The organism is Allobosea sp. P4_E12, assembly GCF_056401655.1.
On sequence record NZ_JBFUIY010000006.1, the window covers coordinates 222,536 to 330,358 of the forward strand.

At 66.3% G+C, this 107,823-nt stretch carries 94 protein-coding genes and 2 pseudogenes; 67 read left to right on the plus strand and 29 right to left on the minus strand.

Annotated elements, in window-relative coordinates; genetic code table 11:
* Positions 1-463 precede the first annotated feature (463 nt).
* From AC1DW9_RS09995 to AC1DW9_RS10010, 4 genes are all read left to right on the plus strand, one after another.
* A complete protein-coding gene (locus AC1DW9_RS09995) occupies positions 464-2,251 on the plus strand; it encodes a peptide ABC transporter substrate-binding protein (protein ID WP_476775849.1) in 1,788 nt (595 codons plus the stop codon).
* Positions 2,252-2,552: 301 nt separating this feature from the next.
* On the plus strand, positions 2,553-2,732 hold the full coding sequence (locus tag AC1DW9_RS10000) for a hypothetical protein (protein ID WP_476775850.1): 180 nt from the start codon (positions 2,553-2,555) through the stop codon (positions 2,730-2,732).
* A 38-nt stretch (positions 2,733-2,770) separates the two neighbouring features.
* The gene (locus tag AC1DW9_RS10005; protein WP_476775851.1) at positions 2,771-3,169 is read left to right on the plus strand and encodes a GyrI-like domain-containing protein; all 399 of its coding nucleotides are present in this window, start codon (positions 2,771-2,773) and stop codon (positions 3,167-3,169) included.
* 122 nt (positions 3,170-3,291) lie between these two features.
* Positions 3,292-3,966, plus strand: coding sequence for a phosphoribosylanthranilate isomerase (locus AC1DW9_RS10010; protein ID WP_441504539.1), 675 nt, complete (start codon positions 3,292-3,294; stop codon positions 3,964-3,966).
* A gap of 126 nt (positions 3,967-4,092) precedes the next feature.
* On the opposite strand, the gene AC1DW9_RS10015 is transcribed toward AC1DW9_RS10010, so the two are convergent.
* Entirely contained in the window at positions 4,093-8,577 is a 4,485-nt protein-coding gene (locus AC1DW9_RS10015) for an autotransporter domain-containing protein (RefSeq protein ID WP_476775852.1), read from the minus strand.
* Positions 8,578-8,766: 189 nt separating this feature from the next.
* On the opposite strand from AC1DW9_RS10015, the gene AC1DW9_RS10020 reads away from it, so the two are divergent.
* The gene (locus tag AC1DW9_RS10020) at positions 8,767-12,783 is read left to right on the plus strand and encodes an AAA family ATPase (protein WP_476775853.1); all 4,017 of its coding nucleotides are present in this window, start codon (positions 8,767-8,769) and stop codon (positions 12,781-12,783) included.
* Positions 12,784-12,891: 108 nt separating this feature from the next.
* On the opposite strand, the gene AC1DW9_RS10025 is transcribed toward AC1DW9_RS10020, so the two are convergent.
* From AC1DW9_RS10025 to AC1DW9_RS10040, 4 genes are all read right to left on the minus strand, one after another.
* On the minus strand, positions 12,892-14,175 hold the full coding sequence (locus tag AC1DW9_RS10025) for an NAD(P)/FAD-dependent oxidoreductase (protein ID WP_476775854.1): 1,284 nt from the start codon (positions 14,173-14,175) through the stop codon (positions 12,892-12,894).
* A gap of 82 nt (positions 14,176-14,257) precedes the next feature.
* Positions 14,258-15,073, minus strand: a complete 816-nt coding sequence (locus AC1DW9_RS10030; RefSeq protein WP_441488435.1) for an NAD-dependent epimerase/dehydratase family protein — start codon at positions 15,071-15,073, stop codon at positions 14,258-14,260.
* 91 nt (positions 15,074-15,164) lie between these two features.
* Positions 15,165-16,886: a hydantoinase B/oxoprolinase family protein gene (locus AC1DW9_RS10035; RefSeq protein WP_476775868.1), complete on the minus strand. Its 1,722-nt coding sequence runs from the start codon at positions 16,884-16,886 to the stop codon at positions 15,165-15,167.
* Positions 16,883-19,003 carry a hydantoinase/oxoprolinase family protein gene (locus tag AC1DW9_RS10040; RefSeq protein ID WP_476775855.1) on the minus strand — a complete coding sequence of 707 codons (2,121 nt, stop codon included), beginning with the start codon at positions 19,001-19,003 and terminating at the stop codon, positions 16,883-16,885. Before AC1DW9_RS10040 ends, AC1DW9_RS10035 begins: the two co-directional genes overlap by 4 nt.
* A gap of 165 nt (positions 19,004-19,168) precedes the next feature.
* Here AC1DW9_RS10040 and AC1DW9_RS10045 point away from each other — a divergent pair, with 165 nt between their 5' ends.
* On the plus strand, positions 19,169-20,068 hold the full coding sequence (locus tag AC1DW9_RS10045; RefSeq protein ID WP_441488433.1) for a LysR family transcriptional regulator: 900 nt from the start codon (positions 19,169-19,171) through the stop codon (positions 20,066-20,068).
* A 101-nt stretch (positions 20,069-20,169) separates the two neighbouring features.
* A complete protein-coding gene (locus AC1DW9_RS10050) occupies positions 20,170-20,493 on the plus strand; it encodes a hypothetical protein (protein WP_441488432.1) in 324 nt (107 codons plus the stop codon).
* A 437-nt stretch (positions 20,494-20,930) separates the two neighbouring features.
* Here AC1DW9_RS10050 and AC1DW9_RS10055 read toward each other — a convergent pair whose 3' ends face one another.
* Positions 20,931-21,113, minus strand: coding sequence for a DUF3606 domain-containing protein (locus AC1DW9_RS10055; RefSeq protein ID WP_441488431.1), 183 nt, complete (start codon positions 21,111-21,113; stop codon positions 20,931-20,933).
* A gap of 400 nt (positions 21,114-21,513) precedes the next feature.
* Between AC1DW9_RS10055 and AC1DW9_RS10060 the strand changes: the two genes are divergently transcribed.
* Together AC1DW9_RS10060 and AC1DW9_RS10065 are read left to right on the plus strand one after the other, a co-directional pair.
* Entirely contained in the window at positions 21,514-21,852 is a 339-nt protein-coding gene (locus AC1DW9_RS10060) for a hypothetical protein (protein ID WP_441488430.1), read from the plus strand.
* A 52-nt stretch (positions 21,853-21,904) separates the two neighbouring features.
* Complete coding sequence (locus AC1DW9_RS10065) at positions 21,905-22,561, plus strand: hypothetical protein (protein ID WP_441488429.1); 657 nt, start codon at positions 21,905-21,907, stop codon at positions 22,559-22,561.
* Positions 22,562-22,608: 47 nt separating this feature from the next.
* On the opposite strand, the gene AC1DW9_RS10070 is transcribed toward AC1DW9_RS10065, so the two are convergent.
* Positions 22,609-22,890: a hypothetical protein gene (locus AC1DW9_RS10070; protein ID WP_441488848.1), complete on the minus strand. Its 282-nt coding sequence runs from the start codon at positions 22,888-22,890 to the stop codon at positions 22,609-22,611.
* Here AC1DW9_RS10070 and AC1DW9_RS10075 point away from each other — a divergent pair.
* A complete protein-coding gene (locus AC1DW9_RS10075; RefSeq protein WP_476775869.1) occupies positions 22,889-23,809 on the plus strand; it encodes an extracellular catalytic domain type 1 short-chain-length polyhydroxyalkanoate depolymerase in 921 nt (306 codons plus the stop codon). The genes AC1DW9_RS10070 and AC1DW9_RS10075 overlap by 2 nt on opposite strands.
* Before the next feature lie 144 nt (positions 23,810-23,953).
* Here the strand turns inward: AC1DW9_RS10075 and AC1DW9_RS10080 are convergent, their stop codons facing one another.
* Together AC1DW9_RS10080 and AC1DW9_RS10085 are read right to left on the minus strand one after the other, a co-directional pair.
* On the minus strand, positions 23,954-24,415 hold the full coding sequence (locus AC1DW9_RS10080) for a DUF6894 family protein (protein ID WP_441504529.1): 462 nt from the start codon (positions 24,413-24,415) through the stop codon (positions 23,954-23,956).
* A 151-nt stretch (positions 24,416-24,566) separates the two neighbouring features.
* Positions 24,567-25,217, minus strand: coding sequence for a LysE/ArgO family amino acid transporter (locus AC1DW9_RS10085; protein ID WP_476775856.1), 651 nt, complete (start codon positions 25,215-25,217; stop codon positions 24,567-24,569).
* A gap of 69 nt (positions 25,218-25,286) precedes the next feature.
* Between AC1DW9_RS10085 and AC1DW9_RS10090 the strand changes: the two genes are divergently transcribed.
* The gene (locus AC1DW9_RS10090; protein WP_441488426.1) at positions 25,287-26,228 is read left to right on the plus strand and encodes a LysR family transcriptional regulator ArgP; all 942 of its coding nucleotides are present in this window, start codon (positions 25,287-25,289) and stop codon (positions 26,226-26,228) included.
* Between the two features lie 88 nt (positions 26,229-26,316).
* Here the strand turns inward: AC1DW9_RS10090 and AC1DW9_RS10095 are convergent, their stop codons facing one another.
* Both AC1DW9_RS10095 and AC1DW9_RS10100 read right to left on the minus strand, forming a co-directional pair.
* Entirely contained in the window at positions 26,317-26,955 is a 639-nt protein-coding gene (locus AC1DW9_RS10095; RefSeq protein WP_441504527.1) for a TetR/AcrR family transcriptional regulator, read from the minus strand.
* 55 nt (positions 26,956-27,010) lie between these two features.
* A complete protein-coding gene (locus AC1DW9_RS10100) occupies positions 27,011-28,501 on the minus strand; it encodes an AMP-binding protein (protein ID WP_476775858.1) in 1,491 nt (496 codons plus the stop codon).
* 202 nt (positions 28,502-28,703) lie between these two features.
* On the opposite strand from AC1DW9_RS10100, the gene AC1DW9_RS10105 reads away from it, so the two are divergent.
* The 14 genes from AC1DW9_RS10105 to AC1DW9_RS10170 all read left to right on the plus strand — a co-directional run bounded on the left by AC1DW9_RS10105 (position 28,704) and on the right by AC1DW9_RS10170 (position 44,477).
* Positions 28,704-29,963 (plus strand): ABC transporter substrate-binding protein, encoded by a 1,260-nt coding sequence (locus AC1DW9_RS10105; RefSeq protein ID WP_476775859.1) that lies wholly within the window; start codon positions 28,704-28,706, stop codon positions 29,961-29,963.
* A 102-nt stretch (positions 29,964-30,065) separates the two neighbouring features.
* Complete coding sequence (locus AC1DW9_RS10110) at positions 30,066-30,968, plus strand: branched-chain amino acid ABC transporter permease (protein ID WP_113517917.1); 903 nt, start codon at positions 30,066-30,068, stop codon at positions 30,966-30,968.
* A gap of 1 nt (position 30,969) precedes the next feature.
* Complete coding sequence (locus AC1DW9_RS10115) at positions 30,970-31,968, plus strand: branched-chain amino acid ABC transporter permease (protein ID WP_441504524.1); 999 nt, start codon at positions 30,970-30,972, stop codon at positions 31,966-31,968.
* Positions 31,965-32,753 (plus strand): SDR family NAD(P)-dependent oxidoreductase, encoded by a 789-nt coding sequence (locus AC1DW9_RS10120; RefSeq protein ID WP_441504523.1) that lies wholly within the window; start codon positions 31,965-31,967, stop codon positions 32,751-32,753. Before AC1DW9_RS10115 ends, AC1DW9_RS10120 begins: the two co-directional genes overlap by 4 nt.
* Positions 32,746-33,498 (plus strand): ABC transporter ATP-binding protein, encoded by a 753-nt coding sequence (locus AC1DW9_RS10125; RefSeq protein WP_441488420.1) that lies wholly within the window; start codon positions 32,746-32,748, stop codon positions 33,496-33,498. The genes AC1DW9_RS10120 and AC1DW9_RS10125 overlap by 8 nt, the downstream gene beginning before the upstream one ends.
* Positions 33,495-34,226, plus strand: coding sequence for an ABC transporter ATP-binding protein (locus AC1DW9_RS10130; protein ID WP_441504522.1), 732 nt, complete (start codon positions 33,495-33,497; stop codon positions 34,224-34,226). Before AC1DW9_RS10125 ends, AC1DW9_RS10130 begins: the two co-directional genes overlap by 4 nt.
* An 18-nt stretch (positions 34,227-34,244) precedes the next feature.
* Positions 34,245-35,603: an MmgE/PrpD family protein gene (locus AC1DW9_RS10135; RefSeq protein WP_441504521.1), complete on the plus strand. Its 1,359-nt coding sequence runs from the start codon at positions 34,245-34,247 to the stop codon at positions 35,601-35,603.
* Between the two features lie 133 nt (positions 35,604-35,736).
* A complete protein-coding gene (locus AC1DW9_RS10140) occupies positions 35,737-36,750 on the plus strand; it encodes a thiamine pyrophosphate-dependent dehydrogenase E1 component subunit alpha (RefSeq protein ID WP_441504520.1) in 1,014 nt (337 codons plus the stop codon).
* Positions 36,750-37,724, plus strand: a complete 975-nt coding sequence (locus tag AC1DW9_RS10145) for an alpha-ketoacid dehydrogenase subunit beta (RefSeq protein WP_441504519.1) — start codon at positions 36,750-36,752, stop codon at positions 37,722-37,724. The genes AC1DW9_RS10140 and AC1DW9_RS10145 overlap by 1 nt, the downstream gene beginning before the upstream one ends.
* Positions 37,725-37,741: 17 nt before the next feature.
* Complete coding sequence (locus AC1DW9_RS10150; protein ID WP_441478142.1) at positions 37,742-38,524, plus strand: enoyl-CoA hydratase/isomerase family protein; 783 nt, start codon at positions 37,742-37,744, stop codon at positions 38,522-38,524.
* A 2-nt stretch (positions 38,525-38,526) separates the two neighbouring features.
* On the plus strand, positions 38,527-39,759 hold the full coding sequence (locus AC1DW9_RS10155; protein ID WP_441504518.1) for a dihydrolipoamide acetyltransferase family protein: 1,233 nt from the start codon (positions 38,527-38,529) through the stop codon (positions 39,757-39,759).
* Positions 39,756-40,928: an acyl-CoA dehydrogenase family protein gene (locus tag AC1DW9_RS10160; protein ID WP_441488414.1), complete on the plus strand. Its 1,173-nt coding sequence runs from the start codon at positions 39,756-39,758 to the stop codon at positions 40,926-40,928. Before AC1DW9_RS10155 ends, AC1DW9_RS10160 begins: the two co-directional genes overlap by 4 nt.
* Before the next feature lie 188 nt (positions 40,929-41,116).
* Complete coding sequence (locus AC1DW9_RS10165; RefSeq protein WP_476855079.1) at positions 41,117-41,521, plus strand: leucine zipper domain-containing protein; 405 nt, start codon at positions 41,117-41,119, stop codon at positions 41,519-41,521.
* Between the two features lie 307 nt (positions 41,522-41,828).
* Positions 41,829-44,477 (plus strand): AMP-binding protein, encoded by a 2,649-nt coding sequence (locus tag AC1DW9_RS10170; protein WP_441507956.1) that lies wholly within the window; start codon positions 41,829-41,831, stop codon positions 44,475-44,477.
* A gap of 160 nt (positions 44,478-44,637) precedes the next feature.
* On the opposite strand, the pseudogene AC1DW9_RS10175 reads toward AC1DW9_RS10170, so the two are convergent.
* Positions 44,638-44,927: pseudogene (locus tag AC1DW9_RS10175) on the minus strand (type 2 periplasmic-binding domain-containing protein); the annotation flags it as partial.
* Between the two features lie 106 nt (positions 44,928-45,033).
* On the opposite strand from AC1DW9_RS10175, the gene AC1DW9_RS10180 reads away from it, so the two are divergent.
* Positions 45,034-46,044 carry an aldo/keto reductase gene (locus AC1DW9_RS10180; protein WP_476776683.1) on the plus strand — a complete coding sequence of 337 codons (1,011 nt, stop codon included), beginning with the start codon at positions 45,034-45,036 and terminating at the stop codon, positions 46,042-46,044.
* A gap of 101 nt (positions 46,045-46,145) precedes the next feature.
* On the opposite strand, the gene AC1DW9_RS10185 is transcribed toward AC1DW9_RS10180, so the two are convergent.
* The 3 genes from AC1DW9_RS10185 to AC1DW9_RS10195 form a co-directional block, all read right to left on the minus strand.
* Positions 46,146-47,132: a Bug family tripartite tricarboxylate transporter substrate binding protein gene (locus AC1DW9_RS10185; protein WP_476776682.1), complete on the minus strand. Its 987-nt coding sequence runs from the start codon at positions 47,130-47,132 to the stop codon at positions 46,146-46,148.
* 43 nt (positions 47,133-47,175) lie between these two features.
* Positions 47,176-47,946: a class II aldolase/adducin family protein gene (locus AC1DW9_RS10190; protein WP_476776681.1), complete on the minus strand. Its 771-nt coding sequence runs from the start codon at positions 47,944-47,946 to the stop codon at positions 47,176-47,178.
* A gap of 95 nt (positions 47,947-48,041) precedes the next feature.
* Entirely contained in the window at positions 48,042-48,977 is a 936-nt protein-coding gene (locus tag AC1DW9_RS10195; protein WP_476776680.1) for a LysR family transcriptional regulator, read from the minus strand.
* A 154-nt stretch (positions 48,978-49,131) separates the two neighbouring features.
* Here AC1DW9_RS10195 and AC1DW9_RS10200 point away from each other — a divergent pair, with 154 nt between their 5' ends.
* Positions 49,132-49,713, plus strand: coding sequence for a LysE family translocator (locus AC1DW9_RS10200; protein ID WP_476776679.1), 582 nt, complete (start codon positions 49,132-49,134; stop codon positions 49,711-49,713).
* A gap of 35 nt (positions 49,714-49,748) precedes the next feature.
* Here AC1DW9_RS10200 and AC1DW9_RS10205 read toward each other — a convergent pair whose 3' ends face one another.
* From AC1DW9_RS10205 to AC1DW9_RS10230, 6 genes are all read right to left on the minus strand, one after another.
* A complete protein-coding gene (locus tag AC1DW9_RS10205; RefSeq protein WP_441488408.1) occupies positions 49,749-50,456 on the minus strand; it encodes a class I SAM-dependent methyltransferase in 708 nt (235 codons plus the stop codon).
* Positions 50,446-50,910 carry an Rrf2 family transcriptional regulator gene (locus tag AC1DW9_RS10210; protein WP_476776678.1) on the minus strand — a complete coding sequence of 155 codons (465 nt, stop codon included), beginning with the start codon at positions 50,908-50,910 and terminating at the stop codon, positions 50,446-50,448. Before AC1DW9_RS10210 ends, AC1DW9_RS10205 begins: the two co-directional genes overlap by 11 nt.
* A gap of 339 nt (positions 50,911-51,249) precedes the next feature.
* Positions 51,250-51,639 (minus strand): type II toxin-antitoxin system VapC family toxin, encoded by a 390-nt coding sequence (locus AC1DW9_RS10215; protein ID WP_476776677.1) that lies wholly within the window; start codon positions 51,637-51,639, stop codon positions 51,250-51,252.
* Positions 51,626-51,901 (minus strand): AbrB/MazE/SpoVT family DNA-binding domain-containing protein, encoded by a 276-nt coding sequence (locus tag AC1DW9_RS10220; RefSeq protein ID WP_476776676.1) that lies wholly within the window; start codon positions 51,899-51,901, stop codon positions 51,626-51,628. The genes AC1DW9_RS10215 and AC1DW9_RS10220 overlap by 14 nt, the downstream gene beginning before the upstream one ends.
* Before the next feature lie 204 nt (positions 51,902-52,105).
* On the minus strand, positions 52,106-52,579 hold the full coding sequence (locus tag AC1DW9_RS10225) for a VOC family protein (protein WP_476776684.1): 474 nt from the start codon (positions 52,577-52,579) through the stop codon (positions 52,106-52,108).
* A gap of 174 nt (positions 52,580-52,753) precedes the next feature.
* On the minus strand, positions 52,754-54,151 hold the full coding sequence (locus AC1DW9_RS10230) for a metal-dependent hydrolase family protein (protein ID WP_476776675.1): 1,398 nt from the start codon (positions 54,149-54,151) through the stop codon (positions 52,754-52,756).
* A 351-nt stretch (positions 54,152-54,502) separates the two neighbouring features.
* Here AC1DW9_RS10230 and AC1DW9_RS10235 point away from each other — a divergent pair, with 351 nt between their 5' ends.
* Both AC1DW9_RS10235 and AC1DW9_RS10240 read left to right on the plus strand, forming a co-directional pair.
* Complete coding sequence (locus tag AC1DW9_RS10235; protein ID WP_441507942.1) at positions 54,503-56,047, plus strand: cation:proton antiporter; 1,545 nt, start codon at positions 54,503-54,505, stop codon at positions 56,045-56,047.
* Entirely contained in the window at positions 56,044-57,303 is a 1,260-nt protein-coding gene (locus AC1DW9_RS10240; RefSeq protein ID WP_441507941.1) for a flavin monoamine oxidase family protein, read from the plus strand. The genes AC1DW9_RS10235 and AC1DW9_RS10240 overlap by 4 nt, the downstream gene beginning before the upstream one ends.
* Positions 57,304-57,437: 134 nt before the next feature.
* Here AC1DW9_RS10240 and AC1DW9_RS10245 read toward each other — a convergent pair whose 3' ends face one another.
* A complete protein-coding gene (locus AC1DW9_RS10245) occupies positions 57,438-58,310 on the minus strand; it encodes a GntR family transcriptional regulator (protein ID WP_476776674.1) in 873 nt (290 codons plus the stop codon).
* A gap of 74 nt (positions 58,311-58,384) precedes the next feature.
* On the opposite strand from AC1DW9_RS10245, the gene AC1DW9_RS10250 reads away from it, so the two are divergent.
* The 15 genes from AC1DW9_RS10250 to AC1DW9_RS10320 all read left to right on the plus strand — a co-directional run bounded on the left by AC1DW9_RS10250 (position 58,385) and on the right by AC1DW9_RS10320 (position 75,149).
* Positions 58,385-59,743 (plus strand): M20 family metallopeptidase, encoded by a 1,359-nt coding sequence (locus AC1DW9_RS10250; RefSeq protein ID WP_476776673.1) that lies wholly within the window; start codon positions 58,385-58,387, stop codon positions 59,741-59,743.
* Between the two features lie 34 nt (positions 59,744-59,777).
* Entirely contained in the window at positions 59,778-61,334 is a 1,557-nt protein-coding gene (locus tag AC1DW9_RS10255) for an ABC transporter substrate-binding protein (protein ID WP_441488400.1), read from the plus strand.
* Positions 61,335-61,423: 89 nt separating this feature from the next.
* Complete coding sequence (locus AC1DW9_RS10260; protein WP_441488399.1) at positions 61,424-62,371, plus strand: ABC transporter permease; 948 nt, start codon at positions 61,424-61,426, stop codon at positions 62,369-62,371.
* On the plus strand, positions 62,364-63,188 hold the full coding sequence (locus AC1DW9_RS10265) for an ABC transporter permease (protein ID WP_441488398.1): 825 nt from the start codon (positions 62,364-62,366) through the stop codon (positions 63,186-63,188). Before AC1DW9_RS10260 ends, AC1DW9_RS10265 begins: the two co-directional genes overlap by 8 nt.
* A 4-nt stretch (positions 63,189-63,192) precedes the next feature.
* A complete protein-coding gene (locus AC1DW9_RS10270) occupies positions 63,193-64,815 on the plus strand; it encodes a dipeptide ABC transporter ATP-binding protein (RefSeq protein WP_476776672.1) in 1,623 nt (540 codons plus the stop codon).
* Positions 64,816-64,832: 17 nt separating this feature from the next.
* Entirely contained in the window at positions 64,833-66,053 is a 1,221-nt protein-coding gene (locus tag AC1DW9_RS10275; protein ID WP_476776671.1) for a M20 family metallopeptidase, read from the plus strand.
* Positions 66,050-67,186 (plus strand): M24 family metallopeptidase, encoded by a 1,137-nt coding sequence (locus AC1DW9_RS10280; protein ID WP_476776670.1) that lies wholly within the window; start codon positions 66,050-66,052, stop codon positions 67,184-67,186. The genes AC1DW9_RS10275 and AC1DW9_RS10280 overlap by 4 nt, the downstream gene beginning before the upstream one ends.
* Before the next feature lie 507 nt (positions 67,187-67,693).
* Complete coding sequence (locus tag AC1DW9_RS10285) at positions 67,694-68,515, plus strand: metallophosphoesterase family protein (protein WP_476776669.1); 822 nt, start codon at positions 67,694-67,696, stop codon at positions 68,513-68,515.
* 75 nt (positions 68,516-68,590) lie between these two features.
* Complete coding sequence (locus AC1DW9_RS10290) at positions 68,591-69,778, plus strand: ABC transporter ATP-binding protein (protein WP_476776668.1); 1,188 nt, start codon at positions 68,591-68,593, stop codon at positions 69,776-69,778.
* A 2-nt stretch (positions 69,779-69,780) separates the two neighbouring features.
* Positions 69,781-70,716, plus strand: a complete 936-nt coding sequence (locus AC1DW9_RS10295; RefSeq protein ID WP_476776667.1) for a carbohydrate ABC transporter permease — start codon at positions 69,781-69,783, stop codon at positions 70,714-70,716.
* 110 nt (positions 70,717-70,826) lie between these two features.
* On the plus strand, positions 70,827-71,591 hold the full coding sequence (locus AC1DW9_RS10300) for a carbohydrate ABC transporter permease (protein WP_441488829.1): 765 nt from the start codon (positions 70,827-70,829) through the stop codon (positions 71,589-71,591).
* 108 nt (positions 71,592-71,699) lie between these two features.
* Positions 71,700-72,971 (plus strand): extracellular solute-binding protein, encoded by a 1,272-nt coding sequence (locus AC1DW9_RS10305; protein WP_476776666.1) that lies wholly within the window; start codon positions 71,700-71,702, stop codon positions 72,969-72,971.
* An 85-nt stretch (positions 72,972-73,056) separates the two neighbouring features.
* Positions 73,057-73,902, plus strand: a complete 846-nt coding sequence (locus AC1DW9_RS10310) for a phosphodiesterase (protein ID WP_441488390.1) — start codon at positions 73,057-73,059, stop codon at positions 73,900-73,902.
* Positions 73,895-74,686: an inositol monophosphatase family protein gene (locus tag AC1DW9_RS10315; RefSeq protein ID WP_476776665.1), complete on the plus strand. Its 792-nt coding sequence runs from the start codon at positions 73,895-73,897 to the stop codon at positions 74,684-74,686. Before AC1DW9_RS10310 ends, AC1DW9_RS10315 begins: the two co-directional genes overlap by 8 nt.
* 73 nt (positions 74,687-74,759) lie before the next feature.
* Complete coding sequence (locus tag AC1DW9_RS10320) at positions 74,760-75,149, plus strand: GFA family protein (RefSeq protein ID WP_476776664.1); 390 nt, start codon at positions 74,760-74,762, stop codon at positions 75,147-75,149.
* A gap of 28 nt (positions 75,150-75,177) precedes the next feature.
* On the opposite strand, the gene AC1DW9_RS10325 is transcribed toward AC1DW9_RS10320, so the two are convergent.
* Positions 75,178-76,692, minus strand: a complete 1,515-nt coding sequence (locus AC1DW9_RS10325) for a winged helix-turn-helix domain-containing tetratricopeptide repeat protein (protein ID WP_476776663.1) — start codon at positions 76,690-76,692, stop codon at positions 75,178-75,180.
* Between the two features lie 127 nt (positions 76,693-76,819).
* Between AC1DW9_RS10325 and AC1DW9_RS10330 the strand changes: the two genes are divergently transcribed.
* Positions 76,820-77,056, plus strand: a complete 237-nt coding sequence (locus tag AC1DW9_RS10330; RefSeq protein ID WP_441488386.1) for a DUF1127 domain-containing protein — start codon at positions 76,820-76,822, stop codon at positions 77,054-77,056.
* A gap of 20 nt (positions 77,057-77,076) precedes the next feature.
* On the opposite strand, the gene AC1DW9_RS10335 is transcribed toward AC1DW9_RS10330, so the two are convergent.
* Positions 77,077-78,024, minus strand: a complete 948-nt coding sequence (locus AC1DW9_RS10335; protein WP_476776662.1) for a sugar-binding transcriptional regulator — start codon at positions 78,022-78,024, stop codon at positions 77,077-77,079.
* Positions 78,025-78,241: 217 nt separating this feature from the next.
* Between AC1DW9_RS10335 and AC1DW9_RS10340 the strand changes: the two genes are divergently transcribed.
* From AC1DW9_RS10340 to AC1DW9_RS10380, 9 genes are all read left to right on the plus strand, one after another.
* Positions 78,242-79,282, plus strand: a complete 1,041-nt coding sequence (locus AC1DW9_RS10340; protein ID WP_476776661.1) for a zinc-dependent alcohol dehydrogenase — start codon at positions 78,242-78,244, stop codon at positions 79,280-79,282.
* A 209-nt stretch (positions 79,283-79,491) separates the two neighbouring features.
* Positions 79,492-80,952 carry a xylulokinase gene (gene xylB, locus AC1DW9_RS10345; protein WP_476776660.1) on the plus strand — a complete coding sequence of 487 codons (1,461 nt, stop codon included), beginning with the start codon at positions 79,492-79,494 and terminating at the stop codon, positions 80,950-80,952.
* 76 nt (positions 80,953-81,028) lie between these two features.
* Entirely contained in the window at positions 81,029-81,703 is a 675-nt protein-coding gene (locus tag AC1DW9_RS10350) for an HAD family hydrolase (protein WP_476855080.1), read from the plus strand.
* A 6-nt stretch (positions 81,704-81,709) separates the two neighbouring features.
* Positions 81,710-82,657 (plus strand): sugar-binding transcriptional regulator, encoded by a 948-nt coding sequence (locus AC1DW9_RS10355; protein WP_476776658.1) that lies wholly within the window; start codon positions 81,710-81,712, stop codon positions 82,655-82,657.
* Between the two features lie 184 nt (positions 82,658-82,841).
* Positions 82,842-84,155, plus strand: coding sequence for an extracellular solute-binding protein (locus tag AC1DW9_RS10360; RefSeq protein ID WP_113517495.1), 1,314 nt, complete (start codon positions 82,842-82,844; stop codon positions 84,153-84,155).
* Positions 84,139-85,143, plus strand: a complete 1,005-nt coding sequence (locus AC1DW9_RS10365) for an ABC transporter permease subunit (protein WP_476776657.1) — start codon at positions 84,139-84,141, stop codon at positions 85,141-85,143. Before AC1DW9_RS10360 ends, AC1DW9_RS10365 begins: the two co-directional genes overlap by 17 nt.
* Positions 85,144-85,158: 15 nt before the next feature.
* Positions 85,159-86,049 carry a sn-glycerol-3-phosphate ABC transporter permease UgpE gene (ugpE, locus tag AC1DW9_RS10370; protein WP_441488379.1) on the plus strand — a complete coding sequence of 297 codons (891 nt, stop codon included), beginning with the start codon at positions 85,159-85,161 and terminating at the stop codon, positions 86,047-86,049.
* Positions 86,050-86,080: 31 nt separating this feature from the next.
* Positions 86,081-86,839 carry a glycerophosphodiester phosphodiesterase family protein gene (locus AC1DW9_RS10375; RefSeq protein ID WP_441507931.1) on the plus strand — a complete coding sequence of 253 codons (759 nt, stop codon included), beginning with the start codon at positions 86,081-86,083 and terminating at the stop codon, positions 86,837-86,839.
* A 4-nt stretch (positions 86,840-86,843) separates the two neighbouring features.
* Positions 86,844-88,331: a mannitol dehydrogenase family protein gene (locus AC1DW9_RS10380; RefSeq protein ID WP_476776656.1), complete on the plus strand. Its 1,488-nt coding sequence runs from the start codon at positions 86,844-86,846 to the stop codon at positions 88,329-88,331.
* An 89-nt stretch (positions 88,332-88,420) separates the two neighbouring features.
* Here AC1DW9_RS10380 and AC1DW9_RS10385 read toward each other — a convergent pair whose 3' ends face one another.
* Positions 88,421-89,038 carry a TetR/AcrR family transcriptional regulator gene (locus AC1DW9_RS10385; RefSeq protein ID WP_476776655.1) on the minus strand — a complete coding sequence of 206 codons (618 nt, stop codon included), beginning with the start codon at positions 89,036-89,038 and terminating at the stop codon, positions 88,421-88,423.
* 152 nt (positions 89,039-89,190) lie between these two features.
* On the opposite strand from AC1DW9_RS10385, the gene AC1DW9_RS10390 reads away from it, so the two are divergent.
* The 3 genes from AC1DW9_RS10390 (at position 89,191) to AC1DW9_RS10400 (ending at position 91,135) form a co-directional block, all read left to right on the plus strand.
* Positions 89,191-90,063, plus strand: a complete 873-nt coding sequence (locus AC1DW9_RS10390; RefSeq protein WP_476776654.1) for a DMT family transporter — start codon at positions 89,191-89,193, stop codon at positions 90,061-90,063.
* 312 nt (positions 90,064-90,375) lie between these two features.
* Entirely contained in the window at positions 90,376-90,636 is a 261-nt protein-coding gene (locus AC1DW9_RS10395; protein WP_441488374.1) for a hypothetical protein, read from the plus strand.
* Between the two features lie 97 nt (positions 90,637-90,733).
* Positions 90,734-91,135 carry a GFA family protein gene (locus AC1DW9_RS10400; RefSeq protein WP_441488373.1) on the plus strand — a complete coding sequence of 134 codons (402 nt, stop codon included), beginning with the start codon at positions 90,734-90,736 and terminating at the stop codon, positions 91,133-91,135.
* A 39-nt stretch (positions 91,136-91,174) separates the two neighbouring features.
* Here AC1DW9_RS10400 and pdxR read toward each other — a convergent pair whose 3' ends face one another.
* A complete protein-coding gene (gene pdxR / locus AC1DW9_RS10405) occupies positions 91,175-92,680 on the minus strand; it encodes a MocR-like pyridoxine biosynthesis transcription factor PdxR (RefSeq protein WP_476776653.1) in 1,506 nt (501 codons plus the stop codon).
* 247 nt (positions 92,681-92,927) lie between these two features.
* Here pdxR and AC1DW9_RS10410 point away from each other — a divergent pair, with 247 nt between their 5' ends.
* The 6 genes from AC1DW9_RS10410 (at position 92,928) to AC1DW9_RS10435 (ending at position 99,488) form a co-directional block, all read left to right on the plus strand.
* Positions 92,928-94,004, plus strand: a complete 1,077-nt coding sequence (locus AC1DW9_RS10410) for a D-alanine--D-alanine ligase family protein (protein WP_476776652.1) — start codon at positions 92,928-92,930, stop codon at positions 94,002-94,004.
* A 335-nt stretch (positions 94,005-94,339) separates the two neighbouring features.
* Entirely contained in the window at positions 94,340-96,430 is a 2,091-nt protein-coding gene (locus tag AC1DW9_RS10415; protein ID WP_476776651.1) for a catalase, read from the plus strand.
* 147 nt (positions 96,431-96,577) lie between these two features.
* Positions 96,578-97,015 carry a GNAT family N-acetyltransferase gene (locus tag AC1DW9_RS10420; protein ID WP_441507923.1) on the plus strand — a complete coding sequence of 146 codons (438 nt, stop codon included), beginning with the start codon at positions 96,578-96,580 and terminating at the stop codon, positions 97,013-97,015.
* Positions 97,016-97,471: 456 nt separating this feature from the next.
* On the plus strand, positions 97,472-97,603 hold the full coding sequence (locus tag AC1DW9_RS10425; protein ID WP_113517473.1) for an ABC transporter: 132 nt from the start codon (positions 97,472-97,474) through the stop codon (positions 97,601-97,603).
* A gap of 299 nt (positions 97,604-97,902) precedes the next feature.
* On the plus strand, positions 97,903-98,265 hold the full coding sequence (locus AC1DW9_RS10430; RefSeq protein WP_441507922.1) for a hypothetical protein: 363 nt from the start codon (positions 97,903-97,905) through the stop codon (positions 98,263-98,265).
* Between the two features lie 341 nt (positions 98,266-98,606).
* Positions 98,607-99,488, plus strand: coding sequence for a hypothetical protein (locus AC1DW9_RS10435; RefSeq protein WP_441507921.1), 882 nt, complete (start codon positions 98,607-98,609; stop codon positions 99,486-99,488).
* 163 nt (positions 99,489-99,651) lie between these two features.
* Here AC1DW9_RS10435 and AC1DW9_RS10440 read toward each other — a convergent pair whose 3' ends face one another.
* Together AC1DW9_RS10440 and AC1DW9_RS10445 are read right to left on the minus strand one after the other, a co-directional pair.
* Positions 99,652-101,469, minus strand: a complete 1,818-nt coding sequence (locus AC1DW9_RS10440; protein ID WP_441507954.1) for a chloride channel protein — start codon at positions 101,467-101,469, stop codon at positions 99,652-99,654.
* A gap of 155 nt (positions 101,470-101,624) precedes the next feature.
* Complete coding sequence (locus AC1DW9_RS10445) at positions 101,625-102,794, minus strand: mandelate racemase/muconate lactonizing enzyme family protein (protein WP_476855081.1); 1,170 nt, start codon at positions 102,792-102,794, stop codon at positions 101,625-101,627.
* A 467-nt stretch (positions 102,795-103,261) separates the two neighbouring features.
* Here AC1DW9_RS10445 and AC1DW9_RS10450 point away from each other — a divergent pair, with 467 nt between their 5' ends.
* Entirely contained in the window at positions 103,262-104,155 is an 894-nt protein-coding gene (locus AC1DW9_RS10450; RefSeq protein WP_476776650.1) for a LysR substrate-binding domain-containing protein, read from the plus strand.
* A gap of 3 nt (positions 104,156-104,158) precedes the next feature.
* Here AC1DW9_RS10450 and AC1DW9_RS10455 read toward each other — a convergent pair whose 3' ends face one another.
* Positions 104,159-104,725 (minus strand): manganese efflux pump MntP, encoded by a 567-nt coding sequence (locus tag AC1DW9_RS10455; protein WP_441507919.1) that lies wholly within the window; start codon positions 104,723-104,725, stop codon positions 104,159-104,161.
* 520 nt (positions 104,726-105,245) lie between these two features.
* Here AC1DW9_RS10455 and yghX point away from each other — a divergent pair.
* The 3 genes and pseudogenes from yghX to AC1DW9_RS10470 all read left to right on the plus strand — a co-directional run.
* Positions 105,246-106,133 carry a YghX family hydrolase gene (gene yghX, locus AC1DW9_RS10460; RefSeq protein ID WP_441507918.1) on the plus strand — a complete coding sequence of 296 codons (888 nt, stop codon included), beginning with the start codon at positions 105,246-105,248 and terminating at the stop codon, positions 106,131-106,133.
* Between the two features lie 269 nt (positions 106,134-106,402).
* Positions 106,403-107,578 carry a hypothetical protein gene (locus AC1DW9_RS10465; protein ID WP_476776649.1) on the plus strand — a complete coding sequence of 392 codons (1,176 nt, stop codon included), beginning with the start codon at positions 106,403-106,405 and terminating at the stop codon, positions 107,576-107,578.
* Between the two features lie 63 nt (positions 107,579-107,641).
* Positions 107,642-107,823: pseudogene (locus AC1DW9_RS10470) on the plus strand (IS481 family transposase); the annotation flags it as partial.

Genomic DNA, 107,823 nt, shown 5'->3' on the forward strand with positions numbered 1-107,823 from the left:
AGCGCGGCGATTCACGATCCTTGCCGCCAGGCTCGCAGACGCAGCCTGCGCCCTATTACTGCTACAGGATGGGGATACTGCGAAGTGGGGATTTTGCAGGGCTTCCTCATGGGTAGCCCGCCTGAACCCGGCCCATTGCGGCATTCCATCCGTCCTGAGTCCGGGCTGGCGGCCCGCTGAAGGCCTCAGTGGTCCGCGAGGGGGCAGTCGCTCCACTTCTGGCCGATCGGCGAGCATCCGGTGTCCGGCGTGGTCGCGCTGCGCGGCTCCCGCATATCTGGCTTGTGCCGGAAGCGGACCTTAAGCGCCACCTTCGCCGATTGCCTTAAGCCGGGCTTAATTCTGTAGCTCTTACCACCAGCGTTGAATCCAAAGCATCGTCACGCTTTAGATTTAATAAAAGAAGGCTGGATCCGGTCAATCTATTGACCGGTGTCTTGTCAGATGAATCTGAGGGTAAGTCATGAATAGTCAAGATATCCAGGGGATGGTGAACAATCTGAAGGAAGGTCGCCTCTCGCGGCGTTCCTTTATTCAGCGAATGGCGGCAGTGGGTATTACTGCGCCGATCGCGAGCCAGATCCTCGCCTGGAACGGCGTCGCAATGGCGAACGCAACGATCGAATACAAGCCGACGAAGGCTGGCGGCGGCGGGCCGCTGAAGATCCTGCTCTGGCAGGCACCGACCCTGCTGAATCCGCATTTCGCCTCCGGCACCAAGGACCAGGTCGCCTCGCGCGTCTTCTACGAGCCGCTCGCCGGCTGGGACAAGGAGGGCAATCTCTTCCCGCAGCTCGCGGCCGAAGCTCCCACCAAGGCCAATGGCGGCCTCTCCGAGGACGGCAAAAGCGTCACCTGGAAGCTGAAGCAGGGCGTGACCTGGCATGACGGCAAGCCGTTCACGGCCGATGACGTCGTCTTCACCTGGGAATATGCCGCCGATCCGGCGACTGCCGCCTACACCACCGGCGCCTACAAGGACATCAAGGTCGAGAAGATCGACTCCCACACCGTCAAGGTGATCTTCAAGGAAGCGACGCCGTTCTGGGCCGATGCTTTCGTCGGCGTCGCCGGCATGATCATCCCGAAGCACCATTTCGGCGAGTACAAGGGCGCCAAGTCGCGTGAGGCTCCGGCCAACCTGAAGCCGGTCGGCACCGGCCCCTACAAGTTCGTCGACTTCAAGCCGGGCGACGTGCTCACCGGCACGCGCAACGAGAATTACCACGTCCAGAACAAGCCGCATTTCGACACGCTCGAGGTCAAGGGCGGCGGTGACGCGATCTCGGCGGCGCGCGCCGTGCTGCAGACCGGCGAATACGACTATGCCTGGGATACGCTGGTCGAGGACGAAGTTCTCAAGCGCATGGAGACGGGTGGTCGCGGCAGGATCAGTGCAGCGCAGGCCGGCGACGTGGAATTCATCACCCTGAACACCACCGACCCGTGGACCGAGGTCGATGGCGAGCGTTCGAGCGTCAAGACCAAGCATCCGACGCTCAGCGATCCGGCCGTGCGCCAGGCGATCAACCTGCTGATCGACCGCGATTCGATCCAGAAGTTCATCTATGGCCGCGGCGGCATCGCGACGGCGAGCTTCGTGAACCAGCCGAAGCAGTTCAAGTCGGAGAAGCTGAAATACGAATTCAGCCTCGATAAGGCGAACAAGATCCTCGACGACGCCGGCTGGAAGAAGGGTGCCGACGGCATCCGCGAAAAGGATGGCAAGAAGCTCAAGTTCGTCTTCCAGACCTCGATCAACGCGCCGCGTCAGAAGGTCCAGGCCATCATCAAGCAGGCCTGCCAGCGCGCCGGCATCGATCTCGAGCTGAAGTCGGTGACTGCGTCCGTGTTCTTCTCCTCGGACGTCGCCAACCCCGACACCTACACCAAGCTCTATGTCGACATGGAGATGTACACCACGACGCAGCCGCAGCCGGATCCGGAGCGTTTCCTCAACCAGTTCGTGTCCTGGGAAATCGCCAACAAGGAGAATAAGTGGCTCGGCCGCAACGTCTCGCGCTACTCCGACCCGGCGGCTGACGAGGCCTACAAGGCCGCGCAGAAGGAACTCGACCCGGCCAAGCGCGCTGCGCTGCTGATCAAGGTCAACGAGATCTTCTGCGAGGCCAACGTGATCCTGCCGGTCCTGTCGCGGACCAAGGTCGTCGCTGCGGCGCTGACCCTCGCGCATGATCACAGCGGCTGGGACGTGGACACCTGGAACCTCGCTTCCTGGTATCGCAACTAAGCACGAAGCAGCCCCTCACCGGGACATCTCGGTGAGGGGCCGCAACCGATATCCGCGGCGCCGGCATCCGCACGGCGTCGCGACCCCGCTGCGGCAGGGCCCGGCGAATTCATCGACCAGGCTTTCGATGAAATCTGGCCGGCCTCCGACTTGCACGCGAATAGATCTGGCACGCGAACAGATTTGGCCTGTTCTGAACGCCCATGTCCGGCTGCGGGCACATTGGGCCCGTTCCGCGAGCGACTGCTGCCATTCCTTGTCATCGCACAGTCGTTTCGGTGACAGCGAACGGGGGACGCGGATGGCGAAGATCGATTTCAAGAAAGCCCTCAGACCACTTTATGACCCGCCCACCGGGGACTTCGCTTTGGTCGACGTGCCGCAGATGCCGTTCGTGAAGGTGAACGGTGAAGGCGATCCCAACACCGCACCGGCTTACCGTTCGGCGATCGAATGGCTCTACGGGTCAGCTATGCCGTGAAGTTCGCCGCAAAGGCTGCGCTCGGCAGGGACTATGTGGTGCCGCCGCTGGAAGGGTTGTGGTGGACCGACGATCCCCGGAGCTTCATCACCCGCCAAAAGAACCTGTGGCGCTGGACGATGATGATCATGGTTCCTGAATTCGTCACCCATGACATGTTCGAGAAGGCGGTGGCCAAAACGGAGGGAAAGCTTGGGCAGCGCCCGCAAAGCCTGCGCCACGAATTCTATGCTGAAGGGCTCTCGCTCCAGACCCTGCATGTCGGCAGCTATGATGAGGAGGGGCCGATCCTGGCCCGGCTCCATGATGAGGTGATGCCGCGCAAGGGGGTGACCTTCAACGGCGCCCACCACGAAATCTATCTGAGCGATCCGCGCAAGACTGAAGCGGCCAGGCTCAAAACGGTCCTTCGCCAGCCGGTGATATCCTTGGCATAGGGGGCAGGGCGGAAATCGGCTCCTGCCCATGCGCCAATGTCTGCTGTCCACGAGCACGAAGGCTATCCGCGGGGCGAAGAGCCGAGATTGCGTCATGAACCGATTTGGCGGATTGCTGGGATATGAGAACCCGGATCAAAGTTTGCGGGATCGCGTCAGCCGATGAAGCCCGCCTCGCGGTAGCGGCTGGCGTCGACGCTCTTGGCTTCAATTGTGTGGGGCCTTCCAGTCCTCGCCATGTCGCGGACCCGACAGTCGCCGCGATCACGACACTCACGCCGCCTCCCGTCGCGACATTCCTGCTGACCGTCGAGCGGACAGCCGAGGCGATCGCGGCCCATGTGCGCCGGACGCGTCCGAGCACGGTCCAGATTCTCTGGAACATCGATCCGGCGGAGTCCGCCCGCCTGGCCGAGATCGAGCCTGATCTGCGCCGCGTTCAGGTCGTCCATGTCGAGAGCCGCGCAGCGCTGGAGATGATCCAGGCCTACAGCCCGTATGTTCACGCCTTCCTGCTCGATTCAGGGAGTCCGAACGCAGCGACGCCGGAACTGGGCGGCACCGGGCGCCCGCATGACTGGGCGATCAGCGCCGAATTCGTCGATGCCAGCCCTCTGCCGGTGTTCCTCGCGGGCGGGCTTACCCCGGCAAATGTCGGCGCTGCCATCCGACAGGTCAGGCCGTTCGGCGTGGATCTGTCTTCGGGCGTCCGGACAGCAGGCCAGCTCGACCCGGTCAAGTTGGCGGATTTTGCCTTGGCCGTGCGGAAGGCGGATGACGCTCTGAACCCGGCCTAGAGGCGGGCGCGCGGGGCGCGCTTGGCCAACCCGGGCATCCTGCCCCCGCGCAAAAGGCCCATCTCGTTTCCCGGCGCCTGGCACGGCCGCGCGACCCACGGCGCCGGAACCGGCCTGCGCTCGCCTTCAGAACCTGATGTCGATGCGTCCCTTGAGGGCGTGATCGCGGGTTCGCTCGCCGATGGCAGCGGAGTAGGTGATCCCGACCGTGGTCGAGGCGGTGGCGCGCCAGTCGAGCCCGGCTTCGGCGACCAGCGCATTGCGATCGATGGCCGTCGCGTAGACCGAGGCCGGGGTCGTGCCGGCAAGGAAGGCCGTGGCTGCTCGCGGCGTCAACTCGCCAAAGCCATGGCGCCAGCCGAGCAGGCCGCGGGCGAAGAGCGGCATCGTGCCGATCTGCGCCTCGGCGCGCAGGCCCAAGGTCGTGAAGCCGAGATTCTGGTCGCCGGAGAAGACGCGCAGTGCGGCCGCGCCGCCCTGCTCGAGGCCGGAGCCGGATGAGACCCGGAGCAGGACGAGCTGGGCGAAGGGCTCGAGGGCAAACTGCTCGAAACGGAAGGCATAGCCCAGCTCAGCGAAGGCCTGGGCCACCTGGCTGTCGCGATCCGAGCGCAGCCTGTCACCAAAGCCGCGGAGCTGCACCTGGCGGGTCAGGCTGGTTTCGCCGAACGAATATCCCAGGCCGCCATCGAGCCGCCATGCGCCGAGGCGGGCGCCGGCATAGAGTGCGGCATGGCCGCTCTCCAACCGGCCGGAGGACAGCCTGGCGTCGACATCGAAATTCGAGCGGGTGTAGCCGCCGGCAACGCCGACCCGAAGCGAGCCCGCCGCCGTCTCGTAGAGCTTGAGGTCGGCGCCGAGGATGGCGCCGCCGGTGCGCTGGGAGAGGCTCGCCGCATTGCCGTCGCCATTGGTGTTCGCTTGTGCTCCGACCGCTTCGCCCCAGATGGTGAAGCGCTCCTCGAAGCGCGGCGCTGGCAGCATGATTGCGCCCTTCGCGTTCGGCAGATCGGCCGTGAACTCCGCCGCGACGCTCTGGCCTGGCGCCACCAGCAGCGGCCCGCGCAGGCGCCCGAGGATCGCCTCGCGGAGCAGCCGGCTTTCGGCGATCGCGACCGCGACGCCCTGGGCATGGGCCTCGCCCGAGAGCTGGTCGAAACCGGCGCGCGCCTCATCGGCTGTCGCCGAGATCAAGCTGTCATAGATCCGATTGCCGGCACCCAGCCGTTCCGCCGCGACCGCGATCCCGCTCTGGTTGCGCGTCAAGGCGATGAAGGCTCCGCCGCCGCCCGGCCCGAACGACGTGCCGTTGCCGCTCATCGTCAGCGTGACGTTCTGCGCGTCATAAGCCAGCGAGGGCGTCAGGAAGGCGAGGTTCGAGCTGATGCCGGTGAACCGCCCGCTGACGCCGCCGCCCGCCGTCAGGATGGTATAGTTCGTCGAGGCCGCGTAATTGCCGTTCTCTGCCAGGACCTGGACGGCGCCGCCCGACAGTGTCGCAATGCCCGACGCATTGATCCGGTCGCTCTGTCCGGCCGCATTGATTTCGACCTGATAGGTCGAGCCGACGGCGAAGGCGACATTGCCGGCAATGGTCAGCGTGCCGATCGAGTTGCCGGGCGCGACCGTGCCGCCGCTCATCACGGCAAGGCCGCCGATCGTGCCCGAGCCGCCGAGCGTGCCACCGCCATTCACGGTCGTCGCACTCGCGGTCGAGCCGTTGACGACGAGCGTGCCGGCATTGACCGTGGTTGCGCCGGTAAAGGTGTTGGCGCCCGTGAGCACGAGCGTGCCGGCGCCCGCCTTGGTCAGGGATCTGCCGTCCCAGCCGGTTGCGGCATTGGGCGCCCGGTCGCTCAGCGCTGCGCCCATATCGAACCTGTCGGCAGCATTGGTCAGCGTGAACGTGCCATGCGCGCGAGAATTGCCCGCAGTCCAGCTCAAGCCATAGCTGGCGAGATAGTGCTTGCTGTCGTCCGACTTCCGGGTCGCCAGCGTCAGATAGTCCACCGTCCCATGGAAGCCGCCGACCGTGACCGTGCCGAAGTCGCCGCTGAGGCCCGAGCGCGTATCGATCAGGAGCTTGTCCAGGCCGTTCGCGTCGCTGATGCCGCTGAGGTTGAAGGCGACATTGCTGCCGAGCGTGACGCGTTCGGCCTGCAGCAAGGGACCGCCGGTGGAAGCGATGATCGACAATGCCGTGTCATTGGCAAAGCGGACATCCTGCGCGACCTTCACCGCCGCCAGGTTTTGGATCGCCAGGCTGCCACCGGTCACGTCGATCGTGCCGGCGAGAGTGTAGGTTCCAGCCGCTGCGCCGTCACCGAATTGCAGCCTGCCGCCCGATATCGTCGCGTTGCCGCCGAAGCCGAGGCCTGACGTATTGGCGACCACCAGCGTCCCGGCCTTGACCTGGGTCATGCCGTTGCGCGTCAGGGCCTTGTCCAGTGTCCAGGTGCCGCTGCCCTGCTTGACGAGTGCGCCGGTGCTGAGGCTGGTCGTGCCGCCGACGGCCGCCGAGTAAAGGTGAGTGCCCGCGCCATCCAGCGTCAGCGTGGAGTCTGCGTTGGTGCCGATACCCAGGTTGCCCGTGATGCTGGATCCGGTGAACAGCGTGACCGTGTTGGTGCCCGCGGCGCGCAGCGCCACATTGCCTTTCAGTGCGCCGGAATTGCTGAGCGCGGTGTTGCCGCCGATAGCCTGCACCGATGCCGTGCCCTCGATGGTGGCGCCAGCGCCGTTGGTCACCGTGCCTCCATTGATCAGACGGACCCCCGCCGAGGGGCCCTTGATAAGGCTGCCCGACCCGGTATTGGTGACCGTGCCCGCCCCGCCGCTGATGCCCACGCCCGCGGCAAGGGCATCTGTCCCGTCGGCGATGATCGAGCTTGCCGTGTTGGTCACCGTCCCGCCATCGGCAAAGCTCACCCCGTAGAGCTTGCCCGTGATCCTGCCGCCGCCCTCGTTGGTGACGGTGCCCTGGCCGACGACGATCTCCACGCCGTGACCCTGGTTGTCCGCGGTCACGCTGATGGTGCCGCCGGTGTTGGTCACCGTGCCGGCACCCCAGATGCGGACGCCGCCCAACCCGCCGGCAATGCTCGCGCCGGTCCCGTTGGTCACAGTGCCGTCTGTATTGATGAACACGCCGAGGCCATCAGTGCCGCTGGCGCGGATAACACTCGTGGCGCCGAGATTGCTCACGTCGCCACCTTTGTCGAGCAGCACGCCGTGGCTCACGGCTGTGATGGTGCCGCCCTGGTTGGTCACCGTGCCGCCATCACCGAGCTGCACGCCGACATAATCCCCCTCGATCCGCCCGGTGACTGCGTTGACCACCGTGGCGACGCCCGCGGTGGACAGCACGCCGACCTGCCCTGCAGCCGTTCGCGAAATGGTGCCAGCGTTGTTCAGGGTGCCACCGTTGTTGACGATGACTTCGTTGCCGATGCTGATGCCCGCATTGATCGCCAGCGTGGCGCCGAGAGCGCCGCTGTTGTCCACCGTGACGGAGCCGCTGCCCAGGCCCGCATTATTGGCGACCGCCAGGGTTCCGGCTTTGACCTGCGTGGCGCCGCTGCGCGTCATCGCCTTGTCCAGCGTCCAGGTGCCGCTGCCCTGCTTGATAAGCGTGCCGGCGCTGAAGCTGGTCGTGCCGCCGACGGCCGCCGAATAGAGCTGCGTGCCGGTGCCATCCAGCGTCAGCGTGGAGGCGGCATTGGCGCCGAAGCTCAGATTGCCCGTGATGCTGGAGCCTGTGAACAGCGTGACATCGTGGATTTCATCGCCATTGGCGTTGGAGCGCAGGGCCACGTGCCCGATCAGCTTGCCCGCATTGCTGAGCGAGACGTTTCCGATGACCGAGCTCACCGCCAGGGCCCCCAGCGCGGCCTCGATCGTCGAGCCGGCACCATTGATGATCGTGCCGCCGGCAGTCACCGTCACGCCGCTGTCCCGGCCCGTGATGGTTCCGCCCAGCGTATTCGAGATCGTTCCAGTGTCGATTTGCACGCCGGAAACGTCGGTGCCAATGATCGTGCCTCCGGTGTTGGTCACTGTTCCGTTTCCGAAAACAAGCACGCCGGCTCGCTTGCCCCTGATCGTTCCGCCCTGCGTGTTCGTGACCGTCGCGTCTCCGCCGAACGACGCCCCATCGAGCGTCGCACCGGTGATCGTGCCGCCGGTATTGGTCAGCGTGCCGCCTCCGTGCACCAACACGCCTTGCGTTTGCCCGGATATCGTTGCGCCTTGCAGATTGTCCACCGTGGCGCGACCGGTCATGGACTGCACGCCAGCCTCCCCTGCAGCCATTCGCGAAAGGGTGCCCGCATTGCTCAGCGTGCCCCCGTTATTGAGGGTGACCTCGTTGCCGATGCTGACGCCCGCATTGATCTGCAGCGTGGCACTCTTGTTGGCCGAATTGTCGACGGTGACGGTATTGACGCCGAGTTGAGCGTCGGAGCTCACGACCAAAGTGCCATCCGTCACGAGGGTCTGGGCGTAGCTGCCCGCGCCCGGAAACGTCAGGACCAACCCCGCCAACGCGGTGGTGGACAAGAGCCGCCCGCGGCGCAAACCGCGCGTTGCGCTGGTCAACAAGGTCGATGTCATCAGTCCGTCTCATGCATGCAAAACACCGCTGTCCGGCGCAGCGATCTCTGGCTATTGTTTAAGTTCGTGCGCCGTCGTCAGGCCGTTATTGCGCCGTGACACGAGCGTTAATTCTGCCTGCCTCTGCGTTCGCGCCGGGCAGAATCTGTGCTTTTCGAGAAGGATCGACCTGTTCGTGTTGCCGGCAGAATGAAGGACGGTGTCGCTCTTCCCCATTTTCGTCTCTCGCTGCTCGGACGATTCGAGCTGGCAACGCGCGATGGCATCGTCCGGCTGCCGAGCCGGAAACTGTCGGGGTTGTTGGCCTATCTGGCCTGCACGGCGCCTCAACCCCAGCCGCGTGAAAGGCTGGCCCACCTGCTGTGGGGCTCGCATTTCGAGACACAGGCCCGACAGAACCTGCGGCAGGCGATTTTTCGGCTGCGTAGGATTTTAGGCCAGGAAACGCTCGTCAGTACCGACGACGAGGTCTGGCTCGCGCCCGGCGCGATCGATTGCGATGCTGTTCGCTTCGAGGCGTTGATCACCGAGGGCGGGGCTGCGTCGCTCGCCGCGGCCGCCGATCTCCACCGGGGTTCGTTTCTGGCCGACCTGAATATCGAAGAAGACGCGTGGCTGAGTTGGCGCGCCTCGCTGCGCGGGCGCCTCGAAGGCCTGGCGCTCGACGCCATGGTCAGCGAGAGCCAGGACGCGATGCGGGCGGGGAACGAGGAGGCTGCGCTCAAGGCGGCTCATCGGGCCATCCAGGTGAATGCCCTGCGTGAGGATGCGCATCGGGTCGCCCTCCAGGCGCTCGTCGCGATGGGACGCAAGGCCGAGGCGCTCAGGCATTATCAGGATCTCGCCGCGCTGCTGAGGCACGAACTCGGCGCGGCGCCCGATGCGGTCACGCAGGCGCTGGCAGCGGAGCTTCGCAGCGCAGCGCCGCCAAGTGTGCCAAGTGTTGCAAGCGCGCCGCGCGCGAGCGGCGAACGGCATCCCACAGCTTCCGGGACAGTAGAACCGCCTGTCGCAGCAGGGATCGTGGCGGCGCGAGACGGCGAGGCCCCGACGAAGGGGCTTCGCCCGGATGCTCTGGAGCAGCGCCAACTGACGATCCTGGTTTGCGATCTGGTCGGCGCGATCAGCCCCTCAGCGAGCCCCGATCCCGAAGATATCCACGATCTGATCGCCGCCTTCCACGCGACCGTCGCCGATGTCGCGGCGCGATTTGGCGGCTTCGTCGCCCATTACCAGGGCCATGGCGTTGTCGTGTATTTCGGCTATCCGGCTGCCCATGAGCATGATGCCGAACGCGCCGTGCGCGCCGGCCTTGCTCTCCTTGCCGCCATCGGCAGCCTGACCGCGCCGTTGGCCGGGGCGCTGCAGGCAAGCGTCGGCATCGCCACCGGGCTCGTCGTCGTCGGGGAGAAATCGACCGCGGACAAGAATCGCCAGCATGTCGCGACGGGCGAGGCCCCGGCCCTGGCGGCGCGTCTGCAGGGCCGTGCGGCAGGGGGCGAAGTCGTCATTGCCGCGAGCACGCAGCAGCTTGTGGGCCGGCAGTTCGCCTGCCGGGCGCTCTCGGTCCGCAGTGGCGCGCAACAGCCGGAAGCATTGCAGGTCCTTGAAGCATGGCAGGTTCTTGAAGCGTGGCAGGTCCTTGGCGAGATCGCCGGGGTGAGCCGCTTCGATGCACGGCGCGGCGCCGTTCTGAGCCCGCTCATCGGCCGCGAGGAAGAGATCGCGCTGCTGCTTCGCCGCTGGGATCAGGCCGGTGCGGGGGAAGGGCGTGTCGTTCTGATCTCGGGCGAGCCTGGCATCGGCAAGTCGCGCCTGGCCGAGAGCGTGCCGGCCCGGACCGGCTCCGGGCCCGATTCCCTCCTGCGCTATTCCTGTGCTCCGCATCTTGCACAGAGCCCGCTGCATCCGTTCATTGCCCGTGTCCAGCAGGATGCCGGCTTCAGCCCCGACGACAGCGCCGGCGCGAGGCTCGACAGGCTGGAGGCGTTGCTCGCGCCGACATCGCTCGATATGCCGCGCGACGTGGCGCTCCTTGCCGAGCTGACCGGAGTGCCGCTGGAGGACCGCTCCCCCCCGCTGGCGGCCAGTCCGCAGCAGAAGCGCGAGATGACGCTCGGTCTGCTCCTCGACCAGATCGAGCGCGCCGCAGCCCGGAAACCGGTCCTGATCCTGTTCGAGGATGCGCACTGGCTCGATCCGTCGTCGCTCGATCTGCTCGAGCGCCTGGTGAGCCGCGCCGCCCGGCTGCCTCTGCTGCTGCTGGTCACCTGCCGGCCCCAATTCCAGCCCGGCTGGCTCGACCAGCCACATGTCACTGCGCTGTCGCTCAGCCGCCTTGGCCCGGGCGACAGCACCGGCATCATGCGCGGCGTCGCCGGGGACAGGGCGCTCCCCAATGCTGTCATCGGCCAGATCCTGTCGCGGGCGGATGGCGTGCCGCTGTTCATCGAGGAACTGACACGCTCGCTCCTCGAAAGCGGGCTGTTGCGTCAGACCGGGGACGGCTGGGTCCTCGACGGGCCCCTGCCGTCAGTGGCTATCCCGACGACGCTGCAGGCCGCGCTGGTGGCCCGGCTCGACCTGCTCGGCCCGGCAAGGGACGCAGCCATGATCGGCGCCGCGATCGGACGGGAGTTCTCCCACGAGCTGATCGCTGCGGTGTCGGGTCTTGCCGCCGCGGAGCTCGAGACAGCGCTCGCGCGGCTGCTGGAATCCGGCCTCGTCTCGCGCCGCAGTGCATCGTCAGGGCAAGGCTACGTCTTCAAGCACGCGCTCGTGCAGGATGCTGCCTATGCCACGATGCTCAGGAGCCGGCGACGCGACCTGCATGCGACGATCGCCCGGACGCTGATCGATCAGTTCCAGGCCTGGGTCGAAGACCAGCCCGAGCTCGTCGCTCACCATTTCACGGAAGCCGGGCTCGGCGGCGAGGCGGTCGGCTACTGGGTCAAGGCAGCCCGGCTGGCGCAGGCACGCTGGGCCAACCGCGAGGCCGCCGGGTTCTTCGAACAGGCCTTGCGTGTTCTGGCCACACTCCCGGAGACCCGGGAGACGCACGAGCAGGCCATCGATCTCCGGTTCGAATTGAAGGCATCGCTTCTTCCGCTCGGACAGTTCGAGCGCATCATCGGCCATCTTCGCGAGGCCGAAAGCCTGGCCAGACGCCTGGACGATCAACACCGCCTGGCGCGGTTCGCCTTCCATATGTGCCAGACCCTGGCGCTGGGCGGCGATTCCGCGGAAGCCGCGGGTTTTGGCCAGCAGGCGCTGGCGCTGGCGGATTCGCTTGGCGACGTCCCACTCCAGATGGCGGCGACCCTGTTTCTCGGGACGGCCTGCTTCTCGACGCTTGAGTTCCCCCAGGTCGAGCCGCTCTTCGTGCGAGCGCTGGAGTTGCTCGATCGTCAGCCCCGCTTCGAGCGATTTGGTCTCGCTGGATATCCAGCCGTGACGGTCCGTGCTTTCCTGGCGCGGATCCATGCCGAGCAAGGCAGGTTCGAGCAGGGCATCCTGCATGGCGAGGAGGGCATTCGCATCGCGCTGGCGGTCGATGATCCGCTCGGCCTGACGATCGCCTATTGGTGTCTCGCCGACCTCCTGGTCATTCGCGGCGAGTTCGCCGAAGCCATAACGCGGTTGGAGCGCGCTTGCGTCGTGGCCCGCGAGTTCGACCTGCCCTTCATGGCCGCGGGCAGTACGGGCACGCTCGGCTATGCCTATGCCCTGCTGGGGCAGACCGAGCGAGGCCTGCCTCTGCTGGAGCAGGCGCTGAGCGCTCTGGAAGCCATGGGGCATCGCTTTGGCCAGGCCCTGTTCCTGGTGCCCCTCGGGGATGCGCATTTGCTCGCCGGCCAGCATGCGGACGCTCTCAGATATGCTGGACGGGCTCTGGCCACGGCGCGGGAGAATGGTCAACGTCGTGGCGAGGCAGGGGCCCTCCATCTGCTTGGCGACGTTCTGGTCCGCACCGAATCCATAGGACAGGCCGAAATTCACTACCGCGAGGCGCTCGCGCTCGCGACGGAACTTGGGCTGGGCTCGCTTGTCGCGCGCTGCCATCATGGCCTCGGAAATCTGCACCTGCGCGCAGGCCGGCCGGCCGCGGCTCGCAACCAGCTCGAGATCGCCACGACGATGTACCGCGAGATGGGCATGCGCTTCTGGCTGGATCAGGCCACTGAAGCGGCGGATCAGTTGCCATAGCGGGCGGCCTCGGGGCCGGCTCACGGCATGAAGGCCTGGCAGCGTGCCGGCCCTGGGGAGGCACTGCATCGCGACCGCGCGATCTCGCCGACCGCGCGACTGCGTGGTTCAGGCCGGTGCGATCGGGAGATGCGCCACTTGCGCGCCGACCTCGTAATAGGCCTCCCTGACGCCCCGGAAGGCCGGGATGGCCAGTTCGGATACCGGCAAGGGCATGCCGGCGAGATCGATCTCGCCAAGGATGAGCCGGGCAAGTTCGCGCCCGAAGACGGTGCCCGGCGCGATGCCGCGGCCGTTATAGCCGCTGAACCCGATCGCGTTCGGTCCGTAGCTGTGCAGTCGCGGCAGATGATCCGGCGTCATGCCGATCTTGCCGTACCATTCCGTTTCAAGCTCGAATTCGCCAAGTTGCGGAAACAGCTTCCGGATATGCCGCTTCACCCAGGCGCGATGAACGCTCAAGCCGGTCCCGCGCAAAGCGCCGACGCTGCCGACGATCAGGCGCCCCTCCGCATCGAGCCGGAACCCGCTCAGGATGGTCTTGGTGTCCCAGCCCGCGCCGCCATGCGGCAGGATGGTCTTGCGGATATTGTGGCCGAGCGGCGCCGTCGAGACGTGAAAATAGGGCAGATGCACCTGCTCCTCGCGGATGTTGGCGGTCGCGCCTGTCGAATAGGCGTCGGTCGCCAGGATGAGCCAGTCGGCGCTGACGCTGCCGCCGGCGGACTTGACCTTCCAGGCGTTGCCGCTGCGCTCGAAGCCGGTCACCGCGCTGCCGGTGTGGATGGTCGCGCCTTCGGTGATCGCGGCGCCCGCCAGGCCGCGGGCATAGGCCAGCGGCTGGATCGTGCCGGCGCGCGGGTCGAACAGCGAGCCGGTATAGCCCGCAGCCCCGGTCCTCGCCTGCGTATCGCCGGCACTCAACAGCTCGACCTTGGCGCCGAGCTTGCTCCACTGCGCCTGGCGGGCCTGGAGCTGCTTCAGGCCGCTTGCGCCGACGGCGCAATGATAGGTTCCGCGATGGTCGGCCTGGCATTCCATGCCATAGCGTTCCGTGAGCGCGAAAACCTCGCGCGGCGCTTCGCCGAGCAGTCCGATCAGGCGGTTGCCATGACCCGGGCCGAGCGTGGCGATGAGATCGTCGGGCATCACCCAGAGGCCGGCATTGACGAAGCCCGAGTTGCGGCCGGACGCGCCGAAGCCGATCTCGACCGCCTCCAGGACCATGACCTTCTTGCCGCCCCTGGCGAGATGGAGGGCGGCCGAGAGCCCGGTATAGCCTCCGCCGACAATGACGACGTCGGCGGATGCGGCTTCGCCCAGGACCGTGGTCTGCGGGGCAGGAGGGGCCGAGAGCTCCCAGAGCCCGTGCGAACGCTTGTCCCCCAGCATTGAATCGGCTCCGCTCTGTCAGGTCCGTGAATGGCTTGGTGCAGGCGCAACATTGTGCAGGCGCGGAGGGCGCCCGCAGATGTCAGGCCTTCGCTTCGTCGTCGGGGTGGCCCATCTCGCAGAACTTGCCGCCGAGATAGCGGCCCGTCGGAGACTTGGGGTCGAGAGCCGGCGCATTCGCCTCGACCTTGCCGCGAAACGGCTCCGAGCTGTCCTGCGGGTGATAGCCGAGATGGTTGGCGCCGCTATTGTCGACCGCCTTCACCGTGTTGTCCGAGGTGCCGAAGGAGATGGTGTGGCCGACGAAAGGCGCCGTCAGCGAGGCTTCGACGAGGCGCACGCAGTCGGCGAAGGAGAGATAGGACCACAGCATCCGCCGGTCGACGGGCTCGGGGAAGGACGAGAAGATGCGCAGGCACGCCGTCTCGATACCGAACTTGTCCCAATAGAGCCGGCTCAGGCTTTCCACGAAGGTCTTGCCGACGCCGTAGAGGCAGTCCGGCCGAACCGGCGCATCGACCGATATCTGCGCGCCGATCTCATGGAAGCCGATCGCATGGACGGATGAGGCATAGACGACGCGTTTGATCCCGTGTTTCCGGGCGCCCTCATAGATGTGGTAGGAGGCGCGAATACTGGAATCGAGGATGGTCTGCCAGTCCCGCTCGGTCGGCGCGCCGCCGAAATGGACGATGGCATCGCAGCCCTCGGTCGCAGCGATCGTCGCCTCCATATCCGCAAGATCGAAGATCGCCTGTTCCTCATGGGAGCCAAGCGGGCCGAGCGGCTCGCGATCGGCGACGCGGATCGTCCCGGCGAGATGCGCAAGCCCGGTGCGAAGATGAGAGCCGAGGCGGCCGGCCGCGCCGGTGATCAGGATGCGGTCGTAATGGGGCATGCGGTCCTCGCGTCGTCACAGGCTGACCGCCGCACCAGGCCGGCGCGGCGGCGATGGGGAGAATAGGCGTTCCGGATCTCGTGGCACCGGGTCATCCGGGGGAGGGTAGTTCGCCGCGCTTCAGTCCGGCTTCGACTGCCGCGATCTCGGCGTCGCTGACGTCATATGCGGCCTTGGCCATCTCGGCCGAGACATAGCCGAGCGCAAGGTCGCGCAGCACCGCGAAGCGACTGCGCTCGGCGGCCGGGCCGTAACCGGCGCCACCGGGAAGCGACAGCATGACCTTGCGACCCTCGGGAACGGCCTGGCGCCCCTTGCCGGCCATGGCGGTGCCGTCGTCAAGGCGGATTTCGGTCGCGCCGCCATCGGCCCCGCCAAGGCGCCCGCGCGGCGGATGCTTCACGCGGTCGAACATTGCGGACATGTCGAAGACATGGCCCTCGACCGCGCCGACCTCCATGAACTGGCCGAGCCCGCCGTGGAAGCGGCCGGCGCCGCCGGAATCGGGCCGCAATTCCTTGCGCCAGATGATGATCGGGCCGGCATGCTCGGTTGCCTCGATCGGCATGGTCATGACGCCTGAGGGGAAGGCGGTGGTGTTCATGCCGTCGAGCGTCGGGCGTGCGCCCGATCCGCCGCAATTGAACATCAAGACCTCGGCGCGCCTCGCTCCGAAAAGACGCGCGGCCTCCGAGGCCGGACGCAGCGAGACCTGGAAATTGCAGAGCGGTCCTGCGCCTTCGGCCGGAACGGTCCTGGGTAGGAGCTTGTCGAGCGCATCATAGACCGTGTCGGGGATGAGATGGCCGATGACATGGCGCAGCGCGACGGGCGCCGGATGCAGCGCGTTGACGATGGTGTTCTCCGGAGCCGTGATGCGGAAGGGCTCGAGAGAGGCCGCATTATTGGGGATCTCGGGCGCAATCGCGCATTTCAAGGCATAGCAGGCATAGGCCTTGGAATAGACCATCGGGCAGTTGATGCCCTTGGGGTCGACGCCCGACGAGCCCTTGAAATCGACGCAAACCTCGTCGGCGCCGATCGTGACCTTGACCTTGAGCAGGATCGGCGTGGCGAAGCCGTCGCTGAGCATGGCCCCCTCGGCTGCGCCGGGCTTGAGCGCCGCGATCCTCTCCAGGGTCGCCCGTCGCGAGTTCTCGAGGATGAAATCGCCGACCTGCTCCAGCCCGTCGAGGGCGAATTCGTCGAGCATGCCGGTCAGCCGGCGATGGCCGACATCGTTGCAGGTCGCCAGCGCGAAGATGTCGCCGACGACCTGGTCGGGCTCGCGGATATTGCCGCGCACCAGCCTGACGAAGGGTTGGTCGACCTTGCCGCGGTCGGCGAATTTCATGATCGGGATATAGAGGCCTTCCTCATAGACCGAATTGGCGTCCGCCCCGAAGCCGCGGCCGCCGATATCGACGACATGGGCCGTGCAGGCGAAGAAGCCGACATGCCTCCCCCGGTAGAAGGAGGGCGTCACCACGGTGATGTCGTGCAGGTGGCCGGTCCCCATCCAGGGGTCGTTGGTGATGTAGATATCGCCTTCGAGGATGTTGCCGGGGCCGATCTCGCGGATGAAATGCGCGACCGCGTCGGCCATGGCGTTGACATGGCCCGGCGTGCCGGTCACGGCCTGGGCCAGCATCAGCCCGGCCCGGTTGTAGACGCCGGCCGAGAGGTCGCCTGCCTCGCGCACCGAGGTCGAGAAGGCCGTGCGGATCAGGGCCTGGGCCTGCTCCTCGACGATCGAGATCAGGCGGTTCCACATCACCTGCAGCGAGACGGTGGAGAGCGTCATCATGGTCAGGCCTCGATCATGTCGGCGAGACGGGCTTCCACCGCGTCGGTGCTCTGCTTGAAGACTTCGATGCAGCCATCCGAGCGGCAGGTCGCCGCGCAGCCGGCCGGCACGATGATCGTGGTTTCGTCCTCGACGATGACGCAGGGGCCCGTCACGATCCGGCCGATCGCGACCTCCGAGCGCGCGAACACGCCGGCCGTCACCCGAACGCCGAGCGCGGGATCGAAGACTTCGCGCTGTGCGGTCGCCGTCAGCGGTGCCAGGGCGCCCAGCCCCTCGGCCCGCACCGGCACCGTCTTCGCCGTGCTCGCATTCACCGCCCAGACGGTGATCTCTATGTCCAGACCTTGGACGGTCCTTGAGAACAGCTTGGCGTATTCGGCCTCGAACAGGTCGCGATAGGCATCGATCGTCGGTGCGGCCCGGCTCACATCGATCGGGATTTCCCAGCCTTGGCCGACATAGCGCATATAGACCTTGGTCTCGACGCTGAGCGGCGCCTGCGCGTCGCAGGAGCGGACGAAGCTCGTGGCCTCGCTTTCGAGTTCTGCGAGCAGGCCGCGGACCAGCGAAGCGTCGAAATCCGCCAGGCGCATATAGACGCTGCGCGTCGCCTCGAAGCTGAACGGCGCCCGCAGGAAGCCGATGGCCGAGCCGACACCGGCCCCGGGCGGCACCAGCAGGCGCGCGATGCCGAGCTTCTCGCAGAGCCGTCCGGCATGGAGCGGCGCCGCGCCGCCGAAGGCGATCATTGTATAGCCGGAGAGATCTTCGCCATTCTCGACGGCGTGGACGCGGGCGGCATTCGCCATGTTCTCGTCGACGACCTCGACGATGCCGAAGGCGGCGGTTTCGCCGCTCATCCCGAGCCGCTCGCCGATCGCAGCCGTCACGGCTGTGCGCGAGGCGGCTGTGTCCAGCACCATGCTGCCGCCGGCGAAATTGGCGGGGTCGATCTTGCCGAGCAGGAGGTCGGCATCGGTCACCGCGGGCCGTGTGCCGCCGCGACCATAGCAGGCGGGGCCGGGCTCCGAGCCGGCGCTCTCCGGCCCGACGCGGATCTGGCGCATCGAATCGACCTGGGCGAGCGAGCCGCCGCCAGCGCCGATCTCGACCATGTCGATCACCGGGATCGAGATGGGCATGCCCGAGCCCTTCTTGAAGCGGTAGCTCCGTGCCACCTCGAAGACCCGGCTCGTCTTCGGTGTCTGGTTCTTGATCAGGCAGATCTTGGCCGTCGTCCCACCCATGTCGAAGGAGAGCACCCGGTCGAGGCCGAAGCGCGCGGCGACATCGGCGGCATAGATCGCGCCGCCGGCCGGGCCGGATTCGACGAGGCGAACCGGGAACTCCGCCGCCCCTTCGAGCGACATGATGCCGCCGCCGGAATGCATCAGGAAGATCGGGCAGTCCGCACCTTCGCCAGCCAGTCTTGCGGCCAGGCTGGCGAGATAGCGCTTCATCATCGGCTTGACATAGGCATTGGCCACCACCGTGTTGAAGCGCTCGTATTCGCGCATCTGCGGCGAGACCTCCGACGAGATCGAGACCGCAAGACCCGGCATCCGCTCCAGCAGCACCTCGCGGACCAGCCGCTCATGGCTGGGGTCGAGATAGGAATGGATCAGCCCGACCGCGACGCTCTCATAGCCCGCTTCTGCGATCTGCTCGGCCAGCGCGACGATATCCGCGCGCCGGAGCGGGATCAGCGTCTTGCCGCTGGCCGCGACGCGCTCGCGCAGCGTGTAGCGCCGGTTGCGCGGCAGCAGGGGCTGGGGCAGCGTCAGGTTGAGGTCGTATTGCTCGAACCGGCTTTCGGTCCGCATCTCGATCACGTCGCGAAAACCTTCGGTCGTGATCAGCGCCGTCTTCGCGCCGCGGCGTTCGATCAGGGCGTTGGTCGCAAGCGTCGTGCCGTGGATGATCCGGCCGATGGAGGCGGGCGTCACGCCCGCCTTGGCGCAGACGCGGTGCATGCCCTCGATGATGGCGCGCTCGGGTGCGTCATAGGTGGTCAGCACCTTGGCGGAGTAGCTATCGCCCCCGATTTCCAGCACGACATCCGTGAAAGTGCCGCCGATATCGGCGCCCAGATTGCCTAGGGAGGATGCACCGCCGCTCATCGAAACCACCTTTCAGTGCAAGGAGATGCCCGGCGCTGCGGGAGAGCCGGACCTGCAAAAAGATGGCCGCGATCGATGATCACGTCTAATTATTTGATTGTCTCGTGATGATAGAAAATATTGATCCTGTGGCGCGCTCCGTGGCGGCGCAGACCGGGGTTCTCGATGCAGATCACGCTCAAGCAGATCGAAACCTTCGTCCGGCTGGCCTCGCTCAGGAATTTCCGCCGCGTCGCCGAACAGATGAACACGACGCAGCCGAATATTTCGGCGCGGATATCGGCGCTCGAAACGGTCCTGAACCTGCGCCTGTTCGAACGCGATGCCGGATCGGTCGTGCTGACGGATCAAGGCAAGAGCGTGCTGCCGCTCGCGGCGCGGGCGCTCGAGGCGACCGAGGCGCTGCTCCAGGCGGGCGATGCGGCGAGCCGGCAATCCATCCTGAAGCTCGGCGTCGCGGAAACCGTGGCCCAGACCTGGCTGCATCGCTTCCTGCGCGAGATGGCCGTGCGCTTCCCCGAGGTCGTGGTCGAGCTGAGTGTCGACCTGACCTTCAATCTCCAGCGCAACCTCATGGACGGCTCACTCGACATCGCCTTCCTCAACGGGCCGATCTCCGACCTCTCTGTCACCAATCTGCCGCTGGGGACGGTGGCGCTGCCCTGGGTCGCTGCCCCCCGGTTTGCCGCAGCCTTGCCCGATCCCGTCGGGGCCGATGACCTCGCCCGGTTTCCGATCCTGACCCATGCCAAGAACACGCGGCCCTATGCGGAGGTCGTCGACTACTTCAAGCGCAACAGCAGCCGGCTCAGCCGCCCGGTCTCGTCGAGCAATCTGGCGGCCTGCCTGAACATGACGCTGGACGGCCTCGGCATCGCGACCTTGCCGTCGCCGCTGGTCGAGCGCTTCGTCGAATCCGGGGAACTCGTCGCCCTCAACTGCGATTGGGTGCCGACCCCGATGAGTTTCACCGCATCCTATGTGACGATGCCGGCGCGGCCGATCGTCGAGGCCGCGGCGGAACTCGCCGTCGCGGTCGCCGACTGGAAGCCGAACGCGGCCTGACCGGTTGATCGTCAATGCTGAGACCAGGTCGGCTGCGCCCGTGCGATGAACGAACTCCGGCGTCGCGCGTTGTCCAACGGCGTGAGCGTTCGGGAGAAATGATGGATGAGGGGAAGCAGGAACTCCGGCGGGCATTCAAGCACATCGAGCGGGAGGTTCCAGAGCGGTTCTCAGCGACATTGCGTTGGCTGCGGCACCCGGCCTCGCGTTGGGTTCGACTGCCCGTGGGGCTTCTCCTGATCGTCGGCGGCATCTTCTCGATCTTACCCGCGCTCGGGCTTTGGATGCTGCCTCTTGGCCTGTTGCTGATCGCCGCAGACTTCCCGCCATTGAGAAAGCCGATGGCGCGCTTTGCTCTTGCCACAGTGAATCTATGGATCAGGCTGCGGGCGTGGTGGCAACGACGACGCAATCACGCTCCCTGATGCGGGCCGGGACGTTGCGCCCGATTTCGACAGGCGGTCGAGGCTGACTTCATACGGTCGTTGCTGGGGCGACGCGCCGCGAGTCTGCACTGGCGTCTCGGACGCGAGCCAGGAACCAGCCGACATCCATAATGGTCCCCGTGACGTTTCCGCAGTCAGCGGAAACGTCGAGTGATCGCACAAATCCAGCGATGCGCGGCCAGCGTCCGGCCGTCATGTGGCGATCGAACGACGATTCAGGTCGCTACCGAAAGAACGCGAGGAGGATGATGAGCGGAAGAGGAATGGCGAGCATCCAAAGCAAAATACCGCGACCCATGATGATCTCTCCCGGTGGAGGCCTTTGAACCGCACCCACAGAGAGTGTTCCGGAAGGGTCGCTGACCGGCGGACGTTTGGCGACTGCCGACGTGGAAAAGCCTACTCCCTGCGATGCGCTAGAGGGGCCGGCCCAACAGCTTCGCGACCGCGGCCGAGCGTGAACCCGCCTTTGCAACGGCCATCTTCAATTGCTCAAGGCTCACGCCCCATTTTTGGGTCCAGTATTTGACCTCGTGAGGTTCATTCAGATTGATGCGGGCGCGGTCTTGCGCGTCGCGGTTGGTAAGATCGTCCGGCATGGTAACCTCCTTGGAGCCCCATGGAACCGCAATGTCGCAACGATGTTCCTCAGCGACGAACGCTTCCTGTGGCGTTCTGGCTCGGCCTGGCGGCTGAAGCGCACTCGTACGCAAGGGCGCCTCGCTCTGGTGCGGTAACGAGCGACTGGGCGTGATTCTGCGCGGGCTCAAATGGACTCGCGGATTCTTGATGGATCAGCCGGTGGGAACAAAGGACTTGAACAGCGGTTCCCCTTTTCGTGGAGACGACTGCGCCGGCCATCGGATCGTCGATCGAATTGTTGGCCAGACAATCCGAAGAAGGGAGGCACTCTCTTCTGACACATCTTTCGAGCATCGAATGAAAGCTCGATCAAGCGTTCAATATTAGGATATGCGCACGAGGTAGGTAGACGTTTTCATGGATACACCGTCTGAAACCTATCGGCTTGCGCTTCCCTGGTACAAGCAGTCGGATTTCGATGAACTCTGGGCGCTTGCGGAAGACCGAGCAGTTTTGCCGCGGTCCTACTCCGAGTGGCACCAGCGTGCTTCGGGCGTCTATTCCCGGTTCTTGAACGCGGGAATGGCAATCCAGATCGTGACGGTTCGGCGCCCCCCGCTCCTGAAATGGCTCTCGGATCATGGGCTGCGCAACACGTCGGCAGCGCGGCGGCTCTATGTCGAGGATTGCGCCGTCGCACGGGCGAGACTGGCCCAGGGATCAGCCATGGCGTGGGTTACGCTCTCGGACCAGTGACCGTCTCGAGATCGACTGAGACCGCGTTCCGACCGGCCCTTTGGTGTGCTAGATGGAGGACGACGTCATGGTGAAAGACGGACACGGAAACCCTCTTCCCCCCGAGCAGGATTTTACATCCCGAACCGATACCCGCCCGTCCGAGGAGGGACTGGCGGACGAGACATCTGACCTGATCACACGGACGGCGCAGAATCATGGGGTCGCCGTCGACGTTGTGGAGGCGGCGTTGGCAGCGCTTCGTCGAGGTCGGGGGACGATGGCCCAGTTTTCTCACCCTGCCTTCGGCGGCATGGCCCAATGGTCGACCGGCGGAATGAGCATGATCGGTGACATGTTCAATGCTGCGACCAAGGCAAAATTCGACGGTGTTCTTGGGGATCTGGCGGACGCGCTTCGGCGCGGCGAAGCCGCGATGGAAGCGCCACATGCCGCAAACGAAGCCGAGGCGCGGAAAGACCGGGAATCCAGGAAGTGGCCAGCAGAATTTGGGGACGCGGCAACGGCTGGTAGCCAAAACGACATGCGGTATGCGTTCTTCCCGACAGCGCGGCGCCTGGTCATCGATGATGGAACTAGGCGAACGGTCTACGACACCGGCGAACACGTCATTTCCGGGGTTTCGCAACAACAGAGTTTCGACCGGACGCTGACCTTTCACAGCCAGCTCGGGGCGGTGAATCCAGGGGATCTCCCGGTCGTTCCTTAGCGCGGCAGCGACCGATCGCCGACGAGGGGACGGGAGTGGTGCGCCGTTCAAAAACAATGCTGCAGTGCGGGATCATTTCGAGCCGTGAACGGTTGGGCTCTCATGCGCAGTTGAAAGCGCCCGGCAGGGGATCTGCGCGTGAGAAATCCTTTTCGATCGCTGTTGAGAGCAACGCGCGCCGCAAACAGGAGCGCGGCCCGCTCAGCTGCCCTCATCCGAAAGCTGACAAAGCTGACAAAGCTGCCGAAGCCGGCACGCGCCAAGAAGACCACCAAAACGGCCAAACGGAGCGCGGTTCCGCCGCGCAGACCCGCGGCGGGCAGTTTCATCAGCGATCGATTCAGTGGAGCCAATGGCACACTGCGCTACAAGCTCTACACGCCCATTGGCTCAACCCGCAGGCGCTTGCCCCTGTTGGTCATGCTCCATGGTTGCACTCAATCGGCTTCGGACTTCGCGTCCGGAACAGGCATGAACGATGTCGCGGACGAACTCGGCTTCCTCGTGCTGTATCCCGAGCAGGCGGCGTCTGCCAATATGGCACGCTGCTGGAACTGGCATCGGCCTGCCAATCAAAAGCGGGGCTCCGGCGAACCCGCGATGATCGCGGCGCTGACGCGAAACGTGCTCACCCTCTGCAGGGGTAACCCCACGCGCGTGTATATTGCGGGCATCTCCGCGGGAGGCGCGGCAGCGGCGATCGCTGGCGCGGCGTATCCCGATCTCTATGCCGCCGTAGGCGTCCATTCCGGCCTCTCGGGCGAGGCCGTCAGCGGCCTGACGCAAGCCCGCCTGGCCATGCGGCAGGGGCCAGGATCAAATCCTCCGGCTCCGACCGGACAGATCGCCCAGCCGCCTCCGACGATCCTCTTTCACGGCGATCGCGACACGACGGTACATCCGGCGAATGCGGACGGCTTTGTCCATCGATTGCGACAGTCCTGCGGATCGACGCTTGCGGTCGAGACCCGCACCGGACGATCTGATCGAGGGCGTGATTTCACCCGAACAAGCTACCGTCCCCTTGGCGGCGATGTCCTGCTGGAGACATGGCTTGTCCATGGTACTGGACACGCCTGGTCCGGCGGCAAAGTCTTTGGGGCGCTTACGGACAGTGCCGGACCCGACGCCTCCAAGGAGATGGCGCGCTTCTTCCTCGTTCGAAGGCTAAAGATCAAGACGGCGCTACGTGCACCCGAGGCCCGACGACCAGCCGCTTCCAAAGGGAAGAGCTTCAGTCCGGCTTGAGGCCTGATACGCGTCCTGACGCAGGTCCGTCGGCGCAGCCGGGAAGCGGACCTCTGTCATGGTCGGGCTGGCATGCCACCAAACCCGTCCACTCGCAGAATCCCGAGTGTTCCACCGCCATCGCAAGGTCCATCGCCACCGCAATCAGTTCTTCTTCACGGGACGCCCAGGGTCGAGGGCGCTCGGTGAACTGGAGGGCTTTGGATCGCCCTTTGCTGGCGCAACGACATTCGCGTCCGCCGCCGGCTTCGCCCGATCGTCCGTGGGTATGCCTGTCCCCGGCCGTGGGCGGCTATCGCTTGTCCTGCCGGGCTGTCCGGTCGGCTTGTCTTGATCTGCCTTCGCCATGTCGACCTCCGTTGCGGTCCAGCGTTCGGTCCGCTCACCCAAGAGTTCCATGCTCGCCCGATATATGACGCCGCCATCGTCCCGGCGGACGCTGACCACGAACAACCGACAGTCGCCGTTTGGCATCACCGCGCGGGCCATGTCGGGCAAGGCGTCCAAAGCCGACAGCCGCGCTTCTCCGTCGCTGGCAAGTTCGATTCCGTCCTCGTCGATATCGACGAAGTCGCCATCCGTGCTGTCGAAGAAATAACGGCTCATGCTCCGCTCCTGGCGAAGGAGAGATGGGCGGGCTCCTGTTTGAGAACGTGCCAGAACACTGCCCGTTCCCGGTCGGGGGGAAGGGAATGCGAATTTTGTTAGGGCGCTCCCGCCTTTTCCGCGGAGTGGGCCGCTCGGCGAGGGCGTTGGGTCAGGGGATCAGCGCGTCGCGGAGCAGGCTTGCCGCGAGCGCCAGCATCATCGCGCCGATGCCGAGGTCGAGAACGCGCCAGGAGGCGGGCCGGGACAGGAGCGGGGCGAGGAAGCGCGCGCCGAAGCCAAGCGAAGCGAACCAGGCAAAGCTGGCAATCGCCGCGCCGGCCATGAACGGAGGCCGCTCGATCGGCGGAAGGCTCGTCCCGACGGCCCCCATGAGCATGACCGTGTCGATATAGACGTGAGGGTTGAGGAAGGTGAAGGCGGCGGTGCCGGCCAGCGCTGCGCCGAGCGTCATGCCGCCTTGTTGCTCGACAAGGAGGACGGAAGGGTTGGCGGCCCGCCTGAGCGCCGAAACGCCGTACCAGCTGAGAAAGGCCGCGCCACCCAGGCTGAGGACGAGCGACAGGCCGGGAATGAGGGCGAGTGCGCTGCCGAGGCCGCTGACGCCTGCCACGATCAGCGCAGCGTCGGCCGCCGCGCAGAACAGGACGATAGGCCAGACATGCTCCCGTTTGAGCCCCTGGCGCAGCACGAACATGTTCTGGGCGCCGATGGCCATGATCAGGCCGGCGGAAAGGGCAAAACCCTTGGCGAAGGCGGGCAAAAGAGAGGGCAAGAGAGAGGGCATGAGAGAGCTGGTCATGCCGGCCTTGATGCGCGCGACTGCCGATGTAGTCTAGCTAAAGAAGCTAATCATGAATTAGGCAAGTTAATGCTGGACTATGCGTCCCTGGCGGCCGTCGCTGCCGTCGCCCGCGAGGGCAGTTTCGAGAAGGCCGCAGTGGCGCTCGGCGTCACGCCATCGGCTGTGTCTCAGCGTGTGAAGGGGTTGGAGGAACGGCTCGGCGCGATCCTGCTGACAAGGGGCGTTCCCTGTCGCCCGACCGAGATCGGCGCCAAGCTCTGCGCCCATGTCGAGCAGGTTCGGCTGCTCGAAGGCGAAGTCGTCCATGATCTGCCGGGACTGGCGGTTCAGGAGCCCGGCGCGACCACGGTCAGGGTCGCCGTCAATGCCGACAGCGTCAGCACCTGGTTTCCCCGGGCGGCGGCACAGTTCGCGGCGCAGACCGGTGCGATGCTCGACCTCGTCATGGATGATGAGGCCCATACGGCCGAGCGGCTGCGCACGGGAGAGGTTCTGGCGGCTGTGACGGCCGATCCCGCCCCCGTTCCCGGTTGCAAGATCTATCCGCTCGGCGCCATCGACTATGTGGCGACGGCCAGCCCCGGCTTCATCAGCCGGTTCTTTCCCGACGGCGTCGATGCCGCGAGCCTTCAGGAAGCGCCGATGCTGCGCTTCGACCGTCGCGACGAGTTGCAGGCGCGCTGGGTGCGGCAGTCCTGGGGGACGCCGGTTTCGCCCCCCGTCCATTGGATACCCTCGACCCAGGGCATGCTGGACATGACGCTGGCCGGGTTGGGCTGGTCGATGACGCCGCTGCCGCTGGCAACGCCGCATCTCGATGCCGGTCGCCTGGTGGAGCTGCCGCCGCATCGGCCTATCTCCGTCACGCTGTACTGGCAGCGCACGCGCCTGGCCGCGCGACTGCTCGACCGGCTGACGCATTGCGTCCGGTCGATCAGCGCGCTCGAACTGGCCAGGGCCGGAAACGAAGGACGCGGGCCGGGCAGCTGCCCCGCCGAACGGCCCTAAAGCATCGGCCCGAAAAGTGGATCGCGGTTTTCGGTAAAGCCGATGCAAACACGGCATGATGATCCGACCGGCCGGCGGCGTTCGCGGCCTATCCCTCGATCAGGCCTGAGCGCATCAGCTTCTCATAGGCGGTGATGACATGCTCGGGGACGGGGTTCACGCCGTCCTCGCCATAGGCATAGCGCCGGCTGAGATAGCCGCGTGCACCCATCAGGATATGGACGATGACCTCCAGCTCTTCGTCGCTGTAGTCGCCGATCTTGCCGGGGCCGCGTGCGCGCTTGAGCAGCCGCACATAGGCCGCGGAGATATTGTCGAGATGCTGCTGGTAGCCGAGCGGCGCGAAAACCTCGGCCTCGTTCAGGATGCGCAGGAATTCAGGTGTATCCTGCAGGAATTCGAAGAAGGCGCGAAAGCGGGCGACCTCCTTCTCGAGCTCGGAGGCTGACGCCTCGATCTTCTCGCGGATGAAGTCGACCATGTGCTGGCCGATGACCGGCAGCAATTGCTCGAGCAGTTCCTGCCGGTTCTCGAAATGATTGTAGAAGGTTCCCTGCGCCACGCCCGCCAGGTCCGTGATGCGGGCCACCGAGGCCTCGGCATAGCCGTATTTGCCGACGACCTTCGCCGCGGCGCCGAACAGGCGGCGTTTGACGTCGTCATTCTTCTCGCTGCGGGTCAGCTTCGGGCGTTTTGCGCTGCTGCTCGCACGGGCTTGTGTCGTCATGCGGTCTCGTATCCGGGGCTCTTGGGCTGACGTGTGATCAAACTCGCAGATCGGGCTAGGATCGCAACTCGTCGCGGAGGACCCGCTTCAGGATCTTGCCCGATGGATTGCGCGGCAGGCTTTCCCGCAGGATCAGCTGGCGCGGGGCCTTGAAGGCGGCGAGCCGGCTGCGGCAATGGGCGGCGAGCGCATCGAGGGTGAGGGCGCTGCCGGGCTCGAGAACGACGAAGGCAACCGGCCTTTCGCCCCAGCGTTCGTCGGGCGCGCCGATCACCGCGACCTCGCGCACCTGCGGCAGCTCGAAGATGGCGCGCTCGACCTCCGAGGAGGCGATATTCTCGCCGCCGGAGATGATCATGTCCTTCATGCGGTCGGTCAGATAGAGGAAGCCGTCCGGGTCGAGATAGCCCATGTCGCCGCTGCGGAACCAGTCGCCGTAGAACGCGGCTTCGGTCTTGGCCGCATCGTTCCAGTAGCCGCTGGTGATCTTGGCGCCGCGCAGGCAGATCTCTCCGGTCGCGCCCGGCGGCAGGACCCTGCCGGCCTCGTCCCTGATCTGGATTTCGACATGGGCAAGCGCCCGGCCGACAGAGCCGATCTTCTCGATCTCGCGACCTGCCTCCATCAGCGTATCGCCGCTGCAGGTCTCCGTCAGGCCGTAGGCGTCGATATAGCGGGCATTGGGGAAGGCGGCGCTGAAGCTGCGGATGCGCGCCTCGGGCGTGCGCTCGCCACCGCCGATGACCCAGCGCAGGCTGGACAGATCCTGGCCTGCCTCTTCCGTGGCTGCGAGCATCGCGCTCATCATCACGGGGGCGAGCCAGGCGCAGTTCAACCGTTCCCTGCCAATCGCCTGGAGCGCGGCAACCGGCGAGAACTCGCGCTGGATGCACAGCATGCCGCCGACCCAGAGCACGGCCAGGCCGGGCAGGTCGAAGGCTCCGACATGGTAGAGCGGCCCGACGACGAGAAGCCGGTCCTCCCGGGTGAGGCCAAGCGCCACGATATGGTCGCTGCATTTCCAGTAGAAATTCTCGTAGCTGTGCATCACGCCCTTGGGGCGGTCGGTGGTCCCCGACGTGTACATCAGCCGAAACAGGTCGGACGGCTTGCGCGGCACCGGATCGGCAGGCGCAGCCCCGGAGCCGAGCCGCGTGCTGTCGGCGCGCGCTGCCGCATCGACCAGGACGACCGGGCCGGCCTCGCGGGCCGAGGCTGCAAGCTCCTCATCGGCGATCAGCAGCCTGGCGCCGGAATCCTCGACGATGTAGCGCACCTCGTCGGCGGAGAGGCGGAAATTGATCGGCAGGAAGACGGCGCCGAGATGCCCGACCGCGATCGCCAGCTCGACGAAGGCGGCGCTGTTCTTCATCAGCACGGCAACGACATCGCCCGCCACGATGCCGCGCGCGGCAATCCAGCCGGCGCTCCGCGCGACCCGCCCGGCAAGCGCGCCATAGGAGATGCGGGCCTCGTCGAAGATGACGGCGGTACGGTCCGGCGTCCGGCTCGCGTGGTAGCGGACGAAGCTCGAGAGATTGATCATTCCACCCTCTTGGCAAAGCTCGCGAGGCCTCGCCATCTCCTTTTTCTGATTTATGACTCGTAATTCATTTTTCTCTTGACGTCACCCCGGCGGCTGCCGAATATCGCTGCAAGAAGCGCGTGCCGCACAGCGGCGCCGACAAGATGCCGCCTTCCGGATCAACCCGGAAAGGAAACGGCCAAAGGCCCCAGGGAGAAGCGTGATGACCAAGACACCGTCCTTGCCGATGAATCGGCGCGCCGTTCTGGCGCTGACGGCCGGAGCCGCCGGCGTGATGGCCGCGCCCTGGGTCGCCCGCGCCCAGGCCAAGGCTGTCAAGGTGGGCATGCCGACCATTTTGTCGGGGCGCGTCGCCCAGCTCGGCACATCCTCGCGCAATGCCGCGCAGATGGAGGTCGAGAAGGCCAATGCCGCCGGCGGGCTTGCCGGCCGGCCGATCGAGCTCGTGGTGCGCGACACCAAGGGGCAGCCGCAGGAGGCCGCCCGCGTCGCCCGCGAACTGGTCAATTCCGACGGCTGCGAGATCCTGATCGACGCGGAAGCCTCGACCGGCGCCTTCGCCGTCCATGAGGTGGCGCGCGATCTCGGCGTTCTCTGCATTCACAGCAATTCCGAAACCTCGTCCCTGACGGCCGATCCCAAGCTCAAACTGCCGAACGCCTTCCGTTGCGCGCGCCAGGGCATCCATGATTCCGTCGCGGGCGGAACCTATGCGGCCGAGATCGTCAATGCCAAGGGGCTGACGCGCTGGGCGACCTGCTCGCCGGACTACGCCTACGGCCGCGATACGACCGCCGAATTCGTGATGTATCTCAAGCGTTTCGCGCCCAAGGCCGAGGTCGTCGCGGAATCCTGGCCGAAGATCTTCCAGCCCGACTATACCGAGTCGATCACCAAGCTGCTGCAGGCCAAGCCGCAGGCGCTCTATTCCTGCCTCTGGGGCGGCGACCTGACCTCCTTCATCGACCAGGCCGGCATCTATGCGCTCTTCGCGCAGATGCAGTTCTTCGCGGTCAACATGGCCGATTACACCGCGCTGACCACGGTCAAGAACCTGCCGCCCGGCATCCATTCCGGCAATCGCTACATCAAGACCTTCCCGGCGACGCCCCAGAACGCCGCCTGGGGCGACGCTTATCGCGCGAAATATGGCGAGTACCCGACCAACTGGGCCTGGCAGAATGCCTTGGCGGTCAATTTCCTCGCCGCTGCCGCGAAGAAGGCGAATTCGGCCGACGGCAAGAAGCTGGCCGAGGTCCTGCGCGGCCTGACCATCGAGTCGCCCTTTGGCGCCGAGGGCAAGGTCACGATGCGGGCCGACGACCAGACGCTCGTCGATTACGCGGTCGGCTGGGGCACGACGATCGCCAAGGAGCCCTATGTTCCCGAGATGAAGAGCGTGCCCTGGCAGCGCATCCTCGAGCTCGAGGCCGAGTGGAAGAAGGACAAGGGCTTCGTCTGAAGCCCGTCCTGATCCGTCGGGGTCGTCCCGACGCCTGCGTCCCATCAGATCCGGCCGCGCCCTGGCGCGCGGCCCGGCCCATTTCCTCCCGGCGAGCGCGCGATGGACCTCAACGCCCTGACGGACTGCCTGTCCTCGTCATCCTGCCTCGTGACGCAGGCGACGAGCGGCTTCATTATCGGGATGCTGCTCTTCCTCGTCGCGGTCGGGCTGACGCTGATCTTCGGCGTGATGAAGATCGTGAACTTCAGCCATGGCGCCTTCTACATGATCGGCGCCTATCTCGCGATGACGGTGTTCCAGGCGACGCAGAGCTATGCGCTCGCACTGCTCGGTGCCGCGGTCGGGACCTGCCTGATCGGGATCGTCATCGAGCGCTTCTTCATGCAGCGCATCTATGGCGGCAACGTCCTGATGCAGCTGCTCGTCTGCTACGCGCTGGTGCTGATCCTCGACGATCTCGTGCGGATCGTCTGGGGGCCGGAATTCCGCGCCATGGGCATGCCGCCGGCCTTCCAGGTGCCGCCGCTCTTCATCATGGGCGGGGTCGTTCCGCCCTTCTATCTGTTCCTGATCGCCGCGGCGCTGCTGATGGCGGGGGTGCTCGGCCTGGCCATCGCGAAGACGAGGATCGGCAAGACGATCCGTGCGGCTGCTCACAACCCGGCGATGGTCTCCGTGCTGGGCATCAATACCGGCCTGCTCTTCACGGCCCTGTTTGCGCTCGGCTGCCTGCTCGCGGGTCTCGCCGGCGGGCTTGCTGCGCCGGTCCGTTCGCTGACGCCGGGCATGGGCTTCTCGATCCTGATCGAGTCCTTCATCGTCACCGTGATCGGCGGCATGGGCTCGATCATGGGCGCGCTGGTCGGCGCGATCCTGATCGGGCTGATCAGGGCCTTTGGCGCGCTCGGCTTTCCGCTCTTCACCGAGGCTCTGATGTATCTTTGCATGGCGCTCGTCCTCATCGTGAAGCCGACCGGCCTGTTCGGACGCGAGGCGGCCTGAGATGACCCGCCCAGCCCTTCGCGACGCCGCGCTCGCCCTTGCCGGTTTCCTCGTCCTGGCCATCCTGCCGCTCATCACCAGCAGCAGCGCGCTGATCGATTTCGTCATCCGCTGCGCCGCGCTCGGCCTGTTTGCGACCTCGCTCAACCTGCTCGTCGGCTATGGCGGCATGGTCTCCTTCGGCCATGGCTTGTTCTTCGGCATGGGCGCCTACAGCTTCGGCATCCTGATGCAGCGCACCGGCATGCCGATCCCGCTCGCCGTCCTGCTGACGCTCTGCATCTCGGCGCTGGTCGCGCTCGTCGTCGGCGCGATCTGCGTGCGGCTGAAGGAGATCTATTTCGCCTTCGTGACGCTGGCCTTCCAGATGCTGATCCACAGCATGATCATCGCCTGGGTGCCGGTCACCGGTGGCGACCAGGGCCTGCGCGGCGGCATCCCGCGCCCGGCCTTCCTCGGCATCAACCTCTCCGACCAGAAGCAGCTCTATCTGTTCAGCGCCGCGCTGCTGGTGCTCGGGCTCCTGGCGATGCGGCACATCGTGTCCTCGCCCTTCGGCTATGCGCTGCGCATGGTCCGCGACAACGCCACCCGCGCTGGCTTTCTCGGCATCAATGTCTATCGCACGAGGCTGACCGCCTTCGTTCTCGCCGGCGCCTTCGCCAGCCTCGGCGGCGTGATCATGAGTCTGTTCGTCTCGGGCGCCTATCCCGAGTTCGCCTTCTGGACGATGTCGGGCGAGGCCGTCTTCATCGTCATGCTCGGCGGCACGGCAAACTTCCTCGGGCCGCTGGTCGGAACCGGAATCCTGCTGCTGCTGAACGATTTCGTCACGCGCACGGCCGAGCATCACGGGCTCGTGCTCGGCTCGGTCATCCTGCTCTTCGCGCTCGGCCTGCGCAAAGGCCTGCTGGATTTCGTGATGGAATGGCTGGCGGCGCGGCGCACGCGCGGTGCCGCCACGCCTGCTCCCGTCGCAGTGAAGGGGACGTCGACATGACCGAGAAGACCATCGCCGTCGTCACCGGGGGCGCAAGTGGCATCGGCGCCGCCTGCTGCCGCGAACTGGCCAAGCGCGGCGCCCGGATCGTGATCCTAGACCGCGACCTGGCGCTGGCGGAAAGCGTCGCCGCCGAGCTCGGCGGCCACGCCGTCCAGGGCGATGTCGGCGACGAGGAGGGGCTGCGGCGCGTGGCGGCGCGGATCGAGGCCGAGATCGGCCCGGTCGGCATTCTTGTCAACAGCGCCGGCGTGCTGCAGCCGCCCCTGCGGCCGACCGAGCTGCCGATGGCGGTCTGGGACCATGTCATCCATATCGACCAGCGCGGGACCTATCTGGCCTGCGTCGTCTTCGGGGCGGCGATGCTGACGCGTCGCGCCGGCAGCATCGTCAACATCGCCTCGATCACCGGCTCGCGCTCGGTCCCGCTTCACGCCTATGCGCCGGCCAAGGCCGCCGTCATCGCGATCACGCGCGGGCTCGCCGCCGAATGGGGACCAGCCCAGGTCCGCGTCAACAGCGTCTCGCCGGGCTATACCCGCACGCCGGCATTGCAGGCCGCGATCGACAAGGGTGAGCGCGACATCACCAACCTCGTCGGCAGCGCAGCGCTCGGCCGCCTGGTCGAGCCTGACGAGGTCGCGCGCGTCGTCGCCTTCCTGGCCTCGCCCGACGCGTCCGCGATCACGGGCATCGACGTTCCCGTCGATTGCGGCTGGCTCGCGGGCACCTCCTGGCACAGCTATGGCGGCTTCCGCGATCCGGGGAACGGCAGCGATGCTTGAGATCCGCAATCTGGTGAAGGCCTTTGGCGGGGTGCGCGCGACCGACGACGTCACGCTGACCTTCGAGACCGCCTCGCTGACCGCGATCATCGGGCCGAACGGCGCGGGAAAGAGCACCTTCTTCAACCAGCTCTCGGGGGCGATCCGGCCCGATAGCGGCGAGATCCGGCTCGATGGCCAGAACCTCGTCGGATTGAGCATCGGTGAGATCGTCCGGCGCGGGGTCGGGCGGGCCTTCCAGGTCGCGAGCATCTTCCCGTCGCTGACGGTCGAGGAAACCCTGCTGGCCGCGGTCTCCGCGCATCACCGCCACGCGGGCCGCCTCGGCACGCGTTTCCCGCTCGCCTCGACGCGCGCCCATGCCGGCCATTGCGTCGCGATGGTCGGGCTTCACGACAAGCGCCACATCCTCTCGGCCAATCTCTCGCATGGCGACCAGAAGCTGCTCGATATCGCGCTTGCCCTGGTGCTCGAGCCGCGCGTGCTCCTGCTCGACGAGCCGACCGCCGGCATGGGCCCCGAGGAACGCTGGCGCGTCATCGACAAGGTCCATGAGCTCTGGGAACGGCAGAAGATGACCGTGGTCTTCATCGAGCACGACATGGACATCGTCTTCAAGATCGCCCCGTCGATCCGCGTCCTGAGCTATGGCCGGGTTCTGGCGGAAGGCACGCCGCAGCAGATCCGGACCAATCCGGCCGTGATCGAGGCCTATCTCGGCAGCGAGCATGAGGTGGCGGCATGAGCGGCGGTTCCGTCACCAGCCCTGCGGTCATCGCGCTGTCCGGCGTCGACGTCTTCTATGGGGCGAGCCAGATCCTGTTCGGTGTCGGCTTTTCCGTCGAGCAGGGCCAGACCATGGCGCTGCTCGGCCGCAACGGCGCCGGCAAGAGCACGACGATGAAGGCGATCGCCGGTCTTGCCCCGCCGCGGCGCGGCAGCGTGCGCCTGAACGGCGCCGAGACGACGCGCCAGAAACCGCATCGCATCGCCTGCGCCGGGCTCGGCTTCGTGCCCGAGGACAGGCAGGTCTTTCCGCAGCACAGCGTCGAGGACAACCTGCTGATCGCCGCGAAGAAGGGCCCCGATGGGCGGGACGAGTGGAACCTCGAACGCATCTACGAGGTGTTCCCGCTGCTCGTGCCCCTGCGCCAGCGCATGGCCGGGCGCCTCTCAGGCGGCGAGCAGCAGATGCTCGCGATCGCCCGCATGCTGATGGGCAACCCCTCGGTGCTGCTTCTGGACGAGCCCAGCGAAGGCCTCGCGCCCATCATCGTGCAGCGCATCGGCGAGCTGATCCGCACGCTGCGCCAGACCGGCGTCACGATCCTGATCGCCGAGCAGAACATGCATTTCTGCCTCGGCCTCGCGACGGACGCGACCGTGATCGACAAGGGCCAGATCGTCTTCAAGGGCTCGATCGCGGCCCTGAAGGCGAATGACGACATCCGCCAGCGTTATCTCGCGCTCTGATCGCCCAGGAGATTGCTCGTGCCGACGCTCACCCGCGAGATCGCCCGTTTTGTCGTGCAGCTGCGCACGGAGACCCTGCCGCCCGAGGTTGTGGCCAAGGCCCGGTCCTGCCTCGTCAATGCGCTCGGCATGGCGGTCAATGGCTTCGATACGCCCTATGCGCCGGTGGCGCGCAAGGCCGCCCTGGCGCTCGATGGCGAGATCGCCCACGGGGCGACCCTGCTCGGCGATGGCAGGCGCAGCACGATCGGCGCTGCCTGCCTCGCCAATGCAGCGCTGTTCCATGGCCGGGCCCAGGAGGATACCTGCGGGGCGGCGCATTTCGGCACGATCCTGATCCCGATGCTGCTGGCGATGATCGAGGCCAGGGCCTATCCGCTTGCAAGGCTGCTTCCGGCGCTGGTCGCGGGCTACGAGGCTGGCGGCTTGCTGGAGCAGGCCTTCGCCGGCCGCACGACGCCGGCCGGGTTCCGCTCCTCCGCGACCTATGGCACCGTTGCGGCTGCGGCTGCGGCCGGCACGCTGATGGAGCTTGACGAGGCGACGCTCGCGGCAGCGCTGGCCAATGCCGTCTCGTTCACCGGCGGCGTCCTGCAATCCTTTGCCGACGGCACCGACGAATGGCGCTACCAGGTCGGCATCGTCGCCCGCAACGGCCTGGCCGCCGCCGAGCTTGCCGCGGCCGGCTCGGTCTCCGCGCCGCATGCCGTGGAGGGCAGGGCGGGGCTCGCGCGCAGCTTTGCCGGGGTGGAGGCGCCGGCCGGTCTCGCCGCCAGCCTCGGCCGCGACTGGGCGATCCTGCGCGTCACCTTCAAGCCCTTTCCGGTTTGCGCTTTCAACCAGACGCCGGTGACCGGGGCGCTCGCCCTGCGCGAGGTGCTGGCTAGCAGGCCGCTCGCGGCGGTGCGCGTGCGGATGAACCCCTATGAGACCGGTTATGCCGGCATGGATGCGACCGGCCCGTTCAGCTCGATTTCAGGCACGCTGATGAGCATTCCGTTCTGCATTGCCACGACCCTGGTCCACGGCGCGCCGAGCACGCGGCAGATGACGACCTATGACGATGCCGCGGTGAATGCGCTGGTCGAGAGGATCGCGCTCGTCACCGATCCCGGCGTGCCGGTGCTCAGCGCAGTGCTCGAGGCCGACACGCTGGACGGCGAGACCCTGATCCATGAACAGCGGATGACGCCCGCCGACTATGCCTTCGATCGCGCGACCTTGCGTGAATTGCTCGGTCGCATCGGCAGCGAGCAGGGGCTGCCGCGATCTCTGTTCGAGCGGATCGAGGCCGTCGTCGATGCCCTGCCGCATGGCGCCATCGCGGAGGTCGTCGGGCTCTTCTCGGAGATCGAAGGCCGGCGCCGGGCGGCGTAGCCCGGCGTGATCCACTTGGCGTGACCCGCTTCGCATCAACGTCCTGGCATCGAAGCAGTTGCATTCTCAAAAAATGAATTATGACTCATAAATCATTTTATGTTAAATGCGACTCCTGGTGATTGAGAGCTTCATGACAGAACCATTGGACCCTTCCGTCGCGCCGGCCGGCCACAACGCCGCCCACGGGTTGCTCGCGCTCTATCGTTCGCTGGTGCTGATCCGCTGCAGCGAAGAGCGGCTGAGCGCGATGTTCGCCGATGGCGAGGTGCCGGGTTTCATCCATCTGAGCATCGGCCAGGAGGCGGTGTCGGTTGGCGTCATGGCGGCCCTGACGGCGCAGGATACGATCGCCTCGACCCATCGCGGCCACGGCCATGCCATCGCCAAGGGGCTTTCGCTCGACGGGTTCTTTGCGGAACTGCTGGCCCGGGATACCGGGCTCTGCCGCGGCCGCGGCGGCTCGATGCATGTCGCCGACATGTCGGTCGGCATGCTTGGCGCCAACGGCATTGTCGGGGCCGGGCTCTCGATCGCGCTCGGCAGCGCGCTCGCGCATCGGACGCAGAAGAACGGCGCGATCGCGGTTGCCTTCTTCGGTGACGGGGCGCTGGCCGAGGGCCTCGTGCATGAATGCCTGAACATGGCGGCGCTCTGGCGGCTGCCCATGCTCTTCGTCTGCGAGAACAATGGCTGGGGCGAATTCCTGCCGACCTCGAAGCAGCTCTCCTTTGCATTGAAGGATCTGGCCGCCGCCTACCGGATCCCGCATGTCCTGGTCGACGGCAACGATGTCGCTGCCGTTGCCGAGGCCGCCGCGCGGATCGTGCCCGAGGTCCGGGCGGACGGCCCGCGCATCCTCGAATGCATGACGACGCGCGTGCGTGGCCATTTCGAGGGCGATGCCCAGAAATACCGTGATGCCGCCGACCTCGCTGCGCTGAGCGAACGCGACCCGCTGCGGATCACCGCGACGCAGCTGGTTGAGGCCGGCATCGCCGAGGACGCCTTGGCCAGCATCACCGAAGAGGTCAAGGCGCGCATTCATGCCGCGGTCGAGGCGGCGCGCGCGGCACCTGGCCCCGGTTTCGAGGCTGCGCTCGCGGATGTCTACACAGCGGCGCCAGCCGGGATGGAGGCACACTGATGCCGGAGCTTCGTTATCTCAAGGCGATCAACCTCGCCTTGGCCGACGCGATGGCGGCCGACCCCACCGTCATCCTGATCGGCGAGGATGTCTCCGAGGCCGGCGGCGCCTTCGGGGCCAGCCGCGGCCTGCGCGAGCGCTTCGGTGCCGAACGCATCGTCGATACGCCGATCTCCGAGGCCGCGATCGCGGGTGCCGCCGTGGGAGCCGCGCTCAGCGGCCTCAGGCCGGTCGTCGAGATCATGTTCATGGATTTCACCACGCTGGTCATGGACGCGATGGTGAACCAGGCAGCCAAGGCGCGCTTCATGTTCGGCGGCCAGAGCTCCGTGCCGATGGTGCTGCGCACGCCGCATGGCGGCGGCCTTGGCGCCGGCCCCCAGCATTCGCAATGCCTGGAGGCCTGGTTTGCCCATGTGCCGGGGCTGAAGGTCGTTTGCCCCTCCGACCCGGCCAGCGCCTATGGCCTGCTGCGCGCGGCGATCGCCGATCCCGACCCGGTCGTCTTCGTCGAGAACAAGGCGCTCTACGCCATGAAGGCCGACGTGCCGGCCGAGCTGCCGGTCATCCCGCTCGGCCAGGCGGCGACGCTGCGCGAGGGCAGGGATGTCAGCATCATTGCCTATGGCGCCGCCGTCCACACGGCCCTGGCCGCTGCCTCCCAGCTCGCGGGGGAGGGCGTCGAGGCCGAAATCCTGGACCTGCGCAGCATCCAGCCCTGGGACGAGCAGGCCGTCCTGCGCTCGCTCGCCAAAACCCATCGCCTCGTCGTGGTGCACGAGGCCGTCGAGGCCTTTGGCGTCGGCGCCGAGATCGTCGCCCGGATGGCCGATATCGGTTTCGACGAACTCGACGGGCCGATCGTACGGGTCGGCGCACCCTTCATGCCGGTGCCGTTCTCCAAGGGGTTGGAGACGGCCTACCTGCCTTCCGCCGAGCGGGTGGTGCAAGCCGTGCGCCGCACACTCGCCTGAGATCGAGAGGAACACCCGTGTCCGACAGCATTCTCTATGAGCGCCGTGACGCCACCGCCCTGATCACGATCAATCGGCCAGCGACGCTGAATGCGCTCGACATGGCGACGCTTGCGGCGCTCGACGAGGCCGTGGGCCGCGCCGGGGCCGATCCGCTGGTCAAGGTCGTCGTCCTGACCGGAGCCGGCGAGCGCGCCTTCGTCGCCGGCGGCGATATCGCCGATCTCGATAGCCGCCAGGGCCTGCCGCATTATCTCGAGCTCGGCGAGCGGCTGCACAGCGTCTTCCGCCGCATCGAGACGCTGGACAAGCCGACGATCGCCGCGGTGAACGGCTGGGCGCTGGGCGGCGGCACCGAATTGCTGCTCTGCCTCGATATTCGCCTTGCCGCGAGCTCGGCCAAGTTCGGCCTGCCCGAGATCAATCTGGGCCTGTTCCCCGGCGCAGGCGGCTCTCAGCGGCTGATCCGCCAGATCCCGCTGTGCCGGGCGAAGGAGCTGATGTTCACCGGCGGCCGCATCGATGCGGCCGAGGCGGAGCGGCTCGGCTTGATCAACCGCGTAGTGCCCGATGCCGAACTGCTCGACCAGGCGCTGGCGCTTGCGGCCAGCATCGCGACCAAATCCCCGCTCGTCCTGAAACTCCTGAAGCGCACGCTCAATGACGGTGCGGATATGCCGCTGCCCTCGGCGCTGCGCCATGAGCAGGCGATGATCGGCCTCGTGCTCGATTCCGCCGACGCACATGAAGGCTGCCAGGCCTTCCTGCAGAAGCGCCAAGCCAGCTTCCGGGGCGTGTGACCATGTCGAGCGCCGCCCCCATCGTGATGCCCAAGCTCGGCCTGACCATGACCGAGGGCCTGCTCGCGTCCTGGCGCGTCGGTCCGGGCGACAGGGTTGCGGCCGGCGACATCCTGTTCATCGTCGAGACCGAGAAGATCGCGACCGAGATCGAGGCCCAGCAGGCCGGCAGCATCGGCGAAATCCTGATCCCGGAAGGCGAGACGGTCCCTGTCGGCGCCGTGCTCGCAACCTGGGCCGGCGCGGCCCCGGCTGCCGGGGTGCAGAAGGCCGCAGCTCCGGAGATGACCGCGGCCAAGCCGGCACCGGAACCGGTGTCCGTGCCGGCGCCAGTTGCGGGGGATCGCGTGATCGCGACGCCGCTGGCGCGGCGCATCGCCCGCCGGCATGGCCTGGACCTGGCCTTGGTCGCAGGCTCCGGCCCGCGCGGCAGGATCAAGCAGGCCGATGTCCAGGCGGCTCTGGCAGCGACCATCGCACCGACCGAGGCGAACGCCCGACCGACTCCGGCCGTGCGAGCGACGTCCGACCGGCGACGCCCCGCCAGCACCATGGAAAGGATCGTCGCGCGCCGGCTGACCCTGTCCAAGCAGACGATCCCGCATTTCTACGTTCATGCCGAGGCCGATATCTCGCGGCTGCTGGACCTGCGCGAGGAATTGAACGGCAGCGGCGGGCAGACCCGCCTGAGCATCACGCATTTCATCATGGCGGCGGTGGGCCGGGCCCTGGTCGAGATGCCGGCCTGCAACCTGCTCTGGGCCGAGGACGAGATCATCGAGCTCGCCAGTCCGGATGTCGGGCTCGCGGTCGACAGCGAACGGGGCCTGCTCGTGCCGGTGCTTCGTGAGGCCGGCCACCTAAGCCTGGATGCGGTCGCTGACGGGTGCGGCGATCTCGTTGCCCGCGCCCGCTCCGGACGCCTCGCGAGCGCCGAGCTCGAAGGCGGCGCCATCTCTGTCTCCAATGTCGGCATGTTCGGCGCCTCGCATCTCGTGCCGATCATCAATCCCGGCCAGTCGGCCATTCTCGGCGTCGCGGCGCAGAAGCCGGTCTTCCGGCCGGATGCGAATGGCCTGCCGAGCCTGCGGCGCGAAATCGGTCTGGTTCTCTCCTGCGACCACCGCGTGCTCGACGGCGTGCGGGCGGCGCGCTTCCTCGATCACATCGTCAACACCCTTGAAAACCCGTTGCGGCTGCTGCGCCAGCGCGCGGCGGAGCGGAGGCCAGCATGAATTTCGACCGCAGCGACGAGCAACAGATGCTGGCGGAAACCGCGCGGCGGGTCGGCGAAAAGTTCGGCCTGGACTACTGGCGCGAGCTCGACGCGAAGAAGGAATTTCCCAGCGCCGTCTGGCGCGAGATCTGCGCGGCCGGGCTCTGCGGCATCGCGATCCCGGAGGAATATGGTGGCGCCGGGCTCGGCATGGCCGAAGTCGCGATCGCGGTCGAGAACCTTTGCGCGGCGGCCGGCGGGTCGACGCTGAGCCAGATGTTCATGTGCAATCCGGTCTTTGGCGGGGTGACCATCAGCCGCTTCGGCACCGAGGCGATGAAGCGCGAGCTCTTGCCGGCGCTGGTGGCGGGCGACGCGCTGTTCGCGATGGCGCTGACCGAGCCGGATGCCGGTACGAATTCGCTCGCGCTCAAGACATTCGCCCGCACTGACGGCAATGGCTGGCGCCTCAACGGCCAGAAGATCTGGATCACCGCGGTGCCCCAGGCCACGAAGATGCTGGTCGTCGCGCGCACCCGCAAGCTCGAGGAGGTCAGCCGCAAGACCGACGGCATCAGTCTCTTCCTCATCGATGTCGACAGGGCGGGGCTGACCCATCAGGCGATCGAGAAGGTCGGCACCAACACCTTGCCCTCCAGCGCCGTGTTCTTCGAGGATGTGCGCGTCGAGGGGCATGAGCTCGTCGGCACGCTCGATGGCGGCTTTCGCGAATTGCTCGACGTGCTGAACACCGAGCGCATCGTCACCACGGCCGGGCTGGTCGGCACGGCCGAACTCGCGATCCGGCTTGCAGCCGACTATGCCCGCGAACGCAAGATCTTCAACGGCGCGGCGATCGGCTCCTATCAGGGCATCCAGTTCCCACTCGCCGAGGCGCATATCCAGCTGGAATGCGCCAGGCTGATGAACCAGAAGGCGGCGGCGCTCTACGACCAGGGCAAGCCCTATGGCAGCGAGGCCAATATGGCGAAATGGCTTGCCGGCCACGCCGCGGGGCTGGCGACGGACCGCGCCATCCAGACCCTCGGCGGCATGGGTTATGCGAAGGAATACCATGTCGAGCGGCTCTGGCGCGACGCGCGCCTGTTCCGCGTCGCTCCGGTCTCGGAGGAGATGATCCTCAACTATGTCGCCCAGCATGACCTGGGGCTGCCGCGCTCCTACTAGGGCATCGGCCCGAAAAGTGGATTGCGGTTCTCGGGAAAGCCGATGCCATCACAAAGGGTTAGATCATCGGACCGGATACGATTTCCCTGTCTGATGATCTAGGTGTGAGCTCTCAATAGGTTGTCCATCCGGTCCCGAGCGAGGAAGCTGAGGTTGCGAAGCTTCAGTCTCCATCGAAGGAGGACCGGATGAACATCCAYAAGAATGCCCGTCTGACGCAGTTGGGTCGAGAGCGGATCGTGCGCATGGCGGCGGCAGGCACGGCCTCTGGCGTGATCGCCAAGGCGGCCSGCGTCAGCCTCAAGACCGTCCATAAATGGATCGCCCGCTTCGCCGCCGAGGGCATGGCCGGGCTGGCGGACCGCTCGTCGCGTCCGCACCGGCTGCATCGCCCGACGCCGGCAGGCCAGGTCGAGCAGATCATCGCACTGCGGCGCCAGCGGCTGAGCGGCCACTCAGAGCGCAGAGCCGAAGAGCTGCCGCGCTGGCTCCATCACTACAACTGGCATCGCCCCCACGGCGGAATCCAGGCCAAGACACCCATCAGCAGACTCGCTCGCGACGAGGACAACCTGTTGACGCTCCACATCTAGGGGCGCTGAGCACCGATGCGATGCGGGCTGTCCGGCCAGCACCGGCAGCCGGGGAGCCACGCCCGAACAGGATTTGAGGAGATGCGAACGCCGCCGGCAGGCCCCCCGTCGGGTTCATTCGTTCTGACGATGCCGTTGCCGCAGCGGCAACGCAGAATGCGGCAGAACTCGGTCAACAATGGGGGCAATGTTGGAAGCGATCGGGCGCCGACGTTCAGAAGGTTCGCCTTCTCATGCCGTGCGGTCCATTCCAGGTGATGGGAGGCCGCAGGACGCAACGACCGTCCGAAACAGCATCTTGGACGATGTGGCCTGGGCAGGGGCATCGGCGCGCGCCCTCGACAGGGACGGCCCCACCAGCCATCCCTTCGCAGAGATGAGCGACGATTTTTCGGACGCACCGGCGTTCGAACATCTGGAACGGGTTGTCCAGAAGCACGCAGACAAGATCGCGCTCAGTGACGGCACGACATCGCTGACCTTTCTACGGTTGTTGCACGCGGTTCAGATCCTCGCCGCCGTCATCGCCGATGCGGTCCCGCCCGGAGAGACGGTCGGACTGCTTCTCGGCAACGCCCTCTGGTACCCGGTGGCCATGCTGGCTGCCATGCGCGCCGGCAGGCCCGCGGTGCCGCTCAATCCGCGGGACCCGGTGCCGCGCCTGGCGGCCATTGCGGCGGATGCGCGCCTAAAGGCCATCGTGAGGGTCGGCCCTGGCGAACCGCAGGACTGGCCGGATGCGGTGCCGCTGCAATGGATCGACCCGGCAAAATGTCTCGCGGAGGCGCCGCCTGGCAGGGTCCCGCTGTCGCAATCCGAGATCTCCGTCGATGCGCCGGCCATCGTTCTCTACACATCGGGCAGCACCGGAACGCCAAAGGGCGTGGTCAACAGCCAACGCGCGCTCCTCCAGCGTGTTCAGCAATATGTAAACGCCGGCCATATCGGCCCCGATGATGTCTTCATGCCGCTGACCGGGCCTGCGACCATCGCGGGATGCCGGGAAATGATGACGCCGATGCTCTGCGGCGCGACATTGTATCTGCTGGATGTCGAGAGCGCCGGCATTCGCGCCGTTCGCGAGCATTTCCAGACCTGGCAGGTGACGGTCGCCTATCTCGTGCCTGCCTTGTTGCGCGTCTTGATGAATGGCGCCCAGCCCGACACGTTTGCCTCGCTCCGCGTGGTGCGGGTCGGCGGCGAAAGGGTGCTCTGGGCCGATATCGATCGCCTCCGCGCGGCGGTGCCGGAGACCTGCTTCATCCAGATCAGCTATTTGTCGACCGAGAGTACGGGAACACAGTGGTTCCTGCCGAGGGACTATCCGGAACAGGGTGCAACGGTTCCGGTCGGTTTCGTCCTGCCCGGCGTTGATTATGCCGTGGTCGACGAGAACGGAGATCCGGTCGCTCCAGGGCAGGAGGGCGAGCTGCTGCTCCGCAGCAGCTACGTCGCCCTTGGATACTGGGAACGCGGCAGAAATCTCCCGCTTCAGGCGGGCCTGCCCGATCCGCAGCTTCGGCTCTTCGCAACGGGCGATCTCGTCACAGTGGACGAAACCGGCTTGATGCGGGTCGTTGGACGCAAAGGGCGCCAGATCAAGATCAATGGACGGCGCGTCGAGCCGGCCGAACTCGAACTTGTCCTGCGGCGCGCGCCCGGCATCCGCGATGCCGTCGCGGTCGTGACGGACGGAAACGAACTGGTGGCCTTTGTCGTTCCCGCCGAACAGGCGGGCACGGACCTGATTCCAGAATTGCGCGCGCTGATCAGGCGGTCGCTGCCGGCCGCCGTCCATCCGACGCGGCTGCATAGTCTTGCCGAATTGCCACGGCTTCGGGGCGGGAAGATCGACAGTATCCGGCTGCGGGAGCTGGATGGCGGGCTGCGCCCGCCCAAGGACAACGATGACGCTCCGGAATCCCGACAAATGGGAAACCCTCATGCTGTCGAGGCGGTGGTCGGGACCCTTTGGGAACGGATACTCCAGGGCAAGGGAGCGGCAGGCAGCCGCTGGGATGAAGCGGGTGGCGATTCCCTGAAGTTGCTGCAATTCGTCATGGAACTCGAGGAGGCGCTTGGGCGGGAACTCGATCTGGACCTGTTCACCATCGACATGAGTTTTGCCGATATCGTCAGGGCAGCGTCCGGCGACGAGGCGACGAGACATCCGCCTGCCCCCTCCGACACGCGGCCCGTCCTGTTCATCGTGCCGGGATCGATCGGCTACGGCCCTAGCCTTGCGGCCTTCGGGCTGGAGATGGGCAAGGTCGCCCGGGTTGTCGCCGTGCGCTACGAGAACCTGAAGGACCTGCTGGCCGGACAGGGAACGATACCCCGGATGGTCGATGCCGTTGTCGACCAGATCAACCATGCCCAGCCCGAGGGCAATGTGAAGCTCATCGGCTATTCCCTGGGCGGCGGCGTCGCCTTCGAGGTTGCTTCCACGCTCGTCGCGGCGGGCCGGTCGGTCACCTTCCTGGGAATCCTCGACACCAATATCGGCGCCGGGCATCACAGCTACGCTGAGACCCTGGCCCGCACGGCGCAGCGCATCCGGGCGCACCGGGTGACCATCGATCGCATGATGTTGCGGGCCGTCGCCAAGATCTTTGCCCGTTTCGGCGCAGAGGCCCAGCTCGCCAGCGGCATCGAGCGCTTGAAATGGGAGATCCTCGCCCGGCCACGTTTCATTCTGCGCCTCGAGCTCGAGGAGGTGCTGCGCATGCGCGCCTTCGACCACTGGCTCCGCCAGCCGAAAACCGCGCTGCCGATAGCCGCCACCCTGTTTCGATGCCGACGGCCCGGCGTTCCGTTAGATCTGGGCTGGGGCGAGCTCTTCACCGATCTGAACGTGGTCCCGATCGTCGGCGGGCATCTCGATATGCTGATTGAACCGCACCTCGGCCATAACCGCCCCTTGATCGAGCACGCCTTCCTGGCGAGCGGCGGATAGGGCAACCTCCGGTGGACGTTTCCCTCGGCAGCGGCGACGCTCTCAAGGTATCGGCGCAGGCGAGGCATCCCGGCCTCAGGTGGCGCTGGCCGCTCGCACCAGCGGGGTTGTCGATTGGCGTGCCGAATGGGCCCAAAGAGCATTGGCGGGAAACGGGGGCACGCAGCTTGTCGGGCGGCAGCATGTTCATATGCCTGAGCCGTTCGTATCGCTCCCGGGAGACGGAATCCGAGATCTCCGGGCGGTCGGCATCCATCAGGTGGTGGACGACGAGGTTGTCCGGCGGGCGACGATGCGACCCAGCACCATCGCGGCCGTGCCGGAGATGGCGCCGGTCTCGGCCAGATTGGTGCCGTAGAGCATGAGGCGCAGCCTGATGCCGGGCGCAACCACATAGCTGTTCGCTGCGATGGTCACGAGCCGCTACGCCTGTGCCGGATCGAAATCCTGTACCATGCCGGGATTGCCGACCTCGCGGACCGCTGCGCGCCCGTGCTCGACGCCCTGCGGGTTGCCTGACTGAAGCGACCGGGCATTCGAACGAAAGGATCAAACCATGTCACTCAAGGATGTTCTTCCTGGCAAGCTCGGCTTCGGCGCCGCCCCGCTTGGAAACATGTTCCGCGACATTCCCGAGCAGGAGGCGCTCGCAACGGTCGAGGCTGCCTGGAAGGACGGCATCCGCTATTTCGATAACGCTCCCTTCTACGGCGCCGGCCTCGCCGAAATCCGCATGGGCGAGGCGCTCAATGGCCGCCCGCGCGACGAATACGTCATCAGCACCAAGGTCGGCCGCGTCATCCTCGACGAGATCGAGGATGTCAGTGCGCGAGATCTCGGCGAGAAGGGCGAGGTCTTCAAGCACGGCCGCCCCAACAGGATCGTGAACGACTATTCCGAGGCTGCAACATTGCGGTCCATCGAAGACAGCCTGAAGCGACTGAAGACCGATCGCATCGAGATCGCCTGGGTCCATGATGTCGCCCAGGATTTCTACGGCGACGAATGGCTCGGCGTGTTCGAGGCGTCGCGCAAGGGCGCCTTCAGGGCCCTCGACCGGCTGCGCGACGAAGGCGTGATCAAGGGCTGGGGCCTCGGTGTCAACCGGGTGGAGCCGATCGAGCTGCTGCTCGGGCTCGACGGTCCGCGCCCAGACGGCTTCCTGCTGGCGGGGCGCTACACGCTGCTCGACCATGCGCGCGCCCTCCAGCGCGTGATGCCGCTGGTCACCGAGCGCGGGCTCGGCATCGTCGTCGGCGGCCCCTACAGCTCTGGTGCCCTGGTCGGCGGCCCGAACTTCGAATACGCACCGATGACGACGGAGATCCGCGCCAAGGTCGCGCGCATCAAGGCCATCGCCGACCGCCACGGCGTCAGCATGAAGGCGGCCGGCCTGCAGTTTTCGCTCGCCAATCCCGCGGTCGCTGCGGTGATCCCCGGCGCCAGCCAGCCGAGCCGCATCGCCGAAGACCGGGCTGCGCTGCAGGAGGTGGTGCCTGCCGCGTTCTGGCGGGAGCTGCGGGAGGCCGGGCTGGTCCATCCCGACGCGCCATTGCCCGGCGCGTAGCATGTCGGGCGCGTAGTAGCCGGCGGATCGCTCGTCATGTGCCTCGCGCTTGAGAAACGCAGGTCGGGCAGCCGACGCCTGCCGTCCCGTCGATGACACGTCTATTCCGTGACCTTGATATCGAGTTCGCGGATCAGCCGGCCGAACCGTTCGATGTCCCCGTTGACCAGGCGCGCCATCTCCTGGGGCGAGCCGGGAGCGGAGTCGAGCCCGCTGGCCGCGAGCCTCGACGCGATTTCTGGAGCCATGATCGCGCGCGCGGCCGCCGCATTCAGGCGCGCGACGATCGGCGCTGGAGTCCCGGCGGGGGCAACGAGGCCGAAGAAATTCGGGATCAGGGGATCGTCGGAGAGGCCGAGTTCCGTCATCGTCGGCACCTCGAGCATGTCGCGCAGCCGGCGCTCGTTCCCGACGGCGAGCGCCTTCAGCTTTCCGTCCTGCATCAGGGAGAGCGCGGCCGGCGGCGTGGAGATGGTCAGCGCGACTTCGCCCGTCGCCACCGCCGTGACGGCCGGCGGCGCACCGCGATAGGGCACATGCACCATCTTGACGCCGAGCCTGCGCGCCAGCGCCTCGATGTTGAGATGGGCCATGCTGCCCTTGCCGAAACTGGCATAGGGCAGCTCGCGCTGCTTCGCGAGGGCGACGAACTCAGCGAAGCTGCCGACGCCGAGCCCGGGATTGACGACCAGCACATAGGGGCCCGTCGCGACCACACCGACATAGGCGAAGTCCCGTTTCCCATCGAGCGCCTGCTGCGGCATCAGGATCGGGTTGATGCCAAAGACCTCGCGCGGCGCCATCAGCAGCGTGTAGCCGTCAGGCTCCGCCCGCGCGACTGCCGCTGCCCCGACCATGCCGTTGGCGCCGGCCCGGTTCTCGACGACGACCGGCTGGCCGAATTCGAGGCGCAGTTTCTCGGCGACGAGCCGCGCGGCAAGATCGACCGCGCCTCCGGCCGGGTAGGGCACGATCAGCAGGATCTGCCTGGTGGGATAGCCGGCTTGGCTCTGGGCGAGCGCCGGCAGGGCGAGGGAGCCCGCACCGAGGAGAGCCAGAGCGGCGCGGCGAGACATCGGCTCGGACATGGTGACCTCCCATCCAGTTGTTCGGTGTCGTCGGGGTCGATGATCAGAACGGACCTGTCGCTTCGACATGCCGGGTCCATTGCTCCCAGGCGCGGTCCATGGCGAAGGGCGTCAGGTTGAATTCGGCGGCAGAGAGCGCTTCGGCGGTCGTCAGTCGGCGAACCGCGCCGAGCTGGGCGGCCTTCAACTGCACCTCGGCATTGCGAGCGCCGTAGATCGCCCGAAAGGTCACCTCCCGGAGCGAGCGGCCCGCGACGGTGGCGCCATGGCCGCGCATCAGCACGGTCCAGTTCGACCCGAGGGCCCGCGCCAGCGAATCTCCCTGCGCCTGCGTCGAGACGATCAGGTTCGTGTCGCCGAACTCATCCTGGCTGTCCCAGAGCGGCACGGTCGCGCCCATGGTCGCGCCCAGATGGAAGACGGGAACGAGTTCGGCATCGCTCGTGCAAAACGGCATCATCGCCGGCGCATGGTGGTGACAGATGGCCTGCACATCCGGGCGTGCGCGGTAGATCGCGCCATGGATGCTGCGTTCGGCGAAGATGCGGGCCTGCGTCACCGAGACGAGGGCATCCTCGCGGTCGAAGACCAGCACATCCCCGGGGGTGACCAGCTCGGCCGCGCGGGTTCTCGGCATCAGGTAATGATCGCTGCGATCGGGGTGGCGCGCCGAGACATGTCCAAAACTGTCGACGATGCCTTCGCGGGCGAGAATGCGGCTCGCGAGAACGATCTCGGCAACCACCGCATCGAGCTCCCGGGTGCCCTCTGGGTGCGGAGCCTCACTGGCTCCGGCAGGCGCGTTCGACAGCATGGGACGCCCTCGATTGAAATGCGCGGATCTGCGCCGTCGCGGCAGGGTCACTCATTCTTACGGCCGAAATCCAATGCGAAGCGCTTAGGTCAGCGCTAAGCGTTTTGCTGTGGCTCGGCGGCCGGTAGCGGGTGCCCCAACCCGATCACCGCCGCCGAGAGCGTCGTCATCGCCGCAGCAACGGCGTCGCGGATGATCGGGAGCGCGGCAAGCTGCCCGGCCTTGCGCGAGCCTGCGAGGTAGAGCGTGCGCCTGAGCACCGGTGCGACGATCGGGCGGGCCGACAAGGTCCCGGCCGCGACCTCCGCGAGCACGGTGCCATAGGGCAGGATGCCGGCCGCAGGCCCGCGCGCGACCAGCGTCTTGATGCCGGAAATCGAACGGACCTCGTGTTCGAGCCGGAGGACGAGCCCATGTTCGGTGGCGGTCTTCTCGACGAGGGAGCGCACGCCATCGCGCGGCTCCGGCAGGATGAGAGGATGGGCGAGAGCCTCGGTGAAGCTGATGGGGGCCGTGTCCCGCTCTCCCGTCGCGGTGACGAGGACGAGGTCTTCCTGGTAGAGGGCGCGCCTCCAGCAGCCGGGTGCGTCCGGAACCTCATAGGCCAGGATCAGGTCGAGTTCGGCCCGATGCAGGCTGTCGACCAGGAGATGGCTCATCTCCTCGGTCAGGCTGACGGCGAGGTGAGGCGCGCGCTCCGAGATCCGCAGCAGCAGCTCCGCGCCAATGATCTGCATCAGGCTCGGCGTCAGGCCGAAGCGCACGGCCTCGCGCGCATCCTCACGCAGTTCACGGCGCGTCAGCGCGACGAGATCGAGAATCTCGACGGCGCGCCGGAACAGCTTTTCGCCGGCGGCCGTCGGAGAGACGCCGCGCGAATGGCGCGTCAGCAGCGTGACGCCAAGGCCTTCCTCGAGCTGCTTGATCTGCATGCCGAGCGCCGGTTGCGCGATCCGCAGTTCATCGGCCGCGCGCGTCATATTGGCGGCCTCAACCACACGGACGAAATAGGTGAGTTGGCGGAGGTTCAACGCCCGCTCCGGGATCGTCTGCTTCGGACGGCGAACCCTGCCACGAAGGCGCTCGCTCTGACGAGTCTGCCGCGCTCGCGCGGCGGCCTGGGCGGACCGCAGGAATCTGATCGAGATCAAGGCGAGGAGGGCCTGCCTGCGGCATCAACGCGGCATGAGCTTGCTCGCCTTCATGGCGGTCTGTGCCTCGCTTCTGGCGACGCCGGGACCGACCAATACGCTTCTCGCGACTTCCGGCGCGGAGATCGGCTGGCGCCGGTCCGCCGCCCTGCTTGCAGCCGAGCTTCTCGGCTATCTCCTGGCCATCGCCATCCTGCGCCAGGCCCTGGGACCGTTCATCGCATCCCTGCCGATCGCCGCAACGGCGCTCCAGGCTGTCGTGGCGCTCTATCTGGTCTACCTGGCAACGGCGCTCTGGCAGCGCAGCAGCCTGCCTCTCGCACAGGGCCATTCGATCACTTTCGCGCGGGTGTTCCTGACGACGCTGCTCAATCCAAAGGGGCTCATCTTCGCCTTCACCCTTCTGCCCCCGGCAGGGTTCTCGACGCTGCTGCCCTGGCTTGCCGTATTGTCGGCGGAGATCGTCGCGTTCGGCTTCGGCTGGGTGCTGCTCGGCAGCACGTTGCAGCGCAGTCTGCAGGACCCGGCCAGGGCCAGGCTCGGCTACCGCGCCAGCGCGGCCGTGCTCGGGTTGCTGGCAAGCATGATGGCCGCGCGGACTCTGGTTTCGCTCTGACGGGGGCCCGTCCGCTCTCGGATCGTGCCCGACCCTCAAGCGTTCGCGATCCAGCCGCGCCAGGTGAAGGCTGCGTAGAACAGGCTGACATTGGCAAAACCACTGGCCCGCAGGATCGCCTCGTCCTGCTCGGGGCTGAAGCTTTGCAGGCTGGCTGAGACCGCCGCGCGGGCGCGCTGCACCTGCTCGGGATCGGCGCCGGACGCGATCGGGTAGGCGGCGTAGCGATCGAGCCAGGTTTCGCGTTCGTCGGCGCCCTGGGGAAAGCTCGCATGTGCAGCGACGAAGGGCGCGCCGGGGCGAAGCCGGGCGTGGATCTCGCGCACCGTCCGTTCGCGCTCGGGCGCGGCGAGGAAATGCAGCGTCAACAGGCAGGTCGCCGCGTCAAAGGGGCCGGCCGGCGCATCGTCGATATAGCCTTCGACCAGCGTGACCCTATCCATCAGCGGCCCCAGCGTGCGTTCGGCGAGGCGCAGCATCGCGGCTGCCGGATCGACCCCGACGAAGCTCCAGCCGGGATGCGCCTCTGCAAGCGCGCGGATCTCGCTGCCGCCGCCCGCCCCGAGCACCAGCACCTTCGCGTCGTCGGGGGCGCTTTCTGCCAGCAGCAGGCCGGTCATCCGGTGCAGCGCGTCGAGACCGGGCACGAAACGCCGCGGCCCCTCCGCATAGCGCGAGACGGCTTCGGGATCGGAAAAATTCCTGAGGAAGGGCTCTTCGCGAGCCGCGCGTTCAGTCGACACAGGTGGATACTTCGGGCTGGAGCCGCGCGCGTTGCGCCAGGCGTTGCCGGAAATCCGCGCTCAAGGCTGCCAGCGTCACGGTCTCGAGCGAGGCCAGCAACAGCGCCTGCGCCTCGCGCAAGCTGCCATCAAGCGCCGCATTGACCGCCTGCTCGACGGCGCAGGCCGGCGCCTCGCTGCGGTTGCCGATGGCGAAGAGGGCGGGCGAGCCGATGCCCTCATAAATGTCGCGCAAGGTGATCTCGGCGAGGTCGCGGGCGATGGTCCAACCGCCCCCATGACCTTTCTCGGAGCGGACATAGCCCTGGTCGCGCAAGCCCGACATGATCCGCCGGATCACCACGGGATTGGTCCGCATCATCCGCGCCAGCGCTTCCGAGGTCACGGGGCTGTTCTGGTCCGCCATGTGCAGCAGCACGTGCAGCACCCCGGACAAACGACTGTCGCGATTCATGTAACTTCATATGTTGCGTGATTGAGGCGGCGTCAAGAGCCTCCGCGTGGACAGGGCAGGGGCGCCGTCCTGACGGCTATGCCGTCGCCGGGGATAGAGCGGCGACCGACCGCTGCGGGGAAACGAGAAGCTCAGAGGCGTCAACTGCGGCATCGTGGCCGGCTATGGCGCTGGCCCGGCGCAGCAGAAGGTCGTAAGGCAGTCGGGCCGCTCGCTCCTGGCCTGCTTGGTCAGACCTGCGGCATCCAAGGTCGAGCTCCCCGCGTGAGCTCCCGACGGAAGACGGCTCCGCAGTGATGCGGGGCCGTTTTCGTTTGGGGGCGCGCGCTGACCTGCCTGTCAGGCTTCTCGCACCTGCCGATAGCCCGCCGCCTTCGCCAATGTGATGAACTTGCGATCGAACGTCGCGAAACCCTCGCAATGGGCCGACTTGCAGAGATGCAGGGCATCGGCGAAGTCCATGCCGCGCTCAGTCAGATCCAAGGCAGCAGCGACCACCGCGCCGTCTTCGACCGTCACTGTGGGGAGGCCGGCAGAGGCTCTCAAGGCCCGGGTTATATCGGCCGCATCATACTCATAGGCGCTGCGCAACACCCATTCGACCTCGAGCATCACGGTTTGCGCGACGAAAATCGGCTGTCCATCGATCAGAATGCGCGCGCGCTCTGATTGCTGGGGATGGTCGCCCGTCAGGTAGCGAACGATCAGATTGGTATCAATCGCGAGCATGCCGGCGCTTTGCCTCAGCCAGAACACTCGCCGCCATCTCTTCCAGCGTCTTCGCCCTGCCGACAGGCGGGAGAACGCCAAAGACGTCGTGAGGCTGCGTCTCCGCAAAGACAGGGGCCGGCTTCAGCAGCACGCCATCGGGTGTCTCTTCGACGATGAGGCGCGTTCCGGCCCCCCATTCGCGCCGCTGGCGAATCGAGCTGGGCAGAATGACCTGGCCCTTTGTGGAGACCGTCGTGGTCAATTTCGGCGCGCTTGCCATGCTGTCCAATGCCGTGGGTAAGACGATGGTAAGATAATGCCGCGTGGGCTGGCCTTCAAGCGGGACCGGGCCTCGGCGGGATCCGGCATCCCCAAGCTGCGCCCGCCGCGCCAGCGCGACGCAGCGTCTCTGGATCTGCGCCGGACACGATCAGGCATCGCAATGGCCGGCGGGGCTATAATGGGCAACCCCCCTTTGCGTGCCTCAGCCGCGCCGTGCCGCCTCGATAGCGGCGACATCGATCTTCTTCATCGTCATCATCGCGGTAAAGGCGCGCTTCGCTTCCTCGCCGCCGGCCGCCATGGCCTCGGTCAACACGCGCGGCGTGATCTGCCAGGAGATGCCCCATTTGTCCCGGCACCAACCGCAGGCGCTTTCCTGCCCGCCATTGCCGACGATCGCGTTCCAGTAGCGGTCGGTCTCCTGCTGATCGTCGGTGGCGATCTGGAACGAGAAGGCTTCGTTATGCTTGAAGGCGGGCCCGCCATTCAAGCCGAGGCAGGGGATGCCGGCGACGGTGAAGTCGACCGTCAGCACGTCGCCCGCCTTGCCGGAGGGGAAATCGGTCGGGGCGCGGTGGACGGCCCCCACCGCGCTGTCCGGAAAGGTCTCGGCATAGAAGCGAGCGGCCGCTTCCGCGTCCTTGTCGTACCAGAGGCAGATCGTGTTCTTGGAGATCGTCACGGCTTGTCCTTTCGCTGTTTGCGGCCAATTCCGGCCTGGTTTCCACGCAGACGAAGGCGGTTCACGGTTTGTCAAAAGTCTCCCACGACCTTGGAATGCGCTGGGCCCATCGGGGTTCCGCCGGCAAGGCAGGAAAGACTATGGCGGCATCAGAGCCGCCGGAGGCCCTCAGCCCGGCAGCGCATTCTTGTAGATCTTGCCGTCCTTCATGATCACGACGAAAGACCGGTGCGGATCAGCGACGAGATTGATGTTCTCGAGTGGATTGCCGTCGACAAGCAGCAGATCGGCCAGGGCGTTGGGCGCAACCACGCCGAGTTTTCCCGGATAGGGATTGCGCAGGCCCGACAATTCGAGCAGCCGCGCATTTGTGCTGGTCGCCATGGCAAGCGTTTCGGCGGGGGTGAACCAGCGCGTCCATTTGGCGAGAAGTTCGCCATGCCGCCTCGCAAGCTGCGGCGAAAACAGGATGTCGGTCCCGAAGGCGAGCTTGAGCTTGTATTTCTTCGCCAGCTCGAAGGTCTTCTCCGTGCCGGCAAACACGGTATAGGCCTTGGCCCGCTCGCCCGAGCCCGGCGGAAAGGCCTCCGCCATCTCGTCCGGGAAGGCCTGCGTGCTCAGCCAGATGTCCTTTTCCGCGATCAGCCGCGCCGACGCCTCGTCCATCAGGTGACCGTGCTCGATGCATTTCACCCCGACGGAGATGGCGCGGGTGATCGCCGCCGGCGTGTAGGCGTGGACGGTGACATAGGTCCCCCAGTTCTCGGCGGCCTCCACGGCGGCGCGCAGCTCGTCTGCGGTGAAGGTCGAGACATCGAGCGGACTGAACGGCGAGGCGACGCCGCCGCCGGCCGTCAGCTTGATCTGGGAGGCGCCCTGCATCAGCTGCTCGCGGACGCGCATGCGCACCTCGTCGGGGCTGTCGGCGACCATGCTGCCGCCGACCTGCTCCATCCGCGACAGCGAGCCCTGTGCTCGCGGTAGGTCGGTCAGCTGGCGGAAATCCCCATGCCCGCTGGTCACCGTGATGACTGCACCTGAGGGATAGATGCGGGGCCCTGGCAGCACGCCGCCATCGATGGCCTGCTTGAGGCCGAAGGACGGGCCGCCCATGTCGCGGACCGTGGTGAAGCCGCGCATCAGGGTCTCAGTCGCCTCGGCGCCGGCCGTCAGATAATTGAAGCCGAGATTGCCGAAGAGCGATTGCGACGGCGTCGAGCGCACCAGCATCGCGTGCCAGTGCATGTCGGTCAGCCCCGGCATCAGCGTTCGCCCGCCGCCCGCGATGACCACGGTGCCGGGCTCCGCAGTGGTTGGGGCCGTCGCGATGCGCTCGATCAGATTGCCGCGGACGAGCACATGCGACGGTGCCGAGAGCCCGCTGCCCGTCCCGTCGAAGATGCGGACGTCCTGGAACAGTGTCGTGCCGGTGCCTGTCGGGGTGCCGACCTGCGCGCGCAGCGGCGATGCCAGCGCGGATGCCAGAGCCGGAAGTGAGGCGACGAAACGCCGTCGGGTCAAAAGTGCCACGCTGCAACCTCCCGAAGCCAGATGGGGGAACGCCATGCCCACAGGCCTAAAGGCGTATCCCAGGAGAGCCCGGATGCAAACTGCCAGCCCAGATCGCCGTGCGTCCGTTCGGACAGGAGCGGCGATCTCGCTCTTTGTTCGAGCATCGGATTCTTCCGAAAACCGGATTCCACCTTTCGGTCCGATGCTCTAGCGCGTTCCCGTCATGACGCTCCGGTCATCCGCCAGAGTGCAGGCTGCCCGCAGCGGCAGGGCAGGGGCGCGAGGATATGCGCGTGACGGCCTCAGCCGCGCTCATCCTGCGGTCCGCCTCCTGCGATCGGGCTTGCCGCCAAACTGATCTGCCCGCCAATCGACAATGCCGGCGGCCCCGCTCAAAATCCGGCGATGATCTTCTTCGAGTCGATCCTGGCCATCATGCTGGGGGCGGTGCTGCTCTCGGCGGGCGCGCGGCGCATCGGCGTGCCTTATCCGGTCGTGCTCGCGGTCGCCGGGACGGCGCTGGCGCTGGTTCCGAACGCACCGGAATTCGCGCTCGATCCCGAACTGGTGCTCGCCCTGTTCGTCGCGCCGATCCTGCTCGACGCCGCCTTCGATACCTCGCCGCGCGACCTGCGCCGGAACTGGCTCTCCGTCGGCAGTCTCGTCGTCGTTGCCGTCGGGGTGACGACGGTCGCGGTCGCGGCGGTCGCCCGGTGGCTGGTGCCGGATCTGCCCTGGGCCGCCGCCGTGGCGCTCGGCGCGATCGTCGCGCCGCCCGATGCTGTCGCGGCGACCGCCGTTCTGCGCCGCCTGCGCCCGCCGCATCGGCTCCTCGTCATCCTGGAAGGCGAAAGCCTGCTGAACGACGCGACCGCGCTGCTGATCTATCGCGTTGCCGTCGGGGCCGTGCTCGTCGGGGGCTTCTCGCCAGCCTCGGCGCTGCCGACCTTCGGCCTCGTCGTCATCGGCAGTATCGGGCTCGGCGCGTTTCTCGGCTGGTCGCTGGTCCGCTTCCTCGGCGCGTTCAAGGACCCGCCGAGCGCCATCATCCTGCAGTTCATCACGACATTCGGGGTCTGGATCCTGGCGGAGCGGCTGCATCTGTCGGGCATCATCACCATCGTCGTCTATGCCATGGTGATTGCGCGCACCGCGCCCGCCCGCACCAGCGCGCGCCTTCGCATCCCGTCTTATGCGGTCTGGGAGACGACCGTCTTCGTGCTCCAGACCCTGGCTTTCGTGCTGATCGGCCTGCAATTGCGGCCTATCCTCGCCAATCTCAGCCCGCGTGAGATCGGCGCCTTTCCCGTCATTGCGCTGGCCGTCCTGGCAACCGTCATCATCGTGCGCCTGAGCTGGGTCATGACCTATCAGGCGATCGCGAAACTGACGCGCCGGGCCACGGAGGGCGCGAAGGACGAGACGCGCCCGGCGTCAACGGCTGGCAGCGATGGCCTGATCATCGCATGGTGCGGCATGCGCGGCATCGTCACGCTTGCGGCCGCCTATGCCCTGCCGGGCGGTTTTCCGCACCGCGACCTGATCCTGCTCTGCGCCTTCACAGTTGTGGTCGGGACGTTGTTGATCCAGGGGCTGACCCTGCCGCTGCTGCTGCGCCGGCTGTCGCCGCGGGACGACCGCCCGGTCGAGCGCGAGTTTCGCATGGCGCGAAAGCTCGCCCTCAAGGCGGCCATTGCAACGATCCGCGATGCGCCGTCGGAGGCCGCGCTGGCGGTGCGCCGCGAATATGACGACATGCTCGCGCAGACGCGCGACAGCGACGAGTTCGATACCACGCAGAACCAACTCCGGCGCGATGCACTCGCCGCGGCGCGCGACAAGGCGCTGGCCCTGCGGCGCGACGGCACGATCGGCGACGATGCCTTCCATCGGCTCGAGGAAGAGCTCGACTGGCTGGAACTGGGCGCAGCAGCAAGGACGGTCGAATGAGCGCGGAACTCGATGTCGTCGTGGTCGGCGCCGGCGCGGCCGGGATCGCGGCAGCGCGACGGCTTGGCGAAGCCGGTCTGTCGCTCGCCGTCATCGAGGCCGGCGACAGGGTCGGCGGCCGCGCCTGGACCATCCGGCACGAGGGTTTGCCGATCGATCTCGGCTGTGGCTGGCTGCACTCAGCCGAGCGCAATCCCTGGACCGCGCTGGCGCCGGATCTCGGCTTCACCATCGACAGGACGCTGCCGCCCTGGGGGCGCCAGTTCAGGAATATCGGCTTCCCCGCCGCCGATCAGATGGCGGCCCGCGCCGCCTTCGCCGGCTTCGAGCAGCGCCTGCGCCAGGCCCCGGCCGAGACTGACCGGGCCTCCGATCTGCTGGAGGAGGGCGGCACCTGGAATCCCTATCTCGAGGCCGTCAGCAGCTATATCAACGGAACCGACCTCGAGACGCTCTCGATCCGCGACTATCTCGCCTTCGCCGATGCGGATACGGGCGTGAACTGGCGCGTCATCGAGGGCTATGGCGCGCTCATCGCCAGGGCGGCATCCGGGCTGCCGATCTCGCTCGGCATGCCCGTCTCGGCAATCGAGGCTGACCAATCCCAACTCGCCATCGTCACGGGCTCGGGCACGATCAGGGCAGGGGCTGCGATCATCACGGTCTCGACCGATGTCCTGGCTTCAGGCGCAATCCGCTTGCCGGCGGCGCTTGCCGACCACATCGAGGCGGCGTCCCGCCTGCCGCTCGGCCTCGCCGATAAGGTCTCCTTCGCGATCGACCGCCCGGACGATCTGGAGCCGGACACGCAGGTGCTGGGAAACCCGCATGAAGCGAAGACCGGCAGCTACCATTTGCGCCCGTTCGGCCGACCCTTGATCGAGGGCTTCATCTGCGGCGCCGCGGCGCGCGAACTCGAATCGGGCGAGGACATGGTCGCCTTCGCCAAGGACGAGCTCGCCGGCCTTTTCGGCGCCGGCATCCGCCGCCGGCTGAAACCGGTCGCCCAGACGCGTTGGGCGAAATCGCTCTTCATCAGGGGCTCCTACAGCCACGCGCTCCCCGGCTGCGTCGAGGCGCGCGCCATTCTGGCAAGCCCATGGGACGAGCGCATCTTCTTCGCGGGCGAGGCCTGTTCAACGCAGGATTTCTCGACTGCGCACGGGGCCTATCAGACGGGGCTCGATGCGGCGGAGGGCGTTTTGGGCGGCCGTCAATTCGCGCGCAACGGTGGCCATCTGCGGCGCGATGGGTAAATCGCTGCCACACACAAGGAAGGCGCTGACCGTTGGCCAGGACGTTCGCGTCCTGATGGGCCGCCAACCGATATAGCCCGTGCAGGCACCCAACGTCAGCTTTTGGCCGACCCTCCCATGCCCGGTTGCGGCGCCTACCGAACCTCATTGATGTAAGCATGCGCGCGCGTACTGGCGCGATGCCGGCCGAGAATGGTCGGCAGGCCCGCCTGATCGTAGGCGACCTCGTCAATGGCGAGCACTGCTTCCGGCCCGGCGAGATCGAGGAGGGCGATGTCCTCATCATTGGCAAGTTCAGCGGTAATCTGCTCGCGAACTGCTGAGATGCGAATGCCGTAATGCTCCAGCAGATGAAGGTAGAGTAGCGGCGGCAGAGCTGCCGGCTCGCGGGGTAGGCCTGGGACTCTTTCTTCTGCGAGCAGCAACTTGTCATGCATGACGGGGCGGCCGTCCGCATGCCGAATGCGGTGGATCGCGACCACACCGCCAGCTCTGATCTGTAGGCGCTGGGCTTGCTCGGGCGTAGCCTGCCGCGTCTCGACCGTCAGGAACTGGCTTGTCGACCGCACCAGGCTGCCGTCAGCCCGGTGGAGACGGAAATACTGGAAGAAGAAGCGCAGCGAATGATGCGGCGCGCGGCCGGTGACGACCGTGCCGGTCTTGCGCCGACGTGACAGCAAACCCTCGGCAACGAGGTCGCTCATCGCCCGGCGCACCGTGCCCACAGCGATGCCAAACCCTTGCGCCAATGCGGTTTCGTTGGGCAGCACCATGCCGGGTTGCCATTCCCCGACGAGGATCGCCTCCGACATATGCCGCTTCACCCGCTCATAGAGCGGTGCGGAATCGAGGGAGACGAGGTTCGGCAGCGTGGACGCCACGTCGCCGCCGCTGATCAATCCCGCGGCAGGCGCGGTCGCTTTTTTGGCATTGACAGGAGGCATGAGGCTGAGTCCTATTTCTATATAGTTTATATGAAAGCTGCTTGAGCGCCAATGGCCATGCACTCCGCTACCTCAGCCATCTCCATGGCAGATCGCGTCCGCGCCGCCCAGCCACCGCGCCGGGGCAGGGCGGTCCGATGAGCCGTGACGGGCAGGAGGCGCGCGAGGCTGTGCGCGAGACGGCGGGGCTGGAGCGCGCCGGCGCCTGGATTGCTGAGGCGGTCGAGGCGGCGATCGCCGATCTCGGAGCGATGATCGCGGTCGATACCTCATTGCCGCCGGGGCAGGGCTATGGCGACTTCGCGACGCTGATAGAGGCGCTGACGCGCCCGCTCGGCTTGGAGACCGAGCGCGTCGATGTGCCGGACGAGCTCTGGCGTGTCCCGAACGGCCCGGCCGCTGGCACCAGGACGAATCTGATTGCGACCGCCAAGACCGGAAAGCCGGTCTGCGGGCTCTATTTCCATGTCGACACGGTCCCGGCCGCACCGGGCTGGACGACCGATCCGCTCTCGATGGCCCGCGATGGCGAACGCCTGATCGGCCTCGGCGCTGCCGACATGAAGGGCTGCATCGCAGCCGTGCTGCTGGCGCTGCGGGCGGCCAAGGCCCGCAACATCGCACTCGCCTATGATCCGATGCTGCTGTTCTGCACCGACGAGGAGGGCGGCCTCTATCCCGGCATCCGCTATCTCGCAGAGCAGGGCCGGCTCGACGGCCCTGTCGGCGCCGAGCTGGGCAGGCTCCACGCTCCCATCATCAATTTCAACGGCAGCGCCGAGGCGCGCATCTGGGCCGGCTGCTTCGGGCTCTTCAACCTGCTGGTGCGGGTCCGCGGGCAGGCGGTCCATGCCGGCGAAGGCAACCGGCGCGGCAGCGGCCTCAACGCGATCGAGGGTTCGCTGCCGCTGCTGAACGCGCTGGCTGGTCTCAAGGCGGAGGTGGCGACCCGCCTGTCCGCGCTGCCGCCACCGCCGGGAAAACCGGCACTGGCCGCGCAGCTCAACATCGCGACCATTGGCGGCGGCACGGCCGGCGGGCAGGTGCCGGCCCTGCTCGAACTCACGCTGAACCGCCGCTACATGCCGGAGGAAGCTTTTGAGGACGCGCTGGCCGAGATCGAGGAGACGGTGCGCCGCGCCGTCGCTTCCGTCCCCGGCCTGACCGTCGAGACGGCGCTGATCGGACATCTCGCTCCGACCAGCGATCCGGTCGGGCCGCACTGGCCGCGCTGGCAGGCCGCCGTCGGCGCGGGCTTCGGCTATACGCCGGAGGATTTCCGCCGCTGGGGCGCGGCGAGCTGCTCTGATTTCGGCTGGGTCCAGCGCGCAACCGGCCGGTCGGAAGTGCTGCTCGGCGGGCTCGGCCGCCCCGACCGCAATATCCACGCGCCGGGCGAGTACACGACGGTCTCCGACATCATCGCGCTGGCGCGCGCCGTGCTCGCCTATCTCGCCGCCGAGTTCAGGCCCGAGCTCAACCCCGACCTTGCCTGACCCCTCTCATATCCCGAAGCTGAAGGAGCGTTCCATGCCGAGCATCCACCGTCGTGATTTCCTCGCCGCCTCCGCCGCCTTCGGCGGGCTTAGCCTGACCGGTCTGCCGGCCTTCGCCCAGAATGCGCCCCGGCGCGGCGGCACCTTGCGCGTCAGCGTCGATCAGGCCGTCTCCAAGCTCAACCCGCTCGTCACCCGGGTGAACCCGGAATATCTCGTTGCCGAACTGCTCTATTCCGGCCTGACGCGCCTGAATCCTGACATGAGCGCCGAGCCCGATCTCGCTGAATCCTGGACGAATTCCGCCGATTTGACCGAATGGAGCTTCGCGCTCCGCAAGGGCCTGACCTTCCATGACGGCTCGGCTTGCACGGCCTCCGATGTGGTCGCGACCTTCGAGGCCATTCTCGACGCCAAGACTGCCTCGCCAGCACGCCAGAATGTCGGGCCGATCGCCAAGGTCGCGGCCAAGGACGACGCGACCGTCGTCTTCACCCTGTCGGCGCCCTTCGCCGATCTGCCGGTGACGCTAGCCTATACCAACGCCAAGATCGTGCCGGCTGCTGTCATCAAGGGCGGGCTGGAGAAGCTTGACCGCCAGGCGATCGGCACCGGCCCGTTCAAGCTCGTCTCCTTCGAGCCGGAGCGGCAGATCGTGGTCGCCCGCAACGAGGCCTATTACGACAAGGCACGGCCCTATCTCGACAAGGTCGAGGTCGTGGTCTTCCCCGATGTCAGTGCCGAAGCCTCGGCGCTGATCGCCGGCGATACCGATCTGATCAGCACCACGCCGCCGACCGAGTTCGGCCGGCTGCAGAAGGCCTCGGGCGTCAAGGCGCTGCGCGTGCCGTCGGGCCAGTTCTGCAACGTCAATTTCGGCTGCGACCAAAAACCCTTCAACGATGTGCGCGTGCGCCAGGCGCTGGCGCTCACCGTCGATCGCGCCGCGATGGTCGATTTCGTCACCGAGGGCTTTGGCTCGCCCGGCAACGATACCCCGCTCAGCCCGGCCTATCGCTTCTTCGCCGAGCTGCCGGCGAAGAAGGCCGACATCGCCAAGGCCAAGGCGCTGCTGGCGGAGGCCGGCTATCCCAAGGGGCTGGAAGCGACGCTGATCGCCTCGGATCGTCCGGGCCAACGTACGCAGCTGGCCGTGGCCCTGCGCGAGATGGCCAAGCCCGCCGGTTTCGACATCAAGGTCGAGACTATGCCGCACGCGACCTATCTCGACCAGGTCTGGAAGAAGGGCTCGTTCTATGTCGGCTTCTACAACATGCAGGCGACGGCCGACGCCATCTTCTCGCTGCTCTACACCTCGAACGCTGCCTGGAACGAGACGCGCTGGAACAATACCGCCTTCGACAAGCTGATCTTCGAGGCGCGCGCCACGGTCGACGAGACCAAGCGCCGCGCGCTCTACGCGCAGGCGCAGAAGCTGATGTATGACGAGGTGCCCTCGATCATTCCCGCTTTCTTCGACCTGCTCGGCGGACAGCGCGATTGGGTACAGGGCTACCAGCTGCATCCGCGCGGCGCCGTCTTCCGGCTCGATTTCGTCTCGCTCGGCGCCAACGCGCCGAAGCGCGGCTGAGCCCGTTCCAAAGCGAGAGACGGCTTCACCGATCAGATTGATTCAATCTGATCGGATCCGGCTCCAAGCGAAAAGCGAGGCATAAGCGCGTGTCGCCCGCCTATATCCTCAAACGGATCCTGCTGATCGGCTACACGCTGCTGGTCGTGTCGCTGATCGTCTTCGCGATCACCCAGATCCTGCCGGCGGATGCTGCGGTCATGATGCTGGGTGAGAACGCGACGCCGGATGCGCTGGCGGCGCTGCGCGTCAAGATGGGGCTGAACGACCCGATCTGGCTGCAGTACCTGCACTGGCTCGCAGGCGTCCTGCACGGCGATTTCGGCCTCTCGATGCGCACCGGCCAGCCGGTTGCGCCCGCAATGCTCGAGGCGCTCGGCCGCTCGCTGCTGCTGGCGCTGTTCTCGATCGTGCTGATGCTGGTGCTGGCGATCCCGCTCGGCATTATCGCGGCGGTGCGACGCGGCCGGGCCGCCGATCTGGGGGTGAGCTTTCTCTCCTATGTCGGTGTTTCGCTTCCGGAATTCGTCACCGCCACGCTCGTCGTGCTGGTGCTGGCGGATTGGCTGCAATGGCTGCCGGCGACGGGCTATGTGCCGCTGACCGAGGATCCGCTGCGCGGCCTCAGGCATCTCGTCCTGCCGGTGCTGACCGTCTCGCTGATCCTGATCGCCCATGTCTCGCGCATGGTGCGCTCCGAACTGGTCGATGTGCTGCATTCCGACTATATCCGCGCAGCGCGCCTCAAGGGCCTGTCGAAGCGGCAAGTGCTGTTCAAGCACGCGCTGCGCAATGCGCTGCTGCCGACCATCACCATCGTCGCGCTCGATGTCGGCTATCTGCTCGGCGGCGTCATCGTCGTCGAGGAGATTTTTGCGCTGCCGGGCATCGGGCGCCAGCTCATCGTCGCGATCCAGGCGCGCGACCTGCCGTCCATCCAGGCCGGCGCGCTGATCCTGGCGACGACCTACGCCGTCGCCAATTTCCTCGCCGACATCGCCTATGCCTGGCTCGACCGGAGGATCCAGTATGATTGAGATCCTCAAGCGGATGCTGCGTTCGCCGCAAGGTGCGCTCGGCCTGATCATCGTCGGCCTGATCCTGCTCGCCGTCATCGTCGGGCCGTGGTTTGCGCCCTACGACCCCGAGAAGATGGCGCCGCTGATGCGCTACAAGCCGCCGAGCGCGCAGTTCTGGCTCGGAACCGACCAGTATGGCCGCGATATCCTGAGCCGCCTGCTGCATGGGGCACGCGCCACGGTCGTCATGGCGGTGATCGCAACTGCGCTCGGCACGCTGGTCGGCGCCGTGGTCGGCACGGTCTCGGCCTTTCTCGGCGGGCGCAGCGACGAGGCGATCATGCGCACTGTCGATGCCATCATGTCGATCCCGAGCCTGTTGCTGGCGCTGCTGATCGTCAACCTGCTCGGCAAGAGCAGCATGAACGCACTTCTCGCCATCGCGCTCGCCTTCGCGCCCGGCATGGCGCGGGTGACACGCTCGGTCGCGCTCGCCGTGCGCAAGCAGGACTATGTCAACGCCGCCATCGCGCGCGGCGAGAGCGCCGCCTATATCGTCGGGCGCGAGATGCTGCCGAATGTGGTCGCCCCGATCGTCGTCGAGATGACGATCCGCGTCGCCTTCGCGGTGATGCTGTTTGCGACGCTCTCCTTCCTTGGGCTCGGCGCCCAGCCACCGGCCTCGGAATGGGGGCTGATGGTCGCGGAGGCCCGCCGCTTTATGCATCTGAGCCCCTGGATGATCCTGTGGCCGAGCCTTGCCGTCGCGCTGGTCGCGATCGGTTTCAACCTGCTCGGCGATGGCTTGCGCGACGCGCTGAACCCGAGGAGCTGAGGTGATGGCGACCCCGATCCTCGACATTGCCGGCTACGGCCTCGACTACGCGACGCCTGCGGGCTTTACCCGCGCGCTCGACGACGTGACGCTCTCCATCGCCCGGGGCGAGGTGCTCGGCCTCGTCGGCGAATCCGGTTCGGGCAAGACCTCGCTCGCCTGGGCGATCATGCGCCACCTGCCGAAGAGCGCGCGCGAGGCCGGTGCCATCCGGCTGACCGGGCAGGATCTGCTGAAGGTCTCGGAAGACGAGATCGAGGCGATCCGCGGCAAGCGCATCGGCATGGTCTTCCAGGATCCGAGCACCTCGCTTAACCCGACGCTCTCGCTTGGTACGCAACTGGCCGAGGTGCTGGTGCGCCATCGCGGCCTGACGCCCAGGCAGGCCTGGGCCGAGGGCGAGGAGCGTCTCGCCCATGTCGGCCTGAAGGTGCCCGGCCAGATGATGCGACGCTATCCGCACGAGGCCTCGGGTGGCGAGAAGCAGCGCGTCGTCATCGCGACCGCCTTCGCCTGCCAGCCGGAATGCATCATCTTCGACGAACCGACGACGGCGCTCGACGTGATCACGGCCCGCCAGATCCTCGACCTGTTCAAGGAACTGCAGGCTGAGACCGGCGTCGCCTCGCTCTATATCTCGCATGATCTCGCGCTCGTCTCGCAGATCGCGACCAAGGTCGCGGTGATCCATCGCGGCAAGATCGTCGAGCAGGGCGCGGTCGGCGAAGTCTTCGCCCGCCCGCGCGACGCCTATACGCAAAAGCTGCTCGCCGCCGTGCCCCGGCCCGACCACCGCCTCGTCGAGACGGCGAAGCTTGCCGCCGGCACGCCGCTGGTCGAGGTCGAGAAGGTCAGCGTCCATTACGGCCGCAAACCCTTTCTCGGCCGGCTGCTCGGGCGCGCCAACACTCAGTTCACCGGCAATCGCGAGGTCAGCCTCTCGGTGATGCCGGGCGAGATCCTCGGCATCGTCGGCGAGTCCGGTTCGGGCAAGTCGACGCTCGCCAGGGCGATGACCGGCCTCAACCGCTTCGAGGGCGAGATCCGCTTCGCCGGGCGCCGGATCGCGGGGCTCCACGACATGGACCGCGCCTATCGCCGCGACGTCCAGATCATCTTCCAGCATCCGGATTCCTCGCTCAATCCGCGCCAGCGCATTCGCGAGATCCTGTCGCGGCCGCTCGAACTCTATGGCGAGCCGGGCGCGCGCAAGGATGCGGCTGCTATCGGCGAACTGCTGGAGCAGGTCAGGCTGCCGGCCGCTTTCGCGGACCGTTATCCGCATCAGCTTTCCGGCGGCGAGAAGCAGCGCGTCGCGATCGCGCGCGCCTTCGCCTCGAAGCCAAAACTCGTGATCTGCGACGAGATCACCTCGGCGCTCGATGTCTCCGTGCAGGCCTCGGTGGTCGAGCTCCTGGTCGACCTGCAGAAGCGCTTCGGCACGGCCTATCTCTTCATCACCCACGATCTCAACCTGGTGCGGCAGATCGCTCACCGGGTCGCGGTGATGTATCGCGGCGACCTCGTCGACCTCGTCGATGTCACCGCGCTGACCGACGGAACCCTCCACCCCTATACCCGCTCCCTGCTCGACGCCGTGCCGGCTCCGGCCGCGGCGGCAGCCTGACATTCGAGGCCCTGACGATGAATCCCCGCGACCTGATCCATTCCCTCGATGAGAAGGCCTGCCTCGCGCTCCTCTCAGACTGGGCGAGGCACAAGAGCTATTCCGAGACCGACGGCGAGCGGGCGCTCGTCCATCATGTCGTCGACCAGATGAAGGCGATGGGCATCGAGGCGGAGGCGCAGGCCTTCGATGAGGGCCGCCGCGCCAATGCCATCGGGCGCTGGAAGGGGACAGGCGGCGGCAAGAGCCTGATGTTCAACGGCCATCTCGACACCAACCCGGCAACCGAGGGCTGGACGGTCGATCCCTGGGGCGGGCTCGTCGACGACGAGTTCATCTACGGCATCGGCGTATCCAACATGAAGGCGGGCGACGCGGCCTCCTATTGCGCGGTGAAGACGCTGCTCGATGCGGGCGTGAAGCTGAAGGGCGACGTCGTCCTGACTTATGTCGTCGGCGAGCTTCAGGGCGGGGTCGGCACCGTCGCTGCGATCCGCAGCGGCATCCGCGCCGACTATTTCGTCAACAGCGAGCCGACCGACGTGCAGGCCGTGACCATGCACGCCTGCGCCTTCTCCTTCGTCATCGAACTCGTCGGCAACACGCGCCATCTCTCGAAGCGCGAGCAGGCGGTCGACGCGATCATGGCGGCCTGCGACTTGATCCCGCGGCTGAACGGCATGACCTTCTCCGGCGCTCTGACCGCCGAGCATGAATCGATCAACCGCGTCCATGTCGGCGTCGTCCATGGCGCGCTCGGCAAGGAACTGCACGAGTGGCGCGCGCCGCAGGTCGCCGACTATTGCAAGCTCAAGGGTTCCGGCCGCTATGCGCCCGGCCAGACGCAAGAAGGCGCGCTCGCCGACATGCAGCGCGAACTCGCCGCGCTGGAGGCCCGCTTCCCCGGCCTGAAGACCACGATCCGCATCGAGAAGAAGGAAGGCCACCAGTCGATGCCGGCCTTCGAGGTCGCCAGGGACGCGCGCATCGTCAAGACGGTCAATGCGGCCTATGAGGCGGTGCGCGGCGAAAAGCAGCCGACCGGCGCGATCAAGCCGCCGGGCTTCTTCGGCACCGATGCCGGCCATCTCTATGCCGAAGCCGATATGGAAGGCATCGTCTGCGGGCCCGGCGGTCGCTACAACACCATGCCCGACGAGCGCGTCGAGATCCGCGACTTCCTCGACATGGTCCGCATCTACATGCTGACCATCCTGGATATCTGCGAGGTGGCGTGAGCCCGCTCTTCTCGCGCGAGGAATTTGCGGGGCGGGTGGCGCGTGCCCGCGCCGCGATGGCGGAAGTCGGCGCGGAGCTTCTGCTGGTCGACCATGCCGAATGCCTGGCATGGCTGACAGGCTTCACGGTCTCGGAGACAATGTATCGCGCGGCTTTCCTGCCGCTCGAGGGCGAGCCGTGGTTCGTCCTGCGGGAGCTCGACGCCGAGCCCTGCCGCGCCGCCTGTTGGTTTGCCGATATCGTCGGGTTTCCCGATACGGCTGAGCCCCACGCCGTGATGGCCGATGAAATCCGTCGACGGGGCCTCGGCAACGCGCGGATCGGCGCCGATCATCTCTCCTATGGCTTTACGGCCGCGACGCGCGACCGGTTCGCGGCGCTTCTGCCGCAGGCTCGCTTTGTCGACCTGCCGCAGGCGAGCGACCTGCTCCGGGCCGTGAAGTCGCCGGCCGAGATCAACCAGATCGGCCAGGCCGCCAGCATCGCCGACAAGGCGATGAGGTCAATCGCGGAAAGGGCGCAGCCCGGGCTTTCGCCAAGGGCAGCCTCAGCCGTCGCCGCTGCCTGCTTTCTCGAGAACGGCGCCGATACAGGCGAAACCGGCCCGATCCTGCCCGGCATTGGCGACCACGAATTCCTGCACGGCGTGATGACGGCGCAGCCGCTCGGCGAGAGCGACATCCTCCATGTCGAACTGATCCCGAAACTGCGCAATTACGGCGCCCGACTGATGCGTCCGGTGCTTATCGGCGGGGACGAGCGTGGACTTTCACTGCTCGCCGAGCGTCTGGTCGCGCTCCAGGACGAGCAGTTCGCAGCCATGCGTCCGGGCGTCCTGGCCTGCGAGATCGATGCCGTGCTGCGTGAAGCCGTGCTTCGTGAGGGTTTGCGTCCTGCCTACGATAACGTCACCGGCTACACGCTCGGCCTCTACGCCCGCACCCCGCGGCCCAGCGACTTCTCTCGCGTGTTCCTGCCGAACGCGCGCTGGAGACTCCAAGAGGGCATGGTCTTTCACATGTATGTGACGGCCGGCGGCCTGGGATTCAGCGAAACCATCGTAGTCGAAACCGATGGCTGCAGGAGAATGAGCTCGCTGCCCCGCAAGCTGCTCTCAAGCACCGTGCATTGAAGCTTCGTCCTTCACCGGTTTCGGTCTGGATCCGGATTGCGATTTGGTAAGGCGCCCTTGGCTCCAATGTTGCGGCGAATGTCCGCTCAGCAACAGGCGCCGAATGTTGGAACTTGACGCAATACGGACGGGTGTGGCTGCAAAGTCGAACGCCTGCGAACGGAGAGGGCAAGGCGGCTCGTCCCCGCGCCGCGTGGGCGATCTCTGGCGTGGGCGAGGCGTGCGGTTCCGTAGGCTAGAGATCAAGGCCGGGCGTTCGGTCCGGCGCAGGCGCCGCTGAGGGGCGCGTGGTCGGCGCCGCCCTCTGATCCCCCCTCAGCCGGCCGAACCTGCGGTGACCGAGCGCCACCAGCCCGGTGCACAACGCCCGCGCGGCAAGCCACGTCATCTCGCAAAATACATTTGTGTCATAAAACATTCATTTGTATGATCCACTGCAAAAGCACTGCCCCGCATCTGGCGGCGGCAGGCCGCTTCCTCCGGGAGAGCGCCCTTTGGGAGGGGACAATGCAACGGGTCGTGCAGATTTCTGACACCCATCTCAGCCCGGGCAAGCCGCATTTTGCCTGCAACTGGGAGCCGCTGAGAGCCTGGCTGGCGGGGCAGGGGCCGGACCTCGTCATTCATACCGGGGATGTCACGGTCGATGGCGCCGATGTCGAGGACGACATGCGCCATTGCCGCGAATTGCTGGACGGGCTCGGCCTGCCGGTGCTGAGCATTCCCGGCAATCATGATGTCGGCGAGGCCTGGCACCCGCATCAGCCGGTCAATGCAGAGCGTATCGCGCGCTGGCGCAGCCATCTCGGCGCGGATTTCTGGAGCCGCGATATCGAGGGCTTCAGGCTGATCGGCCTGAATTCCATGCTGTTCGGCAACGACGAGGCGGATGAGGAGCGCCAGCTCGCCTGGCTCGAGCGCGAGATCGCGGGGGCTGATGGGCGCCGTCTCGGCTGGTTCCTGCACCGGCCGCTCTTCGTCGAGACGCCGGACGAGGGCGACAAGGGCTATTGGAGCGTGCCGCCGCGACCCCGGGCCCATCTGCTCGATCTCGTGCGCCGCCATGACGTCGCCTTCGTTGCCAGCGGCCATCTGCACCGGGCCCATGATTTCATGGTCGACGGCACGCGCTATATCTGGGGCCCGTCCTCGGGCTTCGTCGTCGGCCCCGAACTGCAGCCCGGCATGGCCGGCTCAAGCACCCTCGGCGCTGTCGCCTACAGTTTTGACGGCCAGGATTTTTCGGCCGCGATCCATGAGATTCCCGCGCTGACGACGCTCTGGATCGACGATGTGATCCACGAGGTCTACCCGCCGCGCGCCGCCTGACGCTGCCGTCGGCCGCGCCTCGCGGCCGCCTTCGACACCGCCCCGCCATCCCTCACAATTCAAGAGGCGAACGACATGGCCACAGTCGCGCTGTCTTCCATCGCCAAGGCGTTCGGGCCGACACAGGTGCTCGGCGGGGTCGAACTCGACATTGCCGATGGCGAATTCCTGACGCTGGTCGGCCCCTCCGGCTGCGGAAAATCGACCCTGATCCGGATCATCGCCGGGTTGGAACAGCAGGATTCCGGCAGCGTCGCCATTGGCGGGGCCGGCGTCGACCATCTGCGCCCGCATGAGCGGCGCGTCGCCATGGTGTTCCAGTCCTATGCGCTCTACCCGCATATGAGCGTGCGGGCGAATATCGCGCTGCCGCTGATGATGGCGCGGCTGAAACTCTGGCAGCGCCTGCCGCTGCTCCGCCTGCTCTCGGGCCAGCGGCGCAAGGCGATGGCCGGCATCATCACGGATGTCGACGCGGTCGCAGCCCAGCTCCAGCTCGGCCATCTGCTCGATCGCAAGCCGGCGCAGCTCTCGGGCGGCCAGCGCCAGCGCGTCGCGCTCGGGCGCGCCATGGTGCGCAGCCCCGATGTCTTCCTGATGGACGAGCCGCTCTCCAATCTCGACGCCAAGCTGCGCGTCCATATGCGCACCGAGCTGGCGGAGCTGCACAAGCGCCTGGGCGCGACCTTCATCTATGTCACGCATGACCAGGTCGAGGCGATGACGATGTCGGACCGCGTCGCGATGATGGATTCAGGCGAGATTCTGCAGCTCGGCACGCCCTCGCAGCTCTATGAGAAGCCGGCTTCGCTCAAGGTCGCGCAGTTTATCGGCAGCCCGGCGATCAATCTCCTGCCCGCGACGGTCGGCACCGCCGGCCGCCTCGAATTGTTTGGCCGGCCGATGGCGCTTGCGGTGGCGCTGGCGCCGGGGCAGGCGGTCACCCTCGGCATCCGCGCGGAGGCGCTGACGCTCGTTCACGGCGAGCCGGCTGGCGCAGGCCGCGCCTGGTTCTCCGCGCGCCTCAGGCGCAAGGAGAATCTCGGCTCCGAATATATCCTGCATTTCGATCTCGCCGGACGCGATGCGCCGGGCGTGACCATGCGCGCGAGCCCCGCGGTCGCCGCCGGCGTCAACGAGGCGGCCGAGGTCACGCTCGGCTTCGACGAAGCGGCGAGCCATATCTTCGATGCGCAGGGCGACAGGCTCGAGCCGCGCGGGCAGGGCAGTCTCAGCGCCTCCGTCGTGCCGCTGAGGGCCTGAGCATGACGCTTGCCCTTGCAACAGTCGCCGCTTCCCCTGCCGCTTTCGCGCCCGTCGCCCGCCGCCGGGCGCTGATCGAGCGGTTGACCGGGCTCGGTTTCGCGCTCCCGGCCTTCATCCTGCTGCTGCTGACGATCCTGCTGCCGCTTGCGGTGCTGATGCTGCTCAGCCTGACGAATTACGAGTTCGGCGGCGTCGACATGGACTGGGTCGGCCTCGCCAATTTCCAGAAGGCGCTGGCCGATCCGATCATCCGGCGCTCCGTCGTCAACACCTTGCTCTATGTCGCGATCGTCGTGCCGGGCGGCGTCTTCGGCGCGCTGCTGATCGCAGTCATGGTGCATCGGCGCCGCCGCAGTCGCTCCTTCTACGAGGTGATCTATTTCCTGCCGGTGACTTCGACGCTGATCGCGATGGCGACGGTCTGGCAGTTTCTGCTCCACCCCTCGCTCGGCCCGGTCAATGGCCTGCTGAAATGGCTGGGCTTTGCGCCGGTCGCCTTCCTGAGCGAGCCTTCGACGGCGCTGGCGACGCTGGCCGTAATCGGCATCTGGCAGCTGCTCGGTTTCAACATGATCCTGTTCCTCGCCGGACTGACCGCGATCCCGCGCGATCTCTACGAGGCGGCCGATATCGATGGCTGTTCCAGCGGCATCGACCGCTTCCTCACCATCACCTGGCCGCTGCTCGGGCCGACGACGATGTTCGTGCTCGTCACCACGATGATCACCGCCTTCAAGATTTTTGACACGGTGGCGGTGATGACGCGCGGTGGCCCGGTCGGCTCCACCGAGGTGCTGCTCTACAACATCTATCTCGAAGGCTTTCAGTATTTCCACACCGGCTATGCCGCGGCGCTGACCTTCATCTTCCTCGCCTTCATCCTCGTCTTCTCGGCCATGCAGACCTTCGGCCTCGACAAGAAGGTGCATTACTGATGGCCGCTCCCGCGTTTGCCCCCGCCGCCGTCACGCCCGTGCATTCGGTGCTGCGCCGCTTCCTCTCGCTCGCCCTGGTCCATGGCGTGCTGATCGCGGGCGCGATCTTCATGCTGGCGCCCTTCATCTGGATGCTGGTGACCTCGATCAAGCCGCCGGCCGAGATCTTCAGCGCCGAGATCTCGCTCTGGCCAAAGCAGTTCTACGGCCTGCAGAATTACGGTTTCGCGATGGAGAAGGCGCCGCTGCTGCGCTTCGCGCTGAACGGCGTCATCCTCTGCGCCGGCATCCTCGTCGTGCAGCTGCTGGTTGCCATTCCCTGCGCCTATGCGCTGGCGAAGCTGAACTTTCCCGGCCGCAATGCGCTCTTCGTCCTGGTGCTGCTCGGGCTCTGCATCCCGGTGCAGGTGCCGGCCATGCCGCTCTATATCGCGCTCGCCCAGCTCGGCCTGCTCAACACCTATTTCTCGATGATGGTGCCGTTCTTCCTCTCGGTCTTCGCCATCTTTCTGTTCCGCCAGTTCTTCCGCAGCTTCCCGGACGACATCATCAACGCGGCAAGGCTCGACGGCATGAGCGAGTTCGAGATCGTCTGGCGCATCGTGACGCCAAGCGCCTGGCCGGCCATCGCCGCCTTCTCGGTCTTCTCGGCGGTGGCGCACTGGAACGACCTGTACTGGCCGCTGATCGTCATTTCCGATGCCAAGCTCGCCCCGCCGCCGCTCGGGATGATGTTCTTCGCCGATGCCGAGACCGGCTCGAATTACGGCGCGCTCACTGCCGCGGCGACGATCCTGACCGCGCCGCTCGTCCTCGCTTTCCTCATCGCCAGACGGAGGTTCATCGACGGCATCACGATGACCGGGGTGAAGTAGGCAGGCTCCGACAAGGACCGGCACTGCCAAGCTCCAACCGCAAGACGCTCAGGCCTGACGCATCGATTCAACCCGGCAGCTTCGCTGTCCATGTCACGGAGATCAAACATGAAACCCTTTGGCAAGGCGCTTGCTGCGGCAGCGCTCGCCCTCGTCGCATCCACGGCCGTCCGCGCCCAGGATGTCACGCTCGATGTGCTCTACGCCTTCCCGGCCTTCGCCAAGTTCCACGAGCCGATCGCCGCGGAATTCATGAAGACGCACCCGACTATCAAGATCAATTTCCGCGCACCGGCGGCGAGCTATGACGAGGGGCATCAGGCGATGCTGCGTCAGTCCGTCACCAACCAGCTGCCGGATGTCTATTATTCCGGCTTCCATCTCTTGAGCGAACTGGTCGAGACGCTCGACAAGCGCAAGCAGATCGTCGATCTCGGCCCGCTGCTGAAGGGGGAGCCGGACGACTGGCGCAAGGCGAATTACTCCGACGCGCTGCTCGCGCTCGGCCAGGTCGGCGGCAAGCAGGCTGGCCTTGCTTTCAACGCCTCGACACCGCTGATGTATGTCAATGCCGAGCTGGTGAAGAAGGCCGGCGGCGACCCCGACAAGCTGCCCGACACCTGGGCCGACGCCGTCGCGCTCGCCAAAAAGATCCGCAGCGGCGACACCGCCGGTCTCGCCTACAACATCCATGACTGGCCCGACGACTGGCTCTGGCGCGGCGTGATCCTGCAGGGCGGCCATTCCATGCTCTCGGCCGACCGCAAGAAGGTCGCCTTCGGCGGCGAGGTGGGCGAGAAGACGCTTGGCCTGCTGCGCAGCCTGGTCACGGAAGGCGGCATGCCGGTGATCGACTGGGACCAGTCGCGCCAGCAGTTCATCGCCGGCAAGATCGGCATCTTCTTCGACACGCCGGCACGGCTGCGCCAGGTCACCGACCTGATCGGCGACCGCTTCACCCTGAAGACCGCGCTCTTCCCGGTCGATGACAAGGCCCAGGGCAAGCTGCCGACCGGCGGCAATGCCGCGCTGATCACGGCCAAGGACGCCGCCAAGCAGAAGGCGGCCTGGGAATTCATCAAGTTCGTAACCGGCCCCGAGGCCCAGAAGATCGTCGTCGAGACCGCCGGCTACATGCCGACCAACCTGCGCGCCGGCGGGGACGCGTATCTCGGTCCGTTCTACAAGGACAACGCCAATTTCCGGACGATCAACGGCCAGGTCCAGCGCGCTGCTCCCTGGGAAGGCTATCCCGGCGGCAACTCGGTCCGCATCTGGCGCCAGCAGCGCGAGGTGATCTCCGGCGTGATGCGCGGCGACATCCAGCCCAAGGCCGGCATCGAGCGCATCGTCTCCGAGACCGAAGCGCTGATGAAGTGAACAGGCGCGCCTCGCTCCACGCCGCCCGGCGCCAGCCGGGCGGCAAATCCTTTCGATCATCCTTGCCTGGCCCTACGGAGCCCTCATGATCATCGCCCAGCTCAGCGACTTCCATGTGCGCCCGCATGGCCAGCCGGCCTATGGCATCGTCGACACCAATGCTGCGACGCGACGGGCGATCGACGCGGTGCTGGCGCTGGAGCCCCGGCCGGATTGCGTGCTCGTCACCGGCGATCTCTGCGATTGCGGGCTGCCGGAGGAATACGAGATCGTCCGCGCCGAGCTCGCGCGGCTGCCGATGCCGGTCTATGCCGTGCCCGGCAACCATGACCGGCGCGAGGTCTTCGCTTCCGTGCTCGGGGAGGGCGGTTCTTACCTGCCGAAGAGCGGCTTCCTGCACTACGTAATCGAGGACTTCCCGGTCCGGCTGATCGGGCTCGATACGGTCATTCCCGGCGAGGATGGCGGCGAGATCTGTGCCGAGCGCGAGGCCTGGCTCGCTGAGCGCCTTGCCGAGGGGCGCGGCCGCCCGACGCTGATCTTCATGCATCACCCGCCCTTCGCGGTCGGCGTCGACGGCATGGACATCATGCCCTGCCGGGTCTCGCCGGGTTTTGTCGCGCTGATCGCCCGTCATCCCGAGATCGAGCGGGTGCTTTGCGGCCATTACCATCGCCCGATCCAGCTTCGTTTCGCCGGCACGATCGGCTTTGTCGCGCCGGGCACCGCCCATCAGGTCGCGCTCGACCTGTGCCCGGGCACGGAGAACTGGTTCGTCATGGAGCCGCCCGCGCTCGCGATCCATGTCTGGAAACCGGAGACCGGCCTGGTCAGCCATCTCCAGCCGATCGGCGATTTCGGCCCGCGCCGGCCCTTCGTGCTCGACCCCGCCTATCCCGGCAAGCAGCAGGCGGTGGCAGCCCATGTCTGACCAGCGCCTGATTTCCCTTCTCGAACAGGCCGGCGCGCTGGCGCGCGAGGCCGCCGATCTCTTGGTCGCGATGCAGGGCGAGCAGCTTTCCGTGACGCGCAAGGAATTGCGCGATGTCGTCACCGCCGCCGATCTCGCCTCGGAGCGTCTCGTCATCGCGGGCCTGCGCCGGTTGACGCCGGAGGCGGCGATCCTCTCCGAGGAGGCCGGCTTCTCCGGCGCGTCCGACGCGCCCTGCTGGATCATCGACCCGCTCGACGGCACGGTGAACTATGCCGGCGGCCTGCCCTGGTTCTCGGTGACGCTCGCCTATCAGGAAGAGGGCCGCACCGTGCTCGGCCTGACCCATGCCCCGCTCGCCGGGCTGGTCGCGCGCTATGCCGAAGGTTCCGTCGCGAGCATCAATGGAGAGCCTGCCGCCGTCTCCCGGACCAAGAGCCTTGCCGACGCGGTCGTCTCGATCTGCCTGACCTCGCATTATTCGATTGAGGATACGGAGCGGACCTGCGCCGTCATCCGGCGGCTGTCGGGCCTCTGCCGCGGCGTGCGCGTCATCGTCTCCGGCGGGCTTGAAATGTCGCTGGTGGCGGCAGGCCGGCTCGATGCCTTCATCGGGCTGAAAGCCGATATCGTCTCGCATGCCGCCGCCATGCCGCTGGTGCGCGCTGCCGGTGGCAAGGTCACGACGGTTGCGGGCCTGGATTCACGCGACGAGGATCTGGAGAAGGTCGTCTCGAACGGGTTGATCCATGAGGAGTTGCTGGAGGCGATCCGGGGCGCTTGAACTCCGCTCGCATGGACGCTTCCCAGGGTTCGCTGTAACCATTCCGGCCGCTTGACCTGCGAGGAGACGCAGCATGGACCGTTTCACGGGCGGCTGCCGCTGCGGCAATGTCCGCATCGTGGCCTCGGGCCGCCCCTACCGCGTCGGACTCTGTCACTGTCTCGACTGTCGCAAATATCATGGCGCCCTGTTCCATGCGTCGGCGGTCTTCCCCAGGGATGCGGTGACGGTCGAGGGCGAAACGCGCGACTATCGCGGGCGCTTCTTCTGTCCCCGTTGTGGCTCGCCCCTGTTCGGGCGCAGTGGCGACGAGATCGAAGTCAATCTGGGCTCGCTCGATGCCCCTGACCAGCTGATGCCGACCTATGAAAGCTGGATCATCCGGCGCGAGTCCTGGTTGCCGCCCTTTCCCCTCGCGAAACGCTACGAGCGCGATCGTGACGCTCCGGGGCGTGAGGGATAGGGCGCAGGAACGGCGCACGCCGGCGACGTCAGGGAAGACCGGCCTCGCGGAAGCCATCAACGAAATGCGCGAGCGTCCGGGCGTCGCGGAAGGGCTCCGTCGCGGCCCAGTGGCTGGTCGTGAAATGCGGATTGCCGACGAGGAACAGCGCGGCCTCGGAGCCGGCCTCGTCGAGCCGGCCGAGCTGGGCCAGGCTTGCCGCCAGGAAGCGGCGTGAGCTCGTGCGATAGGTCTCGTCCTTGCGCAGCGTCTCGACGGCGGCTTCGTAGTCGCCCGCTGCATATTGCGCCTGGCCGAGCGTCAGATAGTACCAACCCGCCGGAAACGGGTTCAGCCGGAACGCCTTGCCGATAAGCGCAAGGCCGTCCTCGATCCGCCCGGCCAGGACCGCGATGTCCGATAATGTCGCAAAGATATCGGCCTCGTTCGGGTCGAGTTCGATCGCCCGGGCAAATTCCGCATCCGCCTCGGCGAAGCTGCGGTCATAGGCCAGCAGATAGGCCAGGACCCAACGGCAGCCGGCATCGTTGGGGTCGATCGCCACCGCCTCGCGCGCCAGGGCCAGCCCAGTGCTGCGGGCGGGTTCCATGGGCTCGCCCCAATGCACCCAGCCCATCCAGTGGTTCATGGCCAGCCAGCGATAGGCCTCGGCGTAGTCCGGATCGAGCGAAACCGCGCGCGTCAGCATCAGATGCGCTTCCCGCGCCGTCTGCGGGGATTCATCGATCAGCTTGCGCGCTCGCACGCAGAGATCATAGGCCTCGAGGTTCTTGGGCCGGTTGCGCGGCGGCGGGGCGCTGAGCCGGCCGAGCAGCGCCTCGACGATCTTGCCGGTGACCTCGTCCTGGACGGCAAAGATATCCTCCAGGCTGCGGTCGAAGCGCTCCGCCCAGAGATGTTCGCTGCTCACCGCATCGACCAGCTGTGCGTTGATGCGCACGCGCCCCGCGGCGCGTCTGGCACTGCCCTCCAGCAGGTAGCGCACGCCAAGATCGCTTGCGATCGCGCGCACATCCATCGCCTTGCCCTTATAGGCAAAGGCCGAATTGCGCGCGATGACGAACAGGCCGGCATTGCGGGACAGGTCGGTGATCAGGTCTTCGGTCAAGCCATCGGCGAAGGATTCCTGCTCGGGATCGGTGCTGAGATTGACGAAGGGCAGCACGGCGATCGAGGGTTTCCCGGGCAGCGCCAAAGGGGCGCGCCTCGCGCCGTCAAGCTGTTCGATCGCCCCCGTGAAGCGGTAACCGACGCGCGGAACGGTCGCGATCCATTCGCCGCTGCCGGCGGCAGGGCCCAGCAGCTTCCGCAACTGCGCGATCTGGACGGTGAGATTGCCTTCCTCGACGGCCGTACCCGGCCAGGCCGCATCCATCAGCGCGGCCTTCTCCAGGATTTCGCCGGGCCGCTCGACGAGCGCCGCAAGCAGTTTCAGCCCGCGCTGGCCAAGGGCAACGGGGACATCGTTGCGAAGCAGCGTTCCCGCACCTGAATCAAGCACGAACGGACCAAAGGCAAAGCGCGATCCCTGCATGCGGCGCATTTATAGCCCGTTTGGAAGTTTTTGGAACTATTTGGGCTGGCTTAAGTACGACGCTGCTCGTCTCCCGCAGTCTTCAACCTCATTCAGGCCGAGGGCTCCCGACCCCTCAAACCGGATGGAGGTTGTCATGGACGGATCTTGTACCCTTGCCTCAGTCCCGCACCGGGCCGCGCCGCCGGGCATGTCGCGTTTGCAGTCCAGTCTGGCGAGCCTGCGCAGCATTCTCACGACCTGGCGCTGGCGGCTGCGCTTCCGCTGGCAGCTCGCGCGGAACCTGCAGGAGAATCCGCGTCTGATCAGGGATATCGGCCTGACGACATGGCAGGTCGAGGCCGAGATCGCCAAGCCCTTCTGGCGGCGATGAGCGCCTCGCGCGCTCACGCGTCAGCCCCGATGCAGCGCCAGCACCGCCGCGGCGGCGTCTTCATCGGTGATCACCACGGACGCCAGCCTGGCGCGGAGTGCGGCTGCGATCACCGCGGCCTTGTTCGTGCCGCCGGATGCCAGGATCACGGTCGGGATGCGGCGCAGGCCGTCCAGGGGCAGGGCGATGGCGCGGCGGTTGATCGGGTGGTCGATCGCGTTGCCCTCAGCGTCGATGAACTGACCCAGCATGTCGCCGACCGCGCCATGCTCCGCCAATTCCCTGGGGCCGACCTCGCCGGGTAGTCCGTAGCGCACCAAAAGCGAACGCTCGCTCAGATCGCCGGCGCTGAGGATCGCGACATCGGTCGCGCGGATCCGGGCGAAGGCGGCCTCGAACACGTCCTGCGCCAGGATGGTGTCGCGCGATTGTGGCGTGCCGGCATAGATCGGCGCCGCCAGATAATGGCACTCCGCCTGCCAGAGCCTGGCGAAATGGCTGGCGATCTCGAACGTGTTGATTTCGATGCCATAGGTCAGCCCGCCCATCATCGAGGTCACGGTCAGGTCGCGATACTGGCCGGCCCGCACATGCCGGATCGTCTCGCGCAGCGTCCCGCCCCAGCCGACTCCGAAGACGCCCGAGGGATGCTCGTCGATGATCTGCGAGACCAGCTCGCCGGCCGCCTTGCCGATCTGCGCGGAGATCTGTGCCGGGTCGCTCGGCGTCGGCACGACGATCGCGTCCTTGAGGCCGAACGCCTCGACCAGCGCCTGTTCCAGCCTGACGCAGCTCTCCAGCCGCGAATTGATCGTGATATTCACGAGCCCGCTGTTGCGCGCCTCGTTCAGCAGGCGGTTGACCCGCAACCGCGTCATCTTCAGCCGGTCGGCGATATCCGCCTGGGTCAGGCCTTCCATGTAATAGAGCCAGGCGGCCCTGACCTGGGTTTGCGGATCCTCCGGCATCGCGTCATCCCAAGGGCGAGAGCGGCGTCGAGACCGCCAGCCCTTCGCGGCGGAACCGGTCGAGATTGCGTTCCTGCACCGGGCTTACATCGCTTTCGTTTGCTGCGACAACGCACAGCGATGCGGCCTGCCGCTGCGGATTTGCCTTGACCATCACTAATGTAAATACAAAAATACATTTGTTGAAGGTCTATGCGAAGCCGGAGTGCATTGCGCAATGTCCCACGCCATCTTTCTTCACGCCGCAGGTGATGCGCGCTTCGCGCCGTTCAACCTGCGCGAGGGGGCTGCCAGTGAAACCCTGCTGGATGTCGCTGCCGTCGGGCTCTGTGGCAGCGACCTGCATTATTACAAGGATGGCGGCATTGGTTCGGCCGTGATTGCCGCCCCTTTCGTGCCGGGCCACGAGTTCAGCGGCTGGCTGACCGAGGACCTGCCGGAGCTTGGCCTGGCGCGGGGCGCGCTGGTCGCCGTCGATCCGAACCAGGCCTGCGGCCAGTGCCAGCATTGCCGTGACGGCCACCCCAATCTCTGCCCCGAGGTCGTGTTCATCGGTGCGCCCCCGCATGATGGCGCGATGACCGAGCGGATCTGGGTGCCGAAATCGCAGATCGTTCCTGTGCCGGAACGCTTCACGCCGAGCGATGCCGTGATGCTGGAGCCGCTCGGCGTCGCGATCCATGCGGTCGACCTCGCCAAGCCCCGCCTGCTCGAACGCGTCGCGCTGATCGGCTGCGGCCCGATCGGGCTCCTGATCCTGCAGGTGCTCCGGGCCGTCGGCGTCGGCGAAATCCTGGCCTGCGATCCGCAGCCGCATCGGCGCGCGCTGGCGCTTAAGCTCGGCGCGAGCAAGGCCGGCGCCAGCGTTGCCGAGATCGCGGACTGGACGAAGGGCGAGGGCATGCCGCTGGTGATCGAGGCCACCAACGCACCGGAAGGCTTTCGAGATGCCATTCGCGCCGCGCGCATCGGCGGGCGGGTCGTGCTCGTCGGCATCCCGGATGGCGACAGCTATGTCGTTCCCGCCGCCGAAGCCCGCCGGCGCGGCCTCACCATCAAGTTTTCGCGGCGCATGGGCCATGTCTACCCCCGGGCGATCGAACTCGTGGCGCAGGGCAAGGTCGATGTCGATGCGGTCGTCAGCCACCGCTTCTCGCTTGCCGACGGACCCGACGCCTTTCGTCGCCACGCCGCCAATGAGCCCGGCATGGTGAAGAGCCTGATCTACCCGCGAGGGCCCGCTGATGACGCGCGCTAGAGCATCGGCCCGAAAAGTGAATCGCGGTTTTCGGAAGAGCCGATGCAAGCACATAAGAGCATCGGCCCGAAAAGTGGATTGCGGTTTTCGGGAAAGCCGATGCAAACACATAAGCTTAGATCATCAGACCGGACACGATATCCGGTCCGATGACCGAAGCGCTCGTGGAAACATGATGGGCGTCCGACACTGGCTAGGTGGCGCCTGACGTGAGCTATATCGGCATCGATCTCGGCACCTCGTCGCTCAAGGCCATCCTGGTCGACGGGCAACAACGCGTCGTCGCCGATACGGCGCGCGCGCTCACCGTGCATCGTCCGCAGCCGCTCTGGTCGGAGCAGGAGCCGGGCGATTGGGTCGCCGCCGCCTTGGGCGCTTTGCACGACCTGAGGGACGCTGCTCCGGCTGCCTTTCGTCTCTGCCGGGGCATCGGGCTCTCCGGGCAGATGCATGGCGCGGTTCTCCTGGACGAGGCCGACCGGCCGCTGCGTCCCTGCATCCTCTGGAATGATGGCCGCGCCAGCGCGGAATGCGCCGCGCTCGAGGCGGCCGAGCCGGCCTCGCGCGCCATCACCGGCAACATCGCGATGCCGGGCTTCACCGCGCCAAAGCTGCTCTGGGTCCGCCGGCATGAGCCCGGTCTCTTCCGGCGCATCCGAAAGGTCCTGCTGCCGAAAGCCTATCTGCGCCTTGTGCTGACGGGGGAGGCGATCGAGGAGATGTCGGACGCATCAGGCACGCTCTGGCTCGATGTCGGTTCCCGCGACTGGTCGCAGAGGATGCTTGCTGCGACCGGGCTCGATCGCAGCCAGATGCCAGCCCTCGTCGAGGGCTCGCAGCCCGCCGGACGGATGCGCGCGGATCTCGCCCGAGAACTCGGCTTTGATTCACCGCCGCTCTTTGCCGGAGGGGCAGGCGATAATGCGGCCGGCGCGGTTGGCTTGGGCGCCGTCGCCGCCGGGGCGAGTTTCCTGTCGCTCGGCACATCCGGTGTGCTCTGGCGTACCACCGCCGGTTTCGAGCCGCGGGCTGACAGGGCCGTTCATGCCTTCTGCCATGCCTTGCCCGGCCTCTGGCACCAGATGTCGGTCCATCTCTCCGCCGCCGCGAGCCTGAACTGGTGGGCGAACGTGACGGGGCATACAGAGGCCGAGTTGCTGGCGGCGCTCGGCGAGACCGTCACGGCGCCATCGCCGGTGTTGTTCACGCCCTATCTCTCCGGCGAGCGCACGCCCCATAACGACCCGCAGATGCGCGGCGGCTTCGCCCGTCTCGGTCACGAAACCGGCCGCAATGCCATGACGCAGGCGGTGCTGGAGGGCGTCGCCTTCGCATTCAGGGACGGCAAGGCGGCGCTGGAAAGCGCGGGCGGGCCGATCATGGAAGCCGTGGTCATTGGCGGCGGCGCGCGTTCGGGCCTGTGGCTCTCCATCCTCGCCAGCGTCCTGGACATGAGATTGCATCGTTATCCTCAGACCGAGACCGGCGCCGCCTTCGGGGCGGCGCGGCTCGCCCGCTTGGCCTGCACCGGCGAGAACTCCGGCGAAATCTGTACCCAACCCCTGGGCAGCCCCGAGATTTTCAATCCGCAGCGGGATCTCGTTGCGGCCTATCGGGAGCGCTACGACGATTGGCAGAGCGCCGCAGAATTCAGTCGCACGATGCAGTAGACGCGGCTGCAGGATTTGACAGAAACGCGAGCGGATGCTCTTGATCGGAGCATCCGTTCAAGATTGTTGCTGTCTCATGGCTCCGCATCCACGCTTCGACCTCATCATCCTCGACTGCGACGGCGTGCTCGTCGACAGCGAGACGATCAGCTGCCGCACCCTGGTCGATATTCTCTCGCCACTGGACCCGGATTATGATCTGGAAGCGGTGATGCGGCGCTATCTCGGGCGACCCGCCAGCGCAGTCGTCGAGGATTATGAGCGCATGACCGGCCGGCCGGCTCCGRAGAGTTTCAGGCAGGACTGGCGGGTGCGGCTCTTCTCCGCCTTCAGCGCGGCGTTGCAGCCCCTTGCCGGCGTGCGCGAGGCGGTCGAGGCCTTCGATGTCGACTATTGCGTCGCGTCCTCCAGCGACGAGGAGCGCATCGAGCATTGCCTGCGCAAGACAGAGCTCTGGGATCTGTTCGAGGGGCGGATCTTCAGCACGACGCGCGTCCAGCGCGGCAAGCCCGCGCCCGATCTCTTCCTGCTCGCGGCGCGTGAACGCGGCGTGGCGCCCGAGCGCTGCCTCGTCATCGAGGACAGCGTCAGCGGCGTGCTCGCCGCCAAGGCGGCGGGAATGACCGCCTATGGCCTGACCGCCGGCAGTCACTTCGCGGTGCTGGACCAGCGGCGCGCCCTGGTCGAGGCCGGAGCCGACAGGTTGCTCGGCGCCTGGCGCGAGCTCGCGCTGCCTGCAACGGCGGGCTGACGCGCCATGGCCGATAATGACAGCGCGCGCCTCGACGATGCCGCCCGCGCCGGCTGGCTCTACTACATTGCCGGCCGCACCCAGGACGACATCGCCGGGATCCTGAACATTTCGCGCCCCGCCGCGCAGCGCCTGGTTTCGCTCAGCCGCAGCGAGGGGCTGATCAGCTTCCAGATGAGCCATCCGATCGGCGCCTGCATGGAGCTTGCGGCACGGCTGCGCGATCGTTTCGAGCTGCAGCACTGCGAGATCGCGCCCTCCGACGGCTCGGCCGAGACGGCTGCGGCCGGCGTCGCCTCGCTCGGCGGGGTGCTGATCGAGCGCTGGCTGCGCTCGCGCAAATCGCTGGTCATGGCGCTCGGTACCGGGCGCTCGATGCGCGCCAGCATCGAGCGGGTGTCGCCGATGTCCTGCCCGCTGCACCGGCTCGTCTCGCTGGTCGGCACGATCTCGCCGGATGGCTCCGCCAGCCCGTTCGACACGCTGGTCAAGCTCGCCGAGATCACCAAGGCCCAGCATTTCCCGATGCCGTTGCCCCTCTATGTCTCGAGTCCCGAGGAGCGGGCGCAGCTGATCGAGATCGAGGCGATCCGGCGCATCCGCGCCATCGCCGGCGAGGCCGATCTCTGGCTGATGGGCATCAGCCAGATCGGCGAGGATGCCGTGCTCTATCGGGACGGTTTCATGACGCGCAGCGAATTGCTCGAAATGGTCCGTCACGGCGCGGTCGGCGAGGTCACCGGCTGGGTCTTCGACGGTGAGGGCAGGCTGCTCGACCGCGGTACCAATCTGCGGGTCACCTCCGTGCCGCCGGAGCCCGGCAGCGACCGGCTGCGGATCTGCATCGGGCAGGGCACGGCAAAGGTCGCCCCCCTGCGTGCCGCGCTCAGCGGTCGTCTCATCAATGGCCTCGTCACGGACGAGGATACGGCGCGCGCCCTGCTGGCGCTCTGAGGCCGGCTGGCAGCTCCCTGCGTCCATCGCTTCACTCCCGCTTCGTCCTGATGTCCGGCCCGTGCCCCCGATTGCCGGCGGCCGTCATCGCTTTGTCATCGATGGTTGACATAGAAGCGGAGTGTGCGAGCATATGCTTCAATCAAGAGCAGATGCTCATATAAACCGACGAGGGAGGCTTTGAATGCGACCTGTCTTTGGTGCGCTCGCTGGTGCGGGTGCGATGCTTCTGGCGGGGTTGTCCTGCGCCCAGGCGGCAACCGAAATCGAGTTCTGGCATGCGATGAGCGGCACGCTCGGCGAACGCGTCGACGAGCTGGTCAAGAAGTTCAACGACTCGCAGAAGGACTATGTCGTCAAGGCGGTCGGCAAGGGCACCTATGACGAGGTCCTGAACGGCACGATCGCCGCCTATCGGGCCAAGCGCCAGCCGGAGATCGTGCAGTCGAACGAGCGCTCCTTCCTGACCATGGTCAATTCGGGGGCGATCATCCCGACCAGCGAACTGATGGCCCAGCAGGGCCAGCCGATCGACGTCAAGAAATACATCGCGCCGGTCGTCAGCTACTACGCCATCGACGGCAAGCTCCAGGCGATGCCGTTCAACTCCTCGACGCCGATCCTGTTCTACAACCGCGACCATTTCAAAGCCGCGGGCTTCGACAAGCCCGGCGCGACCTGGCAGGAGCTCGAGCCGCAGCTCGAAGCGATCAAGGCCAAGGGCGTGTCGAAATGCGCCATGGTGCTGCCGGGCGACTACGAGTGGAGCTTCCTGGAAAACTACAGCGCCGTGAACGACATCCCGTATGCGACCAAGCGCAACGGCATGGACGGGCTCGACACCAGCTTCGTCTTCAACAAGGGCAAGCTCGTCGGCCAGGTCGAGCGGATGAAGCGCCTGATCGGCCCCGGCGTGATGCAGCTCGCGGGGCAGGGCGTCATCCCGATCCAGCTCTTCACCTCGGGTGAATGCTCGACGATCATCGCCTCGACGGCCTCGCATGCCGCCGTCGTCGCCGCTGCCAAATTCGACTGGAGCGCGGCCGAGATGCCCTTCGAGCAGGGTGTGACGCCGAAGAACAGCGTCATCGGCGGCGCGGCACTCTGGACCCTGAAGGGGCACACGCCGGAGAAGTACAAGGCGATCGGCGCCTTCTACAATTTCCTGGCCCAGACCGACACGCAGGTCTGGTGGCACCAGGCCACCGGCTATGTGCCGGTCACGGTCGCCGCCTATGACGCAGCCAAGGCGCAGGGCTACTACCAGAAGAACCCGACGCGCGAGATCGCGGTCGTGCAGCTGATGCGCGGCACGCCGAGCGACAATTCTCTGGGCTTCCGCATCGGCAACAGCAACCAGATCAATGTCGCGATCATGGAAGAGGTCTCGGCCGCCTTCCTCGGCCGCAAGCCGGTGCAGCAGGCGCTCGACGATGCCGTTTCGCGCGGCAACGAGTCGTTGCGCCGCTACGAGCAGCTCAATGCTGGCAAGAAATAGCGCGGCGGAGCTTCCCGCGGCGGCTGCCGGCGGCTGGCGCTTGCGCTGGCTGCTGCGGCGCCGGACTGCTCCGGCTTTCTCCGACGGGCAGGCCGAGAGCGGCTTGAAGCGGGCCCATTTCACGGAATGGCGCTTGCCCTTCTGGCTGCTGGCGCCGCAGCTCTTCATCCTCCTGCTGTTCTTCTTCATCCCCTCCGTCAGGGCGCTGATCCAGGCGTTCCAGCTCACCGATCCGTTCGGCGCGACGACGCAATGGGTCGGCTTCCAGAATTTCGAGCGGCTGTTCCGCAGCAGCGTTTATTGGTCCTCGGTCCAGGTCACGGTCGTGTTCACCGTCGCGCAGAACGTGCTGACGCTGTCGCTCGCGCTGCTGCTCGCCTTCGCCTCGAACCACATCCTGCGCGGGCGCGGTGCCTACCGCACCATCCTGCTGCTGCCCTATGCGATCGCGCCCGCGATCGCCGGCATCATGCTCGCCTTCCTGTTCAACCCGCGCGTCGGCCCGGTCGCCCATATGCTGCAGGGGCTCGGCTTCGACTGGGATCCGAACCGCAATTCCTCGCATGCGCTCGCCCTGATCGTCATGGCGGCGTCCTGGAAACACATCTGCTACAACTACATCTTCCTGGTCGCGGCGCTGCTTTCGGTGCCCCATTCGATCCTGGAATCCGCCTATCTCGACGGGGCCGGGCCGATCCAGCGGTTCCTGCGCATCTCGCTGCCGATGATCGCGCCGACGCTGTTCTTCCTGATCGTCATCAATTTCGTCTACGGGCTGTTCGAGACCTTCGCCATCGTCGACGCGACGACGCGCGGCGGCCCGGCCGGAGCGACCTCGATCCTGGTCTACAAGGTCTATCAGGACGGTTTCGTCACGCTCGATCTCGGTTCGTCCGCCGCCCAGTCCGTGATCCTGATGGGGCTGGCCCTGCTCCTCACCTATGCGCAGTTCCGCTTCATCGAGCGGCGCGTGAACTACAGCGTGTAAGGGGAGCGCCTGAGCATGAACGAGCGCACGCCCGTCCTCGATGTCGTCTGCCATCTCATCCTGCTGGTCGGCGCAGCACTCGTCTGCCTGCCGCTCTATTTCGTCTTCGTCACGGGAACGCTGACCCAGCAGGAGGTCATGCGGGTGCCGATGTCCTGGCTGCCTGGCGACGCCTATTTCACGAATCTGGAGACCGTGTTGAGCAGCGCCAATTTCGGCCGGCTCCTGCTCAACTCCTTCATCATCGCCAGCGGCATCACCATCGGAAAACTCTCGGTCTCGGTGATCGCGGCCTTCGCCGTCACCTATTTCCGTTTTCCCTTCCGGCTGACCGTGTTCTGGCTGATCTTCATGTCGCTGATGCTGCCGATCGAGGTCCGCATCGTCCCGACCTATGAATCGGCGGCGAATGTCGCCCTGCCGCTCAACATCCTCGGCTCATGGCTCGGCATGCAGGTCCTGGTCGATCTCGACTGGAACATGGTCAACCGCTATTCCGGCCTGATCCTGCCCTTGATTGCCTCGGCCACCGCGACCTTCCTGTTCCGCCAGTTCTTCCTGACCATTCCGGACGAACTCTGCGAGGCCGCCCGTATCGACGGCGCCAGCCCCTGGCAGTTCTTCCGCCTGATCCTGCTGCCGCTCTCGCGCTCCAACATCGTCGCGCTCGCGATCATCCTCTTCCTGATGGGCTGGAACCAGTATCTCTGGCCGCTGCTGCTCACCACCGAGCCCGCCATGGCCAATGCCGTGATCGGGCTGAAGAAGCTGATGCCGCAGGCCGACTCGCTGCCGACCTGGCATCTCCTGATGAACGCGGCCCTGCTGACGATGCTGCCGCCGACCCTCGTCATCCTTCTCCTTCAGCGCTGGTTCGTGAAGGGACTTGTCGACAGCGGCAAGTAGCGGCCAGCACCATAAAGCCAAGGCTCTCATCATGCGGATCATCGGACATCGCGGCGCGCGCAATATCTGGGCGGAGAACAGTCTCAGCGGCTTCCGGCAAGTCTGCGACCTCAAGAACGTCTGCGACCTCAAGGTCGACGCGGTCGAACTCGACGTGCATCTCTCCGCCGATGGCGAGATCATGGTGATCCATGATCCGCTGCTCGAGCGCACGACGGACCATAAGGGGCCGGTCGCCGGGCTCTCCCGCGAGGCGCTGCGCAAGGTTCGGCTCAACGACACGCTGGGCGAGACGATCCCGACCTTGGCGGCCGTGCTCGACGTCTTCGCGCCGACCGGTATCGAGCTCGAGATCGAGATGAAGATGGACGCGCTCGGCAATCCCCATGCGGGACTGCTGGAGAAGGTCATCGCCCTGGTCGAGGCCAGAGGCATGGCCTCGCGCGTCGTCCTGACCTGCTTCGTTCCCGAGGTCATCGAGGAGATCCGGGCGAAGGCCCCGCATATGCGCCGCCTCGCTTCGGTCGATCGCCGCTCCTGCGAAGCCTTCGGCGGCGTTGATGCCACCTTGCGGCGCTTCGTCGATCTCGGCTGCATCATCGCGGTCGAGCAGTCGCTGCTGCGGCTGGCACTCGATCGTGCGCTGGGCATTGTCGGGCGCGAGAAACTCGGTGTCTGGGTGCCGAACACCCTGCGCGAGCTTGATTACTGGCTGGGGCAGCCGATCGCGCAGATCACCAGCGATCGCCCCGATCTCGCCCTGCAATTGCTGGCCGCGAAGGCTGGGTGAGGCGATGGCCGTCACTCTGTCGCGGGCCCGGCTCGGCGAAATCGGCAGCGCGGTCGCCCGGCCGCGCTATCGGCCGGAGGATCTGAGCGCCGGCATCGTCCATTTCGGCGTCGGCAATTTCCACCGCGCGCATCAGGCCTGCTATCTCGACGAACTCTTCGAGAGCGGGCTCGATCGCGACTGGGCGATCATCGGCACCGGCGTGCAGGAAAGCGATGCGGCGATGGGGCGCGAGCTTGCCGCCCAGGACTTCCTGACCACGGTCGTCGCGCAGGACGCGACCTCCGCGCAGGCGCGGATCACCGGTGCGATGATCGATTTCATCCCGCCCGGCGACAGGGCAGGGCTGCTCGCTCGCCTCGTCGATGCCCGCACGCGGATCGTCTCGCTCACCGTCACCGAGGGCGGCTACTACATCGATCCGGCGACGCAGGCCTTCGACGCGAACCACCCCGATATCATTGCGGATGCCGCCGATAGGCTCGCCTCTCCGAAGACCGCCTTCGGGCTGATCGGCGCCGCCCTGCTGCAGCGCCGCGCCGCCGCCCTTGCGCCCTTCACGGTGATGTCCTGCGACAACCTGCCGGGCAATGGCCATGTCACGGAGAATGCCGTCGCGGGGCTGGTGGAACTGGTCGACCGTTCCGACGCGCACTGGATCCGCGAGAGCGTCGCCTTTCCCAACGGGATGGTCGACCGCATCACGCCCGCGACCTCGGAGCGCGAGCGCGCGGCCCTGCGCAGCGATTTCGGCATCGACGACCGGCGCCCGGTCTTCTGCGAGGATTTTCGGCAATGGGTGCTGGAGGATCGCTTCCCCGCCGGGCGGCCGCGGCTCGAACAGGTCGGTGTCGAATTCGTCGCCGATGTCGCGCCCTTCGAGCTGATGAAAATCCGCATCCTGAATGGCGGGCACGCGGCGATCGCCTATCCCGCCGGCCTGCTCGATATCCATTTCGTGCATGAGGCGATGGAGGACCCGCAGATCGCGCGTTTCCTCCGGGCCCTGCTCGATCACGAGATCATCCCGCTCGTGCCCCCTGTGCCCAATACCGACCTCGGGGCTTATCGGCGGACGATCGAGCGGCGCTTCGCCAATCCGAAGATCGGCGACACGATCCGCCGGCTTTGCCTGGACGGGTCGAACCGCCAGCCCAAGTTCATCCTGCCGACGCTGCGCGACGCGCTCGGTGCGGGTCGCAGGATCGACGGTCTCGCGCTCGTCACCGCGCTCTGGTGCCGCTATTGCTATGGCGAAACCGAAAGCGGGCAGGCGATCGCGCCGAACGATCCGAGCTGGCAAAGGCTGACGGAGCAGGCCCGCAAGGCCAGAACCCAGCCGGAGTCCTGGCTCGCGATGCGGGATGTCTATGGCGATCTGGCGGACGACCCGCGCTTCCGGGAGGCTTTTGGTCAGGCCCTGCAACGAATTTGGCACGTCGGCACGCGGGCGAGCCTCGACCACTATCTGGCCCGCAGCGCCCAGGGCTGAGCGCGTCGGCGTCCGGGCGCCGCGCTGCTAGGCTACAATCGGGGCATCAGGCTAGTCCGGTTCGCGGAACGGGGCGGGAATCTGGCTTATCAGCCAAGCTTGATGTCCAGCAGTCTTTCGATGGTCTTGATCCCGATCTCCGCCTGGAGCTTCTCGTCGATTTCCTCTGCGCTGAGGCACCCTTCGAGCCAGAGGCCGTCGATCACGGCGTTGAGCGCGATGCTGAGGCGTTGCCGCTCAGATGGGCCTGGATTGCGCTGCTCGGCCGTCAGCACTTCTCCGATCAGGTGGTCGCAGGCGCATCGGTAGGCGAGATATTTGTCGCGATGCACCTCGGCGAAGGCAGGGTTGATCGGAACCTGGCTGATGAAGGTCGCCCATAGCGACAGGACGCGAGGATCGGCGACCGGCCCGCTGATGCTCGCGAGGATGAAACGGCGCAGCTTCTCATGCGCGCTGCCCTCCGTCTCGACGATCGCGAGAGGCGGTCCGGTGATGATCTCGATCGTCCGACGGTACGCTTCGACCATCAGATTGTCCTTCGAAGCGAAGTGGTGCCGGATCAGGCCGTTGCTGACGCCGGCATGGGCAGCCACGGCGCGTACCGTCGTGCCCTGGATGCCGAGCTCCGCGATGCAGTCGAGCGCGGCTTCGATCAGGTCGGCGCGCCGGTTGAAGTCGGGGGCCCGCCTGAATGTCGCCGTCATCACTGTGCCTCCGATGCAGTCAGGGTCAGCAGATCAATATTATGCGCTTGCATAGTAGCTATACAATCGCATAGTCCCGCGCCACAAGACCCGCCACGACCCCGAACCCGACGCACCGGCAGACACAGCGCTTGACCCAGCATTCGACACACATGAGCGAGCGCTCCAGGGGGACGTTCCTCGTCCTGGCGGCGACGATCTGCTGGAGCGCCAGCGGGCTCTATTCGCGCCTGCTGACCACCGATGTCTGGACGGCGATCGGATGGCGCTCCTTGTTCGCCGGCCTCTTCCTGATCGGGCCCTTGCTTTTTCTCGGCGGCGGCCTGTCGCGCCGGCACTGGCGGACGGTCGTGCAGCCGGCCGGATTGGCCATGATCGCCTGCCAGACGATCAGCCAGGCGAGCTTCATCGGTGCCTATTACACGACCAGCGTCGCCAACGTGGCCGCGATTTATGCGACAGCGCCGTTCATTGCCGCATTGCTGGGCTGGCTGCTCCTGAAGGAGCGCGCCTCCTGGCGCACGCTGGCGACGGGCCCGGTCTGCCTGATCGGGGTCGGCATCATCATGGCGTCGTCGATCGGCGGCGGGCGGGTCGTCGGAGACCTGCTTGCCCTCGTCATGACGGCCTCGTTCGCCATGGTCATCGTGCTGCCAAGGCTTAACCCGGACCTGCCGGCGCTGCCGCCCATCATCGTCAGCGCGCTTTTGACCTTCGTGCTGTTTGCCCCTTTCGGCTCGGCTGGTTCGCTCGACCTCCATAACTGGGTCGTGCTTGCGGCCTTCGGCGCCACGAATTTCTCGATAGCCCTGGTGCTCTTCATCATGGGCGCACGTCACCTGCCGCCGGCCGAGGCGGCGCTCATCGGGACCACGGAGATCGTGATGACCCCCTTGTGGGTCTGGCTCCTGCTGGCCGAGAAACCGCCGGTTGCCACGGTCATCGGGGGCGCAGTCATCTTCGCAGCGGTCGTCTGCCATACGGCGATCGAATTGACGCGGACCCGCCGGCTGAGCCGTTCCTGATGTGACATGCGGCCAGCCCGGTCGTTCAGGTCGGCTCGAAACGTCGGGTCTGGCTACGCTTGCGGATCGGGCCCCCTGATCATCCCGAGGCCCTGGAATGTCCGGTGTGATCAGCGAGCCCGATCGGCGGGCCATGAACCAACACGGATTTTTGTTTGACCGGGCGTGGACGCGTGGTCGGATATGGCAGACCCTGTCGTCCGGGAATGGGCAGAGATGGGATGGATTGCGGCGCTCGATCGCGGGCGGACTGGAGGAATATCGGACAGGCACAATTCATGCTTCGCGGGGATTGCAGCAGGGGAGGCCGGGATGACGAAAGCCACCTACACAGACTGGATGGCCGTGCTGGAGCGCATGGAGCGAACCCAGCGCGAGCACTATCTCGCAGGCCATGACGACGAGGGCGACGCTTTGGGCAAGCAGATCGAGCAATGGATCCTGGCCGGCCGGGCCCAGGGCTATTGCGTGCGGGACGGCAGGCCCCTGACGGATACGCGGCACCCTTCCGAGACAAGCCTGGCCGGTGAGATGCAGCGCCAGTCGGGCCAGCACCGGTCGTCAAAGCACTGAGCCCCCGCGGGCGCGTAGCGCGCTGCTGCAACAGGAGACCGCGCGGCGAATGGGCGTCCGCTGTGCACAGGCGGCCCTGGAAGGTCCGGGAGATCCCATGCAACGCGTCGCCTCCTGCACATGCGGCCAGCTGAGCATCACCGTCGAAGGCGAGCCGCGTGGGGTCGGCCTGTGCCATTGCCTGGCATGTCAGAGCCGAACGGGAAGCGCTTTCGCCTATCTGGCCAGCTTCGCCGCTCCCTACACGGTGGCCGGGCGGGCGTCCGAATATGTTCGTACCGGCGACCAGGGAGCGGCGTTCAAATTCCGCTTCTGCCCGGTCTGCGGGAGCAATCTCTTCCACGGCGAGGAGGGGGCGACCGGGTCGGTCTCGGTTGCTGTCGGCGCCTTCGGCGACCCGGATTTCCCGCTGCCCCAGGTGTCCGTCTACGACATCCGGCGGCATGGATGGGTTGCGCTGCCCACCGGCATCCAGGCGTTTCCGCGAGACCCGGACTGAGCGGTCGGATACCGGCCTCGCGCCTCCCGGATTGCCGCCTCAATCGGGCGCCTTGCGAAAATCCGTACCGTCGAGCACCTCCGCCAGAAGCCGCGTTCCGAGATCGGCTTCCGCCTCGGAAAGCCCGGAAAATCCGAACAGCAGTCTCGATGTATCGGAGGATGCGACGTTCATCCGGGACAGCGGCATGACGACGACGCCCTTCGCCAAAGCAGCCGCGGAGACAGCCCTGTCGTTGCTCCAGGTCCCCGTGCTGCGTGTGGTGAGATTGATGCCCTGATCAGGAACGACGACGGCAAGATGCTCGCTGGTACGGTCCCTCAGGAGGCCCGTCAGCAGATCCCGCGAAGCGCGCAGCCGCTCCCTGAGGCGGCGCAGATGCGCCGGAAAATAGCCCTCATTGAGAAAATCGCCGACGACACGTTGCTGGAAGGTCGGCGGGCAGCGGTCAAGCGCCGGGCGCACCGCCCGGAACACCGGCACCAGATCGGCTGGGACCACGAGATAGCCAAGGCGCAGGCTCGGCAGCAGGGCTTTGCTGAACGTGCCGGTGTAGAGGACACGATTGGCCTGATCCAGGCCTTGCAACGATGCGATCGGGTGACCGTCATAGCGAAATTCGCTGTCATAGTCGTCCTCGACAATCCAGCAGCCATGCTCCCTTGCATAGGCGAGAAGCTCGAGCCGCCGCGGCAGGGATAGAACGGAGCCGACCGGATATTGGTTTGACGGCGTCACATAGAACAGCGCCGGTGGTTGCAGCGAGCCGGTCGCCAGGACCTCCGTCATGACCCCCTCGTGATCCACGGGCAGGCCGACGATCTGCGCGCCATTGAGAGTCAGGCATTGTCTGGCCGGCGGATAACACGGGTCCTCGACAACGACGCTGTCGCCAGGCGAGGCCAGCACGCGAAAGGCCAGGTCGAGCGCCTGCTGCGTTCCGGCCGTGATGAACAGCTGATCAGGCGTACAGCGCACCCCCCGTGAAACGGCTAGGTGAGCGGCGATCGCAGCCCGAAGCGCGGGCTCCCCCTGAATATCGCCGTAGCCTTCAAAGGCGTAGTTCATGTGCCGGCCGGCAATGCGGTTCAGGAGGCCGGCGGTGCGCTCATCATGGGCGATCCGGCCCGTCACAAACGGCAGGGGCCTTTGTGGTTCGAGGCTGGGTCCGCAGGTCAGAACCCGCGTGACCGCTTGCGAGAGCGCGCGGCTGGTCGCATGAGCCGCTGGCTCCTTGCGTTCACCGGCTCTCAAGAGCCCATCCGGAACGCCTGCAGAAATATAGGTGCCCGACCCGTGGCGCGCGATGGCATAGCCCTCGGCGATCAGGATCTCATAGGCCTCGGCAATGGTGCCGCGCGACAGCTTCCACTCCTGCGACGCCAGGCGGGTCGAGGGCAGGCGCTGTCCCGCATCCAACCGGCCGTCGGCAATCGCACCGCGCAGGGCAAGGTAGAGCTGCCGCGCCAGGGATGCCGGGGAGGATGGATTAATACCCGGCTGAAAGCGAGCCGATGGGCTTTCCCTGCGCCGCTTCAGGTTCATCAAGCCTCCCATCCAAATGGCTCACCAAGTGGCTCAGGGTGGAATCGTATAGTGGCTCTGTAAATTGAATCAATAATGCATTCTGATTGAGCCACTTTCAAAGTGCCGCCGCAGATCGACGAGGAGAAGCAGGGATGGAGATGCAGGCGCCACGCCGCTGCAGGCCCTCTTCGACCGCGTCTTCGCCCATCACGGCTTCGCGGTCGGTTTTTGAGCCTTCTGCAAAGCGAATCTCCTGGAGTTCCTGATGTCGATGTCTTCGCCCCGATTGCGGATTGCCGTGCTGTTCGGCGGACGCTCTGCCGAGCATGACGTGTCCGTGCTGTCGGCCACCAATGTGATGAAGGCCCTGGAGCCCGCGAAATATGATGCGGTACCGATTTTCGTGACGCGCGAAGGGCAATGGCTGCTGAGCCGCCTCGAGGGGGGCATGCTCGCCAAACCCGAGAGCGGTACGGAGGTCTCCCTCGTCCCGGGCGGACGCGGGCGAATGATCGCCATCGAGGCCGGCGGCAGGATGGTCGATGCCGGGACGATCGACATCCTGTTTCCCGTCCTGCACGGGCTCTATGGCGAGGACGGTTCGATACAGGGGCTTGCGGAAGTCGCGCGCGTGCCGCTCGCGGGCTGCGGCATCCTCGGCTCTGCGGCGGCGCTGGACAAGGATATCGCCAAGCGCCTGCTGCGGGCAGCCGGCCTTCCGGTCGCCCGATCCGTGACCATCAGCGACGATACTGCACCTGACCTTCCGGCCCTGGAGCGCGAGCTTGGGCTGCCGCTCTTCATCAAGCCGGCCCGGCAGGGCTCTTCGATCGGCGTCAGAAAGGTCTCCGGAAGCCAGGAATTCAGGCCGGCGCTGAGCGAAGGGTTCCGGCATGACCGCAAGCTGCTTGCCGAAGAATTCATCCAGGGGCGCGAGATCGAATTCAGTGTGCTGGAAGATGAAAGGGGCGGATTGTTCGTGTCCCGGCCCGGAGAGATCGTTCCGGCCGAGAGCCACGGCTTCTACAGCTACGACGCCAAATATATCGACGAGAACGGTGCGGCGTTGAAGGTGCCGGCGGAATTGCCCGCAGAGGTCGAGGCGCAGATGCGGGAGATGGCCGCCAGGGCATTCAGGGCTCTCGGCTGCGATGGCATGGCGCGCGTCGATTTCTTCCTGACGGCGGATATGCAGTGCCTCGTGAACGAGGTGAACACGATTCCGGGCTTCACCAATATCAGCATGTATTCCAAGGCGATGGCCGCCAGCGGCGTGAGCTATGCCGAAATCCTCGATCGTCTCGTGTCGCATGGTCTGGCGCGCGCTGGCCGGGCCGGCTGACACTGACGGTGAACAGGATCAGTGCCGCCGAGGCGAGCAGCGGTTGGAGCAACGGACCGATCGGCGTCGCTGTTCTCAACGGATGATTGCCGGCAACTCCGGCCTTCGTTCGGCAGTTCGATCCTCTGAGGGGCGAGCATTTGGCAAGGAGCCGGGGCGAGCAACCGCCAGCGCAGGCGTGCACTTGATCCCGTGCGGTCGGCGCCGGACCAGGGCGTTGGGAGCGGTCTCGGTGGGAACGGGCGGCTGGCTCGGACGTTGGAGCCGCACACGCAAGATCCGGGCGGCGCCAAACCTGGCCCCGACGACTTGCAAGCCAGCGACGGGCAGCCATCATGAGCAAATCAAGATCGACGGGAGCGCCGAAGGCAAACCCAGGCAACGGGGGCGAGACGCACCAGACCGCTTCTGCCCCGGACAAGCGGATCACGACGAACCACGGCGTGCCGGTGAGCGACAACCAGAACTCGCTCAGGGCGGGGCGGCGTGGCCCGACCCTGCTCGAGGATTTCGTGCTCCGGGAAAAGATCCAGCATTTCGACCACGAGCGCATTCCCGAGAGGATCGTCCATGCACGCGGCTCGGCGGCGCACGGCTATTTCGAGCTGACTGAGTCGCTGGCCGAATTCACCCGCGCCAGGATCCTCACCGAAGTCGGCGTCAAGACGGAGCTGTTCACGCGCTTCTCGACCGTCGCGGGCGGCGCCGGTTCTGTCGACACGCCGCGCGATGTGCGTGGCTTTGCGGTCAAGTTCTACACCCGGGAGGGCAACTGGGACCTCGTCGGCAACAACATCCCGGTCTTCTTCATCCAGGACGCGATCAAGTTTCCCGATCTCATTCACGCCGTGAAGATGGAGGCCGATCGCGGATATCCGCAGGCCGCCAGCGCCCATGACACCTTCTGGGATTTCATCGGCCTGATGCCCGAGGCCACCCACATGATAATGTGGGCGATGTCGGACCGGGCCATTCCGCGTTCGTTGCGCATGATGGAGGGTTTTGGAGTCAACACCTTCCGGCTTTTGAACGACAAGGATGAGCCGACCTTCGTCAAGTTCCACTGGCGGCCGAAGCTCGGCACGCAATCGACTTGCTGGGACGAGGCCGTGAAGATCGCCGGTGCCGATCCCGATTATCACCGTCGCGATCTGCATGAAGCCATCGCTGCGGGTGATTTTCCGGAATGGGAGTTCGGTGTCCAGCTCCTGAGCCAGAAGGAGGCGGACGCGCTGCCATTCGACATTCTCGATGCCACCAAGCTGATACCCGAGGAGCTCGTGCCGATCCGCTTCATCGGCCGCATGGTGCTCAATCGCAACCCGGACAACTTCTTTGCCGAGACGGAGCAGGTCGCCTTCCTGCCGACCAACATGCCGCCGGGCATCGATGTCTCGGAGGATCCGCTGCTGCAGGGGCGGCTTTTCTCCTATCAGGACACGCAGCTCTCGCGCCTTGGCACCGTCAACTTCCACCAGATCCCGATCAACAAGGCCAAGGGCTGTCCCTTCCAGAATCTGCAGCGCGACGGGCAGATGCAGACAAAGGTGTTCACGGGGCGCGCGAATTACGAGCCCAACAGCCTCAGCGAGGCCGGCGAGGACGGCGGGCCGCGCGAGGATCCGAACGGCGGCTTCCGGACCTTCGCCCTGCCGGTGGAGGAGACGAAGCTCAGGCTGCGTTCGGAGAGTTTCGCCGACCATTACTCGCACGCCCGTCTGTTCTTTCGATCGCAGACGGAGATCGAGCAGGCCCACATCGCCAGCGCGCTGGTCTTCGAGCTGTCGAAGGTCTCGCTCGACCATGTCCGCTTGCGGGTTCTCTCCAATCTACGCAATGTCGACGAGACACTGGCCGGTCGCGTCGCGGACGGCATGAACATGGCGCTGCCCAAGGCATCGGCGCCGGCCGTGGCCCCGCAGGACATGGAGGTTTCGCCAGCCCTGCGCATCGTCGGCAAGTATCCCGAGACGCTGAAGGGCCGGGTGGTCGGTGTCCTGGTTTCGGACGGGGCGGACGGAGCCTTGATCGACATGCTTGGAAAGGCCGTCGAGGGCGAGGGCGGCACGGTCAAGATCGTCGCGCCAAGGATCGGCGGCGTGACCTTGAAGGGCGGCAGGACGCTGAAGGCCGACGGTCAACTGGCGGGCACGCCGTCGGTGATGTTCGACGCTATCGCCCTCGTGCTGTCCGAAGCAGGTTGCGCAGCCCTGCTCAGCGAGGGCGCAGCCATCGATTTCGCCAAGGACGCCTTTGGCCATCTCAAGGCGATCGGCTTCAGCGCCGAAGCGAAACCGCTCCTCGACAAGGCGGGCATCGTCGCGGATGCGGGCGTCGTGGAGCTCGGTGCCAAGGCTCAGGCCTTTCTTGCCCCCGCCTGCACGCGCCAATGGGGCCGCGAGCCAAAGGTTCGTACCCTGGCTTGAGCCGGAAGGTCGGGAACCCGCAAGGCTCGGCCTGCGGGATGGGCCCACCATGCAGAACGGTGGTGGGTCTTTCCGTTGGGCAGGAGGCGTCAAAGCGGTTTGCTGCTAGGAATGCGGCAGATCGGGTGGGACGCGGATAGGCGAAGCATGGGCGTCGAGCTGCGCGAAGTGACCGCCGCAACCGTTCGATCGATCTGCAGCCTGGAGGTCGCCGACGAACAGCGCACCTATGTTGCGCCTGTAGCGGTATCGATAGCTCAGGCTCATTTCGAGCCGACATCGATGTTTCGAGCGATCTATGCGGATGACGAGCCCGTGGGCTTCATCCTGTGGCGCAGCGGGGAACAGCCGAAATCGGCTTATCTCTGGCGCTTCATGGTCGACAGGAAGCACCAGGGAAAAGGCCATGCGCGTGCCGCGATGGAATTGGCCTTTACGGAATGGCGTGCGCTCGGCTTCGATACCTTGATCACCAGCGTTGTTCTGGGCCAGCACAGCCCGCTGGGCTTTTACCTGTCGCTTGGATTTACAGAGGCGAATGAGACCACGCGCCATGGCGAATGGGTTCTTCGCAAGACGCTCTAGCCGCGCGCTGGCATCGGATCGCCGCCGACTGGCCCGTCTCCGGAGCGCTCAGCCGGTGCCGTTGAATTCGGTACGAAATTCATGAAATTCGCGGGCAACAAGGTTCGGATCGCTCGTCTAGCCTCTGCAACCTTGCCAATCCGGCATGTGCAGAGCCGGCCTGCGCTTGACCCGTCAGCAGTCGCGTCCCGGCACCGTGCCGGCCAGGACGCGGGCGACCGGGGCGCCCAGGGCGGCCCATCGGGAACCGGAGGGATGCCCGTTCGTTTCACAGTGATCCGCGAGGATTCCCACGAACTGGCCCGCCATCCCGAGAGAGATGGTGGGTCTTTTTCGTTAACCTTCGCACGATAACTTCCTCAATCGATGGAACCGATCGGGGAAATGGGAATTTCCCTTCCGTCATGCTACATTGGATGGGCGGCGTCGTCGTCCTGGCAACGAGGGATAACCGATATGAAAACCATACTGGTTCTGGCCGTTTCTGTGGGGCTGATGGGCATTGGTGGCTGTGCCGCCGATATGTACGGCAAGGGCAAAGGCAAAGCCCCGCCGCCGGTGGCTTCGCCGATCGTGACCAAGGGCTGAGGCCCGAATCCAGCGACCCTCGGGTCGCCCGAGTTTGCCCGCTGCTCCGAAAGGGGCGGCGGGTCTTTTTTTGTCTGCCTGTGCCGGTCCTGCCGCGGATCGGCCCGAGCTGCCGCTACAGCGAGCCGCGCGTGGCACCCGCTGCCGAACGGCCGAGCGCCTCGTCCGCTGGGTGTTGACGATAATCGAGGGCGGGGTGGATGATCGGCTGCCGACCGCGCGATCCGAACTGCTGGCAACGACACCCTGCTGTTCAGCGAACTTGGCCTGTCATAGAGGATTGAAGCCAGATGTTGCGAATGTCCATTGTGGTCATTGCGGCGCTGCTCGTGACAGGCGTCGTCGCATTCGAAGATATCGATGGCAGTTTGGCCAAGCTGGAGCCGATAGACCGAGCAACCCTGATTGAGGCTATCGATCTGCACATGAACGACGGTACTTCGACTAAAATCAGAAATGTCAGGCCTGTGTCTGAGAACGTATACCTTTGCGGATGGATCGATTCAAAGAATAGCTTCGGCGCCTATGTGGGATACCGCAGATTTATTCTCCACATGGGCAGCAAGGAATTTTTATACGACGGAGATTTCCACCGAGGCACCGAGCATCTCGCCGCATCGACCAAACGATTTATTGGCGCGAAGTGCGGGCAGGGGTCGTAATTGCGCGCGATCGTATGGGCGAGGAGCAACGAGCGGGCGGATCAGCCCAACATGCCCGTGGACGAGAAATACAGAGCACGCTGCGGAGCCGGGAGCATCGCGACGTCACGGCGCAGCTTCAGCCGGTCGTCCTGAGCAATGGTAGCCGCTCGTTCGCTGGCCTGAGAGGCCGCCCCATAGCGCAGGGAACCGAATGCCCCACCGGAGGTTGCTCGATTGTGGCGCTGGCCACGGGCAATCAGGAGGAGGGGGCAATGGACGGTATCATCTATCTCGTCGGGTTGATTGTGGTGGTCATGGCCATCCTCTCGTTCCTTGGTCTGCGTTGAGAGGAGGCGAGAATGGCTGTTCTTCCCACAGAAACCGATGTCTCGATCGCGGTCGCGCCGGCTCCGTCCTCCTATCTGGAATGGGCCCCCATCCTGGGGGGAGCGGTGCTCGCAGCCGCCATCTCCTCGATCATGACGGCCTTCGGATCGGCGATCGGGCTTTCCTTGGTTTCGGCGGAGCCTTCGCGCAGCTCTTCGCTCGCCGTGCTCGGCATCGCAGCAGCGCTATGGGCGCTCTGGGTCACCGTCTCGGCCTGCATTGCCGGCGGCTATGTGGCCGGCCGGATGCGGCGCCCTGTTCCCGATGCCACCGCCCACGAACGGGAGATGCGTGACGGAGCGCATGGCCTCCTGGTCTGGGCAACGGGGGCGCTCCTGCTGGCTTTCATCGCGACGTCATCGGCTGTTGGCGCGGGCCGCACAGCCCTTGAGGGCGCGGCAGCCGCAACCTCGGGGGCGACTTCGCTCCTGAAGCTGCAGCCGGATCCGCTCGGCTCGGCCATCGATGGCATCCTGCGGGCGCCCGGCGCCGGTGCGCCGGTGACGCCCGAAGAGCGTTCGGAGCTGAGCCGGCTGATGTCGACGGCGATGGGGAATGGCACGCTCGATCCGGCGGACCGCGACTATATCGCGACCCGCATGGCAAGCCGTGCCGGGATCGGCAAGCCCGAGGCGGAAAAGCGTGTCGATGACACGCTGGCAAAACTGAACCAGGCCAAGGAGACGGCGAAGCAGGCCGCCGAAAAGGCACGGAAGGTCGGCATCATCTCGGCCTTCCTGACGGCCGCCGTGCTTCTCGTCGGTGCTGCCGCGGGCTGGTTCGGGGCGGTGCTTGGAGGTGGCCACCGTGACGAGCAGCGCGAAATGCCGGGTTGGGGCCGGCGCCGTCTCTGATCCAGGCGTTCCCACAGGTCGAAGCCCGCCGGGTTTCGGCCTGTCCTTGCATTCAGGCAGGATGAAGCGGCCGCCGGGATTGGCGGCCCTTCTGCGTTCTCGGGCCCAGGGGCTCCGCAATCGCGGCAGCGGAGGGGCGGGAGCCCCCCTGTTTGGGTTGCGCTCAGCCGCCGGTCAGGTCGCGGCTTTGGCGATCGAGCTCCGCATTGTAGCGGCGCAGGGCGAACTGCTCGGTCAGAAGGCCGATCACTTGCAGCGTCTCGCGACTGTCGACGACGGCGAGTTCCTCGCTCTGCGATGCGGCAAACAGCGCCGCAGCCTCGCGGATATTCATCGAAGGCAGCAGGACGTCCTTCTGGTTGCGGGCGAGTTCAGCGACCGTGGCGACCTCCAGATCGGCGCCATACGCCTCGGATACCAGCACCAGGCCGGCATAGCGGCCCTGTCCATCGACCAGCACGGCGCGCTGGTTCGCGCCCAGCGGGAATGCGCGGCGGAAGCCTTCGAGGGATGTGCCTTCCGCGACCGTCCGGACATCCCGGCGCATCATGCGCCCGACGGCGAGGTCGCGAACCCAGCCGATATCGGCAGCGCTGCGGATCGCCTCGCCGCGCAGGTGGAAGCGCCAGGTCGCGAAGGAATAGCCGAAGGTGCGGCGCACCGTGATCGAGGAGACGACCGAGGCGGCGAGCACCGCCACCGTGAGCGGCAGGCTCCCCGTCGTCTCCAGGGCGAGCAGGGCCATGGTCAGCGGGCCACCGACGACTGCGGTTGCCATCGCGCTCATGCCGACGACGGCGAAGACCGTCGAAGCGGCCGGAATCCCGAACCCGGCGGTCCAGGCCAGAGCCATCAGCTTGCCGAACATGGCGCCGATGAAGAGCGAGGCGAAGAACAGGCCGCCGCGAAAGCCGGAGCCGATCGAGACCGCCGAGGCGATCGATTTCAGCAGGATCACGGTGAGGAGGAAGGACGCCGTGTAGTCGGCGGCGAAGCCGACATGCAGCGCGCTGTGTCCCGAGGACAGGACGGTCGGCGTCAGCAGGGCCAGCAGGCCCACCATCAACCCCCCGATGGCGGGACGCAGGGCGAGCGGCAGTCGGCTTTGCCTGAACAGGTACTCGGCCAGCGATACGCCCCGCATCAGCAGGATGCCGAGGCCGGCGCAGAGTGCCCCCATCACCATCACGAGGACATAGTCCTGCCCGGTGAGCGGCGCGGTGATGTCGACCTGGAACGGCATCGGCGTCAGGAAGAGCCGGGTCACGCCTATGGCGCAGAGCGAGGCGACGACGACCGGGGCGAGCATCGCGACGGTATAGGTCGCGATGATGAGCTCGAAGGCGTAGAAGGCGCCGGTCAGCGGCGCATCGAAGGCCGCGGCGATCGCGCCGGCGGCGCCGCAGCCGACCAGCACCCGCAAGTCGGCGCGCCGGACCTGCAGCAGGCGTCCGATCTTGGAGGCGAAGGCGGCACCGCCCTGCGTATAGCCGGCCTCCATGCCAACGGACGCGCCAAAACCGTTCGAGACCAGCGTCTGGGCCACGAGGATCAGGCTGTCCCGAAGCGACAGGCGCCCGCCGTGGAGAGCATTGGCCTCGATCGGGTCGACGACGGAGCCCCGCCTGCGGCGAGCCAGCACCACGCCGAGCACTCCCATCAAGAGGCCCCCCAGGACAGGTATTGCGACCGCGCGGAGCGGATCGACCAGGGCTGCGCCGCTGACGTCGCCCTTATGGGTCGCAAAAAAGGACAGGTGCAGGAATTTCGAAGCCCCGACCATCGCAACGACGAGCAGGCCGGCCGCGATGCCGACCAGGCCGGCGAAGACGACGAGCGCGATCTCGTCGCTGCGCAGCCGCCGTGGCAGGTCCCGTCTGAAGCGTAGCCAGGCCGCACGCGCGTTGCGGCGCAGACGGTTGCGACCGAGGGTTCCGAAGACCGTTGGCTCCACCACGCCTGTCACCCCAGCTAGCCGCATTCGGCTGGGAACCACGACGAGGCGCATCGAGCCGCCCCGGCCGTGTCAACCTGCCGCGTGCTAGATGGCCCGCCCCCTGCGCGTCAACCCGCCGACGGTTCTCGTCGATCCGCTGCCCCTGACGATCGCGCTGCATTGGCTGCATCAGCGCGCGCTCACTCAGCCAGCGCTCGCATGACCTTGATCAGGTCGGATTTTCCCTCGAATCCGATTCCCGGCAGGTCCGGCATGACGATGTGGCCGTCCTCGACACGAACCGAATCCGGGAAGCCGCCATAGGGCTGGAAGAGATCGGGGTAGCTCTCGTTGCCGCCCAGGCCGAGGCCAGCCGCAATATTCAGCGACATCTGATGCCCGCCATGGGGAATGCAGCGGGACGGCGACCAGCCAAATTGCTGGAGGACAYCGAGCGTTCTGAGATATTCGACAAGCCCGTATGACAGGGCGCAGTCGAACTGAAGCCAGTCGCGATCCGGGCGCATGCCGCCGTAGCGCAGCAGGTTGCGTGCGTCCTGGTGAGAGAAGAGGTTCTCGCCCGTCGCCATCGGCCCCGGATAGAATTCCGAGAGGGCGGCCTGGAGGGCGTAGTCGAGCGGATCGCCGACTTCCTCGTACCAGAATAGAGGATAATCCCGCAGCATCTTGGCGTAGGCGATGCCGGTCTCCAGGTCGAAACGGCCATTCGCATCCACCGCCAGCTGGGCTTGCGATCCGATCTCCTTCAGCGCCGCCTCGATGCGCTCGCGGTCCTCGTCGATCGGGGCCCCACCGATTTTCATCTTGACGACAGTGTAGCCACGATCGAGATAGCCCCGCATCTCCGCCTGGAGCGCCGAGTTGTCCTTTCCTGGATAATAGTAGCCGCCTGCCGCATAGACGAAGACACGCGGATCGGCTTCGCGGCCCTTCTTCTCGGCCAGAAGGCGGAACAGGGGCTTGCCGGCGATCTTCGCGACCGCATCCCAGACCGCCATGTCGAGAGTGCCGACCGCGACGGAGCGCTCGCCATGTCCGCCCGGCTTCTCATTCGACATCATCGCTGCCCAGACGCGCTGGGGATCGAGATTGGTGCCGGCATCATCGAGCAGGCTCTTCGGCTCGGCCTCGAGAATGCGATTGCGGAAGCGCTCTCGGATGAGGCCGCCCTGGCCATAGCGCCCGTTGGAATTGAAGCCGTATCCAACTACGCGTCGGCCGTCGCGCACGACATCGGTCACGACGGCAACAAGGCTCGCCGTCATCTTCGAGAAGTCGATATAGGCGTTGCGGATGGGAGAGGCGATGGGCTTCGTGATCTCGACGACATCGACGATACGCATGGTCAGGTCCTTCCGTTCGGTTCTGGATTTTGTGCTGGTGGAGCGTCAATGCGCCAGGCCCGGCGCGATCCCGGCCTGCTGGCCTCCGTGGGACCGCTCGGCTTGGCTATGCCGACAGCGAATGTTTCCGAAGAGGGGAGGCTGGGGACATTCGCTCGCCTGGTGAAGCCTGGGCGATCCGCTGCAAGCTGGTGTCGACCTTGGGCGAGGCCCGTCCGAACCTGCTCGAAGGTCGATCGACGCTGGAGGCAGAATTCGCTGATCCTGCTGATTATTGACCAGTTTTCCATTCGATAAGGCGCCCCATTCCGTTCCGCGAGGCGCTTGCTTGCCTCTGTTCGGGCGCCGTCCGGCGGAACCTCCGCTGAGGGGCGGGAACAGCCGCAGATGACGACGGGAGCGACGGTTAGAACTGCTTTGCGGCAAACGCCAATGCTGTTGCCGGAATTGATCATGCGTTTTAGGCATTACCAATGGAACTGATCTGGCTTGAGGATTACCTGGCGCTGGCTGATGCCTTGAATTTCTCCAGGGCCGCTTCTGCACGGCACGTGACCCAGCCGGCCTTCAGCCGGAGGATCCGCGCGCTTGAGGATTGGATCGGTGCGCCCTTGTTCATCCGCACCACGCATAGCGTCGCGCTGACACCGGCAGGCGAGCAGTTCCGCAATCAGGCGGAGGTTCTGACACGCGCGTTGCATCAGTTGCGGCGCGATACCCTGGAGGTTGCCGGACGTGGCGCCGGTCCGTTGTCTATCGCGGCAACCCACGCCCTTTCCTTCACGTTCTTTCCGAAATGGGTTCGTGGAAATGAGAAGATCCTGGCCCTTGGGACCCTCAACCTGATCTCCGACAGCATGCAGGCCTGCGAGCAGATGATGCTGCGGGGGGATGTGCAGTTCCTGCTTTGCCACCATCACCCCAGCATTGGCAGCCGGGTCGAAACCAGCCAGTTCAAGAGCATCGTGGTCGGGGCCGATACGCTCGTGCCGCTTTGTGCGCCCGACCAGGATGGGGCGCCGCGCTGGCGGCTCGAGCGCACTGTGCCGGTCAAGTATCTCGGTTACAGCGAGCAGTCCGGCCTGGGGCGGATCATTGCCGGGCTTCGGCGCGCTGCAGATCGAAATGTTGCGCTGGAGACGGTCTTTACATCGCACCTCGCCGCCACATTGCTCTCGATGGCGCGCGCCGGAGACGGGGTCGCATGGCTGCCCCGAACATTGGCGGAGGAGGATATGTCGCTCGGCCGACTGGTCCAGGCCGGTGATCCCGGCCTGGCCATACCGATTGAGATCCGGCTGTTTCGTCCCATGGCCCGTCAGGGGCCCGTTGCCGAGGCCGTCTGGGCCGCATTCGAGCGGGGTTGAGGTTCAGCCCGCTATCAGGTGGCTGAACAGGATCGAGGTGCCGAGGCCGATGAGGGCGAGACCGCCGATCCGCTCGGCCCAGCGCCCGAATTTGGCGCCGACCAGGTTGCCGGCCATCATGCCCCCCGTCGACATCACGAATGTCGCAAAGCCGATGGCCAGCGCGACGACGAAGATGTTCACGTCCAGGAAGGCGAGCGACACGCCGACCGCCATGGCATCGATGCTGGTGCCGATCGCGGTCGCCATCAGGGCCCAGAGCGAGTTGCCATGCGCAGCATCATTGCGCTCGGCCGCAGGCTTCATGGAATGCAGGAGCATGCGCCCGCCGACGATGCCGAGCAGAACGAAGGCGATCCAGTGGTCGACGGCCGCGACATACTGGCTTGCGGCAAACCCCGCGGCCCAGCCTATGAGCGGCGTGATGGCCTCAACGATGCCGAAGACCACACCGGTGCGAAGCGCCTGCGTGAAACGCGGGCGGCTGGAGGCGGCGCCCCGCCCGATCGAGGCCAGCAGGGCGTCGACGGACATGCCCACGGCGAGCACGGCGATAGAAGCAGGTGACATGGCAGTCTCAAATTGCGGACGGAGGACCAGACGGATCTCGGGCCTTGTCCGCAAGGCCTCTCCGTCACGGTCTCGCTTGGCCGAAATCATCCGGCTGATCGCACCACGCAGTCCTCGCCGCGAGCGTGTTGATGCGATCGCGCGCCGAAGCACGCCGCTACTCCCCGATGCGTCTGCACCTAGTGAATCACGCTCATGATGTCAATTCGATAACGATTTCAAACTCTTAGCATTGAGACGCATTTGCATGTAGAAGAATGCCGCGGCCCTGCCGAAGCGACGCCGGGCGCGCTCGACGACCTCTGCGTCGAAGGCTACGGCTGGTGAGATCACGCGGGGAGGGGCACATCCGCCAGGCCGATTTCGTGCCTCTCGACTATCGCGCTTGCACCAGTCCTGTCCCTGCCGGACGTCAAACACGCGATCTTGAAACGGCAGCAACCGGAATTCCCAAGACAGGAATGGTCCGGCGCGTAGGATCGGCCGCGTGATGCCAATAACACCACAGGGGAGAACGACTGTGCCGCGCCTGACCGCCAAGGATTTTCCGCAGGAACTGCTCGAACTGTACGACTATTATGCGCACGGACGGATCACCAAGCGCGAGTTTTTCGATCGCGCCGGCAAATTCGCCGTGGGTGGCATGACGGCGGCGTCGATCCTGGCCTCGATGAGCCCCGACTACGCGCTCGCGCAACAGATCTCGTTCACGGACCCCGATATCACCGCCAGTTACCTCACCTACCCCTCGCCGAAGGGGAATGGCGATGTCCGCGGCTATCTGGTGCGTCCGGCAAAACTATCCGGCCGCGTCCCCGCGGTGGTCGTCGTGCATGAGAACCGCGGTTTGAACCCCTATATCGAGGATGTCGCGCGCCGGGTCGCGAAGGCCGGCTTCATCGCGCTTGCTCCGGATGGCCTGAGCTCCGTCGGCGGTTATCCCGGCAATGACGAGAAGGGCCGAGAACTGCAGCAGCAGGTCAATCCGGAGAAGCTGATGAATGACTTCTTCGCGGCCATCGAATTCCTGATGAAGAGCGATCAGACCACCGGCAAGGTCGGCATCACCGGCTTCTGCTATGGCGGTGGCGTCGCCAACGCGGCTGCCGTCGCCTATCCCGAACTCGGCGCGGCCGTGCCGTTCTATGGCCGTCAGCCCCGCGCCGAGGACGTGCCGCGGATCAAGGCGCCGCTCCTGATCCATTACGGCGCTCTCGACACCGGCATCAATGCCGGCTGGCCGGCCTATGAGGCGGCCTTGAAGGCGGGCGGGAAAACCTATGAGGCCTATATCTATCCAGGCGCCAATCATGGCTTCCACAACGACTCCACCCCCCGTTATGACGAAGCGGCCGCCAAGCTGGCCTGGGACCGGACCATCGCCTGGTTCAAGCGCTACCTGAGTTGAACGAGCGGAGCCTCATCCCGCCCGAGCGTGGGTGAGAGCGACCGGGGCGCGCCAGAATTCGCGGTCTCCGCACGGGGTAGGACGGCCATGGGCCGTTCGCTCTGCGCGGAGTACTGCGCCTGGGCGTGCAAGGGCCAAGGGTGGGCACGCGCTGTTCGGGGACGTGCTCCGCGAGAGCGCACATTCTGTTCGTGACGCTTGGGCTCGGTTTATAGCCGAATCAGCCTCATGATCCCGAGCGCTGCAGCCTATCGTTCCCGCGAGGTCCCATGCGCCTTGTCTTGACCACGACTGCCGCTCTTCTGTTCACGGCTCTCCCAACCCATGCCGATGAGCGCAGCGAGTGCCTCGCCGGCATCGCGCGCCTGCGCAGCGCGACTGCTGCAAGACCTGCCCCTCCCGACCGGGACACACTTCTCGGCACGCTGCGCCGGGCGGAGCGGGAGGCCGGCGAACGCCAGTTCGACGACTGTGTCGGGGTCCTCAAGGCCAGCGCCAGTGGCGGCGGCAAGAGCAGCCGGGATGACGATGACGCCGAGGAGGGCGCCGAAACCGAGGACATGTTCGGCTTTACGGAGGGCACCAGCATCCTCGAAAAGGGCAAGTTCGAAATCTCCGGCGCCGGCGAGGGTGCATTCGGCAAGCGCCTCGGCCGGTATCGGACGGGAGGCCTGGGTGGCAGCTTTGCGTTCGCCCCGGTCGACGGGCTCAGCATCGAGTTGGGGGCGGTCGGCAACCGCGTCTCGATCCGCGACGTACCGGGACTGGACAATCGCCACGGCGGCGGCTTCGGTGGCTTTTCCGCCGAGTTGAAATGGCAGGCTATCAAGCGGGGAGACGCCTCGCCCGTCGGCCTGACCTTTATCGTCGAGCCGGGCGCGAGCTTTCGCGACGCGGAGGCTGGCGGGCGTGGCCGGGGCGTGGGGCTGGAGGGGCGGATCGCGCTTGATGCCGAACTTGTTCCCAGGAGGTTGTTCGGTGGACTCAACCTGATCTACGAATTGGAGAAATTCCGCCCGCGCGGCGTAAACCTGTTCAATGGCGAAGCCGAGCCCTTGGAAGGCGTGTTATCCGGGCCGTGCCAGCCCTATGCCGAGGACGACGCCCTGGAGACATGCGTCGCGTCCGCGCGGCGCAAGTCAGCGGAGCGGTCCTCTCTCCTCGGGCTCTCGGGAGCACTCGCGATCCAGATCAACCCCAATGTCTTTATCGGCGGCGAGGTTCGCTATTTGCGCTCCTATGCCGGGCTCGGGTTGAACAGCTTCGAAGGACACGCCGTCTTCGTCGGCCCGACCCTCTACGCCAAGCTCAGCGAGACCGTGTCGATCTCCGCGGCCTACTCCGCCCAGATTGCCGGGAAGTCGGAAGCCACGCCAGGCCGGCGGCTCGATCTCGACAACTTCGCCCGTCACCAGGCCAAATTGAAGATCTCCTACGAGTTCTAGATGTGTAGTCCCGAAATCTGATGGTGCATCATCGATCCTGAGTCGTCAGGAGGAGGATGCATTATGGGAAGCGTTCTTCATGGCAGCGCCCGCACGACGGCGCGTGTTCGAGCCGAGCTCCAAGGGTCGAAAGAGAGCAGCCGGGCCCTTGCCGTCCGCTACGGCTTGAATCCGAAGACTGTGCTCAAGTGGCGCAAAAGGACCACCACATCCGATGCGCCCATGGGACCGAAGGACCCTCGAAG

Coding starts and splice junctions, on each gene's coding strand:
- AC1DW9_RS10390 (WP_476776654.1), top strand. CDS start 89,191: ATGAGCGAGCGCTCCAGGGGGACGTTCCTCGTCCTGGCGGCGACGATC.
- AC1DW9_RS10040 (WP_476775855.1), bottom strand. CDS start 19,003: ATGAGCGGCGGTGCATCCTCCCTAGGCAATCTGGGCGCCGATATCGGC.
- AC1DW9_RS10125 (WP_441488420.1), top strand. CDS start 32,746: ATGCTTGAGATCCGCAATCTGGTGAAGGCCTTTGGCGGGGTGCGCGCG.
- AC1DW9_RS10375 (WP_441507931.1), top strand. CDS start 86,081: ATGCGGATCATCGGACATCGCGGCGCGCGCAATATCTGGGCGGAGAAC.
- AC1DW9_RS10105 (WP_476775859.1), top strand. CDS start 28,704: ATGACCAAGACACCGTCCTTGCCGATGAATCGGCGCGCCGTTCTGGCG.
- AC1DW9_RS10320 (WP_476776664.1), top strand. CDS start 74,760: ATGGACCGTTTCACGGGCGGCTGCCGCTGCGGCAATGTCCGCATCGTG.
- AC1DW9_RS10410 (WP_476776652.1), top strand. CDS start 92,928: ATGTCGATGTCTTCGCCCCGATTGCGGATTGCCGTGCTGTTCGGCGGA.
- AC1DW9_RS10115 (WP_441504524.1), top strand. CDS start 30,970: ATGACCCGCCCAGCCCTTCGCGACGCCGCGCTCGCCCTTGCCGGTTTC.
- pdxR (WP_476776653.1), bottom strand. CDS start 92,680: ATGAACCTGAAGCGGCGCAGGGAAAGCCCATCGGCTCGCTTTCAGCCG.
- AC1DW9_RS10050 (WP_441488432.1), top strand. CDS start 20,170: ATGGATGAGGGGAAGCAGGAACTCCGGCGGGCATTCAAGCACATCGAG.
- AC1DW9_RS10380 (WP_476776656.1), top strand. CDS start 86,844: ATGGCCGTCACTCTGTCGCGGGCCCGGCTCGGCGAAATCGGCAGCGCG.
- AC1DW9_RS10335 (WP_476776662.1), bottom strand. CDS start 78,024: ATGCCGGAGGATCCGCAAACCCAGGTCAGGGCCGCCTGGCTCTATTAC.
- AC1DW9_RS10020 (WP_476775853.1), top strand. CDS start 8,767: ATGAAGGACGGTGTCGCTCTTCCCCATTTTCGTCTCTCGCTGCTCGGA.
- AC1DW9_RS09995 (WP_476775849.1), top strand. CDS start 464: ATGAATAGTCAAGATATCCAGGGGATGGTGAACAATCTGAAGGAAGGT.
- AC1DW9_RS10085 (WP_476775856.1), bottom strand. CDS start 25,217: ATGACCAGCTCTCTCATGCCCTCTCTCTTGCCCTCTCTTTTGCCCGCC.
- AC1DW9_RS10010 (WP_441504539.1), top strand. CDS start 3,292: ATGAGAACCCGGATCAAAGTTTGCGGGATCGCGTCAGCCGATGAAGCC.
- AC1DW9_RS10055 (WP_441488431.1), bottom strand. CDS start 21,113: ATGCCGGACGATCTTACCAACCGCGACGCGCAAGACCGCGCCCGCATC.
- AC1DW9_RS10090 (WP_441488426.1), top strand. CDS start 25,287: ATGCTGGACTATGCGTCCCTGGCGGCCGTCGCTGCCGTCGCCCGCGAG.
- AC1DW9_RS10455 (WP_441507919.1), bottom strand. CDS start 104,725: ATGTCACCTGCTTCTATCGCCGTGCTCGCCGTGGGCATGTCCGTCGAC.
- AC1DW9_RS10290 (WP_476776668.1), top strand. CDS start 68,591: ATGGCCACAGTCGCGCTGTCTTCCATCGCCAAGGCGTTCGGGCCGACA.
- AC1DW9_RS10145 (WP_441504519.1), top strand. CDS start 36,750: ATGCCGGAGCTTCGTTATCTCAAGGCGATCAACCTCGCCTTGGCCGAC.
- AC1DW9_RS10430 (WP_441507922.1), top strand. CDS start 97,903: ATGTCCATTGTGGTCATTGCGGCGCTGCTCGTGACAGGCGTCGTCGCA.
- AC1DW9_RS10265 (WP_441488398.1), top strand. CDS start 62,364: ATGATTGAGATCCTCAAGCGGATGCTGCGTTCGCCGCAAGGTGCGCTC.
- AC1DW9_RS10450 (WP_476776650.1), top strand. CDS start 103,262: ATGGAACTGATCTGGCTTGAGGATTACCTGGCGCTGGCTGATGCCTTG.
- AC1DW9_RS10295 (WP_476776667.1), top strand. CDS start 69,781: ATGACGCTTGCCCTTGCAACAGTCGCCGCTTCCCCTGCCGCTTTCGCG.
- AC1DW9_RS10155 (WP_441504518.1), top strand. CDS start 38,527: ATGTCGAGCGCCGCCCCCATCGTGATGCCCAAGCTCGGCCTGACCATG.
- AC1DW9_RS10365 (WP_476776657.1), top strand. CDS start 84,139: ATGCTGGCAAGAAATAGCGCGGCGGAGCTTCCCGCGGCGGCTGCCGGC.
- AC1DW9_RS10095 (WP_441504527.1), bottom strand. CDS start 26,955: ATGACGACACAAGCCCGTGCGAGCAGCAGCGCAAAACGCCCGAAGCTG.
- AC1DW9_RS10435 (WP_441507921.1), top strand. CDS start 98,607: ATGGCTGTTCTTCCCACAGAAACCGATGTCTCGATCGCGGTCGCGCCG.
- AC1DW9_RS10310 (WP_441488390.1), top strand. CDS start 73,057: ATGATCATCGCCCAGCTCAGCGACTTCCATGTGCGCCCGCATGGCCAG.
- AC1DW9_RS10120 (WP_441504523.1), top strand. CDS start 31,965: ATGACCGAGAAGACCATCGCCGTCGTCACCGGGGGCGCAAGTGGCATC.
- AC1DW9_RS10045 (WP_441488433.1), top strand. CDS start 19,169: ATGCAGATCACGCTCAAGCAGATCGAAACCTTCGTCCGGCTGGCCTCG.
- AC1DW9_RS10190 (WP_476776681.1), bottom strand. CDS start 47,946: ATGCTGTCGAACGCGCCTGCCGGAGCCAGTGAGGCTCCGCACCCAGAG.
- AC1DW9_RS10235 (WP_441507942.1), top strand. CDS start 54,503: ATGATCTTCTTCGAGTCGATCCTGGCCATCATGCTGGGGGCGGTGCTG.
- AC1DW9_RS10355 (WP_476776658.1), top strand. CDS start 81,710: ATGGCCGATAATGACAGCGCGCGCCTCGACGATGCCGCCCGCGCCGGC.
- AC1DW9_RS10395 (WP_441488374.1), top strand. CDS start 90,376: ATGACGAAAGCCACCTACACAGACTGGATGGCCGTGCTGGAGCGCATG.
- AC1DW9_RS10110 (WP_113517917.1), top strand. CDS start 30,066: ATGGACCTCAACGCCCTGACGGACTGCCTGTCCTCGTCATCCTGCCTC.
- AC1DW9_RS10240 (WP_441507941.1), top strand. CDS start 56,044: ATGAGCGCGGAACTCGATGTCGTCGTGGTCGGCGCCGGCGCGGCCGGG.
- AC1DW9_RS10385 (WP_476776655.1), bottom strand. CDS start 89,038: ATGACGGCGACATTCAGGCGGGCCCCCGACTTCAACCGGCGCGCCGAC.
- AC1DW9_RS10285 (WP_476776669.1), top strand. CDS start 67,694: ATGCAACGGGTCGTGCAGATTTCTGACACCCATCTCAGCCCGGGCAAG.
- AC1DW9_RS10210 (WP_476776678.1), bottom strand. CDS start 50,910: ATGAATCGCGACAGTCGTTTGTCCGGGGTGCTGCACGTGCTGCTGCAC.
- AC1DW9_RS10065 (WP_441488429.1), top strand. CDS start 21,905: ATGGAGGACGACGTCATGGTGAAAGACGGACACGGAAACCCTCTTCCC.
- AC1DW9_RS10270 (WP_476776672.1), top strand. CDS start 63,193: ATGGCGACCCCGATCCTCGACATTGCCGGCTACGGCCTCGACTACGCG.
- AC1DW9_RS10060 (WP_441488430.1), top strand. CDS start 21,514: ATGGATACACCGTCTGAAACCTATCGGCTTGCGCTTCCCTGGTACAAG.
- AC1DW9_RS10230 (WP_476776675.1), bottom strand. CDS start 54,151: ATGGCGTTCCCCCATCTGGCTTCGGGAGGTTGCAGCGTGGCACTTTTG.
- AC1DW9_RS10215 (WP_476776677.1), bottom strand. CDS start 51,639: ATGCTCGCGATTGATACCAATCTGATCGTTCGCTACCTGACGGGCGAC.
- AC1DW9_RS10185 (WP_476776682.1), bottom strand. CDS start 47,132: ATGTCCGAGCCGATGTCTCGCCGCGCCGCTCTGGCTCTCCTCGGTGCG.
- AC1DW9_RS10100 (WP_476775858.1), bottom strand. CDS start 28,501: ATGATCAATCTCTCGAGCTTCGTCCGCTACCACGCGAGCCGGACGCCG.
- AC1DW9_RS10440 (WP_441507954.1), bottom strand. CDS start 101,469: ATGCGGCTAGCTGGGGTGACAGGCGTGGTGGAGCCAACGGTCTTCGGA.
- AC1DW9_RS10425 (WP_113517473.1), top strand. CDS start 97,472: ATGAAAACCATACTGGTTCTGGCCGTTTCTGTGGGGCTGATGGGCATT.
- AC1DW9_RS10180 (WP_476776683.1), top strand. CDS start 45,034: ATGTCACTCAAGGATGTTCTTCCTGGCAAGCTCGGCTTCGGCGCCGCC.
- AC1DW9_RS10420 (WP_441507923.1), top strand. CDS start 96,578: ATGGGCGTCGAGCTGCGCGAAGTGACCGCCGCAACCGTTCGATCGATC.
- AC1DW9_RS10255 (WP_441488400.1), top strand. CDS start 59,778: ATGCCGAGCATCCACCGTCGTGATTTCCTCGCCGCCTCCGCCGCCTTC.
- AC1DW9_RS10200 (WP_476776679.1), top strand. CDS start 49,132: ATGAGCTTGCTCGCCTTCATGGCGGTCTGTGCCTCGCTTCTGGCGACG.
- AC1DW9_RS10220 (WP_476776676.1), bottom strand. CDS start 51,901: ATGGCAAGCGCGCCGAAATTGACCACGACGGTCTCCACAAAGGGCCAG.
- AC1DW9_RS10300 (WP_441488829.1), top strand. CDS start 70,827: ATGCTGGCGCCCTTCATCTGGATGCTGGTGACCTCGATCAAGCCGCCG.
- AC1DW9_RS10465 (WP_476776649.1), top strand. CDS start 106,403: ATGCGCCTTGTCTTGACCACGACTGCCGCTCTTCTGTTCACGGCTCTC.
- AC1DW9_RS10025 (WP_476775854.1), bottom strand. CDS start 14,175: ATGCTGGGGGACAAGCGTTCGCACGGGCTCTGGGAGCTCTCGGCCCCT.
- AC1DW9_RS10330 (WP_441488386.1), top strand. CDS start 76,820: ATGGACGGATCTTGTACCCTTGCCTCAGTCCCGCACCGGGCCGCGCCG.
- AC1DW9_RS10130 (WP_441504522.1), top strand. CDS start 33,495: ATGAGCGGCGGTTCCGTCACCAGCCCTGCGGTCATCGCGCTGTCCGGC.
- AC1DW9_RS10250 (WP_476776673.1), top strand. CDS start 58,385: ATGAGCCGTGACGGGCAGGAGGCGCGCGAGGCTGTGCGCGAGACGGCG.
- AC1DW9_RS10305 (WP_476776666.1), top strand. CDS start 71,700: ATGAAACCCTTTGGCAAGGCGCTTGCTGCGGCAGCGCTCGCCCTCGTC.
- AC1DW9_RS10140 (WP_441504520.1), top strand. CDS start 35,737: ATGACAGAACCATTGGACCCTTCCGTCGCGCCGGCCGGCCACAACGCC.
- AC1DW9_RS10325 (WP_476776663.1), bottom strand. CDS start 76,692: ATGCGCCGCATGCAGGGATCGCGCTTTGCCTTTGGTCCGTTCGTGCTT.
- AC1DW9_RS10360 (WP_113517495.1), top strand. CDS start 82,842: ATGCGACCTGTCTTTGGTGCGCTCGCTGGTGCGGGTGCGATGCTTCTG.
- AC1DW9_RS10080 (WP_441504529.1), bottom strand. CDS start 24,415: ATGAGCCGTTATTTCTTCGACAGCACGGATGGCGACTTCGTCGATATC.
- AC1DW9_RS10070 (WP_441488848.1), bottom strand. CDS start 22,890: ATGAAACTGCCCGCCGCGGGTCTGCGCGGCGGAACCGCGCTCCGTTTG.
- AC1DW9_RS10400 (WP_441488373.1), top strand. CDS start 90,734: ATGCAACGCGTCGCCTCCTGCACATGCGGCCAGCTGAGCATCACCGTC.
- AC1DW9_RS10000 (WP_476775850.1), top strand. CDS start 2,553: ATGGCGAAGATCGATTTCAAGAAAGCCCTCAGACCACTTTATGACCCG.
- AC1DW9_RS10030 (WP_441488435.1), bottom strand. CDS start 15,073: ATGCCCCATTACGACCGCATCCTGATCACCGGCGCGGCCGGCCGCCTC.
- AC1DW9_RS10015 (WP_476775852.1), bottom strand. CDS start 8,577: ATGACATCGACCTTGTTGACCAGCGCAACGCGCGGTTTGCGCCGCGGG.
- AC1DW9_RS10275 (WP_476776671.1), top strand. CDS start 64,833: ATGAATCCCCGCGACCTGATCCATTCCCTCGATGAGAAGGCCTGCCTC.
- ugpE (WP_441488379.1), top strand. CDS start 85,159: ATGAACGAGCGCACGCCCGTCCTCGATGTCGTCTGCCATCTCATCCTG.
- AC1DW9_RS10315 (WP_476776665.1), top strand. CDS start 73,895: ATGTCTGACCAGCGCCTGATTTCCCTTCTCGAACAGGCCGGCGCGCTG.
- AC1DW9_RS10415 (WP_476776651.1), top strand. CDS start 94,340: ATGAGCAAATCAAGATCGACGGGAGCGCCGAAGGCAAACCCAGGCAAC.
- AC1DW9_RS10160 (WP_441488414.1), top strand. CDS start 39,756: ATGAATTTCGACCGCAGCGACGAGCAACAGATGCTGGCGGAAACCGCG.
- AC1DW9_RS10340 (WP_476776661.1), top strand. CDS start 78,242: ATGTCCCACGCCATCTTTCTTCACGCCGCAGGTGATGCGCGCTTCGCG.